The sequence below is a fragment of the Paenibacillus sp. Marseille-Q9583 genome, assembly GCF_976954365.1.
Genome location: NZ_CDRJTB010000011.1, coordinates 1 through 115,343 on the forward strand (window position 1 = coordinate 1; position 115,343 = coordinate 115,343).

The following is a 115,343-nucleotide window of genomic DNA, read 5'->3' on the forward strand; positions in this document are numbered from 1 at the left end:
AAAAGCGTTAATTATTGGCGCTGGCGGTGTTTCCAGTGTTGTTGTTCACAAATGCTGCCAGAACCCGGATGTATTTGAAGAGATCTGCATAGCTAGCAGAACTGTCGCGAAATGTGACGCTCTGAAAGATAAATTAGCCGGAGGCCGCACGAAGATTTCTACTGCTCAGGTCGATGCAGATAATACGGACGAAGTCATTGAACTGATCAAGAGCTTTGAGCCGGATGTCGTTATTAATGTCGCTCTCCCATATCAGGACCTGACAATCATGGATGCGTGCCTGGCAACAGGAGTGCACTATGTGGATACTGCCAACTATGAACCACAAGATACAGCGAAATTTGAATACTCTTGGCAGTGGGCTTACAAAGAAAGATTCGAAAAAGCAGGCCTTACCGCGTTGCTTGGTAGTGGATTTGATCCAGGTGTAACAGGCGTGTTCACAGCTTACGCTCAAAAGCACTATTTTGATGAGATTCATACCATTGATATTGTAGACGCCAATGCTGGTGATCACGGATATCCATTTGCAACAAACTTTAATCCTGAAATCAATATTCGTGAAATTACAGCCAATGGCCGCTATTTCGAGAATGGCGAGTGGATTGAAACTGCACCACTTTCCGAGAAAAAAGTATACGATCTTCCGGAAATTGGACCAAAGGATATTTATCTCTTGTATCATGAAGAATTGGAATCCTTGGCAGTTAACATCAAGGGCGTGAAGAAGATCCGCTTCTGGATGACCTTCTCGCAGAACTACCTGACTCACTTGAAAGTGCTTGAGAATGTTGGCATGACTTCTATCGAGCCTATCATGTATGAAGGTAAAGAGATCGTTCCTCTGCAATTCTTGAAGGCGATTTTACCGGACCCAGCTTCCTTGGGACCAAGAACAAAAGGCAAAACGAACATTGGATGTATCATCCAAGGAACTAAAGACGGAAAGCCAAAAACTTATTATGTATACAATGTTTGTGATCATGAAGAGTGCTATGCAGAGGTTGGCTCCCAAGCCATTTCCTACACTACAGGCGTTCCTGCAATGATCGGAGCGATGTTAATTATAAAAGGTATCTGGAAGAAGCCGGGCGTATTCAACGTCGAAGAGTTCGATCCAGATCCATTCATGGAAGCTTTAAATAAACATGGTCTGCCTTGGCAAGAAGATTTCTCGCCAACGCTGTTAGACTAAGGCGCGATAATGGATATAGATATCAGCGCAGTCCCGTCACCATGTTACCTTGTAGATGAAAGATTGCTTACACGCAATCTTGAGATTATGAATTCTGTACAAGAACGCACTGGAGCCAAGATTTTGCTCGCGCAAAAAGGCTTCTCCATGCATTCCTTGTATCCGCTAGTTGGCAAGTACTTGCATGGCGTAACCTCAAGCTCCTTGTTCGAAGCCAGACTTGGCTATGAAAAGATGGGTAAAGAGGTTCATGTGTACGCACCAGCTTATATAGATAGTGAATTCGATGAGCTTCTTAGATACTCCGACCACATTGTGTTCAATTCTTTTGACCAGTGGAATCGATTCAAGGATCGCGTTAAGAATGCACCGAAGCAGATCAGCTGCGGTATTCGAGTGAATCCAGAGTATTCTGAGATTGAAGTTCCGCTGTATGATCCGTGCTACAATTATTCCAGAATGGGAGTAACCCTCCCTAACTTCAGACCAGAGGAGCTTGAGGGCATTGATGGACTACACTTCCATACCATGTGCGAACAGAATTCGGATACACTTGAGCGTACGCTCAAAGTAGTCGAAGAGAAGTTCGGACCTTATCTCAAAGGAATGAAATGGCTTAATTTCGGTGGCGGTCATCATATTACACGCCCTGATTATGATCTGGAGACCCTGGTGAAGAGTATTCTACACATGAAAGAGACTTACGGTGTGGAAATCTATCTGGAGCCGGGAGAGGCAGTAGCTCTCAATACCGGATATCTGGTAGCTACCGTTCTCGATGTGATGCATAACGGAATGGACATTGCGATTCTCGATACCTCAGCAGAGTGCCACATGCCGGACGTACTGGCAATGCCGTACCGTCCGAACATTATCGATGCTGGACAACCTGGGGAATATCCTTATACGTACAGATTAGGTGGAATGACTTGCCTAGCGGGAGACGTTATCGGAGATTATTCCTTTAAGGAGCCTTTGAAATACGGCGATAGACTCGTATTCCTTGATATGGCCCATTATTCCATGGTGAAGAATCATATGTTTAACGGTGTGAATCTGCCTTCCATTGTTAGTTACAATGAAGAAGAGGGAATCAAAGTAATCAAACAGTTCGCTTTCGAAGATTTCAGCGAACGTTTATCTTAAGATTAATGAAAAGGTGTCCCGTGATGGGACACCTTTTTTGATTACTCCTTATTGCATCGTGATGGCGATGCGCTCCTCCTGTGGGAGCCACTCAACATTTGCTCCGAGTTGCTCACTTATAAAGCGAAGTGGCAGATACATCGAACCGTTTACGATGAAGGGTAGTGTAGGAAGATTTACGGTTTTATTGTTCACCATTGTCGCTCCAGTTACACCGTTAATAGTAATGGCGAGAGCCGGTTTATCTGTAGCGGTTCGTGTGATCATAATTTGTTTATCTATTGTTTTCGCTGCTGTAATGTTCTCTTTATAGGTAATTGTGGCTCCTAATTTCTCGAACAGCGATCGAAGCGGGACGAAATTTTGTCCGTTTCGAGTAATAACTCCATTTGAGAGTGGGATAGATTCTCCGTTTAAGGAGATCGAAATAGGCTTTTGCACTGGAACGGGTCCGGCATGGCTGAATTCATAGTCGCCATAGCCCAGCTGTGCGTCCTTATTGACGCCCCAGCCCCAGAGTGAGCCGTCTTTCTTTTGCATGATGATATGTCGTCCACCTTTCTTTAGGCTGCTAACTTCTTTTTCGAGAAGTGTGAATTTTGAATCTACGGGCATCATTTCGTTTTCAATAGAAGTTTGATAGACGTTTCCTTCCCTGGTTAATGCAACAATAGAGCGCTCAACGATGTAAGCATCAACTACATTCTTGACCCCTTTTAGAAGAATCGGTGGTTGTTCATGATAGGTTGTTCCGTCTGAGGAACCTGTAATCGTAGCACCCCAGAACCATAATTGAGAGGACCCATCAATGGCTAATAGGCTGTTCTGATTTCCTTTTAAACTTATAATATTACTGATTCCCTTGAGAGGGGTCGCAGATAGATCTATTGGAGCTCCCTGGTTCTTGTAATAATCTTGGACAGGCCAACTCCAAATGGAGCCGTCCTTCTTAAGTGCAAGATTGTTTTTGACTTGAATAATATCCGTTAAATTCTGGATGGTTTCGAAGCTTTCGAAGTCATCGCGTGTAGTAGAAACTGTTCCATCTTTCTTTAAGAACACGTAACGTGTCCAGCTCTTATGAAGATCAGACTCATAGTAACCGCCCACAGCTGCCACGTTATCGACCCCGGGAACCGGAATGAACGCGGAGGTAGTGAGTCCATCGGATGAAAGGGGGGCGCTTAGAATCGTCCCGTCTCCTTTAAGCGCTATCGTTCTATTTCCCGTCATGATTATATCTACCAGATTATCTAGCTCTTGAATGGGGGTCACTTTAACAGCTTCAGAGTATGCCGATGTTCTCCATTGCCAGACCGAAAGGTCTTTCTTCATTACATATTGGGAACCAAAGTATGCTTGTACCTCATTCAGGTCATGGATTTGCGTGGGGACGGAGCGATTACCGCCCCATACCCAGAAGGAACCATCTGTTTTGGTCAGATAATCCGCGCCATACGAAGTGAGGTTGGTAGTCGTAGTTGTGTTCTCTGCAGCTGCAGCTGCGCTTACGTTACAGGCGAGGCTTAATACTAGAAGAGCACTAACCATGCTGATCCATTTTTTTTTCATAGGAATACCTCTCTTTTTCTTATTAGATAAATTTGATATGTTCACGATAAAATCCATTATCTTACATTTAGACGCTAGAACTACTGGAAAAGTTTCTTCATATTTACCCACTCACAAGAAAGGTCTCATGTGATACAATAATTTAGTCTGTTTTTTAAAAATAAAATAAAGTATAAGTTTCACACTATACTTTATTCTTATATTTCTCGCTTAAACACTTACCGTTCTTATAAGGACGCCGAAGGCATTTATGCTTGAATAGCTATTGAAAGGTTCGTATCTGAGGAGGAAGTCAGCGTCAATGAGACATGCACCGTTTATTGCAGTGGAAGGCCCAATCGGGGCTGGAAAAACAACATTAGCGTCTATGCTAGCAGAGGAGTTAAATTTACCGATCATTAAAGAGATTGTCGATGAGAATCCGTTTCTAGCTAAATTTTATGAGAACATGGACGATTGGAGCTTTCAACTGGAGATGTTTTTTCTCTGTAATCGTTATAAACAGCTTGAAGATACCGTTACACAATACATAGATAAAGGGATCCCGGTCATTTCGGATTACCATATTTATAAGAATCTCATCTTTGGAGAACGAACGCTGAATGGAACGAAACGTGAAAAGTATCGGCAAATTTATCATGTGCTTACGGATGATCTGCCAAAGCCAAATATTATCCTCTATATTAAAGCCAATTTAGATACGTTATTAACCAGAATTGAAAAACGAGGGCGGCCCTTTGAAGAGGGGATGGATACTGCGTATTTGGAGCAATTAATTAAAGATTATGATGACGCGATGGCCTCTCTTGCCATTCAGGAACCTTCGACCGTAATTATTACCATTGATGGAAATGCAGTCGATTTCGTGGAGAATCCAGAACACTTCACTGAAATTGTCTCTTATATAAAGGAGCTAATGAAATGAATTCATATCATATCCCGGAAAATGCCATTATTACCGTGGCTGGAACTGTCGGGGTGGGGAAATCCACTTTAACAGGCGCCTTGGCCAAAAGACTTAATTTTCAAACCTCGCTAGAGCAGGTCGATCATAATCCTTATCTCGAAAAGTTCTATCATGATTTTGAGAGATGGAGCTTTCACTTGCAAATCTATTTTCTTGCCGAACGTTTCAAAGAGCAGAAGAAGATGTTCGAACTCGGCGGTGGTTTTGTTCAGGACCGTTCGATCTATGAAGATACCGGTATTTTTGCGAAAATGCATGCAGATCAAGGTACAATGTCTAAAACGGATTATGAAACCTACACCAGCTTGTATGAAGCTATGGTTATGACGCCATACTTCCCGCACCCTGATGTGCTGATTTATATTGAAGGCAGCCTGCCTTCAATCCTGACCCGAATTAATGAACGTGGCCGTGAGATGGAAATTCAAACGGATGTTTCCTACTGGGAGCATATGCATGGCAGATATTCGAAATGGATCAACGAGTTTACAGCTTGCCCAGTGCTTCGTTTGAACATTGATGATTATGATGTAAATGATGAGACTTCGATGACTGATATTCTTGTGAAGGTGGGCAATGCGATTCGTAAGCCTCTCGACGAAAAATAATAAGAGACAATAAACAGCAGCATCCGGAGTTTGGGTGCTGTTTTTTTTGTTTAAGCTAACTTTGGGAAAATTCGGAATTTTCATTTGACTTCAATTCAGAGTTGACGCAAAATAAGAGGGAGATGATGTAAATTTGGATTTTTCGGGGAGAATTGTACATGAATAATAAATCAGGTCGTCATTCCTTCCGAGAGCGACTGGATCATATGGTGGGTAAGATTCGTACGGATATCCTAAGTGGAGTGCTACAGCCAGGTGCTTATCTGCCGGCAGAGAGTATGCTAGCCAAGCAATTTGAGTTAAGCAATAAATCGGTCAGAAGAGGGCTGGATGTGTTAGTCCAAGAAGGTCTTATCGTCAAAATCGACCGTGTCGGAAGCAAGGTTATGGAATCCGTGCAGGAGAGAATCCGTATTCATTTTGGCTGCAGTGCCTCGCTGTCCAAGGACTTTCTGTTGGATGATCTAATTGGTGAATTTCATCGACTGCATCCCGGTATTCATATTCTTCCGCTGGCGCTGAATGATTTTGACCATGTGAATTCCGCCGTAGAGATGATCAATAATGGGATGCTTGATGCCGTATCGCTGAATAGCACGCAATTTCAGGAACTGGCCGAAAATGGCTCGGCTGAGCTCTTGGAATCGCTTGACCCTGATCCTGAATTATATCCAATTGCGACGGAAGCGTTTTATCATGAAGATCAGTTGTATGCCTATCCAATTTCCTTCTCCCCTGTGGTGCTGTGCTACAATAAGGCTCATTTTCGGGAAGCAGATCTGCCGGAGCCAGATAGCTATTGGACATGGGATGACTTGATTGAGGCGGCTCGTCAGTTGGCGGAGAAACGTGGACGCCATGCCATTTATTTTGTGCCTGCTTCTGAGAACCGTTATTCTGTATTCCTGCTGCAGAGCGGGATTCAAACCGTGGCAGACGGGACCGAACACCGTACACTTAGTCCGGAGACGGCAAATAGTCTCAGTGTATATAGTAGGCTCGTGAACAACCATCAGATTTTCCCTAAATATCTTGCTGGCAATCATGAAGATGAGACGATTTCTTTGTTTGTCCAAGAACAAGTTTCTATGATTCTGACGACCTTTTTTAATTTAAATGAATTCAAGGCGTTAACGCTGGATTATGATCTTGCACCGTTACCTAGGCTGAAAACAAAGGATCCACAGAAGACATTACTGGTCACGATCGGAGCGGCTGTGGTCGGAAATTCACGACAAAAGGAAGCGGCTCGTCAATTCGTTAACTTCCTTGCTTCCGTAGAAGCACAGAAAATTATCCGGGAACGGACGGTTAGTATTCCAGCTCGAAAGCGGATCGCTGAGATGAGCACGGCGGATCATTTGAATCGTCCTTCGAGATATCTGATGTACAGGGAGTTATTTCCAACCTTCTCATACCTAAAAGATCTAGGACTTCCCATAGCCGTTCTAAAAAGCTTTCGTAAATTGTTGAACGCTTATTGGTCAAAGATGATTGATGAAGAAACGCTTCATGAGGAGCTGAGTATCTTAATTTCGGAGCAGGATGCTGCCGATCAGAAGGTTTAAAAGGTGTTTTTCTGCGAAGGCTGTTCTCTTTAGATATCAGTAAAGCGTGATAATGGTGCTGGTGGGCCATTATTACGCATTTTTTTAAATAAAAGCAAGCGGAAGTTGTATATTGTGCCTAATCTGTATGAGACAGAGATGGTTTATTTAAAGCAGTTAAATACGAGTGATTTTGTAAGCGTTTTCTATTAAATTTGAGGGATTTCAACATTTTGCGACAGGTACATGTTATATAAGGTTACACTTATTAGAGATATTTCTTATTATTATATTGACATCATGTAGGCTGGAAAATATAATAAAATACATCAGATATATATCAGATTAGTGAAAAAAGAGATCTGATACTCTGAAATGTAAATCAAAAAGAAGTCAGAACAGATGTTTTCGTCTAATTAAAGTAGAAAAAAGGCAGTTGAAAGGAGGATATCCCTTATAAAAGGTAATTTCCAGAGTGATTACTCATTTAAAAATTTATTAATGTATCGTTGATTCCTTCTGATTGATGTTAGTGAATATATCATAATGATTATCTTATTTTTTAGTTATTAATAGGGGGTTGAATTATGAATGTTGCTAAAAGGAAATTAGTTCTGCTGCTGCCTGTCCTGTTGTCATTAGTTACACTCGTATCTGCTTGCGGCGGTTCGAATACTAAGACGGGCAATACCGCAGATCCTACTGCGGAAGTTCAGAAGGCTACGCAAGCTCCCGCTAAGGAAGGTAAAACAGTAGGTGGTCTGGAGCTCCCGATTGTTTCAGATAAGCTTGAACTGTCACTTTGGTCACCAAGCGGCGGCAATTTCAGAGGAACTAATTTTAATGAGAAATTATCCTTTCAGCAAATGGAAGAGAACACTAACATTCATATTGACTTTCAGCATAGTACGGAAGCCAGTGCGGAAGCCTTCAGCCTATTGATGTCATCTGGTAAGCTGCCGGACATTATCTACAATGATCTATGGGGCACGGATTCCGGAAAATATGGTACACAAGGCGCGCTGCTTCCTCTGGAAGATTTAATTGAGAAAAACGCACCAAACTTCAAGAAAATCCTCGACGACAACCCGGATATCCGGGGACAAATTACTTCGCCTGAAGGCCACATTTTTTACCTACCTAATCTCGTTCTTGATTCACAGGATCTCACTCAAATGTTCCCACAAGTACGGAAAGACTGGATCGATAAGCTGGGTCTGGCTATGCCGGAAACTACCGAAGATTGGTATAACATGCTCAAGGCTTTTAGGGAGCAGGATACAAACGGAAATGGCAAGAAGGATGAAATTCCACTAGTCACAGTCAACTTGGAAAATATCATGATGTTATTCGCGCCTGCCTTTGGCGTCGATTACGGATTCTTCGTGGATAATGGTCAAGTAAAATATGGCCCGAATGATCCTAAATTCAAAGATGTCGTAACCTATCTGCACCGTCTTTACGATGAACAATTGCTTGACCCGAACTATCTGGTAGATACCACATTCCAGACGCTGACTGAGAAGGTGACTACCGATGTGGCAGGGGCATGGTTTGGTTGGTCTGGCTCCTACATGGGGAACTTTACTACCCTAATGGAGGGCAAACATCCAACCTTCAAAATTGCACCAGCCATTCCACCTAAAGGACCGAACGGTGATCAACGTCATGTCTCCTTCCGTTGGCAGGCAGCAGCACACGGATTAGCGGTTTCCTCGCGGACGGAACATCCTGAGGAAGTGATGAAATGGCTGGATTACCAATACTCAGAAGAAGGCATTCTGCTGAACAACTTTGGGGTTGAAGGCAAGTCATATGATCTGGTAAACGGAGAACCGATTTATAAGAAAGAAGTGACTCATCCGACCAATGGCCTCACGAATACGCAAGAACTGCTGAACCATACGATTGGGGGCGGAAGCTGGGCTACGGTAGCGGATACCAGATATGCTGAACAAATCCGAGAAGCTAACGGACAGATGGAGAATCCGCTCGAGCTATACAGTGACTATATCGATTTTGATAGCAAGTTGCCTCCAGTCCAATTCACAACAGAGGAAAACGATGTAGTTGTTCCTTTGATGGCCGATATTCAGACCTATGTAGCCGAAACAATCAATGCCATGATCATGGGGCGCCAAAAGATTGAGGACTATGACAAAGTAATGAAGCAACTTGAGAAGATGGGAATCAACGATGTGTTAAAAGAGTATCAGGTTGCATACGAGCGATTTAAAGGGAAATGATTCAGCTTGTGAGGAGGTTGTCGTGGGCCGAGCGGTTCAGAGAGTGCTTTGTGACCGCTCGCCACATGACAGCTATGACTAACGCCAGTTTCCGGGAGAGGAGAACTATATGGCTGTACCTGTAAAAGTCGCTAAAGTTGAAAGCAGAAAGCTTCCGGTCAAGAGGAGTCCGATTCCCTGGAAGCGGATAGCCTCCAATCGCTATCTGTATCTCATGTTACTCCCTACGGTTTTGTATTTTCTGATTTTTGAATACAAGCCGATGTATGGGGCGATCATTGCCTTTAAGAATTTCAATCCCTACTTGGGGATCACGGATAGTCCTTGGGTGGGCTTCAAGAATTTCGAGAAGTTTTTCGAAAGCTATTATTTTCTCAGACTGCTTAAAAATACCTTCTTAATGAGCTTCTACTCACTCATCTTCATTTTTCCTGCTTCACTTGCTTTTGCACTGCTACTCAATGAGCTGCGGCTCAAGAAGCTGAAGTCCTTTCTGCAGACCGTGTCTTATTTGCCGCATTTTATTTCGCTCATCGTCATTTGTGGGATGATTATTGATTTCACCAAGCCCGGAGGCATCATTAACAGCCTGTTGCTTGGCATTGGCCTGATCTCTGAGCCTATCCAGTTCCTGATTCTGCCGGAATGGTTTCGAACGATCTATGTGGGCTCTGGCATGTGGCAGAGCCTGGGCTGGAACTCAATTATCTACTTAGCAGCGTTATCTGGCATCAATCCGAGCCTGTACGAGGCTGCAGTTGTAGATGGTGCAGGACGATGGAAGCAGCTAACGAATATAACGCTGCCTGGGATTTTGCCTACGGTGTTAATCCTCTTGATTCTGAATGTGGGTACCCTGCTGAATGTGGGCTGGGACAAAATTATATTGCTTTACAATCCTGGAACGTACGTCACTGCGGATGTTATTTCAACATTTGTTTATAGACGAGGTGTGATGGAAGCGAATTACAGTTTTTCTGCCGCGGTAGGATTATTCAATTCCATTATTAACTTCACATTACTCGTTCTAGCCAACCGTATTAGCCGGAAAACAACTGAGAGCAGTCTATGGTGAGCATAAGCTTCCGATGCGAGTTTTGTACGATTTTTAGGAGGGTAGACAATGGTTGTGAAACGCAGTATGGGTGAAATCATTTTCGACAGCTGCAATGTGCTGTTTCTGATCTTGTGTTCTTTCCTGTTCCTGTACCCGATGTGGTACGTGCTGGTCTCCTCATTCAGCGATGCTCATGCTATTGCTGCGGGGAAGGTAAGCTTTTTTCCAATCGGCTTTAATCTGGATGCTTACAAGCTGGTATTTGAGGATACGCGGGTATGGACGGCTTACGGAAATACTTTCTTTTATGTCATTGTCGGTACGTTAATTAATCTGGTACTAACTACACTCGGTGCTTATCCTCTGTCCAGAAAGAATCTGGAGGGTAGAAATGTCATTATGGCTTTCATAGTGTTCACGATGTTTTTCAGTGGTGGTCTAATTCCTGCGTATCTGAATGTCCGTGAGCTTGGCTTATATGATACACGGTGGGCGCTGCTGTTGCCTGGTGCGGTTAGTGCCTTTAATTTGATAGTGATGCGGACCTTTTTTCAGTCTATCCCTGATAGTTTGATAGAATCTGCCAAGATAGACGGCGCCCATGATTTCAGAATTTTACTGCGGATCGTGCTTCCGCTCTCCATGCCGGTTCTGGCGGTGATGACCCTCTTCTATGCGGTAGGCCACTGGAACAGTTGGTTCTCGGCCATGATTTATTTACAGGATCGGAATTTGTTCCCGCTTCAATTGATTTTGAGGGAAATCCTGATTCAATCCTCTGCGCAAAATATGCTGGCCGGTGTTACCCAAGATGAGGTGTTTCGTATTAGTGAATCTATTAAATTCGCTACGATTATCATTGCTACCGTTCCCATTCTAATGATCTATCCATTTTTGCAGAAATATTTTGTAAAAGGCGTAATGATCGGTGCGTTGAAGGAGTAACAGCGATAGAGAAGATGCTGCATGTGACGGAATCGTTTCTGAAGCAGTCGGGAGGAGAAGACATATGAAGGCGGTAATATCTCAGGAAGGACAGATTCGCATGTCGGATGTTCTGACACCAGTCATTGAGGATGGATTTGTACTAGTCCAGACTGAATATTCGGCGATTAGCCCCGGAACGGAAATAATGATGAATGGCCTGCACCGTACGCAACAAATTGTACTTGGATACAGTGCAGCGGGTGTAATCCGAACACGTGGGAAAGGAATGGAACACTGGCCTGAGGGTCTTCGGGTTGCTTGTTACGGCGGACCTTATGCAAAGCATGCAGAATGGCTGCTAATGCCTCAGCATCTGATGGTGCCCATTCCTGACCATGTTAGTTCAGAGGAAGCATCAACAGTAGGACTTGGAGCTATTGCAGTACATGCAGTAAGGCAGGTTGCACCGCAGTTTGGGGAGACACTTGTGCTGATCGGTGCCGGAATTCTTGGGCAGTTGGTTGCTCAGATTGCTAAGGCGGCTGGATGCCGGGTGATCGTCTATGATTTGCTTGCAGAGCGTTGTGAGATGGCTGAGCGCCTTGGAATTAGACATATCGCTACTAGCCCGGAGAAGGTTAAGGAACATCTTGCTAACCTGACGGAGGGCATGGGAGCAGATGCAGTCATTGTATGCGCCGGTGGTAAAACAGGCGACCTTATTGATCAAGCGCTAGAGTGGGTACGGGATCGCGGCAAGGTACTGTTGGTTGGAGATGTTAAGCCTGATTTCTCTCGTGATCTGATGTTCGGGAAGGAAGCCCAAGTGCTGATTTCTAGAGCCGGAGGTCCCGGACGATATGATCCTATCTATGAGCGGAGGGGGATCGACTATCCTTACGGCTACGTGCGGTGGACGGAAGGTCGTAATATGGCTGAATATATTCGGTTAATCTCTGAAGGGGACATTCAGGTGAAGCCGTTGATTAGCGCGATATTCCCGGTTGAACGCTGTGAAGAAGCCTTTCGGCGTTATGCAGAGGACCCGGTGGATCTGTTGGGAGCGGTCTTAGCTTATCCTGCAGCAGTCTCTGGATGTGAAACGAAGGTGAAGGAACAGTTGACGAAAGAAGGCGGGAGCAGATGAAGGCGCTGCGGATCGGAGAACCACTGAACGGTCTGGCGGTTTGGGCCTCAGCTTATGGAACATGGCAAGGGGCAGACCGGATCTACGCTGTTTCTTCCGGAAGTCCTTGTATCTTATTTGTTCTAGACCCGAGTGGTGAACAAGCGGTGGAACGGTATGCGCTGGAAGGCTCGGATCATTGCTGGGGTGTAGTCTTAACAACCAGCGGAGTGTATATCGGGGGAAGTGGTGTTTTGTACAGGTACACTCATGAGAATGGTGTGGAGAATCTGGGTGAGATGATTCCCGGTGAATTCTATACGTGGCAGTTGGCAGCAGATACGCAAGGCAGGATCTATGGGGGATGTTATCCTGGGGGGAAAGTGTTCCAGTATGACCCAGCGACAGGAGTGTTTAGGGATTACGGTGCTATGGTAGCTGGGGAACAGTATGCGCGTTCTATGGAATCATGGAACGGTAAGCTCTATGTGGGAGTTGGTACACAAACCCCACATATTGTTGTACTGGATACGGATACGGGAGAACGCTCGGAAATCAGGCTACCGGATGAATGTAAAGGCGAGCAGCTGGTTTATGACTTGAACATCGTTCAGGGCAAGCTTTTTGCTCGAATCACACCTTCTGCACAATTGTACATTTATGATCTGGAACTGCAGGAGTGGGGAGACACTTTGGATCATGTGAGTGGACTTAGTGTTTCGCCGCCGGATGAGCTGGGAAATGTGTATTTCATTAAAGATGACTATTTGCAGCGTTATGATGTCCGGACTGGAAGTCTGTTCGTTACTTCACTAGCTATGCCGGAGCCTGCAGGTGATTATGGCTGGCTGAATAACCATGCTCTAAATCGGAAAGAGCGCTGCTTAACGGGTGTATACAGGGACGGGAGTTGCTGGATTTACGATCCGGCGACGGATCGGTATACGGTCAAAGACTTCGGCCTGCAAGGTCAATCGGTCCATTTGCAGTCTATGACCTATGGACCTGATGATGCTCTCTACATCGGAGGGTATTTCGCAGGTGGGCTGTCCAGATTCGATAAGGCAGCCGACGAGATCATTTCATATCGGGGCATTGGTCAGACGGAAGGTATGCTTGCTGGTAGAGATTGTCTTTATCTAGGTGTATATCCGCGAGCGAATATTTTCAAATATGACCCGAACGAAGATTGGAAGCCGGGTGAGAATCCAGAGCTGCTATTTTCCCTTCAGGAAGAGGAGCAGGACCGTCCTTTTGCTTGGGCTTGGGCAGGAGAAGAGCTGGCAATTGGAACGGTCCCTTCCTATGGTCGGCATGGAGGAGCGTTGACACTGTACAATCCTGCTAGCGGTGCACGTGAGGTGTTCAGAAATCTTTTGCCGCAGCAGAGTGTGGTGTCCTTGACCTGTAGAGATCAGCTGTTGTTTGCTGGAGGGTCCGTCTGGGGTGGACTTGGGATTGCTCCTCAGCGTGCGGATGCCTCTCTAATGATTTGGGATCAAGAGAAGCGCTGCAAAGTATGGGAAGGTGTACCGGTGAAAGGGGAAAGGGCTATTTCTGCTTTGGTTCTAGATGATGCAGGGCATCTTTGGGGTTTGACGGCAGGTAAGTTATTTCGGTTCGATCCACAGCTTAAGCTTACTGTAAAGACTTACTCTTTGTTCTCCATGGACTGGAATGATGTGACTCATTTTTGGCGTAGCGGCAATGAATTGCTCTACAAGAAAGGCATGTTGTACGGCGTGTCGATGAATCGCTTGTTCAAGTTTGATGTGCGGAGTGAGGAGCTTGAGGTGTTGAATGACGATGCGCGGCTGCTGGCAATGGACCGTGAGGGTGATCTGTTTTTTGCAAGAACTACAGCATTGTATCGGATGTACAAGTAAGGTCTGCACTATCCTTGGCGAAGGGTGAGGGATGATGAGAATCTTATATTTTTATAAATTCTGTATTCTTGGTGGGGTAACCACTCAACTTGCAAATAGACTTAAATTTTTGCGGCACCACTCGGAAGTGCATTTTGCTTTTTTGGAAGATTACGGCGGGGCAAGCGCTTTTGATGGATACGAGCATGTCCGAATTCTGGGGACGGTTGAAGAGATTAAGGGCTACATGGAAGTCTATGATTTCGATGTCATTATTACTATTGATACTTATGAGCTGTATGAAGCGCTTGAGCCTGTACAAGAGGGAAAGGTTATTATTCATGAGGTACATACCACCTATTCCGAACCCCTACAGAAGTTGGCTGTCACGAAAGATAGTTTGCCTTTTCACTATGTGATCACTCCCTCCGCTTACATGAAGGATTATTTGGACGGGATCGGCATAGCGGGTGCTTATCATATTAATAATTGCCTGGATACTGATTTGTTCCGATATGAAGCGGGTATTGAGCAGGAGCCTGCCACTATTTTGTGGGTGGGTAAACTGGATGATCACAAGAACTGGTCGTCCTATTTGAACATTGCTGGAAAGCTGAATGCCAAGATGCCAGAGCTGCAATTTATGCTTGTTGGGGGATATACTGCTCCCGATGAGATCAAGAAACAGCTGATGGTAAAGGTGGTACAGCAGGGGATTAAGTATTTCAAGTGGATTCCCAAAGTGGATTACGATGAGATGCATCGCTATTATTCATCGGTTGCGCAGAATGGTGGTTTATATATTAGTACCACGACCAATGAATCTTTTGGGATGACCGTACTGGAGGCGATGGCCTGCAGGTGTCCGGTAGTGGTTCCGAATGTAGGGGCGTTGCCGGAATTATTGGATGGTCCGTTAAGTGTTTCCCTATACGAATCAGGCAATGAAGAGGAGTGTGTGGACAGATTGAGCGCACTGCTGGAGCAGAATAGTCTGAGGGAAGGCTTGAAGTCATTGGGAGAACAGAAAGCTAGAACTACTTACAGCATCGAACAAGTGGGAAAAGAATACATGGAACTACTTGAGCATTTCAGAGAAGAACGTTTAATTCTTAAATAAGTGGATCACTCCATGGGGCTGTCAACCGAATAAGAGGTGTTGTTGAAATGGAAGAGCTGCAGATCGGTATGGTAGGAATGGACACTTCACATAGCAGGATTTTCGCGGCGCTGCTAAATGATGAATCTCATCCGCTATATATTCCGGGTGGCAGGCTCCACTGCGGTTATCCGGGGGGGTCTCTTGATTTCGAGCTAAGCTATTCACGTGTGAGACCGATTAGCAGTGAATTGCAGGAGCGCTATGGGGTTGAATTGCTCGATTCTATAGAAGAAGTTGCGGAGAGATCCCATGCGATTCTATTGACTTCTGTAGATGGGAGAGTGCACAAGGAACAATTTACGGTGCTGGCTCCTTACGGAAAGCCGGTATTCATTGACAAGCCGTTAGCGGTTTCTTCTGAAGATGCGAAGGTGATTGTGGAATTGGCGGAGAGGTATGGAACGCCATTTTTCTCCAGTTCTATGCTACGTTTCGGTGGACCGCTGGAAGCCCTCTTAGAGGATGAAAGTGCAGGTGCTATTCTAGGTGCGGATTGTACTGGACCACTCGATCTTCAGCCGACACAACCGGGGTTATTCTGGTATGGCATACACGCTGCTGAGATGTTATATGCCGCCCTTGGAGAAGGTTGCTATTCGGTACGTGCCGTCAGTAACGATACGCAAGAATGGGTAGTCGGCCAGTGGAAGGACGGGCGAATCGGGACGATCCGCGGAAACCGTACAGGCGGCTCTGATTTCTATATCGTATTGCACCGTGAACGCGGGAGCAACGGAATTAACGCGCTCGGAGCAAATTACAACGCAGGACATCAGCAATTATTGAAGAAATTTATAGCTATGGCGCGAGGGGACGGTCCACCGGTACGGTCTTCCCTAACACTAGAGTTGATTCGCTTCATCGAAGCGGCCAACGAAAGCCGGGTAAGCGGTGCTGATGTTCGTCTGTAAAGGAAAGTACAATCTGAAAGGAGTGTAGTGTATTGATTAGGACAGCAGTGATTGGATGCGGTGGCATGGGGACTGTCCATGCGGATCGCTACAAGTCCATGCCCGAAGCTGAGCTTGTAGCCGTTTGTGACATCGTTGAAAAAGCCGCTGAGGTGCTAGGAAATTTAGTGGGCGTTAGCTATTTTACATCTGTACAAGAAATGCTTGAGCAGGTAAAGCCAGAGGTGGTCAGTATTGCTGTGCCGACCTATTTGCATGTAGAACTGGTACGGATTGCGGCTGACCATGGTGCGCATGTGATCTGTGAGAAGCCACTCGCACTCACTTCGCAGGAAGCGGAAGAAGCAATTCGTTACTGCAACGAGCGCGGTGTACGTTTGTTTGTGGGCCATGTCGTTCGTTTCTATCCTTCTTACAGACAGCTTGCGGATGGAATAACGCAGCTTCGCAGTGTTCAAGGCGGAATATACCATGCTAAACGGGCGGGTTCACATCCCGGAAACGTGCAAGCGTGGTTTCGGGATCCATTTTTTAGCGGTGGCGTCATTATGGATTTAATGATTCACGACATTGACTACATTCGTGGAGCTTTTGGTGAAGCCCGTGAGGTATATGCGTTCCAGCACCAGTCGGAAGACATAAATTATGCTTCAGCCACTTTCCGGTTCAAGAATGGAACCATTGCACAGCTTGAAGCATTTTGGGGGTATCCAGGGCCGTTCCACTCCTCTTTTGAATATGCGGATGCGGAAGGAATCATCTCAGGCTGGACCGGGGATGGCGAAAGTCTGCATATTCGCAAGTCAATAACGACGGGCTCTACATCGGGATTTGTGGAGACGCCTTCGAGTGTGCTGCTGAAGGATCCGTATTATTTGGAACTGGAGCATTTTCTAAGCTGTCTAACAAGTGGGGAGGAGCCGATGGTCACTGCGCAGGATGCGCTGGAAGCTGTACGCTGGGCTGAAGCCGCTCAGCAATCGGCAATGACCCATCAACCGGTGAAGCTTGAAGTGAAGGGGGATAATTAATGAGCCGTTTGAATATTGGCATGATCAGTTTCGCTCATGCGCATGCTTTTGACTATTTGGCAAGTTTACTGCACATGTCTGAAGTGACGGTCAGTGGAATTGCTGATGAGGTGCCAGAGCGCATACAGGCGCTCGCAGAACGTCATTCGATTCCCTATTATGCTAACTACAAGGAACTTCTGGCAGATACAATTATAGATGCCGTAATTATTTGCTCGGAAAATGTCTATCATGCTGAGCTAACCATAGCTTCGGCCCGAGCAGGCAAGCATGTACTGTGCGAGAAGCCGCTAGGTCTGTCAGTGGAAGAAATGCAACGCATGATTTCAGTCTGCTCTGAAGAGGGAGTACAGCTTATGACAGCCTTTCCTTGCCGCTTCCTCACTCCGGTTGTGCGGGCTAAGGAATCACTAGATCGCGGCGATATTGGTGAGATTATTGCTTTTAAAGGAACTAACAGAGGTTCTTTTCCGGGACCTAAATGGTTCTCTGATGAAGCCCTATCGGGAGGCGGTGCTGTTCTAGATCACACTGTGCATGTGATGGATCTGATGAACTGGTTCTCCGGATCTTCTGTAGAACAGGTGTATGCCTATGCGGATACCTTATTTGATTCAGAGCGCAAGCGGACGATCGATGATGCTGGAATGGTGCATGTAACTTTTGAGAATGGTGTGTTCGGGGTGCTGGATCCTAGCTGGTCACGCAATCCCGGCTTCCCCACATGGGGGGATGTTACCCTGGAGATCATTGGAACTAAAGGTGTTATCTCCATAGATGCTTTTAACCAAAAGAACAATGTATACGGAAGAGCATCTGGCAAAGGGAGCTGGTCCTTCTGGGGAGATGACATGAATGAACTGATGCTGAAGGCTTTTGTACAGGCGCTTCTAGAAGGGGTGGAGGTACCGATTTCGGGAATAGATGGGCTCCGATCCACAGAGGTTGCACTTACCGCTTATCAATCTGCTCATGCAGGCCAACCGGTGCGTTTAAATAAATGAGGATGCTGTAAGCACAAAACTTTGAGGAGGATGGAACCGCCTATGAAGGATCAGGAATTGTTCGATAGTATGTGTGAAAAGCTCTACTCTGCGGTAATCTCTGATACGTTGGATCAATTGGGCTATCGTAATCAGGTGATGCGTGAAAATATTAACCCGATAGATCCTACCTGGATCGTTGCCGGAAGAGCAAAGACCATTCTGTCTGTGGATATTCATCATTTGCCGGAAGATCCGTACACGAAGGAGATTGAGGCGGTTGACAGCGTTAAGCCCGGTGAGATTGTCATCGGCTGTACGAATGAATCGCGGCAGAACGGACTATGGGGAGAGCTATTGTCTACGGCTTCCAAAATGAGAGGTGGCCGCGGAGCCATTGTAGATGGACTAATCCGTGATACTGCTAAAATTCTGGAGCTTGGTTTTCCTGTCTTTGCTACCGGGACCAAACCTGTTGATTCTCAAGGTCGTGGAATTGTTATCGACTATGACATTCCGGTGCTATGCGGTGGCGTAATGGTCCATCCCGGAGATGTAATCTTTGGTGATCGTGATGGTATCGTTGTGATTCCAGGCGCCATCATCGATGAAGTGTTCCAATTAGCCATGGATAAGGTGACTCGCGAGAATCATACACGGGATGAACTGCTCGAAGGATATACCTTGCGGCAGGTCTACGATAAATATGGTGTGCTCTGAACAAGATCCGAGGGAGTGATATAATGAGGCTGGCTGGCAAAAGAGCGCTAATCTCAGGTGCAGCAAGAGGAATTGGACTGGGGATCGCCCATCGATTTCTGGAAGAAGGCGCTCAGGTGGTGTTGCTGGACCGAAGTGAGGGGGAGCTTCTTATTGCACTTGAAACCTTGAAGGATTATGGTGAAAAAGCTGCAGTAGAGATATGTGATCTTCGCGATGTCTCACAGTTAGAACAATCTGTTGCCCAAGCTTTTGAAAGGTTCGGTGGGATAGATATTGTAGTGAACAATGCCGGAATCGCCTTTCGTGAACACTTTCTCGACATCTCGGTTGAGCATTGGAATGCAGTATTTGATATCAATGTAAGGGCGGTTTATTTAATAGGTCAGCTTGCAGCGAGACAAATGATTTTTCAGGGTGGCGGAGGCGCCATTATAAATATGAGTTCCAAAAATGGTCTATCAGCAAGCTCGGAGCTCGCGCATTACAATGCTTCTAAGGCTGCTGTTATACTGCTAACCGAATCGATGGCAGTGGAGCTGGCGGCTTATGGGATCCGGGTAAACGCAGTAGCACCGGGATTTGTGGATACACCCCTCGACCGTAAGCTGCGCGAAGCTTCGAAGCTCCCGGCTTATTCGGAGCATACACCGATGAAGCGGGCGGCAACGATAAGGGAAGCTGCCAATGTATTTCTTTTTCTGGCTTCTGATGAAGCCTCATATGTAACGGGAGAAACCATTCGTGTGGATGGTGGACATTTGGCTAATGGTAGTGAGCTGTAAATAGAAGAAGGAGTGAATATTTTGAAAAGTACAGAACTTCAGGCAGAATTGATTGTTGATGCTCAGGCTGAGCTTGGTGAAGGGCCGCATTGGGATGCCGAATCCAAACAGTTATATTGGGTCGATATAACGGGCAGGAAGCTTAGAATATACGACCGAATCACTGGTGGTGAAGTAGTTCGCTCTTTTGAACAAATGGTCAGTGCAGTTATTCCTACGACAACAGGAGGAATTCTATTAGCTATGGAAGATGGGGTCTACCTCTCTCAATCTGAAGGATCTCCAGTCCTGCTGACTTCATTAGAAGCGGATCTTCCACGTAACAGAGTGAATGATGCCAAATGTGATCGACAAGGCCGCCTGTGGGTAGGAACGATGAGTATGGACGACGAGCCGAAAGCCGGAGGCTTCTACGTCGTGGAGTCTGACGGGATCACTCGCCAAGTGTTATCTGGCATCGGTTGCTCGAACGGAATGGCTTGGGATTATTCGCGCAGCAAGATGTATTACATTGATACGCCGACAAGGCAGGTGGATGTCTTTGATTACGAAGAAGAATCTGGAAGGATAAGTAACCGAAGATTAGCGTTCCAAATTCCTACAACGACTGGCTATCCGGACGGAATGACAATAGATAGTGAAGGCATGCTTTGGGTTGCCCATTGGGGCGGCGGCTGTGTGTCACGATGGAACCCGGAGACGGGTGAGCAGCTTGGACTCATTCGAGTTCCAGCACCTCTGGTGACCTCTTGTACTTTTGGTGGCAGTGATCTAACGGAACTCTACATTACAACAGCAAGGTTAGGGATGCACGAGAAAGAGTTACGTGATTATCCGTTTGCAGGCGGTTTGTTTATGGCTAAGCCCGGGGTGACTGGCTTGTTGCCGGGAAACTTTCAGGCTAAGGAGTAGGAAGAGGAGGCAAAGCGATGCGACTCAAAGATAAGATCATCATAATAACCGGAGCTGGCTCGGGAATTGGAAAAAGCACGGCTGCTTTATTCGCTTCAGAAGGAGCGACAGTAATCATTGCCGATGTCCAAGTGGATTCAGGAAAATCCGCTGCCACTGAAATAGAGGCGACGGGTGGAAATGCGATGTTCATACCCTGTGATGTAACCGATGCTAGCAGTACTACCGTGATGGCTGATCAAGTCTTTAATACTTTTGGACGTATCGATGTGCTCTTTAATAATGCAGGAATCAGTGGCGTGGGTGCGGTACATGAGGTTTCCGGGGAAGTATGGGAGAGGGTCATGCGGGTTAATGTGACGGGTGTGTTCTTAACCTGCAAGGCTGTCCTCCCTTATATGATGAAGACCAAGAAGGGTTCTATCATTAATATGTCCTCTGGCATCGCCGAAATCGGAGTCGCAGAGCGAGCTTCCTACAGTGCTTCTAAGGGAGCTGTTCTATCTTTAACTAAAGCAATGCAGGTTGATTATGCACCTTACGGCATTCGTGTAAATGCGCTGCTACCAGGTACGATTATGACTCCGTTTGTAGAAGGTTATTTGAAGACTTCTCTGGATCCAGAGGCTTCGGTTGCGGCCATTAAGCGAAGACAGCTTAGCGGTGAGCTTGGCAAACCTGAGGATGTGGCACGAGCTGCACTATTTCTAGCGTCCGATGAGTCCGAGTTTGTAATGGGTTCGCCGCTATATGTGGATGGTGGCCTTGTCTTCGGAAAAAATGCATAAAGTGAAGGAGAGTGTTATAGATGAGGCTAGTTACCTTTTTGCAAAAAGAAGATGATCATATGGGCGTTCTAACCGACCATGGTGTGGTGGATATTGAGGCGGCACAGACTGCATTATCCACTCGGACGGAGGTTCCGGTAACGGTTAAGCAATTGCTTGATGGTGGGGAGGATGCACTTAACCAACTGAGGATTTTTGTGAATGAGCTGCCTGAAGGAGAAGTGAATCCATCCTGGCTGAAGCAGGAAGATGAATTAGCATTCGGTCCCTGTGTTACTGATCCTGGAAAAATCATCTGTATTGGCCTTAATTATCGCCGGCATGCGGAAGAGACTGGGATGGCCATTCCCGAATTTCCCATCCTGTTCAATAAATTTAACAATACACTAACTGGACATGGCTCAGAAGTTCCGCTTCCGAGGAACAGCCAGAAGGTGGACTACGAGGCAGAGCTTGGCATCGTCATCGGACGAACCGCGAAATATGTGACGGAGGAAGATGCACTGGATTATGTCTTCGGGTATTGTACGGCTAATGATTTGTCGGCGAGAGATTTACAGATGCGGACGAGTCAATGGCTAACGGGAAAGTCTTGCGATAAATTTTCACCTATTGGGCCTTACTTAGTCACTGCGGATGAAGTAGGCGATCCCAATCAGCTCGATATTCAGTGCACGGTAAATGGTGAACTGCGTCAGAACTCCAACACTTCGGACATGATTTTTAATTGCAAACAGATTGTCAGCTATGTATCCCAGTGTATGACGCTTTCGCCGGGGGATATTATCCTGACTGGAACACCAGAAGGCGTAGTGATGGGTTACCCTCCAGAGGATCAGGTCTATTTGCAAGCCGGTGATGTGGTCACGGTGCAGATTGAGAAGCTTGGTGCCATTACAAATACGATGGTTAGTGAATAGGAGGGAGTAGGGATGATCTTCGATTGTCATACCCATTTGTTTGGACCGGGAATGGTTTCGGGACCTACGGATGAGGCGATCAAACGGGCTTGGGGACCGGATATGAATATCGAAGCAACCCCTGAGCAGCATCGTAGTAATTTGGAAGGATTCTCTGGTGCTATCGTATTGGCCATGGCGGCGCATGCAACGGGATTGGTTGTGCCGAATGCTTATGTTGCAGATTATTGTCGCACGGATCCAGAACGATTATTCGGTTTTGCAAGTGTAGATCCCAATCATCTGGATTGTGTTGCTGAATTTGAGACTGCGATCCGTGAGATGGGATTAAAAGGGTTGAAGCTTGCGCCAATCTATCAGAATTTTTATCCTGATGATCCCAGGCATTATGCCCTCTATGCCAAAGCAGAACAGCTAGATGTACCTATTCTATGGCATCAAGGAACCTCTTTTGTACCGGAGGGTTATCTGGATGCATCAAGGCCGGCGATGCTGGACCCGATTGCCCGTGCTTTTCCGAAGCTGAAGATGATTGTGGCGCATATGGGTCATCCCTGGATTGATGAATGTATTTCATTGGTGCGGAAGCATCCTAATCTGTATATGGATGTTTCTGCTTTAGGAAGTAGACCTTGGCAATTTTACAATGCACTGGTGTCTGCGATGGAATATGGGGTTCAAGATAAAATATTGTTTGGGTCGGATTATCCGTTCTTTGGAACACAGAAGATGCTGGAGGCTCTGTACCATATCAATGATCTTGCGGAGGGAACGAAGCTTCCGCGAGTATCGGAGGAGTTTATTGAAAGTATAATAAATCGCCTAACACCGCAAATTCTTGGTTTTGTCTGAAACATTTATGCTTGTTCTATAAGCGAGGTTGTTAAAAGGAGATGGGGTCATGGCGGAGTGCTGGGACAGCGAGGAGAGTGTGGCTGAATCAGGCGGTCAGTTGAAGAGTGAGGCTTATTTTCAGGAAAAAGATCTATGGGGATTTATCCATCGTTCCTTCACGAAGTCTATGGGATACACCGAAGAAGATCTCCGCAAGCCAGTGATCGGCATTTGCAACACGTTTAGTGAGCTGAATAAATGCCATTCCCATTTTAATGAATTGGTGGATTATGTGAAGCGTGGTGTTTGGCAGGCAGGGGGAGTGCCGATGGAATTCCCGACGATTTCGATTGGTGAGCCTTATGTGAAGCCTACAACGATGCTGCTGCGTAATTTGATGGCGATGGATACTGAAGAAATGATGAAGGGGCATCCCATTGACGGGGTAGTGCTGCTTGGGGGTTGCGATAAAACGGTACCTGCTCAGCTGATGGCAGCCGCTAGCGCCAATATTCCAGCCATTGTATTGACCGGTGGCCCTATGCTAAATGGCCGATTGGGGGGGCGTAGCCTTGGAGCGTGCACGGATTGTTATGGCTTTACGCTGGAGCATAAAGCCGGAAATATAAGTGACGAAGAGCTGGCTGTTGCAGAGAATGCAATTTGCCGTAGTGATGGTCACTGCATGGTGATGGGCACAGCAAGCACGATGGCCTCGATCGCCGAAGCGATCGGCATGGCGTTACCGGGCTGCGCGGCTATTCCGGCGCCGGACAGCAGACGCAGGCATATGTCTGAGCGAACGGGCAAGCAGATCGTAGAGCTGGTTCGTCAGGGCATTCGTCCCCGCGACATCATGACTGCAGCGGCAATAGAGAATGCGATCACAGTTACGATGGCGAGCGGCGGATCGACGAACGCTATCATCCATCTTATAGCGATCTCCCAGCGGCTGGGGATGAAACTGCCTTTAGAGACATTTGACCGGATCAGTAGTCAGACCCCGTTCATTTTGAACCTGCGTCCTTCGGGCAAATATCAGATGGAGGAGTATTTCGAGGCAGGTGGTGTACCCGCGCTGATGAAGGAGCTGGAGCCGCTGCTGCATGGGGATTGTTTGACTGTAACAGGCAGAACGGTTACAGAAAATCTGGTTCAGGCGGCAACACTTGACGGAGATGTGATTCGTACCTTGGAGGAGCCACTCGACAGCCAAGGTGGAATTGCTGTGTTGCGCGGGAATCTGGCGCCGGATGGGGCGCTGATCAAGCAAACCGCTGTATCCGCTCATCTCAAAAAGCATATCGGACGCGCAGTAGTGTTCGAGAGCCCGGCCGATCTAAATAAGCGGATCGATGATCCAGATCTGGTCGTGGATGAGAACAGTGTGCTAGTGCTTAAAAACGCAGGTCCGAAGGGTGCTCCAGCGATGCCGGAGATCGGGCAAATCCCGATTCCACAAAAGCTGCTGAAGCAGGGCATACGCGACATGGTCCGCATCTCTGACGCGCGGATTAGCGGTACTTCCTATGGCGCATTGATTGTACATGCGGCGCCAGAAGCTGCTGTCGGTGGTACGCTGGCGCTTGTACAGGATGGCGACGAAATTGAGCTGGATATTTCCGCGAGGCGCTTGGAGCTGAAGGTGTCGGATGAAGAATTGGCACGACGTAGGGTCTCATGGCAAGCGCCCAAGCCGCACTACGACAGGGGGTATGGCTTGCTGTTTCATGAGCGTGTGCTTCAAGCGAACCTCGGTTGTGATTTTGACTTTCTTCTCCCTGTTGAGCTTAGAGAAGAGTTGCTGAGCGAGATGAAATCGGTGCACTCGAAATAATAGCCGATACTGAAATGATCTAATGCTTGTGAAGATGAAATAGCTGCACTTTATACAACTACAGTATATCGTAATCGTCTCATTTGGACTTTAACTGCACTTCATACAGTTAAATCTTATCAAATCGCTGTTTGTAGGCTCATTTTGGATTATTAATTGCAGATAGTACAACTAAATTACCATCTACGGGAACAGGAGTTGATATAAGTGTACGAAATACACTTATATCGCACGAATTGTACGTATCGAACGAATCGCACGTATCGCACGTATCACACGCATTGCACGAATCGCAAGTGTCGCGCATGTCGCAAATATCGTACGAATCGTACGAATTTGCGGCTCTGGAAGTGGCTATCGGAGGAATTGCGACCTTGTGTAGGATGGCGATGAAATTGAGTTGGATATTTCCGCGAGGCGCTTAGGGCTGAAGGTGTTGGAAGAGAATGAGACCAAGCATCGGATTACAAGGTAAGCGCCTAAGCTACACTAAGACAAAAGTTAGTATGAGTTTACTAGATTGTCTGACTGAACTGGTTAGGCTGGACTGAGGTTGGTTTATTGCTTTGATTGATTTGAATGTGATGATTGCTTTGCTTTGAGTGATTGCATTTTATGCAATAGATTCCGCTCTAGAGAGGCTGGATTTTGATTCTATTGCACTTTGTGCAATGAAATTCCAGATAATCACCACTAAACGAGCTTATAGCAGGAATCTGATGTATGAAGTGCAATAGATTCATTTTATAGCGATGAATTTGGAAATTCTATTGCACATTCTGCAACCAGGAAGTTAGTTTTCGATTGTAGCAAGCTTGGTTTCCGATCACAACAAGCTAGTTTCTAATCTCAGCTAGCCTGGTTCCCAATTACAACTAGCATCGTGTCCGATTACACCAAGCTATGAGGTCTTTTGTGGTAAAAGCAACAAACTTGAGTCAACGGAGAGGAGAGTTCAATGATGCGAACCGTTCAAGAGTTGGAGGAGCGCTTGGCAAGTCCATCGGCAGCACTGATTGAGGAGCTTAGCCAGCTCGATGGAGATATTATGCTACTAGGCGTGGGGGGCAAAATGGGTCCCAGTCTCGCAAGGCTAGCGGTGAATGCAATTCGCCAAGCGGGGCTAAACAAGAAAGTTATCGGCGTATCCCGTTTCTCGAATAAAGAGCTGAGACGAGAGCTTGAAGAGGCCGGGGTCGAGATTATCTCCGCTGATTTGTCTGATGATAAGGCGCTGCAGGCACTCCCTGAAACCCAAAATATTCTCTATATGGCCGGGAATAAATTCGGCACGACCGGGAATGAGCATTTCACTTGGATGATGAATGCCTATTTGCCGGGCCGCGTTGCGGAACGGTTCCGTAATTCACAAATGGTTGTATTCTCGACAGGCAACGTTTACCCTTTTACTCCGGTCAGCCAAGGAGGCGCAACGGAAAGAACTTCTCCGAACGCGAACGGGGAGTATGGGCAATCCTGTCTGGGCCGGGAGCGTATATTTGAACATTTCTCTCATAAAAATGGAACGCCGATGTTCATTTATCGGCTGAATTACGCCATTGATCTGCGGTATGGTGTGTTATTGGAGCTTGCTCGATCGGTCAGGGAGGGACTTCCTATTGATATCACAATGGGTCATGCCAATGTGATCTGGCAAGGGGATGCGAATGAAATCGCATTGCGAGCATTGCTACGTTGCAGTTCGCCGCCTAATGTCATGAACATTACGGGACCTGAGACATTGTCCCTGCGCTGGGCTGCGAATGAATTCGGCCGAAAGTTAGGCATTGAGCCGATCTTTACAGGTGCAGAAGCACCTACTGCACTGCTAAGTAATGCAGCAAAAGCCGCTGCCACCTTTGGCTATCCACGGGTATCGCTGGCCGAAATGATCGACTGGATTGGCGATTGGGTAGGGCAAGACGGAGAAACCTGGAATAAACCCACGCATTTTCAGGAGCGGGAGGGCAAATATTAATGACACTGACAAGAGTACCTTTGACTTCGGAATTACATGCCGCGCTTCATGATGGGTTGGCTATTCCCGCACATCCTCTCGCCATAACTAAAGAGCGCAAGCTGGATGAGCGACGTCAACGGGCACTTACCCGTTATTATGTAGCTTCCGGGGCGGGTGGAGTCGCGGTTGCCGTGCATTCCACTCAATTCGAGATCAGGGATCCAGAAGTAGGGCTGCTGGAACCTGTGTTACGTCTAGCTGCGGAAGAGGTAGAACTTGCCCAGCTAAATCGGCCATTCATGAAAGTAGCGGGTATTTGCGGTGGGACGGAGCAGGCAGTTCTTGAAGCGCGCCTTGCCGCAAGCTTTGGGTATGAAGCGGGACTGCTTAGCATGGGAGGCCTGCAAACCTTGAGTGAGGAAGAACTGCTAGAACGAACACGCAGAGTGGCAGATGTGATTCCGGTGTTTGGTTTCTACCTTCAGCCGTCGGTGGGAGGACGGATTTTAAGCTTTGAGTTTTGGAAGGCATTCGCTGAAATAGGAGGCGTAATCGCCATCAAAATGGCGCCGTTCAATCGTTATCAGACGCTGGATGTAGTCAGAGCTGTGCTTGAATCCAGCCGTAGCGAAGAAATTGCTCTGTACACCGGAAATGATGATAATATTGTCAGCGATCTGCTCACGGCCTTCCGATTTATGGTGAACGGCAAGCCCGTTGAGAAAAAAATAGTCGGCGGCCTACTCGGTCACTGGGCAGTCTGGACGAGCAAGGCAGTACAGCTGCTTAATGAGATTAAAAAGGTCAGAAATGAACCCTCGTTGGCATCCAATTGGTTGACGCTTGGGGCTGAAGTCACGGATAGCAATGCGGCGATATTTGATCCCGCGCATCATTTTCATGGCTGTATCCCGGGTATTCATGAAGTGCTTCGCCAACAAGGATTGCTTGAAGGCTTATGGTGTCTAAATCCGGAGGAACGATTATCCCCGGGGCAAGTGGAGGAAATCAACAGAGTGCGCAGAGACTATCCCCATCTGGTGGATGATGGATTTGTGGCATCGCATTTGGAAGAGTGGCTGCAATAACACGTAGTTGTATAAGAGTTAAGGAGGGCGCACTTTCGACAAGTGCGTTCTTTCTTATCCAGAGTGCGATATCCTCCGCCTCATGATACAATAAGGGACAAGTTTATAAGGATGAGGTGACTTTAATTGAAGTATGATTTCGATCGCGTAATTGACCGCCGTAATACACGTTCTTACAAGTGGGACCAGTCCGAGAAGTTGTTTGGTGAGAAGGATATTATGCCACTTTGGGTGGCAGACATGGATTTTGAAAGTCCTCCTGCAGTGAAGGAAGCGATTCTGCGCCGCGCAGAACAAGGGGTTTACGGATACAGTGTACCTAGTGACTCTTATAAAGAAGCTATCATGTCGTGGTTCAGAAGACGGCATGATTGGGAAATTAAACCGGAATGGATTTCGGATTCTCCTGGAATCGTAACCTCCTTAAGTTTTGCTGTAGAGCTGTTTACCGAGCCAGGGGACGAGGTTATTTTACAGTCGCCAGTCTATTATCCCTTCTATGACGTCATCCAAATGAATGATCGCAAGGTCGCCAAGAATCCGCTTGTTATTCGTAATGGACGCTTCGAGATGGATTATGAGCAATTGGAAGGGCTGATGCAAGATGGAGCCAAGCTGCTGCTTTTATGCAGTCCGCATAATCCGGGTGGTAGAGTATGGGAAAGAGAAGAACTGCTGAAACTTGGTGAGCTCTGTCTGCGTTATGGAGTGACCGTAATCTCTGATGAGATTCATTGTGATTTGGCGCTTCCAGGTTATGAACATATCCCTTTTGCATCCTTATCTGAGGAAATTGCGAATATTACACTAACCACACTTGCCGCGACCAAAACCTTCAATCTACCGGGGTTACAATCTTCTTTTATCGTGTCTTCCAATCCGGAATTGAAGCTTAAATTTGATCGAAAAATGAAAGCCTTGAGTTTACATATGGCTAGCTACTTCGCCCAAGGTGCAGTAGAAGCTGCCTATAATGATGGAGAAGAATGGTTGGATGAGCTTTTAGAGTACGTGTCAGGCAATGTGGACTATGCGATTAGCTATCTGTCAGAGCATTTGCCACAGGTCCAAGTGATGCAGCCGCAAGGCACATACCTGCTATGGGTTGACTGCCGTGGTCTGAATCTGGATATAGAGGGACTTAAACAGCTGATGTACAAAGAGGCTAAAGTTGCTTTTAATGAAGGCTCTGTCTTTGGAAATGAGGGACAAGGTCATCTGCGGATCAATCTGGCTTGTCCTAGATCTATTCTAGTTGAAGCGTTAGATCGCTTTTGCCGAGCAGCTCTAGCTTATACTGCGAAATAAAAGGTAATTCCTGAAGCTTGATGATTCCTTCTAAGGGGATCGTCGAGCTTCTTTATTTTGCAAAAAGGTAAAAAGAATAATAAAATGGAGTCCATTACGTCAAGCAGGAGGACTTCAAATGAAATGGGTAGCTCAGCTTCCGTATTATAAGATACAGCGAGAAATTAAGGATGGAGAACAACGAAGTATTACATGCAATCGCTTAATGTATTTGTACAAAGATAGAGTCGTGACTCGTCATCGTGAATTTCCAATAAAAGATATTTTAGATATGTCCTATCGCTCAATGGGAGGTTCAGAGGGGATGTTCTATCTGTATACGAGTAAGGGTGTATATACTTATTTGGTAGAATGTGATCCTGAAAGCTTTATTCATACTTTTAAAGAACAGCAAATGAATAAAATTGAGCGTACGGGTAGGCCGTGATATGATAATTCATACGACATTGCAGGGTGGGAGAGAACATTAATGAGCAAAACACGAATTATTATTGATGCAGACACAGGTATTGATGACGCACTGGCAATTCTGTATGCCTTACGCGCTCCAAACGTAATTGTAGAAGGAATTACAACCGTTTTTGGGAATATTGATGTCGACAAGGCGGCGGACAATTCACTGCGACTGATTGAGCTTGCTAAGCCTGGTTATGAGATTCCTGTAGCTATTGGAGCATCCAAGGCACTTGTTCGTGAGCACTCAGGCTACGCCACTCATGTGCATGGTGAGAACGGTATTGGTAATGTGGAAATTGCTCCATCCAGTCAGCGTCCCATTAGCGAAACTGCATCTGAGTTTATTGTTCGGATGGCTAATGAGAATCCCGGAGAAATTGTATTAGTTACACTGGCACATCTAACCAACCTTTCGATGGCGCTTGATATGGATCCTGGGATTAAGAATACTTTGAAAAAAGTAGTGGTGATGGGCGGTACGATCTTCAATCCCGGCAATAGAACACCGGTTGCGGAAGCGAATATTGCTGGAGACCCTGAAGCTGCAGATCATGTATTTACATCTGGACTTCCCGTTATGATGGTGGGTTTAGACGTTACGCTTAAGACGCGGATTACCCAAGAGCATATCGATTTGTTAAACCGTTTTGGACGTGAAGAGAATAAAGCGATCATTTCGTTTATGGAACAATCGCTCACTCATTATTTTAATTTCTATCGTGAAGCGAACTTTTTGATCAACAGCGCACCGCTGCATGATCCGCTCGCGCTTATGGTTGCGCTGCAGCCAGACCTTGTAACTTACAAAGAAATGAATGTTCGTGTGGAGCACAAAGGTGAGTTTACATCGGGAATGGTCGTAGCGGATTTGCGGGCTCAGCCAAAAGTGGGTAAACCCATACAAGTTGCTGTGGATGTAGATGTTGAACGAGCAGTGGGAACCTTTTTGAGCGTGTTTATGTAATTCTGTCGAACCTCTACTAATATGAAAAATAATTTCGAAACTCATAGATGACAATCTATTAATTTTACAATTGGATAATCTTTGGTAAAATGGTAGAAGACATATAAAGAGTTTAAGAGATTACACTTCATATTATGGAAGATGGGAGACTTAACAGTCATGAACAAACGGATTGGCAAATTGGTTTTATGTCTGGCGATTTCGCTAGGCGGCACCACGGCATTATTCCAAAACACTACACAAGCAGCACCCGCAGGTGGAGTTAGTATTGTGCTGGATGGTTATGCACTGCCGTTTCCAGTAGAGCCTGTTGTGATGAACGGAACAACGATGGTTCCATTCCGGGCGATATCTGAAGCGCTGGGGATCAACGTAGAGTGGAATCAAGCGCTTAAGAAAATTACCGCGACCAAGACGGATACAGCGGGTACTAAAGTGGTAACGTTGACCCTTGGCAGCAAAAATGCAGGCGTAAACGGCGAAGTTGTGAAGCTGGGGGTTGCCCCGCAAACGATCCGTAATAACACGATGATTCCACTCAGCTTTTTCGGCCAGCAGTTTGGTGCGGGCGTAGCTTGGGATCAAGCAACCAAAACGGTATCGATCACTTCACCAAAGACGGATATGTATAAGCTGGGCTTTTATGCGCTTAGCTCATACAGTGAAATTTCGTTACTTCCTAGCTTTGATGCTGTAGCTTTTGGGTGGAGCGGGATTGATAAAAGTGGACAATTCACCACGACAGGCACTGACTTTAGATGGCCTCAAGCTGCTGGGGACGTAACCCCAGAGTCTATTATCTCGAATGCAGCAGCAGGTGGCACAGCGCCTTATCTGATGGTCTTTTCTGGTGATACTGCAGCAGAGCTCACGAAGAATCTGGAAGATAAAGCGCTTCAAGAGCAGACGATTACAGGAATCGTTGATCTGGCTACACAAAAGGGATTCCAAGGCATCACGCTGGATCTCGAAGGACTGGGTCTAACGGGAGATAAAGCAAAGGTGCAAGCCGATTACAATGCTTTTGTGAAGAATTTGTCTCAAAGAGCACATGCAGCAGGTCTTAAGCTCACGGTTATTCTTCATCCATTAAACAGCTCTTATAAAGGTTATGATTACAAGACGCTGGGAAGCCTCGCAGACGATTTGGTCATTATGGCTTATGATTATTTGCAAGAGAAAAAAATTCCAGAGCCGATGAGTTTAGTTGATGAAGGCATCCGGCTTGCACTTCAACAAGTGAGTAAGGATAAGCTGATTCTCGGTATTTCCGTATACAGTGAGAATGAAACATCAGTAAATTCCAAGGTTGGACTTGCTAAACGTTACGGTCTTAAAGGGATTGCAATCTGGCGTGTGGGCTTGATTGGACAGCCTGTTTGGAATGAGATGGGCAAGTCGGTGGAGTTGTAGGCGGAATTATGATACGTTATCAAAAGAAAAAGGCTGCCATTTGGCAGCCTTTTTTTTCTTAAAATGAAAAAAAATATATGTTTGCGCAATAAATTATCCTTATCTTTCTTGCATAAAGCTAGAATGGAATAGATCTATTAAAGTATAGGGAAATCCTCCCTATAAATTCTGCATTTTAGGGTTGTACAGGTGGAGTATAGGGAATTTCTCCCTATATTTCAGCGGATATCATCGTTTTTTAGAAAATTCCTCGTATTATAGGGAGAAATTCCGCATAACTGGGTAATTGTGAAGAAATCATCCTGAAAATAGGGAGTTTTTCCCTATAGATCTCCCTTGCCATCTCCCATCACAATTTCATTGACTGGGTGCAGGAGGTGGGGGAGTTTGGGATATGAAATCTAAAATGGATCGGAATTTATAGGTTTCACGGCATAAATGATCTTTCTCTTATGGAGGGGAATATGCCTATTCATACGTACCATTATTGATGGACTCGATGGTAGTGAACATCCGTGAGTAAACATCTTTAATGTTGGGTTCATTTACTTTATCGTTGTAAAGTCCGTATCCCCAAGTTCTATATGTTTCACCAGTTTGAAGATAGCCTGTGACATACATATCATTATTAAAATTTGTTAAAGAATAGTGATCATACGATACATCTTCAAGAACAAACGGCATAAATGATTTGGTAGCTCCAATAAAGAAGAAAGGGATTCCTGCATTTGTATATACTTTAACATACTTGTTGTCGTCCGCTTCTTTCAGATGCTCTTTCGTAATAACTACAGCATCATATTGGGAGGAAAGCTTTGAATAATCTTCTAACGCCTCAAAAGAAATACTTGTGAAGTGCACATGTTCTTCTCTTATTTTAGGGACCTCGCCAACAACACCTATAAATAAGCTTTTCCCTGAGTACAGCGGTGTATCAACCGTATCTGCATTAGATGTACAGCCTGTAACAAATATGAATATTAGTATAATGAGTGAATTTAGGATGATTTTCCTCATCTTTTGGCTCCTTTCAAGCGTTCTGCATGAGTTGTGTTTGCTTACAATAAAGCATTATACTGGAAATTAATGGTTCAGACCAGTAAATGGGTCATGGACTTCGAAAGAAGCCTGATTCAGAGGAGGGTTATTTTGCATCCAATTACTGCAATAGAAATCATATTTTTGGTTGTTTTTGTCCTCATTATATTTGGAGTAGCCTTGTTTTTACCCCGTAAGATTAGGAAGTCTGGTTTAATTATAGTATCTTCAATAACTGTATTTTTGTTATTATCCTTCGCTATTCGCCCCTACTGGATTGATTATCAAGTATCCCGAAAAACAGAACAACTCAATCACTATTTGGAGGAGAAATACCCTAATCAAGAATGGGAAATTAGTCGACAAGCAGGTAGACAATATAATCCTTATCATTTACAAGTTAGATTTAAAAACGAAGAAGGTTGGATTTATATTTATTCAGTAGTAAATGAGAAGAAAATTCACGAGAGCGTTTGGGTACCATCAGGTGGCAACTCTTTCGAAGAAGGAAAGCATTACGAAAAATGAGATCAGCTGAGTAGTGACGAAGGGATGTTTGGAGCTGTAGGAGCGATAGCGACCGCCTTTGTCTCCGGATTTCAACCGTTTAATACGGTGAAATCAAAGAAATCTGGAGACAACAGCGGCCGGAAGTCCAATCATTCCCGGAGTTACGACTGAAGCTGCTGACCTGGGTTTCTCAAACACACTTCGACTGTTATATACCTCACATTAACCTAAGCCATAAACCTTTATAATCTCTAAGATTGAACCCTTGAATCAAATCATTATTTTTCAGGAGGACTTTAGAGAATGAGATATAAAGCATTGGAACTAGACAAACCGCTTACTTATGAGCTGGAAGGCTTAGAAATAGGAGTTACCTCGAACTGTAATTTCCGCTGCGATTATTGTTGTGCGTATAATAGAAATGATGGACAAAGCATCAAGGCTAAAGAGGTTATCCGAATTCTTGAAGAGCTTCCTAGTCTGAAAAGAGTACGCTTGTCAGGTGGCGAGGTCACATTAAAGTTCGATGACTGTGTGGAGATTGTAAACTACTGCTCATCCAGAGGGATTCAGACACAGCTGAATTCAAACGGTAGTCTTTTAAATGCTGAACGGATTGATCAATTGGTCGAGGCAGGATTAACGACGATACATATTTCCTTCAATTTTACTACAGCGGACGCCTTCTCTCGTTATTATAATATTCATCCAAGCATCTACGAGAAAATTAGAGAGAACATTACTATGTTCGCGGCAACTAGTGTAGATACGGTGCTGGAAACGCTGTTGTTCAGCGAAACTCAGGATAATATGAAGGAAATTAGTAATCACGTATATGCGATGGGTGTTAGAACACATGAGATTCAGAACAGTATTATCATGGATCATACGGGTTGGAAGTCTATAGCTGCCCGTGAACAATTAAAGAATGCTGTGAGTGAACTGATCGCTATGAAGAAAGAGGATACGACCCTGTATTTCACTTGCATGGACCGGTTTATGGATGCGCTTGGGTTCGAGGAGCAACCGGGCGTTTATTTTCCACACTGCATAGAGGGCAAGAAACAGCTTCATCTACATGGCAATGGAGACATCCTGATCTCTGAATTATGTCATCCCGTTATTATTGGTAACATTTATCAGGGAACCTCACTGAAGGACTTATACAGTAACATGCCAGCGCCTTTGGTTCAGTTTCTGGATAAACTGCCATGCCCAGCACTGGACGCATTGTTTCCGCAAGGGGTTTAAATCGTTAAGCATTTCTATAAAATTACTACTTGGAGCCAATTTAATGAATTGGTTCCTTTTTTGTGTAGTAGATTAATGGAAAGTCCTGTATGATTTCTGTAAGCTTATAGAGACTGCTACAACTTAAATTTTCGGATAAGGAATGTATGACATCCATACATAAGGTATGCGGCACATGCTTAAGAATATAAGAAATGGACTCATCAAATCCAATGTTGTTCTCGAAAAAATCATGCCACTATTAACACCTACTGCCATCGTGGTTGGTGTGCTTAATGAAAGCAGACTGCTACCATTCACAGGTCTCGTCCCATGGATATTCGCTTTTATGACATTGATCGGAAGCTTGAAATCCAATCTCATAGATCTGCTGGGCGTACTGCTGAAGCCACAGAAGTTGATCGTGTTGATGATTATTCTTCATATCGTGATGCCGCTCATTGGCTGGCTCGTTGCAAGTGCTGTTTTTCCGGGAGATCCTTACATAGTGACAGGATTTGTACTGTTGTTTGCGATCCCAACGGGTATCGTTAGCGTGGTGTGGGTATCCATATACGGCGGGAACATTGCACTAACTTTGGCACTTATTCTAATCGATACGCTCTTGTCACCGATTGTCGTTCCGGGTACCTTGTATTTGCTCATGGGAGCGAGTGTGGAGATTCAGCTTGGGGAAATGATGAAAGGACTCCTATGGATGGTTGTCATTCCTTCGGTGATCGGGATGCTTCTGAATCAATGGACAAAAGGCAAGGTGAATACGGTATGTGGACCCCCGCTTTCCCCATTTGTAAAGGTTGGGTTGTTCATGGTCGTTTCTATTAATGGTGCTAGCATTGCCCGTTATCTGAAACACCCGGATAGTAAATTAGCGATTATTATTGGCGTAACCTTCTTGACTGTAGTTCTTGGATATGTAATCGGAGCATTGGTATCGCGCCGTTTCTGCTTTAGCTACGAAGATTCTGTGGCCGTACAATTTAATTCCGGCATGCGTAATTTAAGCGCGGGAGCTGTGCTCGCAGTAAAATATTTTCCTCCGGCTGTTGCACTCCCTGTGATTTCAGGAATGTTATTCCAGCAAATTCTCGCTGCAATGTCTGGTCTGTTTTTACGTAACAGAAATAAACGCCCCTTAACAGATGGTGCAATCACGCAAGTTTCCCCAGTATCCCAGTCAGAACCGCCTATTTCATCTTAAGAATAAAACAGGTCTTAATAACTAGTGTAAAGAAGATGACCGAACTAGTAGAACTAGTTTTTTCTGCATTTATATGCAAAAATTCGACATTTTTTGATATTTTCCGTATTTTCGCTTCGTCAATATTCACTAATTTATCATCATATCCGATAGTAGTTGTATTATTTACAATTGCATTGTTCTCTAATGAACAGTAGTCGGAAGGATGAGGGAAAATGAAGATTCGTCTTAAACTATCACTTATGATGATAGGTGTGACCCTATTATGTATTGCAGTAATGGGGGTTTTTACATATCTAAGGTCAACGCAGGCAATTGTGAGCCTTACTGAGAATTCTATGAAGCAGGTCAATACGAATAAAGCTCAGACCATATCGGCTATGATTTCGAAGGAGCAGAGAAGTATTGAGCTTATTGCGGGAAGGTCGGAAATTGTCGAATTATTACTCCAAGCAGGGAATGGTGGCGTCGCCAAGGGGAGTGAGCTACAGAATGAGGTAAATATCAGCCTTCAGGGAATTGTGAAGGATGCTGGGAACCTCGAACATGCTTTTGTCAGTGATATGAAAGGCATCGCTGTGGCTGACAGTGATATTAAGCTTATAGGTACGGATTTCAGTGATAGAAATTATACAAAGAAAGTAATGGAGACTGCGGCGCCGGTAATTAGCGAAACGCTGAAATCGAAATCTACTGGGGCTTATGTGGTAGGATTTGTACATCCGGTTAAGAGTAACGGGAAGATGATTGGATATGTAGCTTCAGCGGTTTCCGCAGATAGTATGATTAAGTATTTAGCAGATGCAAAAGTAGTAAATACAACGACTTCGTATGCTTATCTTCTCGATGAGAATGGGAATACACTGTACCATCCGGATAAGAAGCAAGTAGGACAACCTGTTGCAAATGATCAGATCATGGCTGTGGTGAAGCGTGTGAAATCTGGGGAAAAAGTAGAAGATAGCCTGCTTAGCTATACATATAATGGTGTGGATAAAAAATCAGCCTATACCGTTATGCCTGAGACCCACTGGTTGCTTGGGATAACCGCAAATTTAGATGAGATTGTAAAACCAGTGAATGAGATGAGAAGCTTTAATCTGTTGCTGGGTGCAGGAAGTTTGATTATTGCATTGTTGATTGCTTTATATTTTGCCCAAAAAATCTCTTCACCGATTGCTAAATTGACAGATTTGATAAATAGAACGGCAGAGCTGAATTTGACGTATGACTCCCAGTACGAGTATCTGACGAAAAACAAAGACGAAACAGGTACGATAGCCATAGCGATGCTCCGAACACGGGTTATTCTTCGTGATATGGCGGGTAGTCTAATCACGATCTCGACCAAGGTGCTTGATAATGCGGAGACTCTTGAAAAGCTGTCTATAGATGTACGGGAGAATGCTCATGATAATTCGGCAACTACACAGCAGCTTTCGGCAGGGATGGAGGAGACAGCAGCTTCAACACAAGAAATGACGGCAGCGATAACTGAAATTGATATTAATGTGTCCGAGATCTCCAGTAATGTGAAGGAAGGCGCTGAAGTTTCCAAGCAGATCAGTGAGCGGGCGATGGTGTTACAAGATGAGGCGATAGAGTCTACGGATAATGCGAAGCGAGTGTATGAATCTGTTCGTATCGATATGGAAAAAGCAATTGAACAGTCGAATGCGATCTCAGAGATTAATGTACTGGCGGATACGATTCTATCGATTACTAGTCAGACCAATCTGCTTGCTTTGAATGCAGCGATCGAAGCAGCTAGAGCAGGTGAGGCAGGTAGAGGATTTGCTGTTGTAGCTGGTGAAATCCGCAAGTTGGCTGAGAAATCGTCAGAGACTGCGGCTGGGATTCAAGGGGTCGTTTCAGGTGTTTATGCTTCTGTTGAACTAATGAAGGAAAATTCAGAGGCGTTACTAGCTTTTATTGACCAGAATGTTCTTGGAGATTATGAGCGGTTAACGGAGGTAAGTCAGCAATATAACAGAGATGCTACTACAGTGAATTTGCTGATGAATCAATTTGAGACTGCGGCCGATCATCTAAGTATGGCTGTATCTAGTATTTCTATAGCGGTCAATGAAGTGGCTGCTACAGTAAATGAGGGGGCTATTGGGATTCAGGATATTGCGGTGAAGACGGCTGATATCGTTGAGAAGACATTCCATGAAGTTACGGTGGCTGACGAGAATACCCAAAGTGCCAAGGAGCTTCAGGGGCTGGTAGACCGGTTTAAGATCTAAGTAGAGTAGGATTAAGGGAATCTTTATCCGTCATTCATAAAATATTAAGCTTGCAAGGTTATAGTGCATATATAACCTCCCTTAAATATAAACTTTGCCCCGCCGGCCGTCGGCGGGGTCTTTTTTTATGTGAATCTTTTTAAGCGAATACCAGCTTAGCCAGTGATGAGGTAAATAGCTTCATCCAGCGGAACGATAACCTCTGTTTGTTCCACCATATCTTTCAAACGTACCTTATCAACACTTGATTCGCTTTCGCCGATCAGTATAACGTAACGGATGTTTTTGGATGAAGCTGTGGCGAGCTGCTTTTTTAATTTTCTTTTACCGGATACGAGAGTGGTTCTTATAGAGCAGGCACGCAGCTCAGCTGCTGCAATTAAAGCTTGTGGTAGTGTCTCACCAATGGGAATGACCATAACATTTGCTGCTCTATTTTCTTGGATAGGTCGTTCTGCTAGGAGCGCCATGATTGACTCCATACCAAAAGACAACCCCACCGTAGGATATTGAATATCTTCTCTGCCCACTAGCTGTCCGATAATCGCGTCATATCTGCCTCCGCCACCCAAGCTTGAGGCAAAGGAACCAGATGCATCAAAGATCTCGTAAACTGTTCCTGTGTAGAATGAAAGCCCTCGGGATAAGAAAGGATCGAAGCGGCAAGTCTCCTGTAGTCCAATGTCTTGGATTAGATTTTGTAGGATGAGAACCTCTGACGCACCCGGTTGTGTTGTGAGATTGTATTTGTCGCATAACTGCTCAAAGCTTGGATTGTCCATTTCGATAAGCGCTAGAATCGCTTCGATGGTTGCACGTTCTAGCCCCTTGCTAATCAACTCGTTCTCCACTCCACTAATGTTGATTTTCTCAAGTTTATCAAGGGTAAGCATAACGGATAGTTGCTCTTCCGCAGGTACGCCAATGGACTCTAGAATCTCACCGAGAAAACGTCGATTGTTCCATTTTAGGATGATAGGAATGTCTAGCTTGCGGAACGCTTCGGTAGCCAGTTGCATTAGCTCAGCTTCAGCCTCAGGGCCGGAAATGCCGACCACATCGACATCACATTGCAGAAATTCACGCAGACGCCCACGTTTTACGGGTCCATCTCGGAACACTTTTCCGATCTCATACCGCTTGAAGGGGAACTCTATCCCTGGATTTAATGCGATCACTTTGGCAAAAGGAATCGTCAGATCATAACGTAACCCTAGCTTGCGGTTGCCTTGATCTGTAAGTTGGTACATTTCCTTAAGAATTTCGTCCCCGCCTGCATATTTTGAGGTTAATAACTCCAATTCATTTAATAATGTCGTATCCATCGATTCAAAATCATAGAGCTCGAACAAGTCCTGCAGCGTATTTTGAATGTTCTTTCTGAGCGCTTGCTCTTGACCGAAGTAATCATAAGTTCCTTTAATGTTTTGCATCATTAGTAGCTCCTTTGAATTGGCATAGTTTAGAAAATAAAAAAACGCGCAGGACCTCTTGGTCCTGCGCGTGATCTATGCCGCAGGGAGGCCAACGCGAGTAGCGTTAGCCTCCCTGAAAAAATTCAGGAGTGCTAACGCTGTTTGTGATAATAATGAAGTTGATTCAGCATGATTGTATTTGTGTTCATCAGAACCAATTCCCTTCGAAATTTTGATTAATGCCGATTATAGCGGATCATTTGGAGTCATGCAAGCAAGAATTTATAATTGGTTCGATTTCTTGTGGGCGAATGGACAAGTTATCAGCTATAATAGGGCTTCGATATTCCTTAAGGAAAGGGAGTTTTTCTACGATGAATGAATCTTTAATTATAGCTCGGACCGAAGATTTTGTTAAAGAACAACTTGGACAAGATACTACGGGTCATGACTGGTGGCATTCTGATAGAGTGCGCAACACCGCTGCTGAAATTGCCAAGATCGAGAGCGCAGATGTATTTGTTTGCACGATGGCCGCCTTGCTGCATGATGTTGCTGACGAGAAGCTTAATCCGTCTAAAGAAGAAGGTTTGCTTAAAGTACGTACCTGGCTTTCTTCAAACCTTACAGATGAGCAACAAATTAATCATATTATGATGATTATTGAGACGATGTCCTTTAGTGGTGGCGGGGGAGAACCGATGCAGACGCTTGAAGGCCAAGTGGTTCAAGATGCCGATCGACTTGATGCACTTGGTGCGATTGGCATTGCCAGAACCTTTATTTTTTCAGGGGCGAAAGGTCGTCCAGCTTATGATCCAGAAGTGTCTCCAAGAGATGAATCGCTTCAAAAGGAGTACAGGGATTACAGCAAAGGAACGGCTATCAATCATTTTTATGAGAAGTTATTAAAATTAAAATTCCTGATGAATACAACCTATGGACGCAAGTTAGCAGAAGAACGGCATGATTTTATGCTTAATTATCTGGACCAGTTCTATAAGGAATGGAATCAAGGGAGCCAATAGCTGTTATAATAATAAGTATGCACAAGATGAAGGATCGCGGAGTTTCCGCTTTAACCAGAACAATCGGCATAGAAGAGGTTGAACGATGAGTGAATTGCAATTTAGAGATTATGAGTTAAACGAAGACATTATTAAAGCGCTGGATGTCCTGAAATATGAGACGCCAACAGAAGTTCAAAGCAAAGTGATCCCTGTAGCTCTTCAGCAAAAGGATCTGATCGTTAAGTCGCAAACGGGTAGCGGAAAGACGGCAGCTTACGGAATCCCGGTCTGTGATTTGGTGGATTGGGTGGAGAATAAGCCGCAGGCTTTGATTCTAACGCCTACTCGGGAGCTTGCCATGCAAGTGAAAGAGGATATCACCAACATTGGACGATTTAAACGGGTTAAGGCCGTGGCTCTATTCGGTAAGCAGCCTTTTGCTCCACAAAAAATTGAACTTACTCAAAAAACACATGTTGTCGTAGGTACGCCGGGACGTGTGTTCGACCATATGGAAAGAGGTACGCTTCCGCTAAATCGGATCAAGTATTTGATCATCGATGAAGCAGACGAGATGCTGAGTATGGGGTTCATTGAGCAGATCGAAAAGATCATTAAGCAGCTGCCAAAAGAACGAGTGACTTGTGTTTTCTCCGCTACATTACCGGAAGTGATTAAGAATTTGTGCCGAAAATATATGAGCGATCCAACGGAAATTGAGATACAAGCAAGTGGAATTACAACCGCTACAATTGAACATGCGTTGATTGAAGTGAGACAAGCTGCCAAGTTCTCGCTACTAAGCGATATTATTACAGTGGAGAATCCGGACAGCTGTATTATCTTTTGCCGTACACAAGAACAGGTGAATGCGGTATTTAGAGGGCTGGCTGATTTGGAATATCCCTGTGATAAGATCCACGGGGGAATGGAGCAGGACGAGCGTTTTGAGGTCATGAATGCTTTTAAAAGAGGGCAATTCCGTTATCTAATCGCTACCGATGTAGCGGCAAGAGGCATTGATATCGAGAACATCACCCACGTGATTAATTACGATATTCCGCTGGAAAAAGAAAGCTACGTGCACCGTACAGGCAGAACCGCTCGTGCAGGTAAGACAGGCAAAGCGATCACTTTTGTCACTCCAAATGAGCAAAAGTGGGTGAAGGAAATTGAAGGCTATATTGGCTTCAGCATCCCGAATATGAAAGCTCCTTCGGACGATGCCGTTGCTTACGCGAAGGATGCGTTCGAGCAGAAAATTAACAAGCAGCCTGTCCGCAAGAAGGACAAAAGCGAAAGCTTGAACAAAGAGATCATGAAGCTGTACTTCAACGGCGGCAAGAAAAAGAAGCTAAGAGCCGTGGACTTTGTCGGCACAATCGCAAAGCTTGAGGGTATATCTGCAGAAGATATCGGTATTATTTCAATTCAGGACAATGTGACCTACGTGGATATTTTGAACGGTAAAGGTGCAATGGTACTGCAAGCGATGAGAGAGACGACGGTGAAGGGCAAGCAGCTTAAAGTGCATATTGCGAAGAAATAAACGGTAGAAATCCCGTTCATGAAGCTGATTTGGCTGAAAAAGCTGGAAAGAACGGTAGAAATCCCGTTCATGAAGCTGATTCAGCTGGAAACGCTGAAAAGAACGGTAGAAATCCCGTTCATCGTGCTGAGCAAGTCGTAGGAATTTTTTTGGAAATTGAACATGGTTACATTTTCGGAGCGAAGAGCTACTATTATGTGCAGAGTTGTGTTTGAGTTTGATTTATAGGGAAAACCTCCCTATAAATTACTGATTTCCGCTGGTTTTTAAGCTTTTTAGGGAATTTCTCCCTATAAATCGCCTGAAATCCACTGTTATGAGCTAATTAGGTGAATTTAAAGGGAGAAATTCCCTAATTATTGAAATTGGGACCGTATTATCGATGGAATTGGGGAGGATTTCCCTAAACTTCATTCCCGCGAATCCATAACTTCATAACTCCCTAACTCACCAATTTAGCATCTCACGCTGGAAGCAGCGAGATGCACTAAAAAGCAAGCCTAGTCGCCACGTTATTGGCGACTAGGCTTGCTTCATTTAGCTAGGGAATAACGTCCCTAAGCGTTATATTGTGCCTGATGCAGCCGGCTGTATATGCCACCGGCATGGACTAACTCTTCATGGCGGCCTTGCTCGGCGATGCCTTCTTCGTTCACGACCATGATCCGGTCGGCATTCTTTATCGTCGTCAATCGGTGGGCGATGACGAGTGTGGTTCTACCCACGGACAGATCCGCCAGCGATTGCTGAATTGCTGCTTCCGTTTCTGTATCCAGTGCGGAAGTAGCTTCATCCAGAATCAGGATCGGCGGATTCTTCAGGAACATGCGGGCGATCGCTAGGCGTTGCTTCTGTCCACCGGACAGCTTCACTCCACGCTCGCCGATCACTGTATCCATGCCTTCTGGCAGATTCTGAATGAGATCTTCCAGATGGGCACGCCGAGCAGCTTCCCAGATTTCAGGCAGCTTCGCATCCAGCTTTCCGTAGGCGATATTCTCACGAATCGTACCGGAGAATAGGAATACATCCTGCTGCACGATCCCGATCTGCTTACGTAACGACTCCAGCTTCATGTCACGGATATCGATGCCATCTATGGTGATAGCCCCGCCAGTGACATCATAGAAACGAGGGAGCAGGCTGCAAATAGTTGTTTTGCCTGCGCCAGAAGGTCCGACAAAGGCAATCGTTTCGCCAGCCTTAACTTTTAGGCTGATATTTTGTAGAACCGGACGATCTTCGTCGTATCCGAAAAAGACATTCTGGAAGGTAATATCACCGTGTAAAGTGCATACCTCTACGGCATCCGGCTTATCGCTGATATCTGGCTCCGTATCAATAATTTCTAGATAACGTTTAAAGCCGGCAATTCCTTTTGGATAACTCTCGATAACGGCATTGATCTTCTCGATCGGACGGAAAAAGATATTGGACAACAGAATAAATGCCACAAACTCACCGATTTGAAGTTCGCCATTGATGAAGAACCAAGCGCCGCTGATCATCACAAGGATCGTAATGAGGCGGGTCATCATATAGCTGACAGATAAACTTTTGGCCATGATTTTATAAGCAAGAAGCTTAGTTTTACGGAACATTTGATTATCAACTGCGAATAGCTCTTGTTCATGCTGCTCATTGGCAAAAGATTGAACAACCCGGATTCCGCCGACATTATCTTCGATACGGGCGTTGAAACTACCTACATTTCCAAAAAGCTGGCGATAGGTGGAAGTCATGTTGCGTCCGAAGTAGATGATCACCCAAGCCATAATTGGAACGATAATAAAAGTAATAATGGCCAGCTTCAGATTAATATCAGCCATAAGTAGGAAAGCGCCGACAAGTGTCATGATGGCGATAAATATATCCTCAGGACCGTGATGCGCCACCTCGCCGATATCATTTAAATCGTTGGTGATTCGCCCGATGAGGTGACCTGTTTTATTATTATCAAAAAAGCGGAAGGACAGTTTTTGGATATGATCGAACATTTTTTTACGCATATCGGTCTCGATATTAATGCCAAGCATATGCCCCCAGTATGTAACGATATACTGCATAACTGTATTCAAGGCGTAAATAGCTAGGAGCGCGACACACGCAATAAGAATTAGCGGCCAATCTTGACCCGGGAGCAAATCATCAATAAATTTATTTACAGCTACCGGAAAAGCTAGTTCTAGAAGACCTGCAAAAACAGCGCAGGAGAAGTCCAATATAAATAGTTTTTTATACGGACGATAGTAGGAAAAAAACCTTCGAAGCATTCTGTTCACTCTTTTCTATAGGAATATGTAGGAGATCGAATGAAATTGATTCTCAATTGTCTTGATTATATGGATACTAAAGATGTCATTCGATTTTGTCAATAATAGGGTTATAAAATTACTTAAGGCTTGTAACTTTTATAATAATAGTGGATGATAGGTCTTAATGCCATGTAATAAACATTTTTATATTTCTGGCGTAATTGCTCACCGTCCTTACAGGAATGTCAAAGGTGTTTATGCTTGTTGCAATTTAGGAGGATACATGATGAAAGCATCGCAACGAGAAGGAAACATTCAGAATAGAGGTTTAACGGATACCAAATATGATCGCTGGCTGCTAGTGTTGGGGATTGTGTTTATCGCAGCGGCACTTAGAGCGCCTTTCACATCCGTCGGTCCACTGGTACAAATGATTCAGGATGATCTAGGCTTATCGAATACTTTAGCAGGAGCTATAACTACTCTACCATTGTTGGCTTTTGCCATTTTGTCCCCGTTTGCTCCAAAGCTAGCCCGACGTTTTGGCTTGGCTAATGTGTTGTTAATTGCTATGGTCATGCTGGCTATGGGAATTTTAATCCGGTCGGGAGCTGGAACGGGACTGTTGTTCACAGGTACGGCGATACTCGGACTCTCCATTGCAGTATGTAATGTATTGCTTCCGGGCCTTATTAAAGGGAAGTTTCCTCACAAAATTGGATTAATGACAGGTGTTTATACTGTCTCTATGAATTTATGCGCAGCAGTAGCTTCAGGAATTAGTGTACCGCTAGCCAGTAATGCTGGATTTGGCTGGAGAGGGACTTTGGCGATTTGGTTTATGATCGCAGCGCTGGCAACCCTGTTCTGGATTCCGCAAATGCGCAAGCTCGATCAAGGAACTGGGGCTAAGGGCTCGGTGTCTAGTGGGAATATGTGGCGCTCTTCGCTAGCTTGGAAAGTAACTATTTTTATGGGCCTACAGTCACTGCTTTATTATGTCTTTATTGCTTGGTTCTCTGTTCTCCTTGGTGAGCGTGGGATGTCCTCAAGCCATGCTGGCTGGCTACTATCACTGATGCAAATGGCGCAGCTGCCGTTTACTTTCTTTGTGCCGTTGTGGGCAGGGCGGATGAAGAACCAACGTATTCTAGTAATCATCACGGCTATTCTGTATTTCCTCGGAATAGGTGGAATTTGGCTGGGTAGCAGTGCTTTAATGGCTGTTTGGGCGATATGCTTTGGGATTGCAGGAGGATTTGCCTTCGGTCTTGTGATGATGTTCTTCAGTCTGCGGACCAGAAGCACTCAAGAAGCAGCGGAACTGTCAGGGATGGCTCAATCCGTAGGTTATGTGCTTGCTGCGATGGGGCCGGCATTATTCGGATGGCTGCATGACGTGACGAATAGCTGGACGATGCCGCTTGTTTTATTGCTGGGTGCAAGCGTATTGCTGCTGGTTGTCGGACTTGGTGCTGGTAGCGATCGATATGTGGGAGATAGAAGATAGATTGCCATAAAAAAGAGTGTATTGGTGCGGACACGCGCCAGTACACTCTTTTTTTGTTGCATAGGAAGAAGCCAAGTCCTTCATTGTTAGACGCGTTTGTAAGCGACGATCCGGATTCTTCGATAATCCATCACCCAGCGGCCATCCTGAAATAATGTCGGTCTAAGTTTCTGTTCCATATAAGAGAGGACTTCTTCTCGTTCCGATAGTGTTAGGACACTTAAGATTCCATTAACAAAAGTGTTCAGCCAGGACTGGAACCCTTGCTCTCCAGCCTCTAGTGGGGTTGGACGGTCGAAACTAAGGGCGAGGTCTACAGTCAGTCCATGTTGTTCTAATAGTGTTGTATACTGCCCGATGCTTGGGAAGTACCAAGGTAACTGAAGTTTACCGATACACCCTATAGCGGTAAATGCATTTGGAAGTTCAGTAACGATGGATGCGATATTGCCCAGCCCACCGAACTCGGCAACAAAACGTCCACCTGTTCGTAGGCTAGCTGTGATAGAAGCAGCAGCTCTGTTCGCGTCGGTCAACCAGTGTAGAGCAGCGTTGCTGAACACGGCATCGACTGACTGTTCCGCGACATAGTTTTGCCCATCTGCTAAGATGAAGTTTAGCTGGGGATGTTTGTCACGGGCAGTCTGAATCATTTCGGCTGAAGCATCAATACCTGTTACAGTGGCACCACTAGCAGCGATGGCTGCTGCCAAATCACCAGTTCCGCAGCCCCAATCAACAATTTGTTCGCCAGGCTGGGGGCGAAGAAGCTCAATCAATGACTCTCCAAACTGAGACACAAAGGCCATATCAGTATCATAGGTTCCGGTATTCCACTGCTGGTTCATACGTATTCGTCCTTTCTGGTTTGGAATTACAGTGATATTTCCGACGTAGCACATTCTTTTAATTATGTTGTATCATAACAGCCTCTTATAAGTGAAATATATAAACTGAATAACTGTGATTGGTTATGCCTATGGGGATTTGAATATGTTATATCGCTTAAATCGCTGTTGTTAGATTTATCTGTACATCGATTTTTATTAAAAGTTGCTATTTATCCGAAAAAAGAGTATAGTCTTATGTACAGTGATTATTTCATTGGTGTACATAATGTGCGGTCGTGGCGGAATTGGCAGACGCGCACGGTTCAGGTCCGTGTGGTAGCAATATCGTGGAGGTTCGAGTCCTCTCGACCGCATCAATTAACAATGAAAGAGCTCTTGAATTTCCTTATAGGGAGATTCAGGAGCTTTTTGCGTATTCGGTGGTACGCTCTATCAGATACTAAAAGGCTGGAACAAGATTCGGATTCATTATACTCAAACCACCTTAGCCACTGCTGTCGGCAGAAGAATAATCAGACATCCCAAAGTCCATGCAGTAACATCGACCAGATTAGGCTACCTGTCACTCGACGGACAATATATAAGCTAAATCCCATAAGGGCAGCAAAGAAAAATTGACTGATGATTGTTCGAATATATTGACCGAGCACTATGTTTGAGCCGTGGATGTGACCAAATATTATACTAGTCAGAATGCATACCTGTCTCTCGGATACCTTAGAACGTAGAGGTGTTAATAATAAGCCGTGATAGGCTTTTTTTTCGTGGTCATGATCAGACCGAAATACTAAAATTAGTTTTTTTTTGTATTGACAACTATATCGGCTTCCGTAATAATGATATTACGGTAACCGATATATCGCTAGCAGTAATAGAATGGAGATGGAATCATGCCTGAAAGCTCAGAAAGAGGAGCCTTAACGGAAGCTGTGTTTTACATTTTATTGTCTCTATACACCGCAATGCACGGATACGCGATTATGCAAAATGTGAAGGATTTAAGTCATGGTCGAGTGGATCTTGGAGCAGGGACTTTATACGGAGCTATTAACACCTTGCTTGAGAAAAACTGGATAAGAGCTGTAGAGGGGGAAGAAGGCTCCCGAAGAAAGGAATACGAAATTACTGAATTAGGGAAGACGGTAATTCAGGGGGAGCTTATCCGGTTGGAAGAGCTAATTGCCAATGGGAAGAGAATAGCTGGAGGTGAGTCCAAATGATACATGTGGTTCGTAAGCTGTTTTGGGATTTTGAGAAGGAAGAACAGTGGCTTAATGAAATGTCTGCCAAAGGCATGGCCCTTACACACTACTCCTGGTGTAAATATGTGTTTACTGACTCGCCTAAGAATGGTATACGTATAGAATTGAGCTTTTAGATAATGTGCCTGCTCATCCGGAAAGCATGGCATACCTCAAGTTTTTAGAAGAAAATGGAGTCGAGTGTGTGTGCAGCTATGTTCGCTGGATTTATCTTAGAAAGAAGTCATCCGAAGGTTCGTTTGATATTTATACGGATCTGGAATCCAAAATAAAGCACTTTAAGCGAATCAATACACTATGGAATTCTGTCATGTGGATAGAGTTCATTGTTGGTTTAGCCAACATTCTCATTGGGGTAACGAATTATTTCAATTTATCCATTAGCATAAGTTTGATTAACGTTATTCTAGGCGGTTTTTTAATCCTTTTAGGACTTGTTTTTTTAAGAGCAGGTGCACCTATCCGAAAGAAAATTAAGAAGCTTCAGCAAGAGAATTTAATAATAGAATAGTCATTTAAAGTTGTGATATGTATTAACAGCAAGCTTCCCGAGTGTTGGGGACTTGCTGTTTATTTTTTGTCTGTGAGGATAACACGCAATCTCTTTGATTTATACCAGCCTATCATTTAGGACTCAGCTATCAAGCTTATTTACCGAAAAAAAGGTATACTGGAATAGATTACGAGATTGTAATAAGTTTGTCCCCATCTCAAAAGAGGAGGCTGCACAGGTGTCTGAATTTCTTTTTAAGCAACTATACTTACGGTCTTCTATAGGGGTTGCTGTAGTCTCTCCTGAAGAAGGGACCGTGATTCAATCCAATCCGGCGCTTTGGCGTATGCTTGGTTATTCTGAAGAAGAGCTTTTGAATATGCATTATCTTGATCTTATTTATCCAGAAGATAAGACGAATGATGATCATTACGTTATCCTGAACAATCTCTTAGCAGATCCTGGGACCGCTATTGAGTTAGAAAGACGGTTCATATGTAAGGATGGCGGGATGATCTGGGTAACACAACATATATTTCTGATTCTTCAGGAGAATTCCAGTGAACCTCTTGTCTTGATCTCAGAACTAACGGATATTACAGACCGGAAGCTTGCTGAAGATAAGATTCAGGAAGACCAACATTTATATAATTTGATCACACAAAATACGCCGGATATGATCTCTTTTGGCGAACCGGACGGTACACTGCACTACGTGTCTCCTTCAGTGGAGTTGTTGCTAGGTTATCCTCCCGATGAAATGATAGGCACGAAAAGACCTGAGTATTATCACGTAGATGACGCCTTAGAGATGACCGAACACGGAAAGCTCTATTCAGATACGGAAGTATATACACGTAGAGCCCGGCATAAGGACGGACATTATTTGTGGATTGAGAGCAGTTCACAGGTAGTACGTGATGAGCAAGGGCAAATCAAGCAGATATTAACCATCGGCCGGGATATTACGCAGCGTAAGAAATATGAGGATATGCTGGCGAAAGCCCAATATCTTGCAAAAATGGGATCTTGGGAATGGGATGCGACTAAAGCGCGGTTGACGGTTTCGGGAGAGATGCGTAACATTTTCGGTTTTTCACTGGACGACAGCAATCATTCCTATTTTGATTACAAACGTGTTTTTTCCTGTATTGATCCAGATGATTTCACAAGACTTGAAAAGCTAGTTCGTGAATCTATTGCGAATGGGACGAATGGCGAAGCTATGGTTCGAATTAAGAGTGCGGATGCGGTTTTGAAATTTCTGGATGCGCACTGGGAAGTGCTTAAAGATGAAGAAGGAAGAGTGCTACAGATCAGCGGAATTGCCCAGGATGTGACCGAACGTTATCGAATGGAGGAACAGCTGCGTGATAGTGAGCAGAATTACCGTCTCCTTTCGGAAAATTCAATGGATTTCATTTCACGAAATACAGCGGACGGACATCTCACCTATTTGTATGCATCACCTATTTGCCAGACTATGTTCGGCTATACGCCGGAAGAAATGTACGAAACGAGAGGTATAGATTACATACATCCTGAGGATAAGGAGAAGGTGGTGTCCTATCTTAGCAGTTGTTTGGAAGGGAAGAAGCTTGAGCCTGTGACCTTTCGGTTTCTGTGCAAAGATGGAACTTACATTTGGACGGAGACAACACTTCGATACATCTACTCGGAGACCTTTGGAGGGCAGGAGCTGGTGTGCGTAACCCGGGACATTGCGGAACGGGCACGGCATTTTGAAGAAATAGAGAAGTTAAGTAACGAGCATGCCTTAATATTAAATTCGGTATCTGAAGGTATATTTGGTATGAATCTTGAAGGGGATACGATGTTCATCAATCCAGCGGCCATTACTATGCTAGGATACGATCCAACGGAATGGTTGAACAGCAAATTCCATGCGATTCATCAGACTTGGCTGGATAATGAGCCATTCTTGGGCATTCAGAAGACGCTCATTCCCTCGCACCTAAATAATCGTTCTTTCGAAGAGAAGGAGGGTGTGTTTTGGAGGCAAGATGGTTCCAGTTTTTTGGTCAGATATCGCATGACGCCTCTTTTTGATGGAGAAGAGCGGATCGGGGCTGTAGTGGTTTTCCGAGATATCACAGAAGAGAAGGAGATTGTGCGAGCGAAGGAGTCTGCTGAGGAAGCGGATCGGGCGAAATCGGAGTTTCTAGCGATCATGAGCCATGAGCTGCGTACGCCTATGAACGGTATTATAGGAATGGCAGACTTGCTCTCAGGGACAGAGCTAAATGAAGAGCAGAGCTACTACACACAAATCATTACGAGTAGCGGAGAAGCATTGCTTCATATTTTGAATGAAGTGCTGGATTTCAGCAAAATTGAAGCGGGCATGATGACACTTGAACTGCAAATGGTGGATTTGCGTGAAGTGATACAGAACGTTAGTGAGCTATTCTATCCGAAGGTCAAAGAAAAAGGGTTGTTATTAACTATCAATATTGCACCTGATCTTCCATTTGTCATTGTGACGGATGAGGCAAGATTGCGCCAAATTCTCGTGAACTTAGTGGGAAATGCCGTGAAATTTACGGAGACAGGTGAAATTAGTATTTCTGCTAGCCTGGAAGCTTCTCAAAAGTCAGGAAATATTATCGTTAAATTTATGGTTAAAGATACGGGCTTGGGGATCCCGGTCGCCAGTCAAGGGTTATTGTTTCAATCGTTCTCGCAATTGCATCCTTCCATTAATCGAAAATATGGCGGAACAGGACTTGGACTGGCCATTAGCAAAAAGCTGGTGGAGCTGCTCGGAGGAGCGATTGGTGTGAGGAGCTGTGAGAAACATGGCTCAGAGTTCTTTTTCACCGTGGAGGTCTCTTTGCCAAAAGAGGAATGGAATCAGAAGGTTACGCTCCACCCTTCAGTGGATACAGACAAAAGCAATAAACCTAACGCCAAAGCATCTGATACGGGAGAATATGGACCGATGTCTATTCTCATCGCTGAAGATCATCCTGTGAATCAGCAACTGATGCTGGCTTATTTGAAGAAGAGGGGATACTTCCCTGACATTGCATCAAATGGCGAGGAAGCAGTTCGAGCTGTGCTGTCCAAGAATTATGATCTCGTCTTTATGGATATCCAGATGCCTATTATGGATGGGATAGAAGCAACAGGAATCATACGTGAGAAGCTCGGGCTGTCTCCCATTATTATTGCAGCCACAGCTTTTGCCAGAAATGAAGATAAAGACATGTGTCTGAGTGCAGGAATGCAGGATTTCATCTCCAAACCTATCTCCATAAAGGAGCTTGACAGGGTATTAAAAGATTGGTCTACTCGGATTCGTTAAGGATGAGGAGTGTCATTGACAAAAGAGCGTAAGATTAATATATTTGTAATCGTAATTATTACGAATATATTGTCAGTGAAAGGATCCATACCTTGTTAAAGATGAAGCGTGGCGATTTTGTAATTATTTTTTTAGCTCTATTCGCAGCGGGTTTGATTTACGGAATCAAGTGGTGGGACACCCATAATGAACAGTATCAACAAGGCGATTTGAAAGCTATAATTACGGTTGATGGTAAGGAATACAAGACCGTTTCTTTGACTAAAGAAGAGCAAATTATAGATATTCAATCAAAGTTTGGTCACAATACCTTAAAGGTATTTGATTACGGGATCCAAATGACATATTCTGACGCTCCTTTGCGAATTGCTTTGGAAATGGGGTTTATTTCTAGGCCAAAGCAGCAAATCATCTGTATACCAGCCCGTATTATGGTTGAAGTATTTAACCCTAACCGATCTGTGAATGATGAGGATGAGCTGGACGCAATTATTTAGTAGGGTTGGCCGTAACCTGAAAAGCTCTCCATGCAGCTATGGAGTCAGCACTCGTGTAAATGTAAGGTGTTGTTGGTTGCGAGATTGGTGTAATTGCTTCTGCGCGTATTTGCATTATTTCTTGGCCTTTGTATTGCACAACTTGAAGCTTGCCCCGGACCTCTATCCAGGTATCGGTGGGCAAGCTTTTTAGTTTGCCGGAATCAACCAACATCCCAAACGGAGTAGCATCGGCGGTACAGCACTGAACCAAAAATCTGCCAATGGCAAAAGCATTCTCTGGCATTTCGCTGTCATCGCGATATAAAAAACCGGAAACGGAAATTTCTTTGCCTTCAAATTGCTGTTTATACAAGTCGATAGCACCTAGTGTTTCAGAGAAAATAGCAGAATACACAGGGATAGCAGGCTGCGCATATAGAATTTTAGCCAGCTCGGTGAGCTCCTCATGATAAGGATCAATCGATTCGAATCTAACAGCGTTGTTAGTTTCTGATGGTAATGAGGAGAACGAAATCCCTTTTTTGCTAGCGGCCATACTTCCCAAGGCACGATCAGGAAGTGCAAATCCAAGCAGCAGTGGAAACAGGAATAATCCATAGAGCGCTGTGCTTTTAAATATGGAATGTGGAAGACGATGCTCGCAGTCACATAGTACGCTTCCCTTACCAAATAAGGCTTGAACGGCCAAGCTGAGCGCCATAAGTGTCAGAGGAATTGGACATAACTGAACCCAGCGTGCTAGCTTGGGCGCTACATAATAATGCAAAGCGTCCTGCTGTACTAAATGCCCGATATAGAGAGCGAAGGCGAGCAGAATGACCGCCCTTAACAAATAGTGAAATCGGATGCTTCGAGAGTCATTCATGCGCTTCCTCCTAACTATGTGGTAAGCATCTGCTTGCTATCTCTATGATTACAGCCATAACGACAGGAGTACGGCTCCAATAAACACGCTCGAAAAGATAAGAAAGAACAAATATAGCGCAAATTTGGTCTTAAACAACGAGAGTAACATCAATGAATTTTTGAAATCCAGCATCGGCCCAAATACCATAAAAGCAAGCAGTGCTCCTGCCGGAAAAGAATGTACAAAGGTGGAAGCAACAAAGGCATCTGAGGTGGAACAGAGTGAAAGCACAAATGCCAGTCCCATCATGAAAAAATAAGACCCGAGCGGCTTATCTCCGATCGCAGCCAGACTGTCCTGTACCATAAACGTCTGAATGCCAGCGGTCAATAGGCAGCCGATGATTAAATATTTTCCCATCTCAAAAAACTCATCCGAGGTATGCACGAAGATGGCGGCTAACTTTCCTCCGCGAGAATTATTATGATGAGTGTTATCGGTTTCACGCTGAACGCTTAGGCGTATCGGGGACTTTTTCACTGTTGCATAGATAATCAAACCTATAAAACAGGCGACAGCAAAGGCTAGACCCATCCGGGCATAGGCCAGTTCCGAGTGGTTGCGAAATGCAGTCAGTGTTGCTCCATAGACGACTGGATTTAGGATGGGTCCGGATAAAATAAACACGATCGCCACATAGACAGGCATCCCCTTATGGATTAGTCGGCGGACGAGAGGGATCATTCCACATTCGCATACAGGAAAAATAATTCCGAGCAGGCAAGCGAATAAAATGGCCGGAAGCGCCTGCCGTGGAATCCAGCGGGAGATCATTTCATCTGGGATAAAGACGCGAAGCAGCGAGGATAATAAAGCTCCTGCTAACACAAACGGCAAGGCTTCCAGCAAAATCCCGATAAAGCCGGTTTTGAACGTGTCAATGTACGCGTTGTCTAGTAGCTCTAGTTGATTTGGCACCCATATAAAACCAACGATAATCAGGAATGAGACCGGTAGAAGCAGCGGCAGTATTTTTAATGGAGATAGGGTAGTCAAGGTGCGAATAAGGCTTTCCACCGATCTGCCAGCAGTTCCTCATCTAAATTCATCCCTATGAATACTACATAAGGCATTCCGGGGTAACGTGATGCCTCCCAGCTCGTACGCATTCCCGCATATTGGACGAGTTGAACCGGTTCCTGTTCGGACAAAAGGATATGCCCTTTGGCACGGAGCAGGTTGTCACCCCATTCTTGAAAGAAAGCCTCTATCTGCTCTTTGGAAGGCATTACAGTCCCTGCTTGCGGGATGGTTAACGTGATGGCGGTCACTTGGGAAAAAGAAGCATGGGGCTCCTCTTGCCGTTCTTTTACAGCTGTAGCTCCCTGTTCTGAATTCATTTGCTTAAGTGTTGCGCCTTTAAAGGTTTGAGGTGCTCGTTGTGGCGCAGAAGCGATGATTTTACGTGGGATGATTCCTGATAATATCGGAGAAAGGTTGATCTCGCTGTAATGGGTATATACGATTTCAGCCTCTGAATTTTGCTTTCGGACTCCCTTTTCAATTCGCCATAAGGTTTCGGGTTCCACAAGATCGCTCTTATTAACGACAATGAGATCGGCGGTGGACAACTGCTTGCGAAGAGTTCGAACCAGTTGTTTGTCAGAGGAGAGTCTGCTGTTATATTCCAAGGCGTTTTCTGCATCCAATAAGGTAATCGTAAAATGCAATTCGACCTTTTCCTGTAGAGCGGTTTCTTGAAGTGTTTTGGCGATTTCTTCTGGGTTCGCGACGCCAGTAAGCTCGATATAAATAGCATCGGGGCGCGCTCTCAGCAGTACCAGCAGGCTATCTGCCAGATCCTCTTTACGGCTACAGCATACGCATCCATCCAGCAGCTTAGTAACGGTTGTACCCGTATGCTCTTGCAGAATATACCCGTCTACATCTCTCTTACCCATCTCATTCATGACTACGCCAGGATTCAGACCTCTTACCTTGCTCTCCTTCAGCAGGGACAACAGCAGAGTTGTCTTCCCGCTCCCCAGAAACCCGCTCAAAATAATTACTGGTATCTTCATGATCTCCACTCCTGCCTGATTCTCTTGGAATTACAAGAATCATATTTTTATATTTCCATCTATACGTGATTTGTCCGCAAGAAAGACCACAAAATTAAGAGAGTTGGAATTTTTACAAGATCATAGTTGACAGATTGTGAATAAAACGTGTACGATATGTTAATCGTAATTATTACGATTTAAAAAAGGAGATGAAACGATGAGAGTGATCATTACTTTGGCATGTACGGAGACTGGAGATCGCAACTATACCACTACCAAGAATAAACGAAATCATCCGGGTCGTATGGAAATGAAGAAATATTGTCCACGTCTTAAAAAAGTTACATTACATCGCGAAACCCGGTAAGAACCGTAGTATTAAAATTTTGAGCTTTAACAAATATAGGAGTGTGGTTTATGAAAAAGATTCCCGTTACCGTACTAAGTGGATACTTAGGATCCGGAAAAACAACGCTGTTGAATCATGTTTTGCACAATCGTGACGGGCTCAAAGTAGCCGTTATTGTAAATGACATGAGTGAAGTGAATGTAGACGCCAATCTGGTGAAGTCTGGTAATGTACTTTCCAGAACGGAAGAGAAATTAGTTGAAATGTCTAATGGTTGTATCTGCTGCACACTCCGTGATGATTTGATTGTTGAAGTGCAAAAGCTGGCTGTAGAAGGGCGGTTTGATTACATCCTGATCGAATCATCTGGCATTAGCGAGCCTGTTCCGGTGGCACAGACTTTTACTTATGCGAACCCAGAACTGGATATTGATTTGACTTCACTCGCTCAATTGGACACGATGGTGACCGTTGTGGATGCTGGCCGATTCTGGCATGACTTCTCTTCTGGTGATAGTCTGATCGATCGTAATCAAACGGCTGACGAAGACGATTATCGCGATATTGTGGATTTGCTCATTGATCAGATCGAAACTTGTGATGTGTTATTGCTTAATAAGTGTGATCTGCTAGAAGAAGAAGAGCTTAACAAGCTTGAAGCTGTGCTCCGCAAACTTCAGCCGACAGCCAAGCTGATCCGTATGGTTAACGGAGTGGTAGATCCGAAGGAGATTCTTAGTACTGGATTGTTTGATTTTGAAAAAACAAGCTTGTCCTCCGGTTGGATTACGGAGCTTAATAAGGAGACACATACGCCTGAGACGGAGGAATACGGAATATCTTCTTTTGTCTATCGCCGGAGAACACCCTTTCATCCGCAAAGGTTAAGTTTTTTCTTTAGTCATTGGCCTGAGGAAGTTGTCAGAGCGAAAGGGATTGTATGGGTTGCCGCAGAGGGTGATCTTGCAGCGAGTATCAGCCAGGCTGGACCCTCGATTCAGTTCGGACCTGCCGGCTACTGGCTAGCTACAATGCCTGAGGATCAGCAGCAGGAGGTATTGGAAAGCGAACCTGAAATGAAAGCCAAGTGGGACGAGCGGTGGGGCGATCGAATGAATGAAATCGTGTTTATCGGTGTTAGTATGGACTCAGCACAAATCGAAGCGAGATTGGATCAATGTTTGTTGACGAAAGATGAGTTGAAGCAGGATTGGACAACGTTTAATAATCCGCTTCCGTGGCCTGCTGAAGAACTCCTTGCGGCAGCGGCTGAGGAATAGAGAATCTGTATGAAATAGCAGGTAAAAATCCGGAATCCAGGAGGTTGAGGTTCCGGATTTTTGCTGTGCAATTATAGTGACTATGAATTATCATAGAAGGAATATATTTCAATTAAAAATAGAGGTGATGCCCATGAGTTATACAAACACTTTCATACGTGTAGCAGAGGATTGTTCTGAGGAAACGGGAATCCCGCCGATGTCTTGCCGTACACTCCCGCCTGCGCATGTGATTCAATATGAGCTGCTTATTAATGAGCCTTACAAATACAATCATGAAGAGCTTCTGTTTGAGGTTCATGTACGCCATAAACAAATTCCGCTAGAAGATCGTGTGAACCGTAGGGAAGAAATATGGAAGGAGCTATTCTCTAGAAACCATCCATGCCTGCGGGCCTCTCTACTTCCGAAGCGATTCGGCTGGGGTGTCCATTACAACAATGAGGGCAAAATAGCCATTTATGGCAAGGAGTCTCCCGAATACGACTATTTTACTTCGCGTGCGGATGAAGCAGTGATACTGCTGCCAGCGATGCGTAATAAGCGGGAACGTGGCTAATAAGGAGGAGATAACTTGTATAAATCGATCGAAGAAATCACACTTAATACTTGGCCAGCGGAGCAGAGTGTTCTCCTGAATGGCTGGGTTCTGCGCACAGCAGCTGGTTATACGAAAAGGGCTAATTCGGTCAATCCGTTATATGGTGCTGAAAGCTATCATGCCGATCTTACAGACCAAATTAAGCTTGCAGAGCAGTACTATAAGGATGCTGGACTAAAGCCAGTATTTAAAATAACGCCGTATATCCAGCCTGCGAACCTGGATGAGGCGCTAGCAGAGCGTGGTTACACAGTTGTCGAGCCATCATCTGTTAGGCTATTAGAACTGGAGGGATTAGCTGCTCCTGATCTTCGATATGAGATACAAGTTCAGGAGAGCTTGACTGAAGAGTGGTTAAATGCATTTACAAAGCTCTCTGCGCTCTCAAAAGACAATCGGAGCACCTTAACTAGAATGTTATCCGCTTCTCTTTTGCAGCAGGGTTATATTCTTTTGTTTAATGACGGTGTTCCTACCGCTTGTGGTCTGGGCATTATTCAGAACGGATACATAGGTCTCTTTGATATTATCACTGCTACCGATCAGCGTAGACAAGGTATGGCGGAACAATTGCTCCTTGCATTGCTACACTGGGGAAAGACGCAGGGAGCAACAACCGCTTTTTTGCAGGTTGTACAAGCGAATGCTGGTGCTTCGGCTTTGTATGACAAGCTCGGATTTAAGGAGATATATCAATATTGGTATAGAGTGGTGGGCAATTAAAGCGAAGTGAGGCGATGACGAATGTCCGATTACTGGAACCGGCGGTTCGCTCAGGAAGGAATGGTCTGGGGAACTGATCCAAGCCTTACGGCTTTGGAGGCAAAGGGGCTCTTTCGTAAGCATAATGTGAAGTCTGTACTGGTGCCAGGAGCAGGTTATGGACGGAATACGAAGGTATTCTCCAGTGAATTTGAGACTATTGGTATTGAATTAAGCGGAGCCGCACTTACGATTGCGGCCGAGTGGGACTCCGCATGCTTTTTTATTTCCGGTTCCGTGTTAGACTGCAGTCTCGAGACAAAGGTTGATGCTATCTACTGCTATGACTTGTTACATCTATTTCTTATTGAGGATCGTCGTAGGTTGCTAACAAATTGTCTGGAACAGCTCCATCCCGGAGGTCTGCTTTATTTTACTTCTTTTTCAGATGAGGATCCGAATTACGGCTGTGGAGCATGTTTGGAACCTGCGACCTATGAATATAAAGCAGGAAAGTATGCTCATTTTTTTAGTGAAGCTGATTTAAAACAGCATTTTGAGCACACGGAAATTATAAAGACTGGTACCCATATGGAGATACTTAGAGATCCTCAGGGATCTGCCCATCAATACGTCCTAAGGTCTATATTAGCAAGAAAATCAAACGATCAAACGAACTTCCCTTGACCTGGTAGCGCCATTTCTTTGAAGTTTTTGCATAAATGAGCAAGCTGAGTAGACAACTTTTCACCTTCCATAGGTACCCCGTGTCCAGAGAGAACGATATGTGGATCTAGCAGTGCGAGAGTGCGGACCGACTTTTCCGCATCTTCCCAGTCCGTCGTGAAATAAGAGGGTGGGCCGTGCACAACCTGATGCTGTGTAGCCACTGCGAATACGGACTCTTGTTTGACTGTAAGAAAGGTGTCACCAGCAATCAGAACCTTATCCTCTGGTCTGAATAGAGAAATATGACCGGGACTATGACCGGGAGTATGGATCCATTTCCAGCCTTTTGCACCAGGGACGGTTCTGTCTTCCGGCAACGCATGTATGGCTGATCCAAGGTCGATACCATGATGTGAAAATAATGAGGACACCATACTCATCAGCCCGCCGCCTACGGCCGGATCCGCTGGAGGATAATCCGCTTTACCTGTTAGATAAGGAAGTTCTAGTGGATGAGCATACACGGGTACATTCCATTCCTCAATAAGCTTTTTTACGCCCCCGATATGGTCAAAATGCCCATGAGTCAGGATAATTGCCACCGGAGGCTTCTCATACTTCTCCTTAGCAAAATCTATAATTCTGTTTGTGTAAGAGCTAAGTCCCGTATCTACAATGATCCAGTCCGAATTGGGCTGGCCGATGAATGCGCAATTTACGAACATGGTTCGTAGTCCGATGACACCGGGGGCCACGTCCCAAGTATCGGTGTAGCCTTCAGATAGTATTCCGTCAAGTCTCATCTTACGCCTCCTATTCCGTTCTTTAGTACTGAACAATGTACCTAAACAGTAGTATGACCCTTTTTTAAGAAAAAAATATGGCAAAAAACCCTTCTCCTAATTAAGGAAAAAGGGCTGGCCTTGAACTTATTAAGCAATAGGATCACATTAGAGCGTTCCGCAGTCTGCAAATAGAATATGGCGTGGAATTCGGAAGAAGGCTTCGGCTTTTTCCTGCAGAGCAGGGGTAGGCAGATGGCTGCTGTGCAACCATTTTCGAAACGTCCCGGGATGAACACCTATCCAAATACTTACATCGGTTACGGAAAAATCGTAAACCATACAGAGGCCGGTTAGAATCACATTGCTGCGAGGCGAACTGGTAATACTTCTTTTCATAAATCGTGAAGGAGTTGGTTGACATACAATTGGACTCTGACGAATCAGTGCTTCATTGAACAAAATGTGGGGCGGGTACCCGAGTAGGCGGCAGGTCTTGTCAATGTTATTGTTGGAAGGGATACGACCTTCGTACACCCAGGCGCTTACGCTGCGAGAGGATATACCAAGATCTTCTGCAAGTCGTGAAAGTTTGATATCCTTAGCCATCAATACAGCAAGTAACACACGGTTTCTAATCTGGCTGCGCTTTGGACGGCGGAATCTTTTTACACGAACGCCTTGTCCAAGATATTTGCGATTGATCAGAGACCACGCCTGGATATTATGAGTTTCTTGTTGGTTACTAGGCATAATTCCTCCGATTTTTTAAAAATATACTACAACACTTTCCTGTACATCGGCAATGGTTAATGCTGCTATTTCTGTAATCACCTTTTAAGTTTCTTTCAGAACACGTAAGCTTATGATATATTTTTAATATCTAATTACAATATTACAACAGGGAGCGAGTTAGAATGATCAAGCATATTGTGTTTTTTAAATTGAAGGACCGGTCCGAAGAAAGCGTTGCGGCAACGGTAGCCGTACTGCGAAATATGGAAGGTAAAATCCCGCAGCTCCTTTCGATTGAAGTGGGTGCTGATATCATTCATTCTGATCGATCCTTTGATATTGCTCTAGTTACGGTGGTAGCTTCTCTAGATGATTTACAGGCTTATCAGGTTCATCCGGCGCACAAGGAAGTTATAGCTCATATTAATGAAGTTAAAGAACTTTCAATTGCTGTGGATTACGTAATTTAAGCACTGATTAACAAGCATCATCATTTTATACCGGAAGCGGTGACAGGAATGCGTGAGCTCGAGTATCCGATGGAAGCGTTAACTTATTTGGTCGTTTTTCTTGCGGCATGTTTCATTATGTTCTTTTGGCTGAAACGCCGCGGCAAACGCGGTAAGTAGGGATAATGCAGATTTCTCTAACTATTTTTGACATGGGGGTATTGCTGTGTATTATGTCAACCGCAAACAAATCGAAACCATTCTTGCTCAAATCCCAGATATAACCACGGGTCTTCGGACTGTAACAGCTTCATGGGATGGCAATACTTTAACCGGACTAATACAAGAACGCTGCCTTCATCTGGCGATAGAAGTGGTTACGGACGTTGGTAGTTGTCTGATTGACGGTTTTATTATGCGTGATGCCGGAAGTTATGAGGATATCATTTCAATTATACATGAAGAAAAAGTGCTAGGTAAAAGTGAGATCTACGAGCGATTGATAGAGCTTGTCGCACTTCGTAAGCCGCTCGTGCAGGATTATTTTGCCTGGGAAAGAGAAGCACTACACCCGCTCACACCAATCCTTTCAGAGGTGCTAGAGAAGTTTGCTGTTGAAGTAGGGAATTATTTGGATCAGGAACTTGGGTCCGGTGTAACGCTATAATAGCATAAGATAGAATCATATAAAATAGGCGGTAGCCGTGAAAGAGAGGGGGTTCCTTTATGATGAAGATGGGGCAGGAAAATGGATCGACAAGGCACTTGATTATGACGCTCCTGAAGACGAAAGGACCACTGACCATCGGCGCGCTGGCAGAAGAATTGGGAATTACAGAGATGGGTGTCCGCCGTCATGTGCTTCAGCTGGAGCAGGAGGGACTTGCTAAGACAAAAGTGGTTCGGCAAGCGATGGGGCGGCCTTTACATATGTATTCTTTAACGGAGAAGTCCGAAGAGTATTTTCCAAAAAGCTATCACAATCTGGCTTTGGAGCTTCTGCGTGAATTGGATTATGGCAGTGGATTGGAAGCTGTTAATACATTATTTGAGGGACGCCGTCGCCGGATGCTCACCCAGTATGCACCGATGATGGAACGCCGGAATTTGGAAGAGCGAGTAGCTGAGTTATCGTCGATCCAAAACGCCGGTGGATATATGGCAGAGTGGAACCGTGAAGAGGATGGTTCGTATGTCATAAAAGAATACAACTGCCCGATTCGCCAGGTGGCTACTCAGTATCGTAAAGCTTGTCAATGCGAGCATAGCCTATTTGAGGAATTGCTGGATGCTAAGGTTACACGAAGTGAATGTATGGCAGAAGGCGGACAATGCTGCCGATACGCAATTACACCCAAAAATGTAACAGACAAAACTTCTGAAAAGTTGTAATAATTAGTCACAAGACAAACTCCTGCTGCTTATGATATAGCAGATATAGGCATTAGCCCGGTAGAGCGGGGAGCAATGAATTTAAAGGAGAGATGAAACGATGAAAAAAGACACAAAAGGTTTGTTATGGGGAGCTTTAGTCGGAAGTGTGGTTGGATCAGTGACAGCACTTCTGTTCGCGCCTAAGCCAGGTAAAGAGCTGCGCAAGGATATTGCGGAAGGAACAGCTGCTGGCATTGAAAAGGTACAGGGAATTGCTGTGCAGGCTGGAGACAAGAGCGTTGAGCTGTATGACAAAGCTAAGGATTCTTTAGGTCATGTAGTCCATGAGGTTCGCGAATGGAGCAAATCATGTTCGAATGCTGTAGAAGAAGACACTGCTATTGTAGCAGTAAGTGGAATTGCTACGGAAGAAACGATTCAAGAGGCAGCGGCCACTTTGGAAGAGGTAACAGAGTTAGAGGTATTGCCTGTAAATGAAGAAGTAAGTAGTGAAGAAGCTAGTCTTGAAGAAGCTCAGCTTGATGACAAGGACAATAACGAAATCGCATAATGAAACAGTGGATGGAGTGTTTGGTTTTACGGTCAAAAAGTACTTATTCTCTTTTAATAGAGCCGCTTTTTCGCATTGGGCGGAAGGTGGCTTTTTTATTTCATTCTTATAGACCTGCTAAATGATGGAAAAAGTATTGGCTTGAACTAAGAGTCCAAAAGGAGTAATATCTGCAATTGGGGCTGAAAGTCAGGTACATTTTGTTTTCGGCTTACATAAGCTACACAAAACAAGTAGAAGGAAGCGGTGTGTTCGTGCAGCAAGCTATTGCAATATTAGACTCAGGTGTGGGAGGGCTAACAGTTGTCAAAGAAGTGATGAGGCAACTCCCGCGGGAGAAAATCATTTATTTCGGAGATACGGCCCGAGCTCCGTACGGACCCCGTTCGACCGAGGAAGTAACACTGTTTACAGAACAAATTGTAGATTATTTGATCCAGTTTAATCCTAAAATGATTGTTATCGCTTGTAATACCGCAACAGCTGCGGCACTCGATTATATCTCAGCCAAGGTCTCTATCCCTGTCATTGGGGTGATTCATCCCGGAGCCCGTGCTGCAATTAGCGCGACCAAGAGCGGACATGTCGGCGTGATCGGTACAATAGGAACCATCGGCAGCGGGGCTTATACTAACGCACTAAAGCAGCTGTCTCCTTTTGTTGAGGTTGTAAGTCAAGCCTGCCCAGCGCTTGTCCCACTCGTTGAGCAAGGCATGTTCCGCTCAGAGAAAAGTTATGAAATTGTAGAGCAGGCATTGGAAGGCATTAAAGATAATAACATCGATACTTTAATTTTAGGATGCACTCATTACCCATTTCTTGTTGAGCCTATTGGAGAGACTATGGGACCGGGAGTCAAACTGATCAGTTCCGCAGATGAGACAGCTCGTGAGATCAGCACGATTTTATACAATAAAGGCAAGCTGTCCATCGGGGATGAAAGTCCAATTCATCAGTTCTTCTGCAGTGGTGATGCTGAAATGTTTCAGCGTATTGCCCGAGACTGGCTTGGAGAACAAATTAAACGCACTCCAGTAGTATGGCAAGTATCCACGTTATAAGCAGAGCAATGTTGAATTGAATAGGGACAAACTCTATGGAGTGTAAGATAAAATAGGCTGGGAAGCATAATTCCCAGCCTATTTTCTTGAAATATAATAATTATTTAGCTGCGCAACTATTAAAATTCCTTCTATTTCTACGAGAAACAGTTGCCATCTATTGAGGGTGACAACGTTGTTTCTTCTTGTGATTCATTTCTCCTTCATGTAGGGTAGTGGCTCTTGCATACAATAGAGTTAAGTGCTGTTTGCTGCTATTTTTGTATCCACCGTATCAGCAATTAAAGGCCGAGAGGATGAGACCTAATGCGACAATATATTGCAAGCAGGGGAGATACCGTAAGCCGAATTGCCGCCCTGCATGGATTAACCCCTGAGCATGTCATTCAAGGCAATCCATGGGTTGGGAGACAGTCTTATTTATATCCGGGTCAGGTTTTATTTCTGCCGTCTTCGCCACGTAAAAGGTATGCGGTGCAGGAAGGGGACGATCTTGAACGCATAACCTCATTATTCAATGTGAGTGTAGATGATTTGGAGAAGCTTAATCCAGGTGTGTCCTCAGGGCGCTTCTGTACACCGGGAAAAGTGCTCGTCATTCCGCCCCCGATTCCAGAGCGAGTGGTATTTTTACGTGGAGAGTACGGTCCGGTTGATGTTGAGAACGACATCAGCAGCCTGATCGCACAATATCCTTTTATACAAGCACTTCCAATTGGCTACAGTGTGCTCGGCAAGCCAATTCATGTGCTTAAAATAGGCAATGGAACCCGCCATTTGCATGTTAATGCGGCTCTACATGCTAATGAATGGCTGACCTCGCCTTGCCTGATGTCGTTCATAGAAGAGTATGCAGCAGCTTATGCTAAAGGTCTGGCATGGAATGGTCATCGTCCAGAGGAATGGTACAATAATTGGACCCTATGGGCTGTACCCATGGCTAACCCTGACGGCGTGGAGTTAGTGCAGGAAGGCGTTTTACCAGGCCACCCTTATTATGAGGACCTTATGAAATGGAACGGGGGACGGCGGAGTTTTCGCCATTGGAAGGCCAATATACGCGGTGTGGATCTCGGGGATCAGTTCCCTGCTCATTGGGAAGAGGAACGGGAACGTCGTGGTGTAATCCTGCCCTCTCCGCGTGATTACAGTGGTCCTGAGGCGCTAAGTGAACCTGAGGCAGCCGCTCTAGCGGTACTTGCTGAGAACGCGCCCGGAGAAGCTGCAGTGTCTTTGCATAGCCAAGGAGGAGAGATCTACTGGAATTACCGGGGATATGAGCCTCCCGAAAGCCGCGAATTAGCAACACGGCTGGCCGCTGCGAGCAGCTATCGTGCAGTCGAATTAACCGGCAGCGATGCCGGGTATAAGGATTGGTTCATCCAGACCTTTCGCAAACCAGGATTTACAGTAGAACTGGGGATCGGCAAAAATCCGTTGCCACTGGCAGACTTTGAGGATATGGCGCTAGAAACGGGTCTAATTTTGGGAACGATACTATCCAATGTGAAATAATTATGAAACAATTACAGTAAACTTGCGTAACATAAACCATAGGGTATGGCCGCTGTCGTCACTACACGTTATCCGCGGCTGTATCCTTTTTACTTGGGAGGAGGGCCACTATGAAACTGAAAAAACTGCTGTCACTGAAACAATGGTCTACTATCTTCAGTAGTTCCTGGCGATATGTGATCTCCCCTAAAGTCGCAGTAGGGGACAAGCTTTTATTCACAATCCCAGTGCTGCTCTATTGGGTGTTGCCGGATTTTATGCCTTTTTTACCGATCGATGATATTGGTGTGACGATGCTTCTTATGGGCTGGTTCGTGTCACGGATGGGACGAAAATACCCGGCACTTCAGGCCGGAAAATGAGGCAGTGAAGTGAGATCTACCTCGGATTGTGTATCTAATTTGTTAATATAGTTGCTTTTAGATATCATTTACCTTTAAAATAGGTAATTGAGTATTTAATTTAAGTACTAGGAGATGGATGATAGATGAAGGTCAAAATTACCCGCAATGCGGCTAAAGTGATAAAGAAACAAATGGAACTTGAAGGAAACAGCGAGTTGAAGCTTCGCGTAGCGATTACGCATGCTCACGGTGATCATGCACACTACGGACTGGATTTGGACACGCCTAATGAGAATGATGTTGTAGTCTCGACAGATAAAGAAATCGATGTTATTCTTGATCCGAATCAACCGCTCCTTGATGGTGTGGTCGTTGATTATTTATATCTTCCTGAAGAAGGTTTTGTTATTACTAATCCGTCTAAAGGTAATCACGGCGATCACTAAACGTTTCGCCTTAAATTTGGGACATAAAGAAGGGTTGCTCCATGGCTAACGATATACAAGTGTGCGATGAATGTAATTTTATGAAATTGAAGAGTATCATACCCAAACTGCAAAAGATGGCGCCTGATGCAGAGATCAAGGTCGGCTGTAAGTCGTACTGTGGTCCATGTGGCAAACGGGCCTTTGTATATGTTAATGGTCGTTATGTGAGTGCTCCAACAGAGGAAGAAGTGTTGAAGAAGGTAGAAGCTTTTATCAAGCAACCGGCCGTTCAGAAATAATGCAGAGGTCTTATCCATCAACTTTAAAAGCCCTAAACCCGTGTTGTTGACGGAGTTTAGGGCTTTTTGTTTTATAAATGAAATTTTTATGGTGCAGATTCTGCTTTTCGGAGCATCTTGATGCCATCGTATTTCATGATATCGTCTGAGATTTGCAGTCTTTTATTACTTGTCTCGAATCCGGTGCTGCACCCCGCAACGTCAATGGCTTCGCGGCTGTCGAGGCTATAACAGGTGCCGCTGTTGAATTGTCCATTTTCACTTGGAAGATAGGACCGCTTCGCATCGGCAAAGGCCCCGGTTCGCAGTGTCACAAGTCGCTCTTTGCCACTGAACAGATTATTGCCCATGAGATAATAAGGATCTTGTGAGATCCCAAGCAGATGGAGTAAGGAAGGTGTGAGATCCAATTGACCAGCCGGATTAGAATCAATCACCGAGGTGTTATTACCCGGCAGATGAATGAGTAATGGAACTTGATGCATGATTTGATGCATGTCGAGCTTATTTAAGCTTTTACCAAGAAATTGTTCGTAATAAGAGGTTTCTTGGATCGAGTTATCATGATCACCATAAAAGGCAAGGATCGTGTTATCCCACAACCCACGCTGCTTCATATCACTCACCAATTCACCTAGAGCTTCATCTGTATAATGAACAGCCTGCAAATAATCTCCGAAGATGGTACCTTTAAAATCCCCGGTATCAAGCCCATGCTTAGCCGCAGGGAGAGAATATGGGTGATGACTAGATAGTGTAGTCAAAAAAGAGTAAAAGGGCTCCTGGATCGATTCTACAGAATCCATAATATTTAGGGACTGCCGCAGGAATGATTTATCTCCCAATGACCAGCCTAGGGGCTCGTCGATCTTAAAGTCTTTTTTGCTATAAAAATGGTCGTACCCCATCGCCTTATACATAATCTGCCGATTCCAGAAGCTTCCTTCATACGCATGGAAGGCATTAGTGCTATAGCCCTTGGACTTCAAAATGGCAGGTAACGTGTCAAATTGATGATCCGGGTAACGGACAAATACTGAGCCGGAGACCAGCGGATACAGTGAACCATTCGAGGCGAAATCCGCATCGGAGGTTCGTCCTTGTGAGGTCTGATGATAGTAATTACTGAAGTAGGTATTCTCTTTGATTAGAGCGTTCAAATTAGGTGTGACCTCTTGTCCATTAATCGAACGTCCCACTACAAAATTCATAAAAGCTTCGGCCTGAATAACAACGATATTGCTTCCGCTGTATTTTCCAAAGCTGTTTTTAAGAGCACTTTGCTCAGCATTGTGTTTATTGAACCAGAGCTTCATGGAGTTGGCTTCCTTTTGTGAAAGCTCAGGCTGCGGGCCTAAATGATCTTTGGCATACAAGTAAATATCATAACCGTGAAATCCAATGAGTCCAGTAACGTTATACATCGCCAAGCTCCACCAGTTACCAGTGAATAAACCCTTGGCCCACGTAGTGGCATAAGAGTGGATAGGGCCAAAGGTCAGAATGCAGCCTAGTACCAATGCAACAACCCCGTTAACGCTCCGTCTTAGTCCTCTCATTAAGCGTGAAGAGGGACGAAAATGACTTGTGCGAGCATAATAGGAAGGCTGTCCATTATTATAGGTAGACGTGTTCCTACGGAATAACACTACGCAAATGGTGTAAACCAGAAATATCAGCCAATCCGCGAACAAGTAGAGATCAGAGGGACGGAGTAGTGCAAAGATACTTCCGCCAAGTGCATCCATCTGTCCGGCTTGAAAAAGAACGGGAACGGTGATGAAATCCTGAAAGTAGCGATAGTAGACAATATCAGAATAAATAAGTAATGTCAGGAGCACGTTTATGATTATCAGGGCTATGGTTTGTCCACGTCGGGGGAGCCATAACACCCAAAATGATAACAGCATAACTGAACCGAGAGCAATGAGCTTGTCGAGACGGTTCATATCAATATTAGGAGCATGCAGGCCGCTGTGAAGAAACATTAGCTTAGCGAGCATAAGGACAAGAAAAAGGATGTAACCAATATAACGGGAGCGGACAACAGTGATCATTCTATCCGCTGCGCTGCTCCTACTAAATGGATCTCGTGACACGTTAAAGCCTCCTAGCGCAGAAGTTGAGTATGTAAGAAGAAACGGACACCGTCCTCAATCGAGGTAGATGTCCGTTCTTATATTTCTCGCATAAACGCTTACCGTCCTTATAAGGACGCCGAAGGCGTTCATGCTTGGCGTAATAGTCTTCCGAATTATTTCGGATTTCTAGGTGGAAGTGGACCCAAGTATTGATAATATTGACACTCAATACGTCCGTTATACAGCTTGCGACGCTTGTCCGCTTTACGGCCGTAATATTGTTCGAATTCCTTATAAGGACTAATCGCGAAGAATGACCAAGTCGGTAGATACAGCATCATCTCACCAAACTGGCGAGTCAGCTTCTCCACCTCTTTATCATTACTGATCCGTTCACCATATGGCGGGTTGGTAATGATACAGCCGTATTCGCCTTGGGGTCTTGCTTTGGCCGCAGCCATCACGGTGAAGGTTATTTCTCCGGACAGGCCGGCGCTTTTAGCAGCGGCTTCAGCAATTTCTATAGCAGCAGGATCGATATCCGTGCCGGTTAGCTGCAACGGATAATCATCTCGTACGGCATCGAAAGCTTCTTCGCGAGCTTCTTCCCACAGATACTTAGGGATGACTGGCCAATGTTCTGAAGGGAAGGAACGCCGTAGTCCCGGTGCGATATTCCAAGCGATCATCGCGGCTTCGATCAACAATGTTCCTGAACCACAACATGGATCATATAGCGGACGGTGACCATTCCAGCGGCTAAGCTGGATTAAAGCGGCTGCCATCGTTTCCTTCAGTGGCGCTTCTGTAGCCTGTCTGCGGTATCCGCGTTTGTGAAGAGCAGGTCCGGTGGTGTCTAGCGTAATAAGCGCGATATCATTTAACAGAATCACTTCGATCACATATCGAGGTCCGTTCTCTGGAAACCAGTCCGTATGATAGGAGAGCTTCAGCTTCTCGACGATAGCTTTTTTGACAATCCCTTGGGAAGCGGGTACACTCGTTAGTTGTGATTTATGGGATCGTCCTTCAACCGGAAATTCTCCATTCTCGGGAATCCAGTCTTCCCAAGGCAGCGCTTTAACACCCTCAAATAACTCATCGAAGGTTTTGGCGGGGAATTGACCCATTTTTACTAATACGCGGTCGGATGTACGCAGCCATAAATTACAGCGACAGATGTCGATATAATCACCACTGAACAATACACGACCGTTCTCGACCGTGGTCTCATAACCCAGTTCGTTTAATTCGCGCGCTACTACAGCTTCTAATCCCATAGGGGCAGTAGCGATTAATTGTAATTTGCTCAAATACGCTCAACTCCGTTTAACTTGTAGATAAATACAAAAAGCCAGTACAATAAGAAGAAACGACATTGTCGTCCTTTAAAGACGATAAGCGTTTCTCGCAAAAATATAAGACATATACAATAGCGTGAAGCTATGGTTTCTTATATTTTAAGTAAAGCATCCATACAAGTATAGGGGAATGCGGGACACTTCACAATGCCCGGCATTCCATAAACCATAAAATCTTCCCCGTCATCCCTTCATTCGAGAAAACGGGGGGGCATCAAAGGAGAATCTTTATGCTTACCCAAGAAGAATACAGTGAACAACTTTATACCGAGGACGAAATCCTGCTTCAGGTAAAAGAAGCTATCGTCCAAGCGGGTATGCCGGAGGTGTCTGTCGAGCCGGGGTACGGAAGACTGCTCACTATGCTTGTTAGACTGTCCCGCTCCACGCGTATTTTGGAGATTGGCGCACTTGGCGGCTACAGCGGAATTTGCTTATCTCGCGGCTTCACTGAAGGTGGCACGCTGACTTCGCTAGAGCTGAGGGCCGATTATGCCGAGCTTGCTCGCCGTAATTTAGAACTGGCCGGATTCGGTGATTCTACGGAATGTAGAATTGGTCCTGCAATGGACAGCCTGAAGGCACTTGAAGCAGAGGGCGCTAAGTTCGATTTCTTTTTCATAGATGCCGATAAGTTGAACTACACTAACTACTTGGAATATGCCATCAAGCTGGCTAACCCAGGAGCGATTATTGCTGGTGATAATATCTTTCTCCGCGGTCGGACGCTAAATACAGATCGAAATGGACCCGCCATTATGGCAGTACGGCATTTCAATGAAATGATCGCCACCGATGAACGTCTGATCAGCACTTGTCTGCCAGCCTATGATGGCTTGGCGCTGGCTATGGTGAAATAGCAGAAATTTAGCGAAATAGCCGTGGCGGAGTAGCCTTGTATAGCTTAAGCCGGACCCATATGGTGTTTAACAGCAACAAGCTTCCGGAGATGATAAACAGCCCCTCAATACCAATATAACCAGATAGAAAGCCGCCTATGATAGCTCCCAGCATGTTGCCCAGTGACAATGTGCTGCCGTTGAAGCCGAATGCGCGGCTTTCTTTCCCGTCAGGGGTATAAGACCGGATAAGCGCATTAACGCTGGGCAAAAGGCCGCCCATAAAAATCCCCATGAGAAAACGGACAATGATTAGCTGCCACACGCTAGTAACGAATGCTTGCGGAATCAGGAATAGCGAAGCCCCGATTAACGCGTAGGTCAGAATGCGGTGTGCGCCGACTTTATCACTCAGCTTGCCGAGCAAGGGGGAAGCCAGCATGTTGGAGATCCCTGTAACTGCGCTGACCATTCCGGCTAAAAAGGCTATATTCTCAGCAGGCCCATTTAACTTTTCAACATACAGTGGCAGCAAGGCCATGGGGCTGATCATTGCAAATTGCAGCAAAAAGGTTACCCCAAACAGCGCCGGGAGCTGAGGGATCTTGATCAATTCCTTCAAGCCCTCCATTACTGACACCTGTGGCTCTTGTGCCGCTTCTGCACGATCGAATTTCTCTTTAACGAGAAACAGTGCCAGCAGAGAGGCGATGAAGAGCAAGGCGCCAACGACATAAAAGATCGGACGAAATCCGATTAAATCAGCAAGAAAACCACCAATAAGTGGTCCAAGAATGGTACCTGCAACAGAACCCGACTGCATCAGCCCCATCGAAAATCCCATACGTGCTTTCGGAGTAGTACCCGAAACGAGTGCGATGGAAGCGGGATTGAAACCGGAGATTGTACCGTTAAGCAGTCGCAGTAAGAGCAGCTGCATAGGGGATTGTGCGAAGCCCATCAACACCATAACGATAGCCATGCCAAAGCTGGAGCGCAGGAGCATGATTTTACGTCCATATTTGTCAGCAAGTTTTCCCCATAGTGGCTGGAAAATGAAAGAAGTTAAAAAGTTTGCGGCAAAAATAAGGCCCGCCCAAATTCCAATTTCATGCTCACCCTGAACTCCAAGATCCTTAGCAAGATACAAGGTCAGGAACGGTGTGATCATCGTCATTCCGGCATTTACCAAGAATTGTCCGAACCAAAGCACTAAGAGGTTGACCTTCCATGTCTCCCATTTCTTCAAAGTGCTTTCACTTCCTTTCAAAGAATTTCAGAAAATACATGATTCACAGAAAAATAGACATTTTATCAGTATATCATTTTTTAAGCTTCAAAAGTGCAATACATGTCATAGTAATGTCATAGGATTGTCATTCCACAATCTTCGTTTTGCTTGTTACAACCTTTTAAAAAGGGCATAATAGTAAGTATGCCGATCAAGCATAAACGTCATCGGCGTCTTTAATAGGACGGTAAGCGTTTATTTTAAAAAATCTTATAAAATATAATGGAGATCTTATCATGACCTACAACGACACTTTTATCCGCGCCTGCAGAAAGCAGGATACGGAGCACGTTCCCGTATGGTACATGCGGCAGGCCGGCCGTTATGATCCCGAGTACCGTAAAATCAAGGAAAAGTACTCACTGCTTGAAATCTGCAAACAGCCTGAGTTGGCGGCTGAAGTAACCTTGATGCCTGTGCGCAAGCTAGGTGTGGACGCGGCCATTTTGTATTCAGACATTATGAATCCGGTCGCTTCTATCGGTGTGAAATTTGATATTGTCAAAGATATTGGCCCTGTGATCGAGAATCCGATTCGCTCTGCAGCAGATGTCGAGAGACTGAAGCCCATTGATGTTGAAGGTGATCTCGGACATATTTTGGAGACGATTGCAATTCTGGATAAGGAGCTGGACGTGCCCTTGATTACTTTCGCAGGCGCACCGTTTACAATTGCCAGCTATCTGATCGAAGGCAGACCTTCCAAAGGATATATTCGGACTAAAGAGCTAATGTACAGTGAACCCCGTGTCTGGGAAATGCTGATGGACAAGCTCGGTGATATGATTATCGCTTACCTACGCAGTCACGTGCGTAGTGGCGGAAAAGCGTTTCAATTGTTCGACAGCTGGGTCGGTGCCCTTGCGCCACGCGATTTTGAAAAGTATGTGTTACCGACGGTTTCTCGTATTTTTTCCGAATTATCCGATCTTGATGTACCGAAAATATACTTTCCTGGCGTAAGCTCTGGTGAATTGCTACCGAGTCTTACGAAGCTTCAAGCAGATGTAATCGGGGTGGACTGGCGTGTGAGCTTGTCCGAAGGCCGACGCAGAACAGGTGGGAACTTTGCGATTCAAGGCAACCTGGATCCGTATTTACTTACAGCGCCGATGGACGTCTTGAAAGAGCACGCGAAAGCGTTAATTGATGAAGGGGTACAAGAGCCGGGATATATCTTCAATCTGGGTCATGGCTTATTCCCGGAGGCTTCCTTAGAGAAGCTTAGAGAATTAACGGAATATATTCACGAATATTCACAGGAAGTATTGAAAGAATCAGCCAAACTGCGTTCTTAAAAATAGCCTATTAAATCTATAAGGGGATGGAATCCGTGACAGCAAAAATAGGTGTTCTGGTCATGTCGTATGGCACTCCTAAAAGCTTAGAAGACGTTGAAGCATATTACACTCATATTCGGCGAGGGAATCCGCCGACAGCGGAACAGCTTAAAGAATTAACAGACCGCTATGAAGCGATCGTCGGGGGAGTATTCCCGCTGCGGGAGAACACAGACCGTCAAGTAGCGGCATTACAGGCAGCGCTTAACGCGGATAAAGCTGGGGCGGATGTTGAATTTGTCTGCTATCAGGGTTTGAAGCATGCCTATCCGTTTATTGAGGACGGTGTCGAGGCTATGGCGAAGGACGGTATTACCCAAGCGGTTGGTGTTGTGCTTGCCCCTCACTATTCAAGCATGAGCGTGGGTGGCTACATCAAACGTGCTCAGGAAAAGGCTGATGCATGTAAAATCAACATGGGTTTTGTGGAGAGCTACCATATGCACCCAGTATTGATCGATGTTCTAAGCCGGAGAGTAACTGCGAAAATAGATCAATATATCGAAGCAGGCGCTACTCGCGATGAGATAAGGGTATTATTTAGCGCGCATAGTCTTCCAGAGCGTATTCTAGCTATGGGGGATCCTTATAAAGATCAACTATTGGAGACCTCAAAGGCTATTGCAGATCAAGCGGGGATAACCAATTGGCAGTTTACGTGGCAAAGTGCAGGACGGACTGCTGAACCATGGCTTGGACCAGATATTCTGGATACACTTCAGCAGCTTAGCAAGGAACAGGTGGAGTATGTTCTAGTGGCACCGATCGGGTTCGTATCTGATCATTTAGAAGTGCTGTATGACCTTGATATCGAGGCAACAGCCGTAGCTTCAGAGCTGGATATGCGTCTTATGCGGATTGAATCATTAAACAGCGATCCTGCGTACATGTCCGTATTGAGCGATGTTGTTCGTACAAGACTGAATCAAATGTCGGCCGGTCAGTCATGACTGGTCCCTCTAGGCGAATTATTATCATAGGCGGTGGGCTGAGTGGACTCAGCGCCGCCTTTTACATTCGTAAGTTTTACAAAGAAGCTGGCGTGAAACCTGATATTGTACTGCTAGAGAAAGACAAGACTCTTGGTGGGAAGATCGAAACATTGCACCGGGATGGATTTGTGATTGAGAAAGGTCCGGATTCTTTTTTAGCTAGCAAAACAGAGATGATTGAACTGGCTAAGGAATTAGAGCTAGATCACGAGCTGGTGAACACAAATCCAAAGGCAGAGAAGACCTATATACTACAGCGTGACAAGCTTCATCCTATGCCTTCCGGTCTTGTGCTTGGAATTCCTACTGAACTAAAGTCATTTCTATCAAGTGCTCTGGTTTCATTCGGTGGCAAAATACGCGCGCTGATGGACTTGGTCCTTCCTCCTAAGCGGAGCAATGACGATGAATCCCTCGGACAGCTGATTGAGCGACGTTTAGGTACTGAAGTGATGGAGAATTTGACCGAACCGCTATTAGCCGGTATGTATGCTGGGGATTTACGCAAAGTCAGCCTACAGGCTACCTTTCCGCAATTTGGAGAAGTAGAGCAGCAGTATGGTGGTCTTATTCGTGGAATCATTAAAGAACGGAATTCCTCCAAGACAAATACGAGCATAAAGAACAGCACTTTTCTGACATTTCGAAAAGGACTACAAAGTCTCGTGCATGGCTTGATTTATGAACTGCATGATGTAGAACAGCGAACTGAAGCTGCGGTGGTTTCTATACATGCTACAGGAACTAAAGCTTCTCGTTATGAGCTAGAATTGGAAAGTGGCGAACGGCTGCTTGCGGATGAAATATATATCACCACACCAAATTCTTTTGCTGCCGAACTTTTGCGTCCACATGTGGATGTTTCAGCACTCGATGCGGTAAATTATGTATCGGTTGCGAACTTAGTCATGGCCTTCAACAAGAAGGATATCGAAATTGATGATACTGGAACAGGTTTTCTTGTGCCACGTAAGGAAGGGCGTAATATTACTGCCTGTACATGGACGTCTACCAAGTGGCCGCATACGAGTCCAGATGATAAAGTGCTTATGCGCTGTCATGTAGGCCGTTCCGGAGATGAGCAGAATGTTCAGCTTCCAGATGAGGCTCTTACGGAACTAGTGAGTAAGGATTTACGAGAGATCATGGGCATTACAACGAAACCTATATTCACGGAAATTACTCGTTCGGAACATTCGATGCCACAGTATCCTGTTGGACATCTTGACAATCTTTCTAATTTCCATAGGGAGCTTGAGACCACACTTCCTGGGATATATGTCTTTGGAGCTGGATATGATGGGGTGGCAATGCCCGATTGTGTTAAGCAGGCTAAGCTTACAGCACAAAAAGCTGCAAAGCGTATATCGAATTAATTGTTCATTTACGGGAGATCTAGAATTATATAATGAACGGTGAAGCGAAGATTTTTTTGCTTCACCGTTTTTGTTTAAATATAAGAACATACACCGTCCTTAAAAGGACGCCGAGAGCGTTTATACTTGGCGGACTCTCGTATTTGGAGGGACAGGTGCTAGGTATGCTATAATAGAACCAATTTGAGAGTAGAGGAGATCATAGAAACAATGTATCCGCCGCGATCGCGTTCTAGACAGAAGAACAAACATAAGAGCAAACGTAAGCGCAGAACGGCCTGGATGTGGGTCAATGCAGGTCTACTTCTGATGATTATTGTGGCGCTCAGCTATAGTTTTATGGATGACAGATTCAAGGGAAGTTCTGAGCCACCTCCAGTGGTGCAAATGACAGCTTCGCCTACGCCTACGCCGGATAGTACTGCGCAGGAGACAGCACCTATAGTGACTACAACGCCTGAAGCCACGGAGTCTCCCATCCCTTCTCCAACGGTAACCCCGGAAGCTACACCTACACCAGAGCCAAAGAGAGAAGAAAATGTTGAAACACAGGCGCCTATACCAACTGAGACCCCTTCGCCAGATGAAGGTAGCTCCCAAGTCGCAGATGATGGTTCTGTGTCTGGACTTCCATCAGATGACCAGGCTTCTGGCAATACAGTGACCTTGAATTTTGGTGGAGATGTTATTTTTTCGGGGAAAGCCGGGGAATTGCTCGAAAAGAAAGGTTACGACTATTCTTATGCCGCGCTCGATGGAATGTTCAAGAAGGATGATCTTACGGTTGTGAATCTGGAGACTCCTGTGACCACGGGTGGGGTTGGCGCCGCTAATAAGCAATACGTATTCAAAGGCTCGCCCAAAGCACTAGATGCTCTTAAAGCAGCCGGAGTGGATGCAGTAAATATGGCGAATAATCATACGCTGGATCAAGGGGAGGAAGGCCTGCGAGACACGCTGAGTCATCTCTCGGAAAGAGGCATTCCTTATGTTGGTGCTGGACTCAATAGTAAAGAAGCATTCTCGGCGCAATATTTTGAGCGTAAAGGGATTAAGATCGCCTTGCTGGGGTTCACACGGGTGATTCCTGCATCAGATTGGATGGCGGGGAAAAATAAACCCGGGCTTGCTTCAGTATATGATAGTAGAGAAGGACTTAAAGCGATTGCTGCAGCTAAACAAAAAGCTGATTTGGTTGTCGTAGTTGTCCATTGGGGCAAAGAACGGGTAGAGCAGTTCGATAATATTCAGCAGACTCTTGGACGTAGCTTTGTCGATGCGGGAGCTGATCTTGTCATTGGTGGTCACCCACATGTATTGCAAGGTGTGGAGCCTTACAAAGGTAAGTGGATCGCCTATAGCACTGGTAATTTTATTTTTACGAGATCAACGGTACCTGCCACTTGGGAAACTGCTGTATTTCAGGCAGAATGTAGTAAAAAAGGTCAATGTTCATTACAGTTGAAGCCTATGACTGCTGAGCTAGCCCAGCCTGTGCCCATGAATCAGGTGAACGGACAGCTTTTGCTGAAAAAAATAGAGTCTTTATCTGCTGGTCGAGTTAAGATCAACAGTAACGGCAAAGTGACTCAAGTAACAAAATAGGGTTCCTGGGAGGTCCTTATGATGAACAATTTATGTGTTGCCCATCGGGGATTTTCCGGTAAAGCTCCGGAAAATACATTAGCAGCGATCCGGATGGCCATTGCCATGCCTTTTGTACACTGGATGGAATTGGATGTCCAGCTCTCCAAGGACGGTATTCCTGTTGTCATTCATGACTTTACACTGGACCGTACAACCAATGGTCATGGTAAGGTGAAGAATATGGATTGGGAACATATCCGGCGTCTAGATGCGGGTAGCTGGAAAGGGCGTTCTTTTCGGGGAGAGCGGGTGCCTTCCTTGGAAGAAGTGCTCTCTTTAGCCTCCGGTAGACTTCGTCTCAATATTGAACTGAAAACAGTGGGCAATATGTATCCTGGCATCGAACAGAAAGTGACGGATCTTATTTCCTCTAAAGGCATGCGGGACGACGTGATTTTGACCTCTTTTGACACAGATGTGTTGAAAAAAATCAAAGAAATAGACCCCCGCTTTCGTACAGGCTTAATTTTTGATTCAAGGTTTGGTAATCCTGCTCGAAGGCTGCATGAACTGGAGTGTTCTCTTTTGTCGATTAGCTTCTCGCGTTTAAATCCTAGATTGGCTAAGGTTTTGACGGAGCAAGGTGTGAAGATTATGGCTTGGACCGTGAACAAAGGGAAAGAGATGCGTCGCTTAGCAGATATGCATTCTGATATAATGATTTGTACAAACCGTCCGGATATCTGGGGCGATACATTTCTAAAAGTATAAATAATCCAATTCGATGGGAAAGAGAGCTGATTGTCTGTGTGCGCTGCTGTTAATAATTTGTATTGTGTTGGACGGAACTACAAGCTACATGCGGAGGAATTAGGAAATAATGTCCCCGTAGAGCCACTCATTTTTTTGAAGCCCTCACATGCGGCGGTTTCCCTCGATAAAGCAGTCATTCAGCTTCCAAAGGATTCAGGTCAGGTTCATTATGAAGGAGAACTTGTGCTAAGGATCGCGCGTGATTATGTACCGGGTATGAGCGTGAAGGATCTGGTGGATGTTATGGCTCTGGGACTGGATTTCACACTGCGTGATGTGCATAATGATCTGCAGAAGAAAGGTCTACCCTGGACTCCGGCTAAAGGCTTTAAGAACGCTGCTCCACTCACACCTTACATTGCGTTTCCTGACAAGGAAGAGCTGGAGGGAACAGATTTCACGGTTTTGAAAAATGGTATCGAAGTTCAGCGAGGTAATGTCAAAAACATGATCTTTTCACTCCAAAAAATTGTCGATTTTATTGCTGCGCGTTACGGGCTGGGTAAAGACGATGTAATATTTACAGGAACACCAGCAGGCGTAGGCCCTACCGTATCAGGAGATTCCTTTGAATTGTACTGGGGTGACAAGCTGATGGGGACTTGCCTGATCGGCTAAAAACATCTGTTGGAGATGAATCTATGTTATGGATTATCGGCGCCCTTGGCGCTTTGTTAGTTGCGGGGTCGGCTTATAGGAAACAATCCTTAAGCCTTTCCGGCATGCTTGCCGCGGTAGCTATGGGGACCATTTATTTTGGTGCTGGAAATGCCTTTTGGTTTGGAATATTGTTGATTTTTTTCATCTCTTCAAGCCTGTTGTCTAAGCTTCATCATGATAATAAGGCAGAGCTTGAGCTGACTTATGCCAAGACAGGTCGTCGAGATGCTGGACAGGTCTTTGCTAATGGTGGGCTCGGGATGGTTTTCGTTCTACTGAATGCGATTGTTCCAATGGAACTTTGGGAATTTTTATTTATCGGCGTTATGGCAACGGTAACCTCTGATACATGGGCTACGGAGATTGGTACACTCAGCAAGAAGCCCCCTCGGTCTGTCCTGACAGGTAAAGTACTTACGGCAGGTGCCTCGGGTGGTGTATCCAGCCTGGGTACGCTTGCCGCCGCCGCAGGAGGTGCACTTATCGGTGCATCTTCATGGCTGCTGCGGATGATATCCGGCATGCCTGATCAATCCTTCTTGTTGCTTACATTGGCAGGACTCACTGGAGGACTTGCGGGTGCGTTCACGGATTCTATTCTAGGGGCAACCGTTCAGCTGATGAATCGTTGCACCGTATGCGGACGCGAAGTGGAAAATACACATCACTGCGGTAAAAAGGTTGAATACGCGCGTGGCTGGAAGTGGATGACTAATGATGCAGTCAATGCTATTAGCTCTATCGTCGGAGGGGCTATTGCCTTATTGTGTGGGATGATGTTTTAAAGGAGGAACCGATGAGCAGCACGTCCAATCATAAACATACTGCCATTCTGGATGCCGCATACGAGCTCTTCGGTTCAGGTGGATTTTATGAAACGAAGATGTCGGAAATTGCGGTTCAGGCCGGAATTGCTAAGGGCACCGTTTATTTATACTTCAAGAGTAAAGAAGAATTGTTCATGGCGGTAACGCGCCGGGATTGTGAGGGATTCCTTCAGCAATTACAGGAAAAGCTGAAGGCTAGTGATACTTTGGCAGGTAAACTGTCAATTATCGCCAAACATCATCTTTACTATTATTATGAGCGCAAGCGACACACGAAGCTCTTTTTCCGCGCACCGAACAATAACCCAGAGCTTGTGGCGTATATGACGCTTTTTATGGAAGAATATATGCAGGCAGTGGTGAAGGTATTGCTGGAGGGCGGAGTGTCTGAGCCTGAGCTTATGGCGCAGTCCTACATAGGGATGTTGGATCGACTGAAGATGGATATTTTGTTCGATCCGTCTTTTAAGGAAGAAGATGCGTATAAACGCGCTGGTTTCGCTGCGGGTCTTTTTATTAAAGGTGCTATGGATTACTTGAATTTAGGTCAGGATGATAGACCGGTGGAATAGCAGCTTCATGCTGCGACCGGTTTTATGAAAATATAAGGCAAGCGAGGAAATAGCATGAATATTATGACCGTGGAACATATTTCCAAAAGTTATGGAGAGAAAGTACTTTTTAGTGATGCTTCATTTGGTATGGACGATCGGGATAAAATTGGTTTGATCGGTGTGAATGGAACGGGTAAATCAACGTTTTTACGTATTATTGCCGGTCTGGATACCCCGGATGGTGGGCAAATTGCGATCGGAAATAATGTTCGAGTGCAGTACTTGGCACAGAACCCTCCTTATGAGCCGACAAATACGGTACTGCAACAGGTCTTCGCCGGAGATGATCCAGATCTTGCTACCATGCGTGAGTATATGGAGATCATGTCTCGCCTTGAAAAAGAGCCAGGTAATGCAGAACTGGAAGGCAAACTGGTGCGGATTGGGCAGGCTATCGATGCAGCAGGTACTTGGCATTTGGAGAGTGAAGCTAAGAGCGTACTTACTAAGCTGGGTATAGTGAAATTCGATGCGCTGATGGATACGCTGTCTGGTGGTCAACGGAAACGTGTAGCACTTGCAGCTGCCCTGATTACGCCATCTGAGCTTCTTATTCTGGATGAGCCTACGAACCATATTGATACGGACTCCGTGGCTTGGCTAGAGCAATATTTACAGAAACGGCGTGGCGCCCTCTTAATGGTAACGCATGATCGTTACTTTCTGGAGCGTGTCGCAAGTGTCATGCTAGAGCTGGACGGAGGACAGTTATACCGTTATGAGGCCAACTATTCCCGTTTTCTAGAGCTAAAAGCCGACCGTGAAGAGCGTGAAGCCTCTGCGGAGCAAAAGCGTAAGAACCTGCTTCGAACGGAGCTTGCTTGGATTCGTCGTGGAGCAAAAGCTCGATCAACGAAACAAAAGGCAAGAATCGACCGTTTTGAGAAGCTGAAAGAAAGTACAGGAAGCAGTTCGAACGGCTCGCTGGATATTTCGGTGGCATCCACACGTTTGGGTCGCAAAATCATTGAAATCAATGAACTGTCGAAATCGCTGGATGGTCGTCAGTTGATTAAAGATCTGACCTATATTGCTGTACCACAAGATCGCGTAGGTATTGTAGGTCCAAATGGTAGCGGTAAATCAACACTTCTGAATCTGATTGCAGGTAAGCTGCAGCCGGATAAGGGAGAGGTTCAGCTTGGCGCGACGGTTAAGTTGGGTTACTTTACGCAAGAACATCAGGATATGGATGACAGCATGCGAGCTATTGAATATGTGAAGGAAGAAGCGGAAGTCATACGTACAGCTGATGGTAGCGTCATTACGGCAGGCCAAATGCTCGAACGCTTCTTGTTCCCTCCTGCGATGCAGTGGACGCCAATTTCCAAACTGTCTGGTGGCGAAAAAAGACGCCTCTATCTGCTTCGTGTATTGATGGGAGCACCAAACGTATTGCTGTTGGATGAGCCTACGAACGACTTGGATATCGGTACGTTGGCTGTTTTAGAAGACTATCTGGATGAATTCCCGGGCGTCGTCTTTACCGTATCCCATGACCGTTATTTCCTGGATCGGACTATAGACAAGCTGATTGCCTTTGAAAATGGAGAAATTCGGCTTCATGTTGGCGATTATACGGAATATGAAGAATGGCTGGCCCAAAATGTTCCTTCACGCCATGCAGAATCGAACAAAGATGACGGGAATGCAAAGCGTAAAGAGACTACAGAAACAGTCAGTAACACAGCGGCATCATCAGCTTCCAAGACCAAACTCAAATTCAGTTTTAAGGAACAGCGTGAATATGAAGGAATTGACGAGCAGATCGAGCTTGCAGAACAGCGCTTGACTGATATTAGTGCGGAGATGGAAGCAGCGTTTGCTGACTCTGGGAGACTGCAGGAGTTAGTGGAAGAGCAAAGGCTTGCCGAAGCCGAGCTGGAGCGTCTAATGGAGCGCTGGACCTATCTGAATGAGCTTGCAGAGAAAATCGCTGGTAAAGCATAAAACGGATTGTCCATGTGTGACAATAAGGGAGGGCTCAGGTTGGAGAATCAACTTGTGGAAGCTGTAGCCCTGCGAAACGAAGGTAAAGCTGAAGAAGCCAGAGTGATGCTGTTAGAGCTATATGAGCAGAATAGTAATGATGCAGAACTTCTGTATCAATTGGCGTGGACGCATGATGTGCTCGGTCTGGAACGCGAGGCAGTCCCCTATTATGAGAAAAGCTTAACACTAGGTTTATCTTCGGAGCAGAGAGTCGGCGCTCTATTGGGACTGGGCAGCACCTATCGAACACTCGGAGAATATGAGAATTCCAAAGCAATATTGGAGCAGGCCATTCACGAGTACCCAGAGAATAAGGAATTTCCGGTGTTCCTTGCAATGACCTTGCACAATCTCGGAGATTATAGTCTGGCTATGGGGATGTTGCTTAAATTGCTGGCTGAAACCTCAGCGGATGAAGGAATAAGAAGTTATAGTAAGGCCATTTCATTTTACTCAGATAAGCTGGAGCAAGTCTGGGATTGAATAAAATCACAAAAAGAAGCGATCTCTGATAGTAGAGTATCGCTTCTTTTTGCTTTATTTCGTTCCGTCCACCGCGATCATTTGCACCACGGCACGAGAGTCGCCAGGTAAGATGATTTCATCAGCATTCATCTGTGAGGAGCCATCACCATCTAGAAAGATACCTTCGAGACCTTCAGCAGGCACGCTCTGTAGGATGGCTGAACGGAACTCTGCCGCCGTCGAGAGTGTTGGCGTAACAATCAGCCACAGCTTGCCATTATCGTCATACAACATGCCTGAGCGCATTCGTTTCTCATCCGAATAAGGAAGATGTTCTTTCGCTATCACATCTTCCCAGAGATCCTCATCCTGTAGATTCATACTAATGCCACCTTGCGCAAAATAATACTGGCGATCCGTAACGTTCAATTCTTCTCCCGATGAGACGACTTGTACGGAAAAGCTACGACTGACACCATCCCAGACCAGGGTTCCGCGCGCATATTTAGCGTTAAACCAGCCGGAGCCGTACGCCTTTTTAACGCCGTTAGTGGGGATATCATTCATGATAGCGATGGATAGAAGTGCATCTCCATAGAAGAAGCCTCCATTAATCCCATAAGCAATCACTTGCTGAAGGGGTGCACCAGCGGCTCTGAGTTTAATATCTTCGGGTGAAAGTGACATCATATAGAGTTGAACATTTTCTGGACTCACGGTCTCTAAATAAGTGTAAGCGTGTGGAAGACCATCAAAGGGATTTTCCTTGTGGCTTCTGGAAAACAGGAACATCGAGATTGCTGATGTTGCTATCATGAGCAGCAGAAGTGAGACTATCAGCCATTGTTTACGTCTCCAGAGCTGCTTTAACTTGCCAGTGCTTGCCTCAGTTAGTGCCCACATAAGCAGCGAGAAGCTTAGCAGTGTTTACTACAGCTTGCTTATGTGTACGTTCCATGGAGTGGGAGGCGTGTACGCCTGGGCCGATCAGTGCAGCACGAATATTATTGCCGCCTCGAAGGGCAGCGGAAGCATCGGAGCCGTACATTGGATAGATATCAACGGCATAAGGAATAGCAAGTGCTTCTGCCAGCTCAATCAAACGGCCAGTCATAACATAATCATAAGGGCCGGAAGAATCTTTTGCACAGATGGACACATCGGTTTCTTTACAGCTAAGATCGTCGCCCATGGCGCCCATATCGACTGCGATCATTTCATTAATCTCGCCAGGAATCCAAGCTGTGCCATGTCCCACTTCCTCATAGTTGGAGATGAGGAAGGAAAGGTTGTGGAGCGGTTTCCAGCCTTCGCGCTTCATGCTTTCCAGCAGGCCGAGAAGGGCAGCAACGCTCGCTTTGTCATCCAAATGCCGGGATTTAATATACCCGCTAGGTGTAATCACCGCACGTGCATCGAAGGAAATGAAATCACCAACGGAGATGCCTAATTTAAGTACATCTTCTTTGTTAGATACTAGCTCATCAATCCGTACTTCCATGTTCTCCTCTGAACGTTTGAAATCACGAGCATCTGGATATACGTGAACGGATGGATGGCTGGTTAAGATGGTTCCAGTATAGGTTCTGCCGCTGCGGGTATGGATCACACAGTATTCATTCTCGATGCTGTGCATTGTGAAGCCACCAACAGAGGTCAGTCGTAGTGTACCATCAGATTTAATAGAGCGAACCATGCCTCCAAGTGTATCCACGTGAGCGCTGATGCCGATAGTACGGGAAGGATCTAGGCCTGGGACGGTTAGAATTACGCCGCCTTTTTCATTCCAGCTTAGCGGTACATTTAATGCTGCCGCTTCTTCGGCAACCAGGTTCATTACTTGTGCTGTGAAGCCGCTGGGGCTCGGTGTATCCAGCAATTTTTTTAGGATTGAGAGTATGTAATCTTCGTTTGGTTGAATATTAATCATTAGTTAAGTCCTCCTGTTAGGCCATCATTGTCTGTGTTAAAAGAATCTAAAGAAGTGTCGGCATCACGAAGTTTGGTTAGCTCAGCATTTAAGCTTTTAATTTGTTTTTGTAGTTTGTACTGGCGAAAAATACCGTAAGAACCCACGATGATTCCACCAATTAACGCGCAGCCCAGAATAACTAGGATCAACGGTATATTAACTACATCAAAACCGAAATTGACTTGAACGGGATCCACGTTGATGACTGCAAATATGGCTGTTAGCAGCGCAAAGATTAAACCTGCAATTAAAGACCATTGAATTCTCATTGAATTCTTCCTCCTCAGGGGATATAACAGAATAAAATCCCTTGCCCAAATAGGGCAAGGGATTAATGCAATACTAAGCTCTCTGCCTTATTTGGTCAACTGTTCCATTTGAGCGATAACATCTTCGAAGACACTCATTGCTTCGCGAATCGGCTCAGGAGATGACATATCAACACCAGCTTTAGACAGAATATTAATGGAGTAGTCACTGCCGCCACTCTTCAGGAAGCCTAGGTAACGATCCACCGCAGGTTTGCCTTCTTCAAGAATTTGTTTGGCAAAGCTAGTCGCTGCTGAGAAGCCGGTTGCGTATTTATAAACATAGAAGCTGTTATAGAAATGCGGAATCCGCGCCCATTCCATCTCGATATCCTGATCTACAACCATTTCTTTACCATAGTATTTAACATTCAGGTCATAGTAGATGCTCGAAAGATCTTGTGGAGTAAGCGATTCACCTTCTTCAACACGCTGATGAATGATTTTCTCGAACTCAGCGAACATCGTCTGCCGGAAAATCGTTGTCCGGAACTGATCAGCATAGTAGGTGAGCAAATACATTTTTTCTTTAGGATCTGTAGACTTTTTGAGTAAATAATCCATTAGCAGCGCCTCGTTAGTAGTAGAAGCAACCTCTGCTAGGAAAATCGTATATTGCGCATCCCGATAATTCAGAGCGTTATCCGAAAAATACGAGTGTAATGCATGGCCCATCTCATGTGCCAGTGTAAACATACTGTTTAAATTATCATTATGGTTCAACAGTACGAAAGGATGCGTACCGTATGGCCCCCAGCTGTAAGCCCCGGACCGTTTATTCTCGTTCTCATACACATCGATCCATCCGTTGTCGTAGCCTTTTTGCAGCACGTTCAGATAATCTTCACCGAGCGGTTTGAGACCCTCTTTAGTGATTTTCTTGGCTTCTTCATAGGTAATATCTAATTTATATTCATCAACAAGCGGTGCAAACAGATCATACATATGTAACTCATCGACACCCAGCAGCTTCTGACGCAGTTTCATATAGCGGTGCATCAATGGAAGGCTTTCGTGAATCGTATCAATCAAGTTGGTGTAAACCTCTTTAGGAATGTTATCACCATAGAGTGACATTTCCATTACAGAAGGATATTTGCGAATTCGTGAGTAGAACACATTTTTATTTACATTGGCGCTAAGCGTTGCTGCGATAGTATTCTTCTGCTTCCGGTAGGTATCGTAGACTGCCTTAAAAGCATTTCGGCGAACCTCACGGTCGTTACTTTCGAGAAACTTGATATAGTTGCCATGAGTCAGCTCAACTTCTTTGCCATCCTCATCTTTGATCTTAGGGAATTTCAGATCCGCATTGTTCAGCATACTGAAAATATTCTGAGGTGCTTGAGCTAAATTTCCGACCTGAGCTAGCAGTGCTTCTTCTGCCTTAGAAAGCACATGGGCTTTTTCACGCTTCATTTCAGTTAAGGTGAATTTATAAGCGGATAGGTTCGGATCAGCGATGAATTGGTCGAGCTTCTCAATTGGCAACGCCAGAATTTCCGGGGTTACAAAAGATAAGGCTTCACCTGCTTCAATACCAAGCTTTTTCGCTTTGGAGGACAAAGCTTGAGAGTCAGGATTAGCTGTGTCTTCATCTTGACGCATATGTGCATACACGAAGAGTCGTTCAGTTAGGATGGACAGCTTGTCATCCATTTCAAAACATTTTTTTAGAGCATCCGCGGAATCTAGTGTACCCTGAAAATCCGCAGCTTTTTTGATTAGGGATTTAGCTTCAGCAAATTCTGCATCCCAATCCTTCTGAGAAGCAAACACATCTTCAAGCTTCCAACGATTCTCAGCAGGTACTTCGCTTCTTTTCAATAATTTTTCCATAGAAACCCTCCTAGAATGATGAGATGTAGTAGGCATAATCTCCCTCGGCAATACTGTAGATGATAAATCACCCGGTAGCAAGCTGAGCACAAGTAGAAGAGGGATGGACTTGGGTGAAATAGGCATAACATCCTCCTCTTGAAAGTAGAGTCGGCTTATTATGCCCTATTAAGTCCTGATTATTAATATTTAGTCTTCTTTAAATATATGAAAGTATAAGTTATGCCAATAAGCTATAAATAACAAAGATGAAGGCGAACAGAATCATAATGACTGCAGTTAAGGCCATGCCCCGCTTAAACTGCGGCGGGACACGATCCTTGGTCATAATTAGAACTGCGCCTAGACATAAGACTAGGACAACATAAATCGCGATATTTTCTGTGTTCATATTCTGTTATACCTGTTTGAAGGCTGCGATGATATTTTTATACTCTTCTTCATTATCTTTATAAGATTCTTTGTTGAATCGGTTGTTCACCCACTGCATCATAGCTGGACGACTAAGGAAAGTATGTGTTTCTTCTCCCCATTGATCGGAGATTTCGCGAAGTACGATATAACGTCCTTGAACTTCTACCGTCATCATATTCCATTTGTCTGTTTTGTATATTTCATGTTTTTTGATCATTATCATTACCACCCTGGCGATTTTTGGCTTTTGGCTCAATGATAACGCACTGGTCAAGGGAAAAGCAAATTAAATCACATATTTAAAGATCCAGATAGATTGATTTGAGTAGAAGATTGCAGTATAATATAGTTATACGCCATATATGGCGGTTATTTTTAGGAGGTTGTTCAATTGAAAGGTACAGTAAAATGGTTTAACGCAGAAAAAGGTTATGGTTTTCTTCAAGTAGAAGGCGGCGAAGATGTATTCGTACACTTCTCAGCAATTCAAGGTGAAGGATTCAAAACTTTGGACGAAGGTCAAGAAGTAGAATTCGACATCACTGATGGTAATCGTGGACCGCAAGCTGAAAACGTAGTAAAATTATAAGAAACGGCAAAGACAGTTACGCTGTCTGCTATAAATATATAATTTACTTGGCAAGCCCTTGCAAGAGTGGTTACCAACTATAGAACACAGTTCTTTCGGGAACTGTGTTTTTTTACGTCTAATAGAATCAATTTTGATGAAAGGTCTTTGCATTCCCAAGTAAGGGATAGCAAAGACCTTTTAATATTTTTGAGTATCAGAAGTGTTTTATTATAGGGAAGCTTTTTTGTTCTTATTCTTGAAATAGCGCATTGAATCTCGATGGGTATCCAATAAATGCTGTCCTAAAAAGCCTACAAAAGCAAGAAGGCTGAAGCCAACCGCTACCATATAGAAGGTGAAGCGTCCAGCTTCCTGATAGATCATTCCACCAAATGTACCACTTAGAAGTCCAGCTGCGCTTGACCAAACAACTGTGTAGATTGCAAGACCGGTTGCTCGGAGACGATCAGGAATAATCCGAGTAATATAGCGGACACATGTTACAAAAAAGACGCCAAATGTCAGGCTATGCAAGGCTTGAATTGCGATTATAGAGCCTGGGTGATCGGCGAGCGCCATTAGTAGAAAGCGAAGGGCATACATGAGACTGGCTAAAATTAATAAGGGCAGTTCTTTAAATTTGTCGCCATATTTGCCGAGTATAAATAATACAGGGATTTCACTTAGTGCTGAGGCAAGTAATGCCCAGCCGATCACTTCCTCACCAGCGCCCAGGTTCTTTAAACTGATGGTGAGAAAAGCTTCGTTCATTCTATGGCCCAGTGCGAGTACAAAGACACATCCGAAGAACCACAGCACCTCTTTTCGCAAAAGAATATCTTTAAGCCCATGCTCTTTCTTGCCTGGTTTGGTAGTAACAGCTTTCTGATCGGGGAGCTCTGGAACAGTTTTTTTGACATCCTTTAGGCCAATTGTAATTAGAAGCGCGATTATAATGATGATAATACATAAGGTAAGACTCCAAGTAGCACCTAAAGCTCTAAGCGCATACCCGACGGTTAAAGCAAAGAAAGAATAGCCTAATGAGCCAAATACACGAATTGTAATGAAGTTTCGACCGTGTCGCTCCGCAATTTTGATGGCCATTGTATCAGCAAGCGGAAAAACTGGGTAATAGAAGAAGTAGAAAAAGGACAAAATAAGCATAACGGAAGAAAATTCGGTCGCTCTGGCTAATAGAAGTCCGGTAACTAATTGCCCCGCGAGTAAAATAAACATGATTTTTCGAATGGTACCTAGCTTATCGCTCATCATACTCCAGAAGAGATTGGATAGGATGGAGATGAGGGGACCGAGAGAATACAAGTAGCCCACCTGAGAACTGCTAAACCCTAAATGTGTGTAGAATAAAGGAAAGTAGGATACTACAAGAACGCTAGTGCCATAAATCGTAAAAAGAAAGGAACGAAGCCAATTCTGATCACTGTAAGGGCTTCCGGTCCGTTTTGAAAACATGAAAGTGCACTCCTCTGAGATTGAAATATGGCTAGTATAGCATAAAGCTATGGAGGGTTATGTGTTTTATTCTTGAATTGCGTTATTTCTGAATCTTTCATAATTTTACGAAAGTGATTTTGTTGTTTGTACAAATACGTCTGATCATATTATAATAAGTGGTGATTTGGATAAGGAGACAACAATGTGGAGGCACTATCATTGAGTGAATTAGAGCAAGGCCGTTACCTTAGCCCGCGTGGCCCTATTGGGCTTATGAACAGGGTCTATAAGTACGTGCTGCCTGAAGTGAGAGAAAGTCTGCACTTCTGGCGCCAAGATGCGAATGGGATTCCCGATCCCGAGCTCCGGAAGCAAGCACTTGCCAGCATTGAAACAAAGGAGTTTCACTGCATAGGTGGAGGTATTTATGCCGCCGGCAATTTATCGATGAGACATATACTTATTCCGCTTATTGTTGCTTATCAAACTATCAGTGATTATCTAGATAACTTATGTGATCGCAGTACTTCGCTTGATCCTGCAGATTTCAGGCTGCTGCATCAATCTATGCTGGATGCCATTGATCCAAACGCTGAACCTGTCAATTATTATGCGCTTCGCGATGAACAGAATGACGGCGGATACTTGAATAGGCTAGTTCGAAAATGCCAGGAGATGATCTCTTTGCTGCCAGGTTATTCCGCTGCTGCAGCGGAGATTCGTGATTTGGCTGTGCTGTATACAGATTTGCAGGTATATAAGCATATCCGCCCGGAACTCAGGGAAACAGCCCTGAAGGAATGGTGGGAGCAGCAGGGTAGCCGTGCTCCGCATCTGCATTGGAACGAGTTTGCAGCTGCAACGGGCTCTACTTTAGGCGTATTCATGCTTTTTCTATCTGCATGTGATCCGAAGCTAAGTAAGTCTTCTTCGGAATCGATTCGAGCTGCATATTTTCCACATGTTTGTGGATTGCACATTATGCTGGATTATTTGATTGATCAGGAAGAGGACCGAGCAGGCGGCGATCTTAATTTCTGCAATTATTATGACGACACGGATACCATGTTAAGTCGGATCGCTTCCATGGTTGAGTGGGCCCGTAAGGATGTACGTGAACTTCCGGAATCATCTATGCATCGGATGGTGATTGAGGGATTGCTGGCACTTTATTTATCTGATCCGAAAGTTAGCGAACAGCGGGAAGTTCGCACTGTGTCTAAAAGCCTGATGAGAGGAAGTCCGCTTACAAGGCTGTTCTTCTTCGCTAATAGCCGCTGGATACGCAATCGTTTTTTGTAACAAGGCTGCGAAGCTTCACCTATACAACGGATGGGGCATTGCACAACTTTAAGGAGGAACAACAGAATGTCAAAAATCAAAAAAATTGCAGTACTGACTAGTGGTGGAGATTCACAAGGTATGAACGCCGCTGTTCGTGCGGTTGTAAGAAGCGCACTTTATTATGGCATTGAAGTTTTTGGAGTTCAACGTGGATATCAAGGTCTTCTGAATCGCGATATCTTCCCTATGGATCTTCGCAGTGTTGGTGACATTATTCAACGTGGGGGAACCATTCTGCAATCTGCAAGATGTCTGGAGTTTACAAAACCAGAAGGCCAGCAAAAGGGTGCAGATATTCTTAATGAAATGGGCATCGATGGCCTAGTGGTTATAGGTGGAGATGGTTCTTATAAAGGTGCTAATAAACTAAGTAAACTCGGTATTAAGACGATGGCATTACCGGGAACTATTGATAATGATATTTCCTACACGGATTACACCATTGGGTTTGATACAGCAGTTGGTGTCGTTGTAGATGCTATTAACAAGCTGCGTGACACGATGTCCTCCCATGAGCGTTCTTCCATTGTAGAAGTTATGGGACGTCATTGTGGAGATATCGCGCTACATGCAGGTCTGGCTTCTGGAGCAGAAACAATTCTCGTGCCAGAAATGCCATATGACTTGAATGAAGTTGCGGATCGTATGCGCGACAACTTTGTCAGAGGTAAACGTCACAGTATCGTCATCGTTGCAGAAGGTGTGGGTAAAGGCGAAGATGTGGCCCAAGCGTTGAAAGATCGTCATGCTTCTCTGGATGCACGGGTTACTGTACTTGGACATATTCAGCGGGGAGGAACACCAACACCTGGAGACCGGAACCTTGCTAGCCGTCTTGGTGACTTTGCCGTTCGTAAACTAATTGAAGGTGAGTCTGATAAAGGTTGCGGTATCATCAAGGGAGAACTAACCCTTACAGATATCGATCTTGTAGTGAATACGAAGAAAGACTTTGACGTGGAGTTGTACGAGCTTGCATCCCGTCTTTCTCAATAATTAACACACAAAAAAGGAACAGCTGCGAATTTCGCACTGTTCCTTTTTTGTATTCTTTTGATTATTAGTGATGTGCTTGAGCGTCTGCATATTGTGTAGCATAACGGCGTTGAACTTTAACAAGCCGAGTCAAGAGCAATGTAGCCCCAATCGCAAGGCCTGTGATCAAGCCGATCCAATAACCATAAGCTCCTAGATCCGTATAAGTAGCAAGTACATAGCCTGTAGGAAGCCCTATAACCCAATAAGCTATAAAGCAAATAATGAAGGCTGGATTAACATCCTTATAGCCACGAAGTGCTCCTTGTGTAGGTGTTGCAATCGCATCGGAAATCTGGAAAAAGATCGCATAGATTAAGAAATGTTGAATTAATGAAATGACATCAGGTTCATCAGTGTATAAACCAGCTACATGATGGCCAGCAAATAAGAGCAGGAGTGCAGTTGCCAGGGAGAGGATAGCCGCAAGTCCAATTCCCATAATGGCATATTGACGGGCATCCTTTTGCCTGCCGGATCCAGTCTCGAAGCCGACGAGAATGGTAAGGCTCATACAGATACTGAGCGGAATCATATATAACGTAGTTGCAAAATTAATGGCTGCTTGATGAGCTGCAATCGTTACAGTATCGAACCGACTCATCAACAAGGTTACAGCGGAGAAGACTGCAGTTTCAAAAAAGATCGAGAAGCCAATAGGTACACCGATCTTCAGTAGATCTTTGAAGCTTTTTAGCGATATAAAGTAGAACTGTCGGAAAATTCTAAGGCTTGCAAAGGGTTCTACTCGATAAATGAACAGCAGGGCAACCGAAAAAATTACCCAGTAGGTGATAGCTGATGCCACTCCAGCTCCAACACCGCCAAGTCGAGGAAACCCGAATTTTCCGAAGATTAATAAGTAGTTCAAACCAACATTCACGGGTAGGGCTATGAGTGTGATCAACATGGACACTCGTGTTTGTCCCAGAGCGTCTATACAACTACGGAGAACTGTATATCCAAACAGCGGGATAATTCCGAAGGAGATCGCACTTAGGAATCGAAATGCAACATCTCTTACAGTCGGCTCCAGATTCATAAAATTAAGGATAGGTGACAATGCGAAGCTCCCGATTAGTAAGACAATTACAGAGACGATCAGTGATAACCAGATTCCCTGTGTGACTTGATAGGCTACTTCCTTTTCTTTTTTGCTTCCGATGAGCTGAGAGACGATGGGGGTAATCCCCATAAGGATTCCACTTAAGCCCGTTTGAATTGGAATCCAGAGACTGGTTCCTATCGCCACACCTGCCAGATCGGCTGTACCAAACTTACCTGACATGTTTGTATCAAAGAAGGTGATCGCTGATAAAGCAATCTGTGTAACCAGGATTGGAAATAAAATATGAAAGAATTGTATTGCTTTTTGTTTTAAAGAGGTGGCTTGTATCATCGTTCTTTGCCTCATTCTCTGTTGGTTTTTAATGATTACAGTAAAAGTTCTCTTTTTCTCCATTAAAAGACCCGGCAAATGCCGGGTCTTTATCTTTATATATCATACCTGATTTCAATTATACATAATAAGGGCTATATGCATTATTTCTCATAATCGACATCGGAGGTATATCGGTTATTGGCATTCCAGAGCAGAAACTCCTCTACATTTTCATCCTTTAAAGCGCGGATTTGATCTTCCACCTGTTTTTTACCGTATTTAATATAATGACCTTTTCCGAGCCAGCTTGCTGTAAAATCTTGAATCCAAGGACGAATAACAGGTTTGTAGCTGCCTAGAGGATCAAGCTTCTTATGGGTATCAACCATGGAGCCTTTAATGGTAGCATACGGATCTAAGTCAGGCTCTTTCACTCCAAACCATCCCGTTGAATAATGACTTGGATAAATCATCGGGCTGATGACATCCACATTCTTGGAGATTTTAACGAAGTCTTGTCCTATACCCTCAGCAGGAGCAGAGGCGGCATATCCAAAAATATCTACGGATACACGAACACCAAGTGGAGCAAGCTCTGCTTTTGCGTATTTTACAAAATTAGAAATGATATCTACGCGAGAATCACTGGTTTTGGTGTATTTAAGTGTGTCTGCACGTTTTTCGAAGCCTTCAGGAAAGCGCACATAGTCGAATTGAATTTCTTTAAAGCCGAGTTTGACAGCTTCTTTGGCAATATCGACATTGTACTTCCAGACATCTTCATTATAAGGATTAACAAAGCTATCGCCGCCTTTATTCTTCCATACTGTGCCGTCTGCATTAACAAAGGATAATTGCGGGTTCTTTTTGGCAAGTATAGAGTCCTTAAAGACAACAATTCGAGCGATAGGATATACATCATGTTTATTCAATCTTTCCATCAGTTTGTTGATGTCGCCAATAAATGGCTGCGGATTACCGAGTTTCTGAAGTTCAGGATTTTCGGTTTTATACGTGATGTAACCTGCATCATCCTTAATGTCGATGACCATAGAATTTAGTTCCGTCTGATCAAGTAAAGAAAGAAGCTTTTCCATTCGTTCTCCACCGGCACTGTATGCGGTAACATAGATGCCTTTTACTTTTGGCGCATCCGGCTGAGGATCTGCGTGTAGCATGCTTTGTGAGTCATTTGCTTCTGCTGTAGCATTTGGAGCTGGAGTTGAATCATTTGAATTATTATTTTGCGCAGCGATGATGGGGGGATTCATGGCGGACTTCAATGCAATTGCCACTTCAGCGTCATGTTGATTCTGTTGCACGCCTACACTTCCCAAGGCCATCATCAGTAGAGCCCAGGTGATGTTCATTCGTATTCTCTCCCTTTATGTACATTTCCTAAATTATATAGGAACGGTTGCTTCTAAAAAGAACAGTGTTGTAATAATGTTGGCTCAGATCGGGTCTGAAAATCCATCCTTCGATGTATATAACCGGGACGCACAGATTCTAAACGTATTGTAAAAAGTAAATGCCGCCTCAACACGGCAACATGGCCGAACTTAAGGCGGCAACTATCAAGACTTCTCTTGCGGCTTACTCATTGAAGATACGCAGAATTCTGATGTTCACAGATACTGTAATGGATGATATCCATGGCATCTGCAGGTTCCAGAATACTAAGCCCGTCACGCAGAACGATTACGGAATTTAATTCGTCCTGTTTGAGAAACGGCATCATATCAGGATACCACCTCATGACGATTGCTGACAGCTTTACCGTTTCCATTTCCACAAAAATCACCCTTTCCTTTTTCGATAGGTCTGAATGGAATTCAGTAATCATCGGAAAACGAAGTGCTTGGAAAAAAGAGGGGTAAATCTCAATCTTTATGAAATTGTTAGGGTTCTGCGTGATTATAATATATCACAATTCTGTGATTGGTGCATTTTCCAAATTAATACTTTTCATTGCCTGTTTTATCTTTTTCGGAAGGAGCCCATAACACCAACTGTCTCGACAATATTCACAAATGCTTGAGGATCTGTCGTGCGGATAATACGTTGCAGTTCAGCAAGCTCGTAGCGGGTTGTTACTGTCATTAGCATGTCCTTTTCAACATGAGAATAAGCGCCTTCTGTTTTAATCTTTGTGACACCGCGTTGAAGCCCCATTAAATGCTGAAGGAGCTCATCTGTACGATTTGTTACTATATATACGGTTACCTTTAAATGGCTGATGTGAATCATGTCCAGTACCTTACCGGTTACATATATAGATACCATCGATGCAAGAGCCAAGTTCCAGTTGTTGTCAAAATATGCCGCGGCAAGAATAACGAGTCCGTTTAAGCTAACCACCACGTTTCCAACGGGGAAATCGCGGAATTTAGTGATGATGGATCCCAGGATATCAAAACCTCCGGATGAACCACCTGCACGGAAGCTGAAGCCACAGCCAATACCGACCAGCACGCCACCAAATACAGAAGAAAGCAGCATATCAGTAGCTACCAAATATTCGGGAATGATCGTCAAGAACCAGGTTGTTGCCACAACGGATAACATGCTTAACATAATAAATCTCCGGCCTAGCTGGAACCAACCAGCTACAAGCAATGGAATATTAAAGAGAAAGTACAAGAGGCTTATGTTTAGTGGTGTAAAGTAACCCACTAACATCGAAAGCCCGGATACTCCTCCGCTGAGTAAGCGATGAGGGATTAGAAAAAGATTAAATCCACTGGCGATCAACGCTGCCCCGAAAATAACTGCAATACAATTCCAAATCTGTCTTAACAAGCAAATCCACCTCTATAAATAAATTTAAAAATAAACCATGTATGCAATGAAAAGAAAGGAACCCACTGGTATTCCTACTTAGAGTTGTGATATAATGTACAGGATATTCTTGAGTAGGACGTTACAATGGTATTTTTGCATTGCATCGGATGTAAAGCTACAGTTGCTCAGGTACAATGAAGTACCTGATGAAAGGGAGGCTTTTCGTCCCAAAAGCGCTATATCATGCAGAAAAAAGAGCATGATTGGACAGCATATAAATGTGTTTACCGCTACTTAAGAATACAGACAAGCATGTGGAATGTCCACTGTATAGAAGGAGCATGAATAATTTGAAAACATTCGCAGAATTTGGCTTGGAGCCAAAAGTGCTACAAGCAATCACAGAGTTAGGATTTGAGGAGGCAACACCGATACAGGAGCAGTCAATCCCATTGGCATTGACTGGATCGGATCTGATCGGTCAAGCACAGACTGGTACAGGTAAAACTGCTGCTTTTGGTATCCCCCTCATTTCGAAGATTAATCGCGAAGACGAAAAAATTCTGGCACTTATTATGGCACCTACACGTGAATTGGCCATTCAAGTATCAGAAGAAATCGGTAAGCTAAGCCGTTTTAAAGGTCTTCGTTCGTTGGCAATTTATGGCGGACAAGATATTGGTCGCCAAATCCGTGGTCTTAAGAAGAAACCACAAATTATTATTGGTACACCAGGACGTTTGCTTGACCATATCAACCGTAAAACCATTCGTTTGGATGATGTTCAAACTGTTGTATTGGATGAAGCAGATGAAATGCTGGATATGGGCTTTATGGAAGATATTCAGACCATCCTCAAGCTCGTTCCTGAAGAGCGTCAAACTATGTTGTTCTCGGCTACAATGCCTCCAAACATTCAACGTCTTGCACAGCAATTCCTGAACAACCCGCAACACGTCTCCGTTATTCCGAAACAAATCAGTGCTCCACTGATTGATCAAGCATATGTTGAAGTACCTGAACGTCAAAAGTTCGAAGCGCTTAGTCGTTTGATTGATATGGAATCACCTGAGCTTGCAATCGTGTTCGGACGTACAAAGCGCCGGGTTGATGAGCTTGCAGAAGCTTTGCAAAAACGTGGATACTCTGCTGATGGATTACATGGTGACCTGTCTCAGAACCAACGTGATGCTGTAATGCGTAAATTCCGTGATGGCAGCATTGATGTGCTGGTAGCTACTGACGTAGCGGCTCGTGGTTTGGACGTATCCGGCGTTACTCATGTAATTAACTTTGACTTGCCGCAAGATCCGGAAAGCTATGTACACCGTATCGGTCGTACTGGTCGCGCTGGTAAAGAGGGTACAGCTTGGTCTTTCGTTACTCCACGCGAAATGGATCACCTGCATTTGATCGAACGCGTTACTCGTCACCGTATTACTCGTAAACCATTGCCAACTATGGCTGAGGCTATTGAAGGTAAACAACGCGTAACAGCAGAGCGCTTGCTTGAAATGGTTGAGAACGGTGAATTGAATGAGTACAAAGGTATTTCTATTCAATTGCTTGAGCAATATGATTCCGTTCAATTGCTGTCAGCTGCAATGAAGCTTCTGACTGGTGATAAGAAGGATTCTGCGATTGAATTGACTCCTGAAGATCCAATCCGTGCTAAACGTCGTGGTGGTAAGAACGACATTCGCAGTGGCCGCAAACCTAATGGTGGTTATGGTGGCAACCGTGGTACTTCCGGTGGCAGCACTGGTGGATACCGTGGAAACCGTGACAACAACGGTGGCGGAAGTCGTGGTGGCTACAGCAGCGGTGGCAGTAACTATGGTAGTGGCAGTGGCGGTTATGGCGGTGGCTATAAAGGCAACCGTGATGGCGCAGCTAGCCGTGATGGTGGAGCGAACCGCAGTGCGGACCGCAAACCATCTACTCGCCCAAGCAGCACAAGCACACGTCCAGCAAAACGCGAAGATTTCGATAATTAATACTTGATCAGAACCCGCGGGGGATGATTTATCAAAATATAAGAAGACGAGATGCCGGAATAGCGGTTCTCGTCTTCTTTTTGCTGAAATAAAAGGGTGTTTATTGAATTAGCAGCTTATTTAAATGAAAGTACGAGTGATGATAACGAGCAGGATAAACAATACGAGGATCGTACCAGTGGAAGTCCAGCCGCCGTAGCCAACAGGTGAGGACATATAATAACCTCCTTTAGAATGTGGTGATTTTGGGAATTCTTATGATCACAATCCCAATATATGGACTCTATAGACTTAATGTATAGACGATGACCTAGAATTCAGAAAGTTGGGCTATGGAAAAGAGTAGGTCAAATGAGGTATAGTTAAGATAAGCAGTATGCAAGAGACAGAGGAGGAAGGGAATTGGAGTTTAAAGGAGCAATGGGTGGTTTATACCGCATCACAGAATGGATTACACGTATCGCAGCTAGTAATATCTTATGGGCACTATGTTCCGCCCCGTTTTTATTTTTTGGATTGATGAAATTGATGATGCTTGGGACAAGCTCAGGTGGAGTAAATGAGCAGCTCACATTGAACTGGGCTATGGGGATTCTGGCGCCATTTACAGTATTTCCTGCTTCGGCGGCTTTATTTACCGTTGTGCGCAAATGGGTTATGGGGAACACGGATGTAGGAACTTTTCGTACGTTTTTTCAGGGGTATAAAGAGAATTATTTAAAAAGTATGCTCGGTGGAATTATCTACACATTGATGTTCGTTATTATGTACGTCGATGTAACGGTTTACATGACACAAATGCCTAACTTCAGAATTGTTGGTATTTTAATGTTAGTGCTCATGATTATTTTATCGGTGTCTATGTTTAACTTCTTTTCTATTGTCGTTCATTATCAAATGAGCTTTAAACAAGTGATGACTAACTCAATATTGCTGACTATAGCACGTCCGATTCGCGTGTTCTCAACTTTGATTGCAGCTGCAGTGCTAGCTTATATTGGTCTTAGATATCCAGCACTGTATTTCATCTGTATTCCATCGTTGATTGCGATGGCTGCTTTCTTTAACTTCTATGCTACCTATAATAAACTGCAATTGCAGGTGGAGCAGAAGAAACTGAAAGAGGAAGAAGAGCGAGAAGCTGCTTTGAACAATCAAGATGATGACGACGATGACGATGATGATTATGAAGACGATGTTGAAGATAAAGATGTAAAACGTATTTAACAAAGACGAGTATAGGCACTCGGAAATCGTCAGTAATTTAATTCCAGTGTAAAATAAAGCGCATACAGGTTTACTTTTTCGTTAAAACGCAATATAATAATAACAAATCCTGCGATGTTCGTTACGGTTGCTCGTTGTTTTGAACCAATGATAATGTCTTGGGAGATCTACACGAAGCGCAGCTGAACAGCCCTGTCTATATGACTTGGGGAATTCAAAAACGTTTTCTGCGATCACCCACCTGCTCTAGCAGGTTCAGAAGACACTGTAGCCGGACGGCATAAGCGGGTTTTCTAATGTTTAGGCCAAAGCGCCCTGTATCCCGTGAAAGTTGGGAACGGGCGCTTTTTTGTGTGTCTGGAACAAGGAGAAAGTGAGTAATACCCTTTTGTTCCTGAGACAAGAGTGTTACACTTAGAATAATGAACTTGGGATTTGTAGAGGGGGAAGAATTTTGTCGTTAAAAAGAACCTTGGTTGGTTTATTCCGTAGTCATGATGGAACAAGCGACCGCGCAAAAGATCCGACATTAAAAACGCGTTATTACAATCTTACGAAAGACAAAGCCTGGGAGGAAGTTTCATCGACGCTTAAGAAGATTCCTGGATTCAAGGTGCTTCATGAAGTGGAGTCAGTAGGTGAGATTACTCTGGAGAAGAGAACGGCATTCGGCCGTACACTGGACATTACTGTCTCTGTACTCAATACCACACCTGTACGTTGTGGCGTAGATATGTACTCTGCATCTAGAGGTTCGCTAGGTGATTTGGGTGCTAATTACCGTGTCATTCAGCGGTTATATGCGTCCTTGGACAAAAAATTAGGAAAATACAAAGCAGACTAATTTTCAGAGATTCTTACTAAACCTTCTTACTTAGGGATTGTATGAATGCGTTTACGCAAATGTTGACTGCTCTGGATATTATCGATAAATCTTTCTATTACAAAAAAAAGCGGGAGAAGGATGGACCTTCTTCCGCTTTTTTCAAAATATAAGAAAGTATAAGTTCTACACCTATACTTTCTTATATTTCTCGCATAAACACATTGTCGCCCTTGTAAGGACGACAAAGGCATTTATGCTTGCAGTGATAAGTAAGTATTGTCGAAAATGGCCGCTAACTTACTGTTCTAGAGAATTAGAGCAAACTCTTCACAGCAGCTATAGCATCTTCGTAATTAGGGTGCTCAGTCATTTCACCCAAATATTCAACATAGGTGAGTGTGTTGTTCTTGTCTAGTACAAAAATAGAACGCATATCTAACCGGAATTCTTTGATTAGTACGCCATAAGCTTGTCCGAATGAGGCTGCTTTGTGATCGGATAGAGTGATTACGCGATCGATCCCTGCAGCGCCACACCAGCGTGCTTGAGCAAATGGTAGGTCCATACTTACCGTGAGGATAACTACATCGTCACCTAGCTCTGCAGCTTCGCTGTTGAACCGGCGGGTCTGTGCATCACATACACCAGTATCTAGAGAAGGTACAACACTGATCAGCTTGATTTTACCGGCATAATCACTAAGAGACACTTCTTCCAGTAGATTCTTACTAAGAACAAAATCAGGAGCGGGATCACCAGCTGTAAGCTTGGGTCCTACGAGAGTGATGGGGCTGCTTTTGAAAGTAGCTACGCCTGTTCTTTCTTGCGTCATATCCTTGTTTTCCTCCTCGAATTGTAATATTGGCTCTTACTGCCACAATAAATTATAATCTTATTTACAGGGAGATGTCCAACAGAGCAAGATATAAATGTAAAGGGATGGGTGTAATGATATTTATTCGGTATGAAAATTGGAAAAGTTATCTCCGGTATTACCCGGTAACATGTCTTCTCATTGTAGCTAATGTGATTATGTTTATGCTCATGGCGTTCAATGGTGGATCCACCAATATACAAACACTTGTTGATTTTGGTGCTATAGTTGATGTTAGCCCGTATAAAGAGGAACTGTGGCGTTATGTGGCGGCTATTTTTTTACATAATGGGTTTTCCCATCTATTCTTTAATAGCTTCGCTCTACTGGTATTTGCACCGCCTCTGGAGCGACTGCTTGGCTGGTGGCGATATGCAATTCTTTATGTGGTAGGTGGAGTTCTTGCAAATTTTCTAACGATTGCAATCAGCAGTCGCTCAGTATTAGAGGTAGGTACGGTCTCGGTAGGTGCTTCTGGAGCAATCTACGCCGTCTATGGCGCATTTTTATACATTGCTGTTATTCAACGGGCGATGATGGACGAAGGCTCGCGAAAGACGTTATACGGTTTGCTTGTAATCGGGATCATTATGTCGTTTGCAACACCAAATGTGAATTGGGTTGCGCATATCGGAGGCTTGGTTTCTGGCTTTTTCCTATATGGACTTATTATTCGTATATTTAAAAAAAGCCTAAGACAGGGGCGATGATGGAGTGGAGCTAAGACAGCTGCAATATTTTCTAAAGGTAGCCCAAAAAGAACATGTAACAAGAGCGGCGGAGGAACTTCATGTAGCGCAGTCTGCGGTAAGCCGTCAGATTCATCAATTGGAGCAAGAGCTTGGGGTTGACTTGTTCATGCAAAAAGGGCGTAATTTGCAGCTTACGCCGGTTGGACAGCTCTTTTGCAAGCGGGTGGATAGTATTCTTAAGGAATTGGAACATTCGGTAAATGAAGTGCATGAATTTCTAGATCCGGAACGTGGAGAGATTCGTATAGGGTTTCCTCACAGTCTTGGAACGCATCTTATCCCGACTATCGTTGCAGAATTCCGCCAGCACTATCCCCATGTTAAGTTTCGCTTTAAGCAGGGCTCTTACCCTTCGCTGATAAAGGACGTATTATCTGGAGAGGTGGATTTAACATTTATTTCGCCTTTTCCGGAAAATGATGAGCATGTCTCTGGAGATATTGTTATGACTGAAGAGTTATTTGCAATACTTCCTCAGAATCATCAGCTGGCAGGAGAATCTGAGATCAGACTGGAACAGCTTCAAAATGAAAAGTTTGTTCTATTCAGTCAAGGTTATTCTTTGAGACCGATTGTTTGGCAAGCGTGCTTGCAGGCGGGATTTCAACCACAGATTGCATTCGAAGGCGGGGAGACTGATACCATACGTGGTTTAGTGGCGGCAGGGATGGGTGTAAGCCTTCTGCCGGAGATGGCGTTCTATCAGACGAATCCTCTCCAGCCAGCTCAAGTAAGGGTTGTGGAGCCTGCTGTGACGAGGACGGTTGGTTTGATTTACCGAACAGATAGTAAGTTGCCGCTGGTTGCACGTTCGTTTCGGACTTTTTTGATATCCTATTTTAAAGCGAGGCAAAATAATACCCCGGTTGGCTCTTAGCCTTCCGGGGTTTCTTTTTGTGTTGTATTGTGTATTAGTCGCGGTTACCTAAAAAGACGGTAATTAAACGAAGCAGTTCGAGTAAGGAGACTAGCGCGGCGGCAACGTACGTTAATGCAGCTGCGTTTAGGACTTTGGCTACTCCGCGTTCCTCTTCGTTACGAATGTAGCCTTGCTCTACCATGACTTGACGTGCCCGGTTGCTGGCATTGAACTCAACTGGGAGTGTCACAAGCTGGAAGGCAACAGCGGCCGAGAAGAAAATGATACCAAGGCCTACAAGATTAAAGTAACCGAATATAAACCCTGCCATAAGCATGAATGGTGCTATACCTGATGCAAAATTAACTACTGGGAACATCCGGTGACGTAGTGTTAACATAGGATAACTTACTTTATGCTGAATGGCGTGACCCACTTCGTGACAAGCGACTGAGACTGCTGCGATAGAACTCTCATAATAAACAGGCTCTGATAAGCGTACAACTCTGTGAATCGGATCATAGTGGTCAGAAAGCGTACCTCTTACAGGCTCAATCGGAACATCGTGAAGTCCATTTGCGTCGAGCATACGTCTAGCTGCTTCATATCCTGTCAGACCGTTTAAGTTGGCCACCTTAGACCATTTGCTGAATGTCCCTTTAACTCTGAACTGGGCCCATAATGAAAAAATAAAAGCGATAATTACTAATAGATACATTCCCATAGCTGCATTCCTCCACTGTATTGTAAATATGGTATTTACATTGGCGGTCCTTGCGTAAGCAATAGAAGCCGAATCGCCTCCATGCAGGCCACTCCTTGTGGGAGTAAGTTAGAGAGCGCGCGTCTGGCCTGTCCCGGCTTCAGACCGCTTATAATGGGTTCAAGTGCCTTTACTTCACGTTCTAGTCGTTGCATATGCTGTTCAAGCTCGACTAATTTATCAGATACGTCAGTTTCAGGAGTAGCCTCGCTCCATTTGCTCATCATGGATTTGATTTCTTCCAATGAATACTTGTCATGCTTTAATTGATTAATACGTTCTAAGTCGACCAAGGTTTCATGACTGTAAAGTCGGTAATTTTTGGTGCTTCTTGACTCTGGGGAGATTAACCCCAATTTCGTGTAATAATCAATGGTGCGCTCACTGATGTGAGCAGCCTTTGCTAATTCTCCAATTCGATATAGAATCATATCCCCATGCTACCTCGCCTCACTAATCGAATTCGACTGTCCATAAGGATAGTCGTCTCCTATATTGGTGGTTTCTATTATGCTATCTGTAATGATAACAAACTGGAAACCATACAGTCAAACGTCATACTTTCATAAAGTATATGCATTAAAGAGAGGTTAATTCATGAAATGAAATGCGTTGTTTATATACAATACACTCAAACTCCATGTGATATCAAATTTGAACCGATTATGCTCATTAATAAATCCTAACTATAAACATGACATTTAATGTTATGTTTATTGGAGAGTCAATAAGGGGAATTCGATAAAAAAATAATATTAGAGCGGATCTTCATGTATTTATTTCAATGAATTCATAGCTGTATGGGCCTAAAATACTGAGATAGTCCAAGTGTACTATGGAGAATTTGTGAGTTTAGTGAAAATAAAATAAAAACATTCCCAAAAATAGTCTTGTCAATTTACCTGACTTCTGATTATAATGACATTAAGAGTTTCACGCTTTGTTAGAAAATATAACATTGGGGAGTGGGGTAAAAATGAAAAAGAAATGGTTGATGATGTTACTGGCCATGATTACGCTGATGGTTTATCCGGTAAGTGCTTTTGCGGCTGACGGTCCAACAAATGCAGATTTGCAGGTCGGATTGGATACCACGTTTACCTTCCTGGCATTCATCTTAGTTTTCTTTATGCAAGCAGGGTTCGCGATGCTTGAAGCAGGATCAGTTAGAATGAAGAATGCAGGTCACGTAGCCGGTAAGACGGTACTGACACTAGCCATTGCGAGTGTATGTTTCTGGGCCGTTGGCTTTGGACTTGGCTTCGGTAACGGTAACGGCTTCTTCGGTACTACAGGCTTCTTGTATGGCGGAGATTCAACAGCATCTTCATTTGAATCACTTGCATTTTCTGATGTTACTTTAAATGTTAAATTCTTGTTCCAAATGGCGTTTGCAGCAGTTTCCTTAGCTATCGTATCTGGAGGCATGGCAGAACGTGCAAAGATCAGTGTGTACATTATATTCGGAATTTTATTCTCAATCGTAATTTATCCTGTCGTAGCACACTGGGTATGGGGCGGCGGCTGGTTGGCTGAGCTGGGAATGCAAGATTATGCAGGTTCCACGGTTGTCCATCTTACAGGTGCCACTGCAGCGGTAGTAGCAACCATATTGCTTAAGCCACGACTTGGTAAGTTTAATAAAGAAGGTAAACCTGTTATTATTCCAGGTCATAACCAAGTATTTACTGTACTCGGTGTGATTATCCTCTGGTTTGGTTGGTTCGGATTTAATCCAGGTAGTGCTTTGTCCCCAATGGGAGGTTTCTTTGGTCACGTAGCATTAACAACGAATATCGCAGCAGCAGCAGGCGGTTTGGCGGCATTAATTGCTTCTTGGTTGTATTTTGGTAAATCTGATATTCCAGCAATGCTGAATGGTGTTCTAGCTGCATTGGTTGCGATCACTGGTGCATGTGCTTACGTTGAACCATGGGCAGCAATCATTATTGGTTTAGTAGCGGGTGCGTTCACATTCATGACTTCCCAATGGCTGGAACGTGCAGGACTTGATGATCCAATCTATGCTTTCTCGGTACATGGTATTGCGGGAATGTGGGGCGCGGTTTCCACGGGTCTATTCGCTGCACCGGATCTTATTACTAAAGGTGCTTTGGTAGGGGAAGCCGGATTGTTCTACGGTGGAGGTTTCCACCAGCTGGGTGTTCAAGTGCTTGGGGTAGTAGGAACATTTGCTTTCGTAGCCGTGCTTTCATTCATTATCTTATATGTAATGAAGGTAACAACAGGACTTCGTGTTACGGAAGAAGAAGAATTGATGGGTCTGGATATCAGTGAGCATGGTACTTACGGATACCCTGAACAAATGAAATTAATTGCAGAATCGGAATCCAAAACCCTTAAACAATAATATTAATTCTGAGAATAGGGAGGCGGACCGTGTGGCTTCGATGGAGTTAACAGACGTGTATGATGAAGAAAACTTTAGGACCATCGTTTTAGCCGGTTCGCCACAGGAACTTAGGGAGAGGCGAATTGCCTGCCAAAGTATTCTACTGGAACAGTTGAATGTAATTCCGATTGAGGAATGGATGTTTCGTGTGAATACAATGCATGATCTTATTGCAGAGACCGCTGTACTAATATGTGAGGCGCAGATGAAAGAGGCGGGCTATGGCCCGCCTCCCTGTGCTTATTCCTTTATTGTGTTTGGCAGTAGTGGAAGGCAGGAAGCTACACTGTGGAGCGATCAGGATAATGGTTTGATCGTTGAGGGTGAACCGGATGGGGAGAAGAATAGATACTTTGAATTTTTTGGAATGATGTTGTCCGATCTGCTTGAAGAAGTGGGATATGAGAAATGTGCAGGCAAGGTAATGTGCTCCCAAGGGACGTGGAGGAAGACGTTATCGGAATGGAAGGAGCAGCTGAAGGAATGGAGAACCCAGTTGGAATGGGAGCCAATTCGGTATCTTATCATTTCTTCAGATATGCGCCATGTTGCGGGAAGTACGGAGTTATCAGCATTGTGGCAAGAGGCTTTCTATGAGGGTTTTATTGACAATGAGGAGTTGTCTGTGGCTGTTCTTCGCAATACTGTCCGCCATAAAGCGACTTTAAATCTGCTGGGACAGGTGTTAACAGAGCGCTTTGGGGATTATGCAGGTGGATTTGACATTAAGTATGGAGTCTATATCCCGGTAGTGAACATTGTTAGACGCTTATCGTTATTGCATCATATTAGAGCTAGCTCGACCTTAGAGCGAATTGAAGAGCTTGAAAGACTTCACAAATATCAACATCTGGATGATATTCGGCGGGCTTTCTTGTTGGCGATGCGGATGCGAGTGAACACGCCATTTAGTGTCCAGAATGGTTTGTTAATCAGCAGTGATTATATTGCTGAGAGTGAACTGAAGAATAAGCAGCTATTGTCTGAGCTGCGTGAAAGTCTGCTGCTTGTTAGACGTCTTCATCGGGCGTTGCAGCGTCAGCTCCGCTCAGCGGAAAGGTGGCGAACATGAGGGAGCCAAGCAAGAATGGAGGATTCTGGAACAACCTGAGACAAGGTGGAATGCCGTCGGCAATCGCTTCGATGAGAGGGGGAGAAACTGCTCATCAGACTGCGCAGCAAATGGCCTATATCCGATCTCTCATGCGTGAGAAGCGTCGTCCTGAGGTGCTTCGTACTCCGCTGTCTGAACTGGAGACGGTTATATTTGATTTAGAGACGACGGGATTTTCTCATCAGCATGGAGATGAAATTATGTCGTTTGGTGCTATTAAGGTGGTTGGAGAGGAAATTAAGGAAGATGAATGCTTTTACACCTTGGTGAATTGTCAGACGGCAATTCCAGAAGATATTACGAGGTTAACAGGGATAACGGAAGAGATGACTGGGTCCGCCCCTTCCTTAATTGATGGCCTTCATAATTTCATGTCCTTTGTGGGGCAAAATGTGCTAGTGGCACATGCAAGCTCGCATGATAAAGCTTTTCTCAATGCCGCGCTATGGAGAACTTCTAAAGTTCAGCTTACGCACCGGGTGCTGGACACGATGATGCTTGCACGTTGGCTCGAGCCGCAGCGAAATAACTATACGCTCGATGAACTGTTATTTGTCCATGAAATTCCGATTCATGGACGTCACAATGCATTAGAGGATGCCAAAATGACAGCCCGGCTGTGGGTGGCTTATCTTCGCGAAATTTCGGAGCGGGGCCAAGTAGATACCTTAGGTGATTTATATGCTTATTTAAGTAGAACGTGAAGCGGAGCTTGAGATAGTTCAGGGAAAGGGAAAGATGCTCCTTGTTCATTTGAATACCGCTCAATATAAAAACCGTTCAGAAATGGAGAACAGCCATCTTCAGTTCTGGGAGAACCAATAAGGTAGACCTTAAATTCAGGTCCTAGTGCTGCTAATCCTTTATAATCGGCAACCGAAGGTACAGGTTCTGAATTTGGGTGGGAATGAAATAAACCGATGAGTGTCGGCTCATTGTAAAGAACATGAATCCACTCTTCAGGGTGGGGAATAAATGTGTGCAGCGGGTCTGGCGCTACGTTGCGCATAGGTACGTAAGTATCGATGAGCATGCCACCCGCTGCGGCAGCACCCAGCAGGACACCGCATGCTTCATGCGGGTAACTGGACAGCAAGTGCTTCCCCAGTGCTTGCTGTACGGAATATTTCAGTCTTATAGGCTGGACATTTCCCTGTAATGCTGCCATTTGTTCACCCCTCTCTCTTCATTAGGGTTTCGTCGCTGACGAAACCCTCTTTTTATTTTCTTTTTGTCTAAAAAATGGATGGTTTGAAATTGAAGTTAATGAGGGTACAATAGTAGAAAACTATTCCATTCGAAAAGGAACAGATCCCTATGAAAGCAGTAAATAAATTGAATATCACGATAGTGATTCTTATTGTATGTGTAGCTGTGTTTGCGGTGTGGCATAATCGTGAGCCGAAGGCTACCGCTGTTTTTGGACAACAAGATGAGCCGCCAATGAAAATAGGACCTAAGGCTGGACTGCTCGCTCCCTCATTTTCACTCCAAGGAACGGATGGGACTACATATGTAGTTGATGGGCCGCGAGAGAAGGCAGTCCTCGTTAATTTCTGGGCTTCATGGTGTGATCCCTGCAAGGAGGAAGCTCCGGAGCTTAACGCCATGGCCACTAAGTATAAGGATGTTCTAGATATTTACGGTATTAATGTGAGTAGTCAGGATTATAAACCCAATGCAGAACGTTTTATTAAGAAATACGGTATTGTGTTCCCGGTTATGTTTGATGTGAAAGATGAGGTGTACAGCAAATATAACGGGGCAGTATTTCCTACCAACGTGCTTATTGACAAGAATGGAGTAATCTCAGAGATTATTCTGGGCATTCTTAGTCCGGAAGAGCTGGAGAAAAAAATTATCAAGCTTACCGAATCATAAAGGATCTACACCAAAGAATTATAAAAGGCCCCCTTCATTACAGTTAAACTGTTGAAGGGGGTTCTTCGTCATATGAATGCTTATGAAAGGTATGAATTAATGATTTACCAGGCCTCTAGGTTCAGTGCTTCCAGACTGTTCATTTTCCAGCGAAAGTTGATTCAGAAGTGCGTAGCGCATACTGTCAACAAGCGCTTCCCAGCTGGCTTCAATAACGTTACTGGAGACGCCTACCGTACTCCAAGTGTCTGTGAAGTTCTTGGATTCAATCAATACCCGTACTTTCGCAGCAGTCTGATCCTGTTCATCTATAACACGGACTTTATAGTCGGATAGATGCATTTCCTTCAATTGCGGGAAGTAGGTTTGCAGCGCTTTACGAAGAGCGTTGTCGAGTGCATTGACTGGACCGTTACCTTCAGCAGCGGTATAAAGGTTCTCATTGCCAACCTTCAGTTTAACGAAGGCTTCAGATACAACTGGATGCTCTGCGGTTTTTTCGACTAACATTTTGAAGGATTCAAAGGTAAAGGTTTCGTTCATCTCGCCAGTAGCCTCCCGAAGTAACAGCTCCAGCGAGGCATCGGCACCTTCGAATTGATACCCCTGATGCTCCATCGATTTGATCTTCTCGATCACCCGGCGAGCTTGCTCGCTGCTTGGATCCAAATTCAAACCCATATCTTGCGCCTTGGAGAGCACATTGCTCTGTCCAGCCAGTTCAGAGACCAGCACACGTTGTTTATTCCCGACAAGCTCAGGAGCGATGTGCTCATAGGTCCGTGAATCACGCATGATAGCGGAGACATGGATTCCACCTTTGTGTGCGAAAGCTGCATTTCCGACATAAGGTTGATTTACAGGCAGATTAACATTGGCAACTTCACTAATATAGCGTGCTGTGTTCGTAAGCTGCGGTAAAGAATCACCAGGAATACAGTGGTATCCCATTTTGAGCTGAAGGGTAGGGATGATGGAACATAGGTTGGCATTGCCGCATCGTTCTCCGTAACCATTAATGGTACCTTGAACTTGCCGTGCTCCAGCACCGATGGCGCTAAGTGTATTAGCTACCGCCAGCTCACAGTCATTGTGAGTGTGAATTCCGAGATTTGCTCCAGGTAACTGCCCAGCCAGAGCGGTAACAATCTCATGAATTTCAAAAGGCAATGTTCCACCATTGGTATCGCACATTACAAGCCAATCTGCTCCGGCTTCCCGGGCTTTGGACAGAACGGCTGTTGCATATTCAGGATTGTTCTTGTATCCATCAAAGAAATGCTCGGCATCAAAAATCACTTCAAGGCCTTTGCGTTTCAAGTAGGATATGGAGTCGCCAATCATGGCGAGATTCTCCTCAAGCGTAGTCTGTAATGCTGTGTGTACATGGAAATCCCAAGATTTTCCGACGAGTGTGGCAGCAGGAACTCCTGCATCAATCATACGTTTTAAATTGTCATCGTTTTCGGCCAAGGAATTCTTCCGCCGTGTGCTGCCGAACGCTGTGATTTTGGCGTTCAGATGAAGTTCCTTGACTCTTTTAAAAAATTCAATGTCTTTATTGTTGCTTCCCGGGATGCCACCTTCAATATAGTGCACACCCAGATCATCGAGCTTCTTGGCAATCTTCAGCTTGTCGTCAGCCGACAGACTGATGCCTTCACCTTGGGTGCCGTCGCGTAATGTAGTATCGAAGATGGAGATGGACTTAGACATGAGTGTCCTCCTAAAAGTTTTGTAAGCTTCGTCTTCCGGATTCACTTCGTGCAAAACTCACATCGGAAGCATTGGCAAGGGAAATGAATTTATACATTATAGCATTTTTACGCGGGAATGTAACAAAGAACTTTACAGCCTCTTAAGTTGACCTAACCGCAGCGGAGAGGTATTCTAAATTGGACAATAGAGACCCTGAGGATAAGAAGGTAGATATTGTGCAGAATGTTGATCAGTATTATCCAACGAGTGGCAGGGTTATCCTGCATGTGGATATGAATGCTTTTTATTGCTCGGTACATGAGGCAGAGGATCCTGACCAATTCAGAGGTAAGGCTACTGCGGTTGCGGGTAGCGTTGAATTACGGAAAGGGATTATTGTTACTTGTTCGTATGTCGCCCGCAGATTGGGGATCTCGACGGGTATGCAGGTTCAGAAGGCGCTTCGTATTTGTCCATCGCTTATCGTTATTAAGCCGGACTTCCATTTATACCGCAAATATTCTAATGCGTTTATGCAGATTGCTTATAGCTATACACCATTACTGGAAGCAGTATCGATAGATGAATGTTACTTAGATATAACTGGCTCCAGGCAATTCGGTACGCCTATGGAAATTGCGGAAACTATTCAGCGCCGTATAATGGAAGAATTGGGCTTGCCATGCTCCATTGGTATTGCTCCAAATAAGCTCCTGGCGAAGATGGCTTCGGATTTAAAAAAGCCAAATGGTATTTCGGTGCTGCGGCTGCGGGATGTACCTAAGATTTTATGGGATAAGCCATGTAATGAAATGTTCGGTATCGGTGGAAAAACGGCAGAGAAGCTCCGTAAGCTGGGAATTTACAGCATTGGTCAATTAGCGGCGTCTGATGAGAAAATGCTGGTTGAGAATTTTGGAGTTATGGGCTCATGGCTAAAGCGTGCAGGGAACGGCATCGATCATGGGATAGTAAATCCTGAGCGAGAGCAAAGTAAGTCGATCGGACACACCACTACACTGCCGCGGGATGTTATTGGCCTTGCTGAGGTACGCCCCATTTTGCTGAATCTAAGTGATCAGGTAGCGCGGCGCTTGCGAAAGCAAGGGCTTGTGGCTTCAGGTGTGCAGCTTACCATTCGGACACCGGATATGAAAACCATTACTCGTTCGCGGCAGCTTGAGGTGCCTTCAGAGAGTGGAGAAGATATCTACAAGTCTGTCTGTGATCTTTATGTTCGGCATTGGAATGGTGAGAAGCCAGTTCGACTGCTTGGTGTGACCTTGCATGGATTGATCGCTAAAGAGGATTCTGCAATTCAGCTGGATTTGTTCGATTACGAACAGCAGCCTAAGAAAGAGTCACTGACCAAGGCTATGGATATGCTTCGCAATAAGTTTGGTGAAAATGCAGTTTTGACCGCTGGGATGTTAAGTGACACCCATTCTGCAAGGCTCCGTAATCATAAGGAACGAGGCACCTCACTGCAAAAGGATAATCTGTTGTCTGTTGAGTCAGATAAAGATTGATAAAACGTGTCGAAATTGATACTATAGAATGCGTCAGAAATGCAAACGTATTGAAAATCAATTGAAATTGTATTCTTTTTATATTAATATGAGAAAAATAAGACGCTGGTTCAACAGCGCAGCATTGCTTAACGGGAGGCAGAGAAAAAAATGGCTAAGTACACTTGGGTCGAAAAAGACACTTGTATCGCTTGTGGTGCATGTGGCGCAACGGCTCCTGATATTTTTGATTACGATGATGAAGGTTTGGCAGAAGTTATTTACGAAAATGACAGAAACTGCGGTGTGACAGCGATTCCGGACGATTTGTTTGATGATCTCCAAGATTCCTGTGATGGTTGCCCAACCGACTCCATTAAAATTGCGGACGAACCTTTTAACAAAGAAGGTTAATTACTCGATAAAGAGTAACGTGCGACACCAGATAAAGACATCTTCTGCGAACATTTTGTTCGGCTAGGGATGTCTTTTTTGCTATGTCTGACCGATATTAATAAAGGTAGGAATTATAAACTCTCGGAGGTTCCGATGAAGAACTCACAGCACCTCAAAGCATATGTACAGATGCACCCAGATAACAAAATGGCATGGTACTTGCTGGGGAAGGAATACAATAAGAACGGTCAACATGGAAAAGCTAACTATTGCTTCAATCAGGCTGGTGAAGTGTATGAGGCATTCGAGCACAGTAAGGTACCTGCTGAAATGCTGCGCGAATACGAAGATGGATTGCTGCAAGCGAGTCGCCAGCGTGAGCGCGGCCAACAAAGATTGAGATACATATCACTGGCGTTAATGTTTCTTATACTGTTAATGGTACCTTCAGCAGTGGCTCCGGGTATTGGTGTTACAGGAGAACAAGAAGTCCTTCAAGACACGGCAGCTTCAGAAGCCAAAGATCTGCCAGATCCAAAAGACTCCGTCCAAGAGCCTGTTGTTGAGGCGAAAAAAGTGATGTATACAGCGCAAGAGAATGCAGCTGCGGCTTCGCAAGGGAAGTTAATGGCGAAAATGCTAATGCGAAAAGAACCTTTTGAAGCTGCTGCGTTAGGGATGGAGCGAGAGGGAAAGTGGCTGTTCTGGAAAGAGAAGCTTCCGCTAAATTTCACACTGCAAAAGAATGGAAAGGGACGGATGGTGTATCAGTCTTATGATCCTAAGGCATGTGCATGTGAGCCGCCAGAGCAAGGGCAACTCGCCAAGGATGGAGTTGAATGGCAGGGTGACCAAGAGGAACTTGCCACACTATGGAGTGCAATCCAGGCTTATCAAGATGCTAAAGGGAAGCTTCCAGATACATTAGCGGATTTGACGGGATCTTTTCCTGAGAACTGGATAGGTGGGACGACAACCGTCATGAAGCGGGAATTCAGCCCTCTTAAAGCGGTGGCTAAGAACAAGATGGCACCGGGAACAGAAGACATAGCGGAGCCTTCAAGCTCATCTAACGATGGTGTGAGGCGTATACCGACAGCATTAAGTGTGAGTGGAAGTGTTACGAGTGACGTTCCTTTTTTTGATCAGCCGCTAAGGGTCGTTGTGGATAAACAAAATCACCGATTGGCGGTAGTCAGCGGTTCTATTATTCTACGAAACTATGCGGTAGGACTTGGCGGAGATAAGACACCGGAGGGCAACTTCGTGATTACAGATAAAGTAGTCAATCCAAATGGTCGAGATGATGGGGATTTCGGTAGCAGAGGGCTTCAGCTTTCGGACAGTAATTATGCTATTCACGGTACGAATGAGCCTGACAGTGTTGGTAAGGATGAATCCCTTGGATGTATTCGAATGGGCCGAGAAGATGTAGAGGAGCTCTTCGCGCTGATTCCTAAAGGTACAATAGTAGTGATTAGTAGAGGGGTTCTGCCTGAAAAGCAGCTTGTGCCGGCTAAACGCTTCAGCTCTACTGCTAAGCATGATCAGACCAACCCCCACAAAGTATACCACTGGCTGAATTAGTTTCCTGCAACGATAAACAGAACGATGATTAGAAGAATTAGTAAAGTTAAACTGACGCCGATCCACATTAGCGCTTTACGGTTAACTTCTTCTTTCTTTTGCTGCAAAGTTGGTGGTTTACGTTTAGTAGACATACTGGGCATACCTTCTTTCTCTCTTAATCGCTGATTACACCTATATTGTAATGCGTTTACAAGAAAATTACTATACTCTGCGTTATGTACTCAACATACTCGGACTGTAAAATACTTTTCTTTTGTTCAAGAAAAGGCTAAAATTAAGAAGAAACCTACAGAAACGGGTAGACACGTGGATTTGTGAAGTACCCCTTAAGGAGCGAGAACGGTGTTGTATCGTAATTTTGGTAAACCAATTTTTTTCAAGATTGATCCCGAGAAGGCTCACCATCTCGTCATAGGTGGATTGGATAAATCGTCATCAGTGCCGGGTGGAAGCGCGGCGCTACGTTTAATGTACGGAGTTCCTGAAACGGCGGATTTAGCGGTTGATCTGTTCGGAACGCATTTCCCGACACCAGTTGGACTTGCTGCAGGTTTAGATAAAAATGCCGAAGCCGTAGTCGGATTCTCTTCGATCGGGTTTGGATTTATGGAAGTGGGCACGGTTACCCCTAAGGGTCAACCGGGTAATGATAGCCCTCGTTTGTTCCGTCTTCCTTCGGATGAAGCGCTGATTAATCGAATGGGCTTCAATAATGAAGGGGCTGATGCTATGGCACAGCGTCTGAAGAAATTAAAGAATCGGAGAATTCCAATAGCAGTTAATATTGGACGGAATAAGATAACTAGTAATGAAGCGGCTCATGAAGACTATCGTCAGTGCATCCGTACGCTTTATCCGTACGGTGATTTTTTTGTGGTCAATATCAGCTCGCCGAACACACCCGGTCTGCGCAGTCTCCAGCATGGCAGTGAATTGTCGTTCCTGCTAGCTCAGGTGAAGGAAGAAATGGAGATTCAGCGTAAAGCTACCGGTATTACCAGAAGCTTGTTGGTTAAGATAGCACCAGACGTAAGTGACACGGAGCTGGAGTATATGGTTCAGACGCTGACAGAAACTGGTATGGATGGTATTATTGCTACGAATACTACATTGAACCGTGATGGACTTAGTCATGAAAAGGCTAATGAGACGGGGGGCTTAAGCGGCAAGCCGCTACGCGACCGCTCAACGGAGATCATTCGCAGTATTTATCGCCAGACGGAAGGGAAAATGCCGATTATAGGATCAGGCGGTATTTTCACCAGTCAGGATGCGTATGACA

At 44.7% G+C, this 115,343-nt stretch carries 111 protein-coding genes, 1 tRNA gene, 1 other RNA gene and 1 pseudogene (1 of these 114 running past the window's edge); 82 read left to right on the top strand and 32 right to left on the bottom strand.

All coding sequences use genetic code 11. The annotated features are described in order from the left end of the window. Both ACWNM1_RS07525 and nspC read left to right on the top strand, forming a co-directional pair. Positions 1-1,195: saccharopine dehydrogenase family protein (locus ACWNM1_RS07525; RefSeq protein WP_449600518.1), on the top strand; the 1,195-nt coding region annotated here is incomplete at its 5' end. A 9-nt stretch (positions 1,196-1,204) separates the two neighbouring features. After that, positions 1,205-2,341: a carboxynorspermidine decarboxylase gene (nspC, locus tag ACWNM1_RS07530; RefSeq protein WP_449600519.1), complete on the top strand. Its 1,137-nt coding sequence runs from the start codon at positions 1,205-1,207 to the stop codon at positions 2,339-2,341. 48 nt (positions 2,342-2,389) lie between these two features. On the opposite strand, the gene ACWNM1_RS07535 is transcribed toward nspC, so the two are convergent. Next, entirely contained in the window at positions 2,390-3,913 is a 1,524-nt protein-coding gene (locus ACWNM1_RS07535) for a stalk domain-containing protein (protein ID WP_449600520.1), read from the bottom strand. Between the two features lie 301 nt (positions 3,914-4,214). Between ACWNM1_RS07535 and ACWNM1_RS07540 the strand changes: the two genes are divergently transcribed. From ACWNM1_RS07540 to ACWNM1_RS07660, 25 genes are all read left to right on the top strand, one after another. Beyond that, complete coding sequence (locus ACWNM1_RS07540) at positions 4,215-4,838, top strand: deoxynucleoside kinase (protein WP_449600521.1); 624 nt, start codon at positions 4,215-4,217, stop codon at positions 4,836-4,838. Continuing rightward, on the top strand, positions 4,835-5,488 hold the full coding sequence (locus ACWNM1_RS07545) for a deoxynucleoside kinase (protein ID WP_449600522.1): 654 nt from the start codon (positions 4,835-4,837) through the stop codon (positions 5,486-5,488). Before ACWNM1_RS07540 ends, ACWNM1_RS07545 begins: the two co-directional genes overlap by 4 nt. A gap of 158 nt (positions 5,489-5,646) precedes the next feature. Next, a complete protein-coding gene (locus tag ACWNM1_RS07550) occupies positions 5,647-7,056 on the top strand; it encodes an extracellular solute-binding protein (protein ID WP_449600523.1) in 1,410 nt (469 codons plus the stop codon). Between the two features lie 566 nt (positions 7,057-7,622). Continuing rightward, positions 7,623-9,281, top strand: a complete 1,659-nt coding sequence (locus ACWNM1_RS07555) for an extracellular solute-binding protein (RefSeq protein WP_449600524.1) — start codon at positions 7,623-7,625, stop codon at positions 9,279-9,281. Between the two features lie 109 nt (positions 9,282-9,390). Then, positions 9,391-10,356, top strand: coding sequence for an ABC transporter permease (locus ACWNM1_RS07560; protein WP_081951079.1), 966 nt, complete (start codon positions 9,391-9,393; stop codon positions 10,354-10,356). A gap of 48 nt (positions 10,357-10,404) precedes the next feature. Continuing rightward, positions 10,405-11,283 (top strand): carbohydrate ABC transporter permease, encoded by an 879-nt coding sequence (locus ACWNM1_RS07565; protein ID WP_042126182.1) that lies wholly within the window; start codon positions 10,405-10,407, stop codon positions 11,281-11,283. A gap of 64 nt (positions 11,284-11,347) precedes the next feature. Further along, positions 11,348-12,412, top strand: a complete 1,065-nt coding sequence (locus ACWNM1_RS07570; RefSeq protein ID WP_449600525.1) for a zinc-dependent alcohol dehydrogenase — start codon at positions 11,348-11,350, stop codon at positions 12,410-12,412. Then, positions 12,409-14,277: a WD40 repeat domain-containing protein gene (locus tag ACWNM1_RS07575; RefSeq protein WP_449600526.1), complete on the top strand. Its 1,869-nt coding sequence runs from the start codon at positions 12,409-12,411 to the stop codon at positions 14,275-14,277. The genes ACWNM1_RS07570 and ACWNM1_RS07575 overlap by 4 nt, the downstream gene beginning before the upstream one ends. A gap of 31 nt (positions 14,278-14,308) precedes the next feature. Then, positions 14,309-15,376, top strand: coding sequence for a glycosyltransferase family 4 protein (locus ACWNM1_RS07580; protein ID WP_449600527.1), 1,068 nt, complete (start codon positions 14,309-14,311; stop codon positions 15,374-15,376). Positions 15,377-15,423: 47 nt separating this feature from the next. Then, positions 15,424-16,329 carry a Gfo/Idh/MocA family protein gene (locus ACWNM1_RS07585; protein WP_449600528.1) on the top strand — a complete coding sequence of 302 codons (906 nt, stop codon included), beginning with the start codon at positions 15,424-15,426 and terminating at the stop codon, positions 16,327-16,329. Positions 16,330-16,361: 32 nt separating this feature from the next. Further along, positions 16,362-17,360, top strand: coding sequence for a Gfo/Idh/MocA family protein (locus tag ACWNM1_RS07590; protein WP_449600529.1), 999 nt, complete (start codon positions 16,362-16,364; stop codon positions 17,358-17,360). Further along, on the top strand, positions 17,360-18,364 hold the full coding sequence (locus ACWNM1_RS07595; RefSeq protein ID WP_449600530.1) for a Gfo/Idh/MocA family protein: 1,005 nt from the start codon (positions 17,360-17,362) through the stop codon (positions 18,362-18,364). Before ACWNM1_RS07590 ends, ACWNM1_RS07595 begins: the two co-directional genes overlap by 1 nt. Before the next feature lie 42 nt (positions 18,365-18,406). Further along, positions 18,407-19,063 carry an RraA family protein gene (locus ACWNM1_RS07600; protein ID WP_052404229.1) on the top strand — a complete coding sequence of 219 codons (657 nt, stop codon included), beginning with the start codon at positions 18,407-18,409 and terminating at the stop codon, positions 19,061-19,063. Between the two features lie 23 nt (positions 19,064-19,086). Then, positions 19,087-19,848 (top strand): SDR family NAD(P)-dependent oxidoreductase, encoded by a 762-nt coding sequence (locus ACWNM1_RS07605; protein ID WP_449600531.1) that lies wholly within the window; start codon positions 19,087-19,089, stop codon positions 19,846-19,848. Positions 19,849-19,869: 21 nt separating this feature from the next. Then, positions 19,870-20,760, top strand: a complete 891-nt coding sequence (locus ACWNM1_RS07610; RefSeq protein ID WP_449600532.1) for an SMP-30/gluconolactonase/LRE family protein — start codon at positions 19,870-19,872, stop codon at positions 20,758-20,760. Positions 20,761-20,777: 17 nt separating this feature from the next. Continuing rightward, on the top strand, positions 20,778-21,548 hold the full coding sequence (locus ACWNM1_RS07615; RefSeq protein WP_449600533.1) for an SDR family NAD(P)-dependent oxidoreductase: 771 nt from the start codon (positions 20,778-20,780) through the stop codon (positions 21,546-21,548). Between the two features lie 20 nt (positions 21,549-21,568). After that, complete coding sequence (locus tag ACWNM1_RS07620; RefSeq protein ID WP_449600534.1) at positions 21,569-22,468, top strand: fumarylacetoacetate hydrolase family protein; 900 nt, start codon at positions 21,569-21,571, stop codon at positions 22,466-22,468. A 12-nt stretch (positions 22,469-22,480) separates the two neighbouring features. Next, on the top strand, positions 22,481-23,320 hold the full coding sequence (locus ACWNM1_RS07625) for an amidohydrolase family protein (protein ID WP_449600535.1): 840 nt from the start codon (positions 22,481-22,483) through the stop codon (positions 23,318-23,320). Between the two features lie 49 nt (positions 23,321-23,369). Then, the gene (locus tag ACWNM1_RS07630; protein ID WP_449600536.1) at positions 23,370-25,139 is read left to right on the top strand and encodes an IlvD/Edd family dehydratase; all 1,770 of its coding nucleotides are present in this window, start codon (positions 23,370-23,372) and stop codon (positions 25,137-25,139) included. Between the two features lie 961 nt (positions 25,140-26,100). Then, positions 26,101-27,117, top strand: coding sequence for an NAD-dependent epimerase/dehydratase family protein (locus tag ACWNM1_RS07635; protein WP_449600594.1), 1,017 nt, complete (start codon positions 26,101-26,103; stop codon positions 27,115-27,117). Continuing rightward, positions 27,117-28,187 carry a dihydrodipicolinate synthase family protein gene (locus ACWNM1_RS07640; protein ID WP_449600537.1) on the top strand — a complete coding sequence of 357 codons (1,071 nt, stop codon included), beginning with the start codon at positions 27,117-27,119 and terminating at the stop codon, positions 28,185-28,187. The genes ACWNM1_RS07635 and ACWNM1_RS07640 overlap by 1 nt, the downstream gene beginning before the upstream one ends. A gap of 126 nt (positions 28,188-28,313) precedes the next feature. Continuing rightward, complete coding sequence (locus tag ACWNM1_RS07645) at positions 28,314-29,495, top strand: MalY/PatB family protein (protein WP_449600538.1); 1,182 nt, start codon at positions 28,314-28,316, stop codon at positions 29,493-29,495. 118 nt (positions 29,496-29,613) lie between these two features. Then, positions 29,614-29,922, top strand: coding sequence for a hypothetical protein (locus tag ACWNM1_RS07650; protein WP_076283228.1), 309 nt, complete (start codon positions 29,614-29,616; stop codon positions 29,920-29,922). Between the two features lie 42 nt (positions 29,923-29,964). Then, entirely contained in the window at positions 29,965-30,915 is a 951-nt protein-coding gene (locus ACWNM1_RS07655; protein WP_042186741.1) for a nucleoside hydrolase, read from the top strand. A 159-nt stretch (positions 30,916-31,074) separates the two neighbouring features. Next, positions 31,075-32,328, top strand: coding sequence for a stalk domain-containing protein (locus ACWNM1_RS07660; RefSeq protein WP_449600539.1), 1,254 nt, complete (start codon positions 31,075-31,077; stop codon positions 32,326-32,328). A 468-nt stretch (positions 32,329-32,796) separates the two neighbouring features. On the opposite strand, the gene ACWNM1_RS07665 is transcribed toward ACWNM1_RS07660, so the two are convergent. Beyond that, on the bottom strand, positions 32,797-33,345 hold the full coding sequence (locus ACWNM1_RS07665) for a hypothetical protein (protein ID WP_449600540.1): 549 nt from the start codon (positions 33,343-33,345) through the stop codon (positions 32,797-32,799). A gap of 132 nt (positions 33,346-33,477) precedes the next feature. Between ACWNM1_RS07665 and ACWNM1_RS07670 the strand changes: the two genes are divergently transcribed. The 4 genes from ACWNM1_RS07670 to ACWNM1_RS07685 all read left to right on the top strand — a co-directional run bounded on the left by ACWNM1_RS07670 (position 33,478) and on the right by ACWNM1_RS07685 (position 38,577). Continuing rightward, a complete protein-coding gene (locus tag ACWNM1_RS07670; protein WP_449600541.1) occupies positions 33,478-33,894 on the top strand; it encodes a hypothetical protein in 417 nt (138 codons plus the stop codon). Positions 33,895-34,179: 285 nt separating this feature from the next. Continuing rightward, positions 34,180-35,127 carry a radical SAM protein gene (locus ACWNM1_RS07675; protein WP_449600542.1) on the top strand — a complete coding sequence of 316 codons (948 nt, stop codon included), beginning with the start codon at positions 34,180-34,182 and terminating at the stop codon, positions 35,125-35,127. Positions 35,128-35,302: 175 nt separating this feature from the next. Then, positions 35,303-36,328 (top strand): bile acid:sodium symporter family protein, encoded by a 1,026-nt coding sequence (locus ACWNM1_RS07680; protein WP_449600543.1) that lies wholly within the window; start codon positions 35,303-35,305, stop codon positions 36,326-36,328. 215 nt (positions 36,329-36,543) lie between these two features. Next, entirely contained in the window at positions 36,544-38,577 is a 2,034-nt protein-coding gene (locus ACWNM1_RS07685) for a methyl-accepting chemotaxis protein (protein ID WP_449600544.1), read from the top strand. A 155-nt stretch (positions 38,578-38,732) separates the two neighbouring features. Here the strand turns inward: ACWNM1_RS07685 and ACWNM1_RS07690 are convergent, their stop codons facing one another. Beyond that, positions 38,733-40,013, bottom strand: coding sequence for a histidine--tRNA ligase (locus ACWNM1_RS07690; RefSeq protein ID WP_449600545.1), 1,281 nt, complete (start codon positions 40,011-40,013; stop codon positions 38,733-38,735). A 353-nt stretch (positions 40,014-40,366) separates the two neighbouring features. Here ACWNM1_RS07690 and ACWNM1_RS07695 point away from each other — a divergent pair, with 353 nt between their 5' ends. The 3 genes from ACWNM1_RS07695 (at position 40,367) to ACWNM1_RS07705 (ending at position 42,692) form a co-directional block, all read left to right on the top strand. Beyond that, a complete protein-coding gene (locus ACWNM1_RS07695; protein ID WP_449600546.1) occupies positions 40,367-41,020 on the top strand; it encodes an HD domain-containing protein in 654 nt (217 codons plus the stop codon). A gap of 85 nt (positions 41,021-41,105) precedes the next feature. After that, positions 41,106-42,551 (top strand): DEAD/DEAH box helicase, encoded by a 1,446-nt coding sequence (locus ACWNM1_RS07700; RefSeq protein WP_449600547.1) that lies wholly within the window; start codon positions 41,106-41,108, stop codon positions 42,549-42,551. Between the two features lie 18 nt (positions 42,552-42,569). Beyond that, positions 42,570-42,692: a hypothetical protein gene (locus ACWNM1_RS07705; RefSeq protein ID WP_449600548.1), complete on the top strand. Its 123-nt coding sequence runs from the start codon at positions 42,570-42,572 to the stop codon at positions 42,690-42,692. Between the two features lie 416 nt (positions 42,693-43,108). Here the strand turns inward: ACWNM1_RS07705 and ACWNM1_RS07710 are convergent, their stop codons facing one another. Continuing rightward, the gene (locus tag ACWNM1_RS07710) at positions 43,109-44,824 is read right to left on the bottom strand and encodes an ABC transporter ATP-binding protein (RefSeq protein ID WP_449600549.1); all 1,716 of its coding nucleotides are present in this window, start codon (positions 44,822-44,824) and stop codon (positions 43,109-43,111) included. 268 nt (positions 44,825-45,092) lie between these two features. Between ACWNM1_RS07710 and ACWNM1_RS07715 the strand changes: the two genes are divergently transcribed. After that, positions 45,093-46,316, top strand: a complete 1,224-nt coding sequence (locus ACWNM1_RS07715) for a CynX/NimT family MFS transporter (protein ID WP_449600595.1) — start codon at positions 45,093-45,095, stop codon at positions 46,314-46,316. Positions 46,317-46,402: 86 nt separating this feature from the next. Here ACWNM1_RS07715 and ACWNM1_RS07720 read toward each other — a convergent pair whose 3' ends face one another. Continuing rightward, a complete protein-coding gene (locus ACWNM1_RS07720) occupies positions 46,403-47,164 on the bottom strand; it encodes a class I SAM-dependent methyltransferase (protein ID WP_449600550.1) in 762 nt (253 codons plus the stop codon). A gap of 272 nt (positions 47,165-47,436) precedes the next feature. Here ACWNM1_RS07720 and ACWNM1_RS07725 point away from each other — a divergent pair. Then, positions 47,437-47,520: transfer RNA gene (locus tag ACWNM1_RS07725), tRNA-Leu, on the top strand. 159 nt (positions 47,521-47,679) lie between these two features. Here ACWNM1_RS07725 and ACWNM1_RS07730 read toward each other — a convergent pair. Further along, the gene (locus tag ACWNM1_RS07730) at positions 47,680-47,961 is read right to left on the bottom strand and encodes a CPBP family intramembrane glutamic endopeptidase (protein ID WP_449600596.1); all 282 of its coding nucleotides are present in this window, start codon (positions 47,959-47,961) and stop codon (positions 47,680-47,682) included. A gap of 96 nt (positions 47,962-48,057) precedes the next feature. On the opposite strand from ACWNM1_RS07730, the gene ACWNM1_RS07735 reads away from it, so the two are divergent. The 4 genes and pseudogenes from ACWNM1_RS07735 (at position 48,058) to ACWNM1_RS07750 (ending at position 52,747) form a co-directional block, all read left to right on the top strand. Then, the gene (locus tag ACWNM1_RS07735) at positions 48,058-48,387 is read left to right on the top strand and encodes a PadR family transcriptional regulator (RefSeq protein WP_449600551.1); all 330 of its coding nucleotides are present in this window, start codon (positions 48,058-48,060) and stop codon (positions 48,385-48,387) included. A gap of 74 nt (positions 48,388-48,461) precedes the next feature. Then, positions 48,462-48,940 (top strand): annotated as a pseudogene (locus ACWNM1_RS07740) (DUF2812 domain-containing protein). Positions 48,941-49,160: 220 nt separating this feature from the next. Further along, the gene (locus tag ACWNM1_RS07745) at positions 49,161-52,250 is read left to right on the top strand and encodes a PAS domain S-box protein (RefSeq protein ID WP_449600552.1); all 3,090 of its coding nucleotides are present in this window, start codon (positions 49,161-49,163) and stop codon (positions 52,248-52,250) included. A 101-nt stretch (positions 52,251-52,351) separates the two neighbouring features. After that, on the top strand, positions 52,352-52,747 hold the full coding sequence (locus ACWNM1_RS07750; protein ID WP_076283407.1) for a NusG domain II-containing protein: 396 nt from the start codon (positions 52,352-52,354) through the stop codon (positions 52,745-52,747). Here ACWNM1_RS07750 and ACWNM1_RS07755 read toward each other — a convergent pair. From ACWNM1_RS07755 to ACWNM1_RS07765, 3 genes are read right to left on the bottom strand one after another with little or no spacing between them, the layout of a single operon-like run. Beyond that, positions 52,740-53,615, bottom strand: coding sequence for a TIGR03943 family putative permease subunit (locus ACWNM1_RS07755; protein WP_449600553.1), 876 nt, complete (start codon positions 53,613-53,615; stop codon positions 52,740-52,742). The two genes, ACWNM1_RS07750 and ACWNM1_RS07755, sit on opposite strands and share 8 nt — an antisense overlap. A gap of 48 nt (positions 53,616-53,663) precedes the next feature. Next, positions 53,664-54,674 (bottom strand): permease, encoded by a 1,011-nt coding sequence (locus ACWNM1_RS07760; RefSeq protein ID WP_449600554.1) that lies wholly within the window; start codon positions 54,672-54,674, stop codon positions 53,664-53,666. Continuing rightward, positions 54,650-55,678, bottom strand: a complete 1,029-nt coding sequence (locus tag ACWNM1_RS07765) for a CobW family GTP-binding protein (protein ID WP_449600555.1) — start codon at positions 55,676-55,678, stop codon at positions 54,650-54,652. The genes ACWNM1_RS07760 and ACWNM1_RS07765 overlap by 25 nt, the downstream gene beginning before the upstream one ends. A gap of 199 nt (positions 55,679-55,877) precedes the next feature. On the opposite strand from ACWNM1_RS07765, the gene rpmG reads away from it, so the two are divergent. The 5 genes from rpmG (at position 55,878) to ACWNM1_RS07790 (ending at position 59,279) form a co-directional block, all read left to right on the top strand. Then, positions 55,878-56,027 (top strand): 50S ribosomal protein L33, encoded by a 150-nt coding sequence (gene rpmG / locus ACWNM1_RS07770; RefSeq protein ID WP_060624410.1) that lies wholly within the window; start codon positions 55,878-55,880, stop codon positions 56,025-56,027. 50 nt (positions 56,028-56,077) lie between these two features. After that, positions 56,078-57,289, top strand: coding sequence for a GTP-binding protein (locus ACWNM1_RS07775; protein ID WP_449600556.1), 1,212 nt, complete (start codon positions 56,078-56,080; stop codon positions 57,287-57,289). A 133-nt stretch (positions 57,290-57,422) separates the two neighbouring features. After that, complete coding sequence (locus ACWNM1_RS07780; protein ID WP_449600557.1) at positions 57,423-57,848, top strand: DUF6157 family protein; 426 nt, start codon at positions 57,423-57,425, stop codon at positions 57,846-57,848. Between the two features lie 15 nt (positions 57,849-57,863). After that, on the top strand, positions 57,864-58,613 hold the full coding sequence (locus tag ACWNM1_RS07785; protein WP_449600558.1) for a GNAT family N-acetyltransferase: 750 nt from the start codon (positions 57,864-57,866) through the stop codon (positions 58,611-58,613). Positions 58,614-58,634: 21 nt separating this feature from the next. After that, positions 58,635-59,279: a class I SAM-dependent methyltransferase gene (locus ACWNM1_RS07790; RefSeq protein ID WP_449600559.1), complete on the top strand. Its 645-nt coding sequence runs from the start codon at positions 58,635-58,637 to the stop codon at positions 59,277-59,279. On the opposite strand, the gene ACWNM1_RS07795 is transcribed toward ACWNM1_RS07790, so the two are convergent. Continuing rightward, positions 59,261-60,064: an MBL fold metallo-hydrolase gene (locus ACWNM1_RS07795; RefSeq protein WP_449600560.1), complete on the bottom strand. Its 804-nt coding sequence runs from the start codon at positions 60,062-60,064 to the stop codon at positions 59,261-59,263. The two genes, ACWNM1_RS07790 and ACWNM1_RS07795, sit on opposite strands and share 19 nt — an antisense overlap. A 147-nt stretch (positions 60,065-60,211) precedes the next feature. Next, positions 60,212-60,796 carry a helix-turn-helix domain-containing protein gene (locus ACWNM1_RS07800; protein ID WP_042186785.1) on the bottom strand — a complete coding sequence of 195 codons (585 nt, stop codon included), beginning with the start codon at positions 60,794-60,796 and terminating at the stop codon, positions 60,212-60,214. Positions 60,797-60,960: 164 nt separating this feature from the next. Here ACWNM1_RS07800 and ACWNM1_RS07805 point away from each other — a divergent pair, with 164 nt between their 5' ends. The 9 genes from ACWNM1_RS07805 to ACWNM1_RS07845 all read left to right on the top strand — a co-directional run bounded on the left by ACWNM1_RS07805 (position 60,961) and on the right by ACWNM1_RS07845 (position 66,819). Continuing rightward, positions 60,961-61,248 carry a Dabb family protein gene (locus ACWNM1_RS07805; RefSeq protein WP_042126253.1) on the top strand — a complete coding sequence of 96 codons (288 nt, stop codon included), beginning with the start codon at positions 60,961-60,963 and terminating at the stop codon, positions 61,246-61,248. 205 nt (positions 61,249-61,453) lie between these two features. Then, positions 61,454-61,894: a DUF86 domain-containing protein gene (locus ACWNM1_RS07810; protein ID WP_042186787.1), complete on the top strand. Its 441-nt coding sequence runs from the start codon at positions 61,454-61,456 to the stop codon at positions 61,892-61,894. 59 nt (positions 61,895-61,953) lie between these two features. Next, a complete protein-coding gene (locus tag ACWNM1_RS07815; RefSeq protein ID WP_449600561.1) occupies positions 61,954-62,619 on the top strand; it encodes a helix-turn-helix transcriptional regulator in 666 nt (221 codons plus the stop codon). Positions 62,620-62,719: 100 nt separating this feature from the next. Beyond that, positions 62,720-63,172 carry a YtxH domain-containing protein gene (locus ACWNM1_RS07820; protein WP_449600562.1) on the top strand — a complete coding sequence of 151 codons (453 nt, stop codon included), beginning with the start codon at positions 62,720-62,722 and terminating at the stop codon, positions 63,170-63,172. Between the two features lie 254 nt (positions 63,173-63,426). Beyond that, a complete protein-coding gene (gene racE / locus ACWNM1_RS07825) occupies positions 63,427-64,233 on the top strand; it encodes a glutamate racemase (protein ID WP_449600597.1) in 807 nt (268 codons plus the stop codon). A gap of 306 nt (positions 64,234-64,539) precedes the next feature. Continuing rightward, positions 64,540-65,748, top strand: coding sequence for a M14 family zinc carboxypeptidase (locus ACWNM1_RS07830; protein WP_449600563.1), 1,209 nt, complete (start codon positions 64,540-64,542; stop codon positions 65,746-65,748). 110 nt (positions 65,749-65,858) lie between these two features. Beyond that, complete coding sequence (locus ACWNM1_RS07835; RefSeq protein WP_449600564.1) at positions 65,859-66,110, top strand: hypothetical protein; 252 nt, start codon at positions 65,859-65,861, stop codon at positions 66,108-66,110. 125 nt (positions 66,111-66,235) lie between these two features. Continuing rightward, entirely contained in the window at positions 66,236-66,538 is a 303-nt protein-coding gene (locus ACWNM1_RS07840; RefSeq protein WP_042126263.1) for a HesB/IscA family protein, read from the top strand. Between the two features lie 41 nt (positions 66,539-66,579). Further along, on the top strand, positions 66,580-66,819 hold the full coding sequence (locus ACWNM1_RS07845; protein ID WP_042126265.1) for a DUF1450 domain-containing protein: 240 nt from the start codon (positions 66,580-66,582) through the stop codon (positions 66,817-66,819). A gap of 86 nt (positions 66,820-66,905) precedes the next feature. On the opposite strand, the gene ACWNM1_RS07850 is transcribed toward ACWNM1_RS07845, so the two are convergent. Next, positions 66,906-68,876 (bottom strand): LTA synthase family protein, encoded by a 1,971-nt coding sequence (locus tag ACWNM1_RS07850; RefSeq protein WP_449600598.1) that lies wholly within the window; start codon positions 68,874-68,876, stop codon positions 66,906-66,908. A 197-nt stretch (positions 68,877-69,073) separates the two neighbouring features. Beyond that, positions 69,074-70,213 (bottom strand): THUMP domain-containing class I SAM-dependent RNA methyltransferase, encoded by a 1,140-nt coding sequence (locus ACWNM1_RS07855; RefSeq protein ID WP_076283187.1) that lies wholly within the window; start codon positions 70,211-70,213, stop codon positions 69,074-69,076. 278 nt (positions 70,214-70,491) lie between these two features. Between ACWNM1_RS07855 and ACWNM1_RS07860 the strand changes: the two genes are divergently transcribed. Next, positions 70,492-71,121 (top strand): O-methyltransferase, encoded by a 630-nt coding sequence (locus ACWNM1_RS07860; RefSeq protein WP_449600565.1) that lies wholly within the window; start codon positions 70,492-70,494, stop codon positions 71,119-71,121. A 7-nt stretch (positions 71,122-71,128) separates the two neighbouring features. Here ACWNM1_RS07860 and ACWNM1_RS07865 read toward each other — a convergent pair whose 3' ends face one another. Then, positions 71,129-72,349: an MFS transporter gene (locus tag ACWNM1_RS07865; protein ID WP_449600566.1), complete on the bottom strand. Its 1,221-nt coding sequence runs from the start codon at positions 72,347-72,349 to the stop codon at positions 71,129-71,131. Between the two features lie 278 nt (positions 72,350-72,627). Between ACWNM1_RS07865 and hemE the strand changes: the two genes are divergently transcribed. The 10 genes from hemE (at position 72,628) to ACWNM1_RS07915 (ending at position 83,075) form a co-directional block, all read left to right on the top strand. Beyond that, positions 72,628-73,689, top strand: coding sequence for a uroporphyrinogen decarboxylase (hemE, locus tag ACWNM1_RS07870; RefSeq protein WP_449600567.1), 1,062 nt, complete (start codon positions 72,628-72,630; stop codon positions 73,687-73,689). 35 nt (positions 73,690-73,724) lie between these two features. Then, complete coding sequence (gene hemH / locus ACWNM1_RS07875; protein ID WP_139328657.1) at positions 73,725-74,681, top strand: ferrochelatase; 957 nt, start codon at positions 73,725-73,727, stop codon at positions 74,679-74,681. Continuing rightward, positions 74,678-76,099, top strand: a complete 1,422-nt coding sequence (gene hemG / locus ACWNM1_RS07880; RefSeq protein WP_449600568.1) for a protoporphyrinogen oxidase — start codon at positions 74,678-74,680, stop codon at positions 76,097-76,099. Before hemH ends, hemG begins: the two co-directional genes overlap by 4 nt. A gap of 210 nt (positions 76,100-76,309) precedes the next feature. Further along, positions 76,310-77,704 carry a CapA family protein gene (locus ACWNM1_RS07885; protein WP_449600569.1) on the top strand — a complete coding sequence of 465 codons (1,395 nt, stop codon included), beginning with the start codon at positions 76,310-76,312 and terminating at the stop codon, positions 77,702-77,704. A 21-nt stretch (positions 77,705-77,725) separates the two neighbouring features. Beyond that, entirely contained in the window at positions 77,726-78,457 is a 732-nt protein-coding gene (locus tag ACWNM1_RS07890; protein WP_449600599.1) for a glycerophosphodiester phosphodiesterase, read from the top strand. Positions 78,458-78,493: 36 nt separating this feature from the next. Then, the gene (locus ACWNM1_RS07895) at positions 78,494-79,117 is read left to right on the top strand and encodes a fumarylacetoacetate hydrolase family protein (RefSeq protein WP_449600570.1); all 624 of its coding nucleotides are present in this window, start codon (positions 78,494-78,496) and stop codon (positions 79,115-79,117) included. Positions 79,118-79,140: 23 nt separating this feature from the next. After that, the gene (locus tag ACWNM1_RS07900) at positions 79,141-79,944 is read left to right on the top strand and encodes a DUF92 domain-containing protein (protein WP_449600571.1); all 804 of its coding nucleotides are present in this window, start codon (positions 79,141-79,143) and stop codon (positions 79,942-79,944) included. An 11-nt stretch (positions 79,945-79,955) separates the two neighbouring features. After that, entirely contained in the window at positions 79,956-80,558 is a 603-nt protein-coding gene (locus tag ACWNM1_RS07905) for a TetR/AcrR family transcriptional regulator (RefSeq protein ID WP_076283179.1), read from the top strand. A gap of 54 nt (positions 80,559-80,612) precedes the next feature. After that, complete coding sequence (locus ACWNM1_RS07910; RefSeq protein ID WP_449600572.1) at positions 80,613-82,550, top strand: ABC-F family ATP-binding cassette domain-containing protein; 1,938 nt, start codon at positions 80,613-80,615, stop codon at positions 82,548-82,550. A gap of 12 nt (positions 82,551-82,562) precedes the next feature. Then, positions 82,563-83,075: a tetratricopeptide repeat protein gene (locus ACWNM1_RS07915; RefSeq protein ID WP_449600573.1), complete on the top strand. Its 513-nt coding sequence runs from the start codon at positions 82,563-82,565 to the stop codon at positions 83,073-83,075. 54 nt (positions 83,076-83,129) lie between these two features. Here the strand turns inward: ACWNM1_RS07915 and ACWNM1_RS07920 are convergent, their stop codons facing one another. From ACWNM1_RS07920 to ACWNM1_RS07945, 6 genes are all read right to left on the bottom strand, one after another. Next, positions 83,130-83,960, bottom strand: coding sequence for a hypothetical protein (locus ACWNM1_RS07920; RefSeq protein WP_449600574.1), 831 nt, complete (start codon positions 83,958-83,960; stop codon positions 83,130-83,132). After that, entirely contained in the window at positions 83,944-84,984 is a 1,041-nt protein-coding gene (locus ACWNM1_RS07925; RefSeq protein WP_449600600.1) for a M42 family metallopeptidase, read from the bottom strand. The genes ACWNM1_RS07920 and ACWNM1_RS07925 overlap by 17 nt, the downstream gene beginning before the upstream one ends. Before the next feature lie 2 nt (positions 84,985-84,986). Further along, positions 84,987-85,298 carry a LapA family protein gene (locus ACWNM1_RS07930; RefSeq protein ID WP_042186819.1) on the bottom strand — a complete coding sequence of 104 codons (312 nt, stop codon included), beginning with the start codon at positions 85,296-85,298 and terminating at the stop codon, positions 84,987-84,989. A gap of 87 nt (positions 85,299-85,385) precedes the next feature. Continuing rightward, a complete protein-coding gene (pepF, locus tag ACWNM1_RS07935) occupies positions 85,386-87,176 on the bottom strand; it encodes an oligoendopeptidase F (protein ID WP_449600575.1) in 1,791 nt (596 codons plus the stop codon). Between the two features lie 220 nt (positions 87,177-87,396). After that, positions 87,397-87,567: a hypothetical protein gene (locus ACWNM1_RS07940; RefSeq protein ID WP_167348490.1), complete on the bottom strand. Its 171-nt coding sequence runs from the start codon at positions 87,565-87,567 to the stop codon at positions 87,397-87,399. A gap of 6 nt (positions 87,568-87,573) precedes the next feature. After that, positions 87,574-87,807, bottom strand: coding sequence for a hypothetical protein (locus ACWNM1_RS07945; protein ID WP_036689271.1), 234 nt, complete (start codon positions 87,805-87,807; stop codon positions 87,574-87,576). Positions 87,808-87,981: 174 nt separating this feature from the next. Between ACWNM1_RS07945 and ACWNM1_RS07950 the strand changes: the two genes are divergently transcribed. Beyond that, positions 87,982-88,179, top strand: a complete 198-nt coding sequence (locus ACWNM1_RS07950) for a cold shock domain-containing protein (protein ID WP_042126303.1) — start codon at positions 87,982-87,984, stop codon at positions 88,177-88,179. A 210-nt stretch (positions 88,180-88,389) separates the two neighbouring features. Here ACWNM1_RS07950 and ACWNM1_RS07955 read toward each other — a convergent pair whose 3' ends face one another. Beyond that, on the bottom strand, positions 88,390-89,637 hold the full coding sequence (locus ACWNM1_RS07955) for an MFS transporter (RefSeq protein WP_449600576.1): 1,248 nt from the start codon (positions 89,635-89,637) through the stop codon (positions 88,390-88,392). A gap of 201 nt (positions 89,638-89,838) precedes the next feature. On the opposite strand from ACWNM1_RS07955, the gene ACWNM1_RS07960 reads away from it, so the two are divergent. Together ACWNM1_RS07960 and pfkA are read left to right on the top strand one after the other, a co-directional pair. Next, positions 89,839-90,921: a tetraprenyl-beta-curcumene synthase family protein gene (locus tag ACWNM1_RS07960; protein WP_449600577.1), complete on the top strand. Its 1,083-nt coding sequence runs from the start codon at positions 89,839-89,841 to the stop codon at positions 90,919-90,921. A 66-nt stretch (positions 90,922-90,987) separates the two neighbouring features. Then, entirely contained in the window at positions 90,988-91,959 is a 972-nt protein-coding gene (gene pfkA / locus ACWNM1_RS07965; RefSeq protein WP_042126307.1) for a 6-phosphofructokinase, read from the top strand. A 64-nt stretch (positions 91,960-92,023) separates the two neighbouring features. Here pfkA and ACWNM1_RS07970 read toward each other — a convergent pair whose 3' ends face one another. The 4 genes from ACWNM1_RS07970 to ACWNM1_RS07985 form a co-directional block, all read right to left on the bottom strand. After that, the gene (locus tag ACWNM1_RS07970) at positions 92,024-93,397 is read right to left on the bottom strand and encodes an MATE family efflux transporter (protein WP_449600578.1); all 1,374 of its coding nucleotides are present in this window, start codon (positions 93,395-93,397) and stop codon (positions 92,024-92,026) included. Positions 93,398-93,540: 143 nt separating this feature from the next. After that, on the bottom strand, positions 93,541-94,749 hold the full coding sequence (locus tag ACWNM1_RS07975) for a putative glycoside hydrolase (RefSeq protein ID WP_449600579.1): 1,209 nt from the start codon (positions 94,747-94,749) through the stop codon (positions 93,541-93,543). 230 nt (positions 94,750-94,979) lie between these two features. After that, complete coding sequence (locus ACWNM1_RS07980) at positions 94,980-95,168, bottom strand: hypothetical protein (protein ID WP_036689649.1); 189 nt, start codon at positions 95,166-95,168, stop codon at positions 94,980-94,982. Positions 95,169-95,359: 191 nt separating this feature from the next. Beyond that, the gene (locus ACWNM1_RS07985) at positions 95,360-96,181 is read right to left on the bottom strand and encodes a YitT family protein (protein WP_076283172.1); all 822 of its coding nucleotides are present in this window, start codon (positions 96,179-96,181) and stop codon (positions 95,360-95,362) included. Between the two features lie 332 nt (positions 96,182-96,513). Between ACWNM1_RS07985 and ACWNM1_RS07990 the strand changes: the two genes are divergently transcribed. Continuing rightward, entirely contained in the window at positions 96,514-98,160 is a 1,647-nt protein-coding gene (locus tag ACWNM1_RS07990; protein WP_076283171.1) for a DEAD/DEAH box helicase, read from the top strand. Between the two features lie 120 nt (positions 98,161-98,280). Here the strand turns inward: ACWNM1_RS07990 and ACWNM1_RS07995 are convergent, their stop codons facing one another. Further along, positions 98,281-98,376: a hypothetical protein gene (locus ACWNM1_RS07995; RefSeq protein ID WP_042186834.1), complete on the bottom strand. Its 96-nt coding sequence runs from the start codon at positions 98,374-98,376 to the stop codon at positions 98,281-98,283. 186 nt (positions 98,377-98,562) lie between these two features. Between ACWNM1_RS07995 and ACWNM1_RS08000 the strand changes: the two genes are divergently transcribed. The 3 genes from ACWNM1_RS08000 (at position 98,563) to ACWNM1_RS08010 (ending at position 100,231) form a co-directional block, all read left to right on the top strand. After that, positions 98,563-99,387: a YesL family protein gene (locus ACWNM1_RS08000; RefSeq protein ID WP_449600580.1), complete on the top strand. Its 825-nt coding sequence runs from the start codon at positions 98,563-98,565 to the stop codon at positions 99,385-99,387. 103 nt (positions 99,388-99,490) lie between these two features. Further along, positions 99,491-99,682: non-coding RNA, 6S RNA (ssrS, locus tag ACWNM1_RS08005), on the top strand. A gap of 159 nt (positions 99,683-99,841) precedes the next feature. Continuing rightward, positions 99,842-100,231 carry a DUF1499 domain-containing protein gene (locus ACWNM1_RS08010; protein WP_042186839.1) on the top strand — a complete coding sequence of 130 codons (390 nt, stop codon included), beginning with the start codon at positions 99,842-99,844 and terminating at the stop codon, positions 100,229-100,231. A 295-nt stretch (positions 100,232-100,526) separates the two neighbouring features. Here the strand turns inward: ACWNM1_RS08010 and tpx are convergent, their stop codons facing one another. Further along, positions 100,527-101,045: a thiol peroxidase gene (tpx, locus tag ACWNM1_RS08015; protein ID WP_449600581.1), complete on the bottom strand. Its 519-nt coding sequence runs from the start codon at positions 101,043-101,045 to the stop codon at positions 100,527-100,529. 116 nt (positions 101,046-101,161) lie between these two features. Between tpx and ACWNM1_RS08020 the strand changes: the two genes are divergently transcribed. Together ACWNM1_RS08020 and ACWNM1_RS08025 are read left to right on the top strand one after the other, a co-directional pair. Further along, a complete protein-coding gene (locus tag ACWNM1_RS08020; RefSeq protein WP_339246907.1) occupies positions 101,162-101,797 on the top strand; it encodes a rhomboid family intramembrane serine protease in 636 nt (211 codons plus the stop codon). Positions 101,798-101,801: 4 nt separating this feature from the next. Beyond that, positions 101,802-102,716 (top strand): LysR family transcriptional regulator, encoded by a 915-nt coding sequence (locus ACWNM1_RS08025; protein ID WP_042186843.1) that lies wholly within the window; start codon positions 101,802-101,804, stop codon positions 102,714-102,716. 34 nt (positions 102,717-102,750) lie between these two features. Here ACWNM1_RS08025 and ACWNM1_RS08030 read toward each other — a convergent pair whose 3' ends face one another. Together ACWNM1_RS08030 and ACWNM1_RS08035 are read right to left on the bottom strand one after the other, a co-directional pair. Beyond that, positions 102,751-103,422, bottom strand: coding sequence for a zinc metallopeptidase (locus ACWNM1_RS08030; RefSeq protein ID WP_042186846.1), 672 nt, complete (start codon positions 103,420-103,422; stop codon positions 102,751-102,753). A 35-nt stretch (positions 103,423-103,457) separates the two neighbouring features. Beyond that, positions 103,458-103,892 (bottom strand): MerR family transcriptional regulator, encoded by a 435-nt coding sequence (locus ACWNM1_RS08035; protein ID WP_042186848.1) that lies wholly within the window; start codon positions 103,890-103,892, stop codon positions 103,458-103,460. A gap of 545 nt (positions 103,893-104,437) precedes the next feature. Between ACWNM1_RS08035 and ACWNM1_RS08040 the strand changes: the two genes are divergently transcribed. The 3 genes from ACWNM1_RS08040 to ACWNM1_RS08050 are packed head-to-tail and all read left to right on the top strand — an operon-like array spanning position 104,438 to position 107,692. Next, the gene (locus ACWNM1_RS08040) at positions 104,438-105,832 is read left to right on the top strand and encodes an ammonium transporter (RefSeq protein ID WP_449600582.1); all 1,395 of its coding nucleotides are present in this window, start codon (positions 104,438-104,440) and stop codon (positions 105,830-105,832) included. 40 nt (positions 105,833-105,872) lie between these two features. Further along, entirely contained in the window at positions 105,873-106,946 is a 1,074-nt protein-coding gene (locus ACWNM1_RS08045; RefSeq protein WP_449600601.1) for a DUF294 nucleotidyltransferase-like domain-containing protein, read from the top strand. Then, a complete protein-coding gene (locus ACWNM1_RS08050) occupies positions 106,943-107,692 on the top strand; it encodes an exonuclease domain-containing protein (RefSeq protein ID WP_042186851.1) in 750 nt (249 codons plus the stop codon). The genes ACWNM1_RS08045 and ACWNM1_RS08050 overlap by 4 nt, the downstream gene beginning before the upstream one ends. On the opposite strand, the gene ACWNM1_RS08055 is transcribed toward ACWNM1_RS08050, so the two are convergent. After that, positions 107,674-108,156 carry a Mov34/MPN/PAD-1 family protein gene (locus ACWNM1_RS08055; RefSeq protein ID WP_449600583.1) on the bottom strand — a complete coding sequence of 161 codons (483 nt, stop codon included), beginning with the start codon at positions 108,154-108,156 and terminating at the stop codon, positions 107,674-107,676. The genes ACWNM1_RS08050 and ACWNM1_RS08055 overlap by 19 nt on opposite strands. Before the next feature lie 149 nt (positions 108,157-108,305). On the opposite strand from ACWNM1_RS08055, the gene ACWNM1_RS08060 reads away from it, so the two are divergent. After that, a complete protein-coding gene (locus ACWNM1_RS08060) occupies positions 108,306-108,869 on the top strand; it encodes a TlpA family protein disulfide reductase (protein WP_449600584.1) in 564 nt (187 codons plus the stop codon). A 96-nt stretch (positions 108,870-108,965) separates the two neighbouring features. Here ACWNM1_RS08060 and cimA read toward each other — a convergent pair whose 3' ends face one another. Next, on the bottom strand, positions 108,966-110,585 hold the full coding sequence (gene cimA / locus ACWNM1_RS08065; RefSeq protein ID WP_449600585.1) for a citramalate synthase: 1,620 nt from the start codon (positions 110,583-110,585) through the stop codon (positions 108,966-108,968). A 179-nt stretch (positions 110,586-110,764) separates the two neighbouring features. Between cimA and ACWNM1_RS08070 the strand changes: the two genes are divergently transcribed. The 3 genes from ACWNM1_RS08070 (at position 110,765) to ACWNM1_RS08080 (ending at position 114,058) form a co-directional block, all read left to right on the top strand. Then, positions 110,765-112,096 (top strand): DNA polymerase IV, encoded by a 1,332-nt coding sequence (locus ACWNM1_RS08070; protein ID WP_449600586.1) that lies wholly within the window; start codon positions 110,765-110,767, stop codon positions 112,094-112,096. A 150-nt stretch (positions 112,097-112,246) separates the two neighbouring features. Next, positions 112,247-112,489, top strand: coding sequence for a ferredoxin (locus ACWNM1_RS08075; RefSeq protein ID WP_042186857.1), 243 nt, complete (start codon positions 112,247-112,249; stop codon positions 112,487-112,489). A gap of 135 nt (positions 112,490-112,624) precedes the next feature. Beyond that, a complete protein-coding gene (locus ACWNM1_RS08080) occupies positions 112,625-114,058 on the top strand; it encodes a L,D-transpeptidase (protein WP_449600587.1) in 1,434 nt (477 codons plus the stop codon). On the opposite strand, the gene ACWNM1_RS08085 is transcribed toward ACWNM1_RS08080, so the two are convergent. Next, entirely contained in the window at positions 114,055-114,192 is a 138-nt protein-coding gene (locus tag ACWNM1_RS08085; protein WP_167348489.1) for a hypothetical protein, read from the bottom strand. The two genes, ACWNM1_RS08080 and ACWNM1_RS08085, sit on opposite strands and share 4 nt — an antisense overlap. Positions 114,193-114,403: 211 nt before the next feature. Between ACWNM1_RS08085 and ACWNM1_RS08090 the strand changes: the two genes are divergently transcribed. Continuing rightward, on the top strand, positions 114,404-115,343 hold the 5' portion of the coding sequence (locus ACWNM1_RS08090; RefSeq protein ID WP_234535533.1) for a quinone-dependent dihydroorotate dehydrogenase. Its footprint extends 155 nt past the window's final position; only the first 940 of its 1,095 coding nucleotides appear in the window; its start codon is at positions 114,404-114,406; its stop codon lies beyond the right edge, outside the window.

Excerpts from the sequence above, each read along its gene's own strand:
- nspC (WP_449600519.1), top strand. The coding sequence starts at position 1,205 with ATGGATATAGATATCAGCGCAGTCCCGTCACCATGTTACCTTGTAGAT.
- ACWNM1_RS07535 (WP_449600520.1), bottom strand. The coding sequence starts at position 3,913 with ATGAAAAAAAAATGGATCAGCATGGTTAGTGCTCTTCTAGTATTAAGC.
- ACWNM1_RS07540 (WP_449600521.1), top strand. The coding sequence starts at position 4,215 with ATGAGACATGCACCGTTTATTGCAGTGGAAGGCCCAATCGGGGCTGGA.
- ACWNM1_RS07545 (WP_449600522.1), top strand. The coding sequence starts at position 4,835 with ATGAATTCATATCATATCCCGGAAAATGCCATTATTACCGTGGCTGGA.
- ACWNM1_RS07550 (WP_449600523.1), top strand. The coding sequence starts at position 5,647 with ATGAATAATAAATCAGGTCGTCATTCCTTCCGAGAGCGACTGGATCAT.
- ACWNM1_RS07555 (WP_449600524.1), top strand. The coding sequence starts at position 7,623 with ATGAATGTTGCTAAAAGGAAATTAGTTCTGCTGCTGCCTGTCCTGTTG.
- ACWNM1_RS07560 (WP_081951079.1), top strand. The coding sequence starts at position 9,391 with ATGGCTGTACCTGTAAAAGTCGCTAAAGTTGAAAGCAGAAAGCTTCCG.
- ACWNM1_RS07565 (WP_042126182.1), top strand. The coding sequence starts at position 10,405 with ATGGTTGTGAAACGCAGTATGGGTGAAATCATTTTCGACAGCTGCAAT.
- ACWNM1_RS07570 (WP_449600525.1), top strand. The coding sequence starts at position 11,348 with ATGAAGGCGGTAATATCTCAGGAAGGACAGATTCGCATGTCGGATGTT.
- ACWNM1_RS07575 (WP_449600526.1), top strand. The coding sequence starts at position 12,409 with ATGAAGGCGCTGCGGATCGGAGAACCACTGAACGGTCTGGCGGTTTGG.
- ACWNM1_RS07580 (WP_449600527.1), top strand. The coding sequence starts at position 14,309 with ATGATGAGAATCTTATATTTTTATAAATTCTGTATTCTTGGTGGGGTA.
- ACWNM1_RS07585 (WP_449600528.1), top strand. The coding sequence starts at position 15,424 with ATGGAAGAGCTGCAGATCGGTATGGTAGGAATGGACACTTCACATAGC.
- ACWNM1_RS07595 (WP_449600530.1), top strand. The coding sequence starts at position 17,360 with ATGAGCCGTTTGAATATTGGCATGATCAGTTTCGCTCATGCGCATGCT.
- ACWNM1_RS07600 (WP_052404229.1), top strand. The coding sequence starts at position 18,407 with ATGAAGGATCAGGAATTGTTCGATAGTATGTGTGAAAAGCTCTACTCT.
- ACWNM1_RS07605 (WP_449600531.1), top strand. The coding sequence starts at position 19,087 with ATGAGGCTGGCTGGCAAAAGAGCGCTAATCTCAGGTGCAGCAAGAGGA.
- ACWNM1_RS07615 (WP_449600533.1), top strand. The coding sequence starts at position 20,778 with ATGCGACTCAAAGATAAGATCATCATAATAACCGGAGCTGGCTCGGGA.
- ACWNM1_RS07620 (WP_449600534.1), top strand. The coding sequence starts at position 21,569 with ATGAGGCTAGTTACCTTTTTGCAAAAAGAAGATGATCATATGGGCGTT.
- ACWNM1_RS07625 (WP_449600535.1), top strand. The coding sequence starts at position 22,481 with ATGATCTTCGATTGTCATACCCATTTGTTTGGACCGGGAATGGTTTCG.
- ACWNM1_RS07630 (WP_449600536.1), top strand. The coding sequence starts at position 23,370 with ATGGCGGAGTGCTGGGACAGCGAGGAGAGTGTGGCTGAATCAGGCGGT.
- ACWNM1_RS07635 (WP_449600594.1), top strand. The coding sequence starts at position 26,101 with ATGCGAACCGTTCAAGAGTTGGAGGAGCGCTTGGCAAGTCCATCGGCA.
- ACWNM1_RS07640 (WP_449600537.1), top strand. The coding sequence starts at position 27,117 with ATGACACTGACAAGAGTACCTTTGACTTCGGAATTACATGCCGCGCTT.
- ACWNM1_RS07650 (WP_076283228.1), top strand. The coding sequence starts at position 29,614 with ATGAAATGGGTAGCTCAGCTTCCGTATTATAAGATACAGCGAGAAATT.
- ACWNM1_RS07655 (WP_042186741.1), top strand. The coding sequence starts at position 29,965 with ATGAGCAAAACACGAATTATTATTGATGCAGACACAGGTATTGATGAC.
- ACWNM1_RS07660 (WP_449600539.1), top strand. The coding sequence starts at position 31,075 with ATGAACAAACGGATTGGCAAATTGGTTTTATGTCTGGCGATTTCGCTA.
- ACWNM1_RS07665 (WP_449600540.1), bottom strand. The coding sequence starts at position 33,345 with ATGAGGAAAATCATCCTAAATTCACTCATTATACTAATATTCATATTT.
- ACWNM1_RS07675 (WP_449600542.1), top strand. The coding sequence starts at position 34,180 with ATGAGATATAAAGCATTGGAACTAGACAAACCGCTTACTTATGAGCTG.
- ACWNM1_RS07680 (WP_449600543.1), top strand. The coding sequence starts at position 35,303 with ATGCTTAAGAATATAAGAAATGGACTCATCAAATCCAATGTTGTTCTC.
- ACWNM1_RS07685 (WP_449600544.1), top strand. The coding sequence starts at position 36,544 with ATGAAGATTCGTCTTAAACTATCACTTATGATGATAGGTGTGACCCTA.
- ACWNM1_RS07690 (WP_449600545.1), bottom strand. The coding sequence starts at position 40,013 with ATGATGCAAAACATTAAAGGAACTTATGATTACTTCGGTCAAGAGCAA.
- ACWNM1_RS07695 (WP_449600546.1), top strand. The coding sequence starts at position 40,367 with ATGAATGAATCTTTAATTATAGCTCGGACCGAAGATTTTGTTAAAGAA.
- ACWNM1_RS07700 (WP_449600547.1), top strand. The coding sequence starts at position 41,106 with ATGAGTGAATTGCAATTTAGAGATTATGAGTTAAACGAAGACATTATT.
- ACWNM1_RS07705 (WP_449600548.1), top strand. The coding sequence starts at position 42,570 with ATGAAGCTGATTTGGCTGAAAAAGCTGGAAAGAACGGTAGAAATCCCG.
- ACWNM1_RS07710 (WP_449600549.1), bottom strand. The coding sequence starts at position 44,824 with ATGCTTCGAAGGTTTTTTTCCTACTATCGTCCGTATAAAAAACTATTT.
- ACWNM1_RS07715 (WP_449600595.1), top strand. The coding sequence starts at position 45,093 with ATGAAAGCATCGCAACGAGAAGGAAACATTCAGAATAGAGGTTTAACG.
- ACWNM1_RS07720 (WP_449600550.1), bottom strand. The coding sequence starts at position 47,164 with ATGAACCAGCAGTGGAATACCGGAACCTATGATACTGATATGGCCTTT.
- ACWNM1_RS07735 (WP_449600551.1), top strand. The coding sequence starts at position 48,058 with ATGCCTGAAAGCTCAGAAAGAGGAGCCTTAACGGAAGCTGTGTTTTAC.
- ACWNM1_RS07750 (WP_076283407.1), top strand. The coding sequence starts at position 52,352 with ATGAAGCGTGGCGATTTTGTAATTATTTTTTTAGCTCTATTCGCAGCG.
- ACWNM1_RS07755 (WP_449600553.1), bottom strand. The coding sequence starts at position 53,615 with ATGAATGACTCTCGAAGCATCCGATTTCACTATTTGTTAAGGGCGGTC.
- ACWNM1_RS07765 (WP_449600555.1), bottom strand. The coding sequence starts at position 55,678 with ATGAAGATACCAGTAATTATTTTGAGCGGGTTTCTGGGGAGCGGGAAG.
- rpmG (WP_060624410.1), top strand. The coding sequence starts at position 55,878 with ATGAGAGTGATCATTACTTTGGCATGTACGGAGACTGGAGATCGCAAC.
- ACWNM1_RS07775 (WP_449600556.1), top strand. The coding sequence starts at position 56,078 with ATGAAAAAGATTCCCGTTACCGTACTAAGTGGATACTTAGGATCCGGA.
- ACWNM1_RS07780 (WP_449600557.1), top strand. The coding sequence starts at position 57,423 with ATGAGTTATACAAACACTTTCATACGTGTAGCAGAGGATTGTTCTGAG.
- ACWNM1_RS07790 (WP_449600559.1), top strand. The coding sequence starts at position 58,635 with ATGTCCGATTACTGGAACCGGCGGTTCGCTCAGGAAGGAATGGTCTGG.
- ACWNM1_RS07795 (WP_449600560.1), bottom strand. The coding sequence starts at position 60,064 with ATGAGACTTGACGGAATACTATCTGAAGGCTACACCGATACTTGGGAC.
- ACWNM1_RS07800 (WP_042186785.1), bottom strand. The coding sequence starts at position 60,796 with ATGCCTAGTAACCAACAAGAAACTCATAATATCCAGGCGTGGTCTCTG.
- ACWNM1_RS07805 (WP_042126253.1), top strand. The coding sequence starts at position 60,961 with ATGATCAAGCATATTGTGTTTTTTAAATTGAAGGACCGGTCCGAAGAA.
- ACWNM1_RS07815 (WP_449600561.1), top strand. The coding sequence starts at position 61,954 with ATGATGAAGATGGGGCAGGAAAATGGATCGACAAGGCACTTGATTATG.
- ACWNM1_RS07820 (WP_449600562.1), top strand. The coding sequence starts at position 62,720 with ATGAAAAAAGACACAAAAGGTTTGTTATGGGGAGCTTTAGTCGGAAGT.
- ACWNM1_RS07830 (WP_449600563.1), top strand. The coding sequence starts at position 64,540 with ATGCGACAATATATTGCAAGCAGGGGAGATACCGTAAGCCGAATTGCC.
- ACWNM1_RS07835 (WP_449600564.1), top strand. The coding sequence starts at position 65,859 with ATGAAACTGAAAAAACTGCTGTCACTGAAACAATGGTCTACTATCTTC.
- ACWNM1_RS07840 (WP_042126263.1), top strand. The coding sequence starts at position 66,236 with ATGAAGGTCAAAATTACCCGCAATGCGGCTAAAGTGATAAAGAAACAA.
- ACWNM1_RS07845 (WP_042126265.1), top strand. The coding sequence starts at position 66,580 with ATGGCTAACGATATACAAGTGTGCGATGAATGTAATTTTATGAAATTG.
- ACWNM1_RS07850 (WP_449600598.1), bottom strand. The coding sequence starts at position 68,876 with ATGATCACTGTTGTCCGCTCCCGTTATATTGGTTACATCCTTTTTCTT.
- ACWNM1_RS07860 (WP_449600565.1), top strand. The coding sequence starts at position 70,492 with ATGCTTACCCAAGAAGAATACAGTGAACAACTTTATACCGAGGACGAA.
- hemE (WP_449600567.1), top strand. The coding sequence starts at position 72,628 with ATGACCTACAACGACACTTTTATCCGCGCCTGCAGAAAGCAGGATACG.
- hemG (WP_449600568.1), top strand. The coding sequence starts at position 74,678 with ATGACTGGTCCCTCTAGGCGAATTATTATCATAGGCGGTGGGCTGAGT.
- ACWNM1_RS07885 (WP_449600569.1), top strand. The coding sequence starts at position 76,310 with ATGTATCCGCCGCGATCGCGTTCTAGACAGAAGAACAAACATAAGAGC.
- ACWNM1_RS07890 (WP_449600599.1), top strand. The coding sequence starts at position 77,726 with ATGAACAATTTATGTGTTGCCCATCGGGGATTTTCCGGTAAAGCTCCG.
- ACWNM1_RS07900 (WP_449600571.1), top strand. The coding sequence starts at position 79,141 with ATGTTATGGATTATCGGCGCCCTTGGCGCTTTGTTAGTTGCGGGGTCG.
- ACWNM1_RS07905 (WP_076283179.1), top strand. The coding sequence starts at position 79,956 with ATGAGCAGCACGTCCAATCATAAACATACTGCCATTCTGGATGCCGCA.
- ACWNM1_RS07910 (WP_449600572.1), top strand. The coding sequence starts at position 80,613 with ATGAATATTATGACCGTGGAACATATTTCCAAAAGTTATGGAGAGAAA.
- ACWNM1_RS07915 (WP_449600573.1), top strand. The coding sequence starts at position 82,563 with ATGTGTGACAATAAGGGAGGGCTCAGGTTGGAGAATCAACTTGTGGAA.
- ACWNM1_RS07920 (WP_449600574.1), bottom strand. The coding sequence starts at position 83,960 with ATGTGGGCACTAACTGAGGCAAGCACTGGCAAGTTAAAGCAGCTCTGG.
- ACWNM1_RS07930 (WP_042186819.1), bottom strand. The coding sequence starts at position 85,298 with ATGAGAATTCAATGGTCTTTAATTGCAGGTTTAATCTTTGCGCTGCTA.
- pepF (WP_449600575.1), bottom strand. The coding sequence starts at position 87,176 with ATGGAAAAATTATTGAAAAGAAGCGAAGTACCTGCTGAGAATCGTTGG.
- ACWNM1_RS07940 (WP_167348490.1), bottom strand. The coding sequence starts at position 87,567 with ATGAACACAGAAAATATCGCGATTTATGTTGTCCTAGTCTTATGTCTA.
- ACWNM1_RS07945 (WP_036689271.1), bottom strand. The coding sequence starts at position 87,807 with ATGATCAAAAAACATGAAATATACAAAACAGACAAATGGAATATGATG.
- ACWNM1_RS07955 (WP_449600576.1), bottom strand. The coding sequence starts at position 89,637 with ATGTTTTCAAAACGGACCGGAAGCCCTTACAGTGATCAGAATTGGCTT.
- pfkA (WP_042126307.1), top strand. The coding sequence starts at position 90,988 with ATGTCAAAAATCAAAAAAATTGCAGTACTGACTAGTGGTGGAGATTCA.
- ACWNM1_RS07970 (WP_449600578.1), bottom strand. The coding sequence starts at position 93,397 with ATGATACAAGCCACCTCTTTAAAACAAAAAGCAATACAATTCTTTCAT.
- ACWNM1_RS07975 (WP_449600579.1), bottom strand. The coding sequence starts at position 94,749 with ATGAACATCACCTGGGCTCTACTGATGATGGCCTTGGGAAGTGTAGGC.
- ACWNM1_RS07980 (WP_036689649.1), bottom strand. The coding sequence starts at position 95,168 with ATGGAAACGGTAAAGCTGTCAGCAATCGTCATGAGGTGGTATCCTGAT.
- ACWNM1_RS07995 (WP_042186834.1), bottom strand. The coding sequence starts at position 98,376 with ATGTCCTCACCTGTTGGCTACGGCGGCTGGACTTCCACTGGTACGATC.
- tpx (WP_449600581.1), bottom strand. The coding sequence starts at position 101,045 with ATGACGCAAGAAAGAACAGGCGTAGCTACTTTCAAAAGCAGCCCCATC.
- ACWNM1_RS08020 (WP_339246907.1), top strand. The coding sequence starts at position 101,162 with ATGATATTTATTCGGTATGAAAATTGGAAAAGTTATCTCCGGTATTAC.
- ACWNM1_RS08030 (WP_042186846.1), bottom strand. The coding sequence starts at position 103,422 with ATGGGAATGTATCTATTAGTAATTATCGCTTTTATTTTTTCATTATGG.
- ACWNM1_RS08035 (WP_042186848.1), bottom strand. The coding sequence starts at position 103,892 with ATGATTCTATATCGAATTGGAGAATTAGCAAAGGCTGCTCACATCAGT.
- ACWNM1_RS08040 (WP_449600582.1), top strand. The coding sequence starts at position 104,438 with ATGAAAAAGAAATGGTTGATGATGTTACTGGCCATGATTACGCTGATG.
- ACWNM1_RS08045 (WP_449600601.1), top strand. The coding sequence starts at position 105,873 with ATGGAGTTAACAGACGTGTATGATGAAGAAAACTTTAGGACCATCGTT.
- ACWNM1_RS08050 (WP_042186851.1), top strand. The coding sequence starts at position 106,943 with ATGAGGGAGCCAAGCAAGAATGGAGGATTCTGGAACAACCTGAGACAA.
- ACWNM1_RS08055 (WP_449600583.1), bottom strand. The coding sequence starts at position 108,156 with ATGGCAGCATTACAGGGAAATGTCCAGCCTATAAGACTGAAATATTCC.
- ACWNM1_RS08060 (WP_449600584.1), top strand. The coding sequence starts at position 108,306 with ATGAAAGCAGTAAATAAATTGAATATCACGATAGTGATTCTTATTGTA.
- cimA (WP_449600585.1), bottom strand. The coding sequence starts at position 110,585 with ATGTCTAAGTCCATCTCCATCTTCGATACTACATTACGCGACGGCACC.
- ACWNM1_RS08075 (WP_042186857.1), top strand. The coding sequence starts at position 112,247 with ATGGCTAAGTACACTTGGGTCGAAAAAGACACTTGTATCGCTTGTGGT.
- ACWNM1_RS08080 (WP_449600587.1), top strand. The coding sequence starts at position 112,625 with ATGAAGAACTCACAGCACCTCAAAGCATATGTACAGATGCACCCAGAT.
- ACWNM1_RS08085 (WP_167348489.1), bottom strand. The coding sequence starts at position 114,192 with ATGTCTACTAAACGTAAACCACCAACTTTGCAGCAAAAGAAAGAAGAA.